The following is a 111960-nucleotide window of genomic DNA, read 5'->3' on the forward strand; positions in this document are numbered from 1 at the left end:
CCCCCGGCCCCCGCGGGGGGGCGGCGTCGGGTGCCCCGAAGCCGGCCCCGCGGGCCCCGCGGGTCGGCAACAACCCCTTCTCGTCGCAGCAGCCGGTCGAGCGGCCCATCCCGCGGCCGCAGCCGCGTCCCGGTGCCCCGCGTCCCGGTGGTGGCCCGCGTCCGTCGCCCGGCAACATGCCGCCGCGTCCGGCCGGTGCAGGTGCTCCCGGACGTGGTGGCCCACGTCCCGGCCCGCGTCCCGGTGGCGGCCCCCGTCCCGGCGGTGCCGGTCAGGGTGCTCGTCCCGGTGGCGGTGGCGGCGGTAACTACCGCGGCGGCGGTGCCGGTGGTGGCGGTGGCGCACCCGCAGGTGGTGGCGGCGGTTTCCGCGGTCGCCCCGGCGGTGGTGGCGGCGGTCGTCCCGGTCAGCGCGGTGGCGCAGCCGGTGCGTTCGGTCGTCCCGGCGGTGCCCCGAAGCGCGGCCGTAAGTCGAAGCGGGCGAAACGCGCCGAATACGAGAACATGCAGGCGCCGGTCGTCGGTGGTGTGCGGTTGCCCAAGGGCAACGGCGAGACCATCCGGCTCGCCCGCGGCGCATCGCTGAGCGACTTCGCCGAGAAGATCGACGCCAACCCGGCCGCACTGGTCCAGGCGCTGTTCAACCTCGGTGAGATGGTCACCGCGACCCAGTCGGTCGGTGACGACACCCTGGAGCTGCTCGGCAGCGAGATGAACTTCAAGGTGCAGGTCGTCTCGCCCGAGGACGAGGACCGCGAACTGCTGCAGTCCTTCGACCTCACCTACGGCGAGGACGAGGGCGACGAGGACGACCTCGAGTTCCGCCCGCCTGTGGTCACGGTCATGGGTCACGTCGACCACGGCAAGACCCGACTGCTGGACACCATCCGCAACGCCACCGTCCGCGAGGGCGAGGCCGGCGGCATCACCCAGCACATCGGCGCCTACCAGGTCGAGGTCGATCTGGACGGCAACGTCCGGCCGATCACCTTCATCGACACCCCCGGTCACGAGGCGTTCACCGCCATGCGTGCCCGTGGTGCCAAGGCCACCGACATCGCGATCCTCGTGGTCGCGGCCGACGACGGCGTCATGCCACAGACGGTGGAGGCCATCAACCACGCGCAGGCCGCTGATGTGCCGATCGTGGTGGCGGTCAACAAGATCGACAAGGAAGGCGCCGACCCGGCCAAGATCCGGGCGCAGCTCACCGAGTACAACCTGGTGGCCGAGGACTACGGCGGCGACACCATGTTCGTCGACATCTCGGCCAAGCAGGGCACCAACATCCAGGCGCTGCTGGAAGCGGTCGTACTGACCGCCGACGCGGCCCTGGACCTGCGGGCCAACCCCGACATGGAGGCCCAGGGTGTGGCGATCGAGGCACACCTGGACCGCGGTCGCGGTCCGGTGGCCACGGTGCTCATCCAGCGCGGCACCCTGCGTGTCGGCGACTCGGTGGTGGCCGGCGATGCCTATGGCCGCGTCCGCCGGATGGTCGACGAGCACGGCGACGACGTCGAAGAGGCGCTGCCCTCGCGTCCGGTCCAGGTCATCGGCTTCACGTCGGTGCCCGGTGCCGGTGACAACTTCCTGGTTGTCGACGAGGACCGCATCGCCCGCCAGATCGCCGACCGGCGCAGCGCGCGCAAGCGCAACGCGCTGGCCGCACGCAGCCGCAAGCGGATCAGCCTGGAAGACCTGGATTCGGCACTGAAGGAAACCAGCCAGCTGAACCTGATCCTCAAGGGCGACAACGCCGGTACGGTCGAAGCCCTCGAGGAAGCGCTGATGGGCATCGAGATCGACGACGAAGTGGAGCTGCGGGTCATCGACCGCGGTGTCGGTGGTGTCACCGAGACCAACGTCAACCTGGCTTCTGCCTCGGACGCGATCATCATCGGGTTCAACGTCCGTGCCGAAGGCAAGGCGACCGAGCTGGCCAACCGCGAGGGTGTGGAGATCCGGTACTACTCGGTGATCTACCAGGCCATCGACGAGATCGAGAAGGCCCTCAAGGGCATGCTCAAGCCGGTCTACGAGGAGAAGGAACTCGGCCGCGCCGAGATCCGGGCGATCTTCCGGTCGTCGAAGGTCGGCAACATCGCCGGCTGCCTGGTCACCTCGGGCATCATGCGTCGCAACGCCAAGGCCCGGCTGCTGCGTGACAACACGGTGGTCGCGCAGAACCTCACGGTGTCCTCGCTCAAGCGCGAGAAGGACGATGCCACCGAGGTCCGCGAGGGTTACGAGTGCGGTCTGACGCTGACCTACAACGACATCAAGGAAGGCGACGTCGTCGAGACGTACGAACTCGTCGAGAAGGTTCGGACGTAGGGTATGGCTGATCCGGCACGGGCCAAGCGGCTGGCCAAGCGGATCTCCACCATCGTCGCCTCGGCGATCGAGTACGAGATCAAGGATCCGCGGCTCAACGGCGTGACGATCACCGATGCCAAGATGACCGGTGATCTGCACGACGCCACGCTGTACTACACGGTCATCGGGACCAGTCTCGATGAGGAACCGGACTATGCCGGCGTGGCCGCGGCGCTGGAAAGTGCCAAGGGCGTATTGCGGACCAAGGTGGGCGCCGGGACCGGGGTGCGATTCACCCCGACCCTGGCGTTCGTCCGCGACACCGTGCCCGACGCGGCGCACCGGATGGAGGAGCTGCTGGCCCGGGCGCGGGCTGCCGATGAGGAAGTGGCGAGAGTCAGGCAGGGCGCCAAGCATGCCGGCGACGAAGACCCGTACCGTGTGAACGGGGCGGAGGACACTGATGGGCTTGCCGACGGGGCAGACACAGAGGATGCCGGTGACCGCGATCGAACGGATGACTGAAACTGCTCATTCGGGGGCACCCAACGGGTGCCCTTCCGGTCAGCGTGTCGACGCGCGTGCGGCAGCCGACCTTCTCTCCGACGCGGCGAGCATCAGTGTGGTGTGCCATGTCTATCCCGATGCCGACACCATCGGCGCCGGGCTGGCCCTCGCACAGGTGCTCGACGACGCCGGCAAACAGGTCGAGGTGGCCTTCGCGGCTCCCGACCAGCTACCCGAATCCCTGCAGACCCTGCCGGGCGGGCATCTGATGGTCTCGCCGAGCGCCATCCGGGATGACGCTGATCTGGTTGTCACAGTGGACATCCCGAGCGTCAATCGGCTTGGTGCACTGGCGGGACTGGCCGGCCCCGGCCGTGAGGTCCTGGTGATCGATCACCATGCGTCCAATCAGTTGTTCGGCACCGCCAACTACGTCGACCCGACGGCGGATTCCACCACGATGCTGGTGGCCGAACTTCTCGACGCCTGGGACAAGCCCATCGACAAGCGGGTGGCGCACTGTCTGTACGCCGGGCTGACCACCGACACCGGCTCGTTCCGCTGGGCGACCGCGCGGGCGCACCGGTTGGCGGCCCGGTTGGTCGAACTCGGAGTGGACAACGCTTCGATCAGTCGCGCTCTCCTCGACACGCATCCGTTTGCATGGTTGCCGATGCTGTCGCGGGTGCTGGCCTCGGCGCGGCTGCTCCCGGCTGCTGTCGGTGGCCGCGGACTCGTGTACGCCGTTGTGCCGCATGACGAATGGTCCAGCGCCCGGCCCGAGGAAGTGGAAAGCATCGTCGACATCGTGCGCACCACCCAACAGGCAGAGGTTGCCGCGGTGTTCAAAGAGATTGAGCCGCAACACTGGTCGGTGTCGATGCGGGCGAAGTCGCTGAACCTGGCCACGGTCGCCAGCTCATTCGGTGGCGGCGGTCACCCGCACGCGGCCGGGTACTCGGCCGCCGGGCCCGCCGATGACGTCGTGCAGGCGCTTGCGCAAGCTCTTGCCTGACTGCGTGCGGCACGCCTCTCCCGGGCGGGCGCGTGGTTGAACCCGAAGGCGATATTCCCGTCACGCCGGCCACCACCCGCCGGATCGCCGGCCTGGCGTTTCCGGCACTCGGTGTGCTGGCCGCCGAGCCGATCTACCTGCTCTTCGACATCGCCATCGTCGGGCGGCTGGGCGCGCTCAGCCTGGCCGGCCTGGCGATCGGCGGCCTGATCCTCGGCCTGGTCAACTCGCAGGGCACGTTCCTGTCCTACGGCACCACGGCACGCTCGGCCCGCATGTTTGGGGCGGGTGACCGGCAGTCCGCCGTCGGCGAAGGTGTGCAGGCCACCTGGTTGGCCCTCGGACTGGGCCTCCTGATCATCGCGGTGGTACAGGCGGCGGCGGTGCCGCTGCTGTCGGCGATCGCGGGACGCTCCGACATCGCCGACGCCGCACTGCCGTGGCTGCGGATCGCCATCCTGGCCGCCCCGGCGATCCTGGTGTCGCTGGCAGGCAATGGCTGGATGCGCGGGGTACAGGACACGGTCCGGCCGCTGCGCTACGTGGTGTTCGGGTTCGCTGTGTCGGCGGTGCTCTGCCCGCCGCTGGTCTACGGCTGGCTGGGTCTGCCTCGGCTGGAGCTGGCCGGATCTGCGGTGGCCAACCTGGTGGGGCAGTGGGTGGCGGCGCTGTTGTTCCTGCGGGCCCTGTTGAGTGAGAAGGTGGCGCTACGGATTCAGCCCGCGGTACTGCGGGCCCAGTTGACCATGGGCCGGGATCTGCTGTTGCGGTCGATGGCGTTCCAGGCCTGCTTTCTGTCGGCCGGAGCCGTCGCTGCCCGGTTCGGTGCCGCGGCCGTGGCGGCCCATCAGGTTGTCCTGCAGGTCTGGAGTTTCCTTGCACTGGTGCTGGATTCGCTCGCCATCGCCGCGCAGTCGCTCGTCGGCGCGGCGTTGGGCGCGGGTCAACTTGCGCATGCCAAGAGCGTGGCCTGGCGGGTGACGCTGTTCTCCACGATGGCCGGTGTGGTGCTGGCCCTGGTGTTCGCCGTCGGCTCCTCGGTGCTGCCGCCCGTGTTCACCGATGATCAATCGGTGCTGGCGGCGATCAGGGTGCCGTGGTGGTTCCTGGTGGCCCAATTGCCGGTGGCGGGAATCGTCTTCGCCCTCGACGGTGTGCTTCTGGGCGCCGGCGACGCCAAATTCATGCGCAACGCGACCCTGGCCAGCGCGCTGGTCGGCTTCCTGCCGCTGATCTGGTTGTCGCTCATCTACGGCTGGGGCCTGTTCGGCATCTGGTCGGGGCTGAGCACGTTCATGGTGCTGAGGCTGATCTTCGTCGGCTGGCGGGCGTTCTCAGGGCGCTGGCTGGTGCCCGGTACCGCTTAGTTGCAGTTGCACCGCGAGTGAGCGTGTCTGCACCCCGACACGCCGCTCAGCACAGGCATTTTGCGCACGCTCGTGCATGGGGCTACTGCCGCTTACCGCTGACCACCCAGACTGCTCCCTTTCCCGCGCCGTGCTCGGCCACTGACACCTCATCGAATCCGATGCCACGGCACAGCGTCGCAAACGACTCAGCCTGCTGTCGTGTCCAGCCGTGGCTGGCCAATCCGGTGGCGTCATCGGGTGATTGACGCTCGATCGCGATCAACCTTCCACCCGGAACCAGCACGCGGTGGGCCTCGGCAACTGCCTTGTCGACGTCCTGCCAGTGGTGCACGGTGGCCAGTGCCCACACCACCGTGGCAGAACTGCCCGGCACGGGCAGTGCTTCCGCGGTGCCCTCGCGCCAGGTGATGGGCGCGCGTTTCGGCGTGACCAGCCGCGCGATGCGCACCATGGTGGACGAGGGGTCGACGCCGGTCACTTGCGCCCCGCGGCGGGCGGCCACCCGGGCGGCGGTGCCCGGTCCGCAGCCCACATCCACGACATGGTCTGCCGACGAGAGTTGCGCGACATCAGCGACCAACCGGGCCTTCGCCCGGCCCACCAGGAGGAAGGCCAGCCCGCACAACACCCCGGTGACCCCCGCGAACCCGGGGTGGTCGGCATGGTGATTGATCGCACGCGCGGCGTTCATAGGGTAGACCTTGCCGGTTCAAGGTGGGTTGAAGTCAAATGGCGGCATGGACCTGATCCCGATCGGAGAGGCCGCGGCGAGGTTGCAGATGAGCCCGTCGGCGTTGCGGTACTACGACGAACGCGGCTTGGTGTCCCCTCGACAGCGGCAGGCCGGCAAGCGGATGTACGGGCCCGAGGAGCTGCGCCGGCTCGCATTGCTCAAGATTGTGAATCGGTTGGGTCTTCCCCTCGACACCGCGGCCGCGGTGCTCGACGCGCCGAGTGAACAGTGGCGCGAGACGGTGCGCGAGCAGATCGCCGCGCTGGATCGGGTGATAGCGCAAGCGCAAGGGGCGCAACAGTTTCTGACCCATGCGTTGCGTTGCCCGAAAGACCACCCGGCGCGCGAATGCGACACCATGATCGGCGCGCTGGACCGGCTCGTCGACGGGATGAGCGTCGAGGAACTCGCCAGCGACCAGGCCGGGTGGCTCGTGGACTGACCCTCACCTGCGCGGGATACCGCCAAATTGGCGCATCGAACCCCGAGATCAAGGGCTGATACTTGAGGGGCGCGGACAGACAGGGGAGCGGGATGCCGTTGACGGTGTCGCAGGTGCTGGGGTCCCGGCCCGAATCGCTGACCGCTGCGGCCGCTGACGTCAAGGCGGCAGGCGCCGAAATCGATGTTCAGATGGCCAGCGAGCGATCTCAGATGGACGCGTTGGCCTCGAAATGGTCCGGCACCGCGTCGGACGGTGCGCAGGTCAATGCCACCGAAATGATCGGTGATCAACAGATCTATCGGGCCAAGCTGCAGAAGTTGTCCGACAAGATGAGGGAGTCCGGGGACACGCTCACGGGCATTCGGAAGGAACTCGCCGACCTCGTCAACAGTGGTGAGGCGCAGTATTTCAACATCGCCGACAATGGATCGGTAACCGCCGGCTGGAGACTGCTGTGGTGGGCGGCCCTCTCGCCCAGAAACGCCCTGGAGGTCAAGATCAGGCAGCTCAAACTCCAGACGAAGATCCAGACCGCGCTGGACAAGTTCGATGCCGCGGACAAGTCCACGGCCGCGGCATTGCGCAAGATCGATCGAGGCTGACCCAGACATGAACCAGCCGTTGGCGGTGAGCATCGAGGCCATGCGTCTCTGCGCCAACGGGCTGAACCAGGTTTCGGCGGAGCTTCACGGAGACCGGGCGGGTCCGGCCGTGTCGGGGGCGTCCGGTTCGCTTTCGGCGCTCGAGACCGCGGGCGTGTGCCGGGACGTCGGTGACTCACTGGCACGACAGGCACAGTCGCTGGGCGACGATGTGTCGGAGTACTCCGGAAAATTGGTTCTCGCTGCCGACCGCTATGAGCGCGGCGATATCGAAGCTGCCGAAAGTATTGACTTCGCCGGGCCGGAAGAGCCCCAGGAACAGGATCCCAATGCGCCACCGGAGCAGAAGGTCGCTCGGCATGAGCAAGCCCTGCGTGACGCCGGTCTGCTCGACGGCTCGGCCGACGGTCGTTACCGGGACTGGTTGCTGAACGCGGCACGTCACGATGTGTCGCCGGAGACCATCGTCGACATCGCGCGGACCCACGACATCGACCCCGAGGACTTCGACGTCTTCGACGGCATGGAGGAAGTGAAGGATGCCGACGGCAAGTCGTTCTTCCGCATCCCACAGGGCACCAGTCCGGAGAAAGTGAAGAAGGCGGCGTTGATGAGCTACATCCTCAATGCGGGAACGGATTACGACAAGGCCGAACTCGGCCCTGACGGCCAGGCCGGCACGTCCGACGATGTCCAGAACGACTTCGAGGAGGTGCCGTACTCTGCCGCCGAGGTTGAGCGAATCATCGATCGGCAGAACTCCAACTCCTGGAGTTACACGGCCGCTGCCGGGCTGCCCTACACCGGTGGAGCGGTGGCGACCACGCCGACCGGGACGCTGATGGCATTGGGCGGCAAGCCGACGGATTGGGCGGCATTCCAAGGTGGTTCGACGTATGGCGACATCTTCACCGTCAACCTCAACGATGTCGAACACCCGGGCAACAAGCTTCGGGAGATCATTCAGTCCGGAAATATGTGGTACGGCGGTGCCAATGGGGTGGGGCGCGAGGGCGCACTCGATCTGGATCGCCTGCTCCATCACGAAGAGCGACATTCGCAGCAGTGGGCGGAGAAAGGTCCGGTGAGAATGGGCATCGATTACGGCACCGGAGGGATCATCCAGGGGATGGGCGGCGTAAACCCGCTCGAAGAGGACGCCGGTCTGTCGGATGGGGGCTACCACTGATGCGCCGATGCTTTGTCGCGATAGCTATGGCAGTCGTCGTGCTGTCGGCCTCGGGCTGTGAGACCAGGGCGCCGTTCGCCCCGTCACTGACCCCGTCGTGGGGTGCGCGCGTCACCGATGGAAAGTTGCAGATCTGGACCGGCGCGCCATGTGTTGCCGTCAAGAAGATCTCGTTGAGCCACGACTCCGAGGATGCCGAGTTGGTGCTCACGGCCACCGATCCGGCCGGGGCGGACGTCGAGCATCTGACGTTGGGTGGGCCGTACCCCGCCGGGCTGCAGGTCACGCGACCGTGGCCGCAGGGCCTGGATTGGCGTACCGCGAAGCAACTGACTTTCCAGCTCGACGCATTTCCCCCCGGTGCGAAATCAGTCGTTTTCGGCGCGGGGACCGAGGTCTCCGAAATCGTCGCAGGATCACCGGAACATCCGGCCGATACCTACTGGTTCACCGGTGTGGGCTGGCTCAACCCAGCCGATGTCGCGGCGAAGGACGACAAGACGTTCACCTCTGTCTGCACTCCCCAACGGTAGGTCGTGTCAGTGAACTTTGGGCACCGCCGTCTGCGCTTCCGACCCGGCGGGGAGGTAAGCGGCGTCAGCGCACCTGCGCGCGTCCCCGCTCGATCACGGAGCTGCGGCTGGCCGCGATGTCGTCGCCGGACGCCGTTGCCATCCAGGCGCGGGCGGAGGCCGCTTCGATCCACAGCCCTTGATTGGTCTGGGACTCGTCGATGCGGTGATACGACGCGAGCAGAGCGCGGACCGCGGCCTGATTGTTGGCAACGATCGAGGCGGCCACCTTGCGGGCCGTCGGTAGCAGCTCGTCGTGGGGGACCACCTCGGTGACCAGCCCGGCCCGCAATGCGTCGGTGGCCGAGAGATAGTCACCGGTCAGGCTCATCCGCCGGGCCATGCCCACCCCGACTTTCTGCGGCAGGCGCACGCTCAGGCCCCAGGTCGGCAGCAGCCCGACCCGCGCGTGGGTGTCGGCGAATCGGGCCTGCTCGGAGGCGATCAGGATGTCGCAGTACAGCGCCAGCTCCAGGCCACCGGTGACCGCGGCGCCGTTGATCGCGCCGATCACCGGCTTGGTCATCGCCGGCCACTTGGGGGAGATGTCGGGCAGCTCGGTGGTGTCGCCGAGTTCCTTGAGGTCCAGGCCTGCGCAGAACACCGGATCGGCACCGGTGAGGATCACCACGTCGACACCCTCGTCGGCCTGCGCATCGCGCAACGCCTGGTAGAACTCGGTGCGCAGTCGCGACGACAGGGCGTTGCGGGACTGGGGCCGGTTCAGCGTCAGGGTGCGGACTCGGTCGGTGGTCTCGATCAGCAGGACGTCATCACTCATGCGATCAACCTATCGTGGGGTCATGTGCCGCAATATCACGGAGCTGCGTGGGCTGGAGCCCGCCGCTACTGACGAAGAGATCGAAGCCGCGGCGCGCCAGTATGTGCGCAAGGTCAGCGGCATCACCCGACCGACCGGGGCCAACGTCGAGGCCTTCGAGGCGGCCGTCGCCGAGGTCACCGCCACGACCACCAGGCTGCTCGACGGGCTCGCCCCGCGTCGGCAGCCGCCGAAAACCGTCCCGCCTCTACGTCGTCCAGAGGTGCGAGCCCGCCTGGCCGCACAGTGACGCCGACTCCTGCGCTCAAGGAGTGGAGCGCGGCCGTGCACGCGCTGCTCGACGGTCGACAGACCGTGCTGCTGCGCAAGGGTGGCATCCACGAAAAGCGGTTCTCGGTCGCCGCACCGGAATTCGTGCTGTTCCCGACGATTGCGCACAGCCACGCCGAACGGGTGCGCCTCGAACACCATGACCTGCTCGCTGAGGCGTCCGCCGACAGCACCCAGGAGACCGTGACGGTTCGAGCCGGAGCGAAAGTTGTTGCCGCTGTGGAGGTCGACCGTCCCGCGTCGATCGACGACCTGGCCGACCTGCACATCTGGACCGCAGAATCGGTGCGGGCCGACCGCCTCGATTTCCGCCCCAAACACCGCCTGACCATCCTGGTCGTCCAGGTGGCCCCGTTGCGCACGCCGATTCAGCTGATCCGCACCCCCGAGTTCGCAGGATGCAAGAGCTGGGTCGACCTTGCGGTGCAGGCGGACTGGGGCCCGCCGGTGCACGACGACGCGATGTTGCGTGATGTCGCCGAGCGGGTGCGAACCTCAGTCGGCTGAGGGCGGCACCGGGCCGGCAGGCAACACCACCCGCGACACCCCGCCCTGTCCGTGATGCACGGTATGGGTGGCCGGCACCAGCTGGGAACCGGAGATCGGCGGCTCGGCGGTGCCCAGGTTACGGGCGAAGCGTGGATGTGAACCGCCGGCGATCAGCAGTCGGATCCGTGACCCCGCGGGGAAGCGGTGTGCGACGGCGTCGAGCTCGAGCCGAACCGGTCCGGTGTGATCATTCAACCGGAGGAAACCGTCGGACACGTTGCGGGACCGGCCTTTTGCGTCCACCTCACTGATCCGGACGAAGATGTCGTGATGTGGGTTGTCGCAGCTGTGTGCCAGCTCGACGACCGGGTTTCCGGCCACATACAGATCGGCAGGAAGCGGATCGCCGGTGAACGTCAGCACATCGTCGCGCCGGGCCAGTCGAGTGTCGTCGCGGTATCCGCCGGCCGCGGCTAGCAGCCGGCCGCCGACGGTGGGCGTGGGGTCGGCGGGGTCATAGGTGAACGACGACGGCGGGGCGGTGTGCGGCGGAGCGCTGTCGGTCAGTCGACCCGTCGGCTGCAGGAACAACTCGTGCTCCGGCATGGCCGGCGGCCAGTCGGCCAGCTCCACCCAGCCGCGCCCGTTGACATGGATCCGGACGGTGCTGCGGGTGGTCTCGCCGTGGCCGGCCAGGTGGGCGCCCAGCCAGTCCAGCGATTCGCCGACCACGGTGGTGAGCCCCTTGGTCATCAGCTGTGTGTGAGTCCACGGACCGACCGTCAATGCCACCGGGACACCGCGCCGGTGCAGCTGCTCGTACTGCTCCAAGGTTTGGTCCAGGAACAGGTCCTGCCATCCACTGAGCAGCAGGATGGGTACCTCGGCCTGCTGCAATGCGTCGTCGAACCGCAACAGGTCCCAGAACGGATCGTCGCGTTCGGGATGCTCCAGCCAGGATTCGTACCACGGTGCGCCCGTGCCCAGCAGCTGACGGCCGGCTGCACCCATGGGTAGGCCGGCGGTCGCCTTGGCGAGCTCGGCGGGCCCGCGCAGCTGCCGCGACAGGGCCTGCACCACGCCGGGCTCCTCCTGGCGGGCGACCATCGCACTCCAGCCGAGGAAGTCGTTGAGGGAGAACGATCCGGTGCCCCAGGAGGATGCGCTGAAGTCGTGCGGGCCGACGGTGATGACGGCGGCCTTCATCTCCGGCGGCGGATCGGCCAGCAGCGCCCACTGGGTGAAGCCGAGGTAGGACAGGCCCACAGTGGCGAACGAGCCGGTGAACCACGGCTGGTCGCGCAGCCAAGCCACGGTGTCGGCGCCGTCGGCCATTTCGTGGACCATCGGTGTGAATTGCCCGCCTGAGCCGAACGTGCCGCGCACACTCTGCAGCACCACGTGGTAGCCGCGAGCCGCATACACCTGGGCGAAAAGGGGTGAGAACGGGAAGCGTCGGCCGTAGGGCCCGCGCACCAGGAGAGTGCCCGCGGGACTGTCGGTGACGGGTGCGTAGTGATCGGCGATCAGCTCGACCCCGTCGCGCATCGGCACCCGCAGCCCGTGCTGCACTGTGAAGTCGGTCGTGTGCGGCGGCAGACCCAGAACTTTGCTGACCGCCTTACCGGCGTACCGGCGGAACTTGCTCACGCAACCAGGTTACGGATCGGCCGCCGCGGTGCTCGGACTCGGCGGCGCTCAGAACTTGTAGTACGGCGCGAGTTCGTGGGCCCGCTGCAGGTTGACCTGCAGGCAGTCCGGCCGATCCGGGGAGTGGACCGGCGAGTAGAACAGCGACTGCTGGATGAGGCCGTAACTGGTCTTGAACGCGATCATGCAGGTGACCCACCACCGATCGTTCCAGTCGGTCGGCTTCATGATCCAGTACTGCGCCGCGCGGTGACCGTTCACGTCCAACTCGACCGCATCGGCCGGAATGGTCTGCTCGTAGGTGCGCCAAACGAACGCCTCGACGGCCATCTGGTAATTGCCGGCGTCGTAGTGGCAGCGCAGGCTGTCCTCAGGCTCGGGCGGGGTGTAGGCCAGGCCGATCCGCTGGACCGCGTCGAACGGGATGTCATTGCACGGATCGAACGGTGAGGGGTCCGTGGTCTCGACGACCGGCCACTTGATCGTGGTGGACACGTTGGTCATCGGGAGGTCGGTGACGTCGAGTCGGAGCGGGCCCGAGTCTGCGCCTTGGGTCTGGTTCGGCTGCCACGCCACGAGCACCGCCGCAACCAACGCCGCAACCAGCCCTGTCGAAGCCGAAAGTAGGCGCAACTTGGCGGCCATCACACCCCCTCGTAGTTTGGTGGCAAAACCGTTCCCCGGCTTGCGGGGAGTGTAGCGGTCTGTCGCGACGGACTCGACCATAAACGAGAACCTGTTCTAGTTGTCAACGGCCTGCTGTCGCGCCGCCCGGTTAGGCTGGTCCGTTGTGGTGGTGCAACTGTGATGATTGATCACGAATCAAGGGACCGGCAGCCGGTTCTGTGGGCGATCAGCGACCTGCATACCGGTCACAACGGGAACAAGCCGGTGACCGAGTCGCTGTATCCGGCCTCGCCGGACGACTGGCTGATCGTCGCGGGTGATGTCGGGGAGCGCACCGATGAGATCAGATGGGCTCTGGACCTGCTGCGCAAGCGGTTCGCGAAAGTCATCTGGGTTCCGGGCAACCACGAACTGTGGACCACAAACAAGGACCCGATGCAGATCTTCGGCCGGTCCCGCTATGACTATCTGGTCGACATGTGCGACCAGATGGGTGTCATCACTCCCGAGCACCCGTTCCCGGTGTGGACCGAACAGGGCGGCCCGGCCACGATCGTGCCGATGTTCCTGCTCTACGACTACACCTTCCTGCCCGAGGGAGCCTCGAACAAGGCCGAGGGGTTGGCCATCGCCCGGGACCGGAACGTCGTCGGCACCGATGAGTTCCTGTTGTCCAGTGAGCCCTACGCGACCCGCGACGCCTGGTGTCGTGAACGGGTGGCGGCCACCCGCAAGCGACTCGAAGACCTGGACTGGATGACCCCGACGGTTCAGGTCAACCACTTTCCGATGGTCCGAGAACCCTGCGATGCGATGTTCTATCCGGAGTTCTCGTTGTGGTGCGGTACGACGGCCACCAGGGACTGGCACACCCGCTACAACGCGATCTGCTCGGTATACGGCCATCTGCACATCCCACGCACCACGTGGTACGACGACGTGCGCTTCGAAGAGGTTTCGGTCGGCTATCCGCGGGAGTGGCGTCGCCGCAAGCCCTTCCGTTGGCTGCGCCAGATCCTGCCCGACCCCAACTACACGCCCGGGTATCTCAACGAGTTCGGCGGACACTTCCAGATCACGGCCGAGATGCGAGCCCACGCACAGCAGATGCAGGAGCGCATCAAGGCGAGGCGCGTATGAGCGGCACGTTGTTGGGGCAGGTGCTGCCTGATATGCCGGAAAAGCTCGCGGCGGCCGAGATGTACGACGACCCGCCGGGTCTGACGGCGCTTCCGGAGGAGGCGGAACTGGTGGCCCGTGCGGTGGCCAAGCGGCGTAACGAGTTCACCACGGTGCGCTACTGCGCCCGCCAGGCGTTGGGCGAGCTGGGCGTGGGTCCGGTCCCGATCCTGAAGGGGGACAAGGGCGAGCCGTGCTGGCCCGACGGCATCGTCGGTAGCCTGACGCACTGTCAGGGCTTTCGCGGGGCGGTGGTCGGCCGGGTCGGCGGTGTCCGCTCCGTCGGCATCGACGCCGAACCGCACGACGTGCTACCCGACGGGGTGCTGGGCGCCATCTCCCTGCCGTTGGAGCGCTCCGAGCTGGGTGGGCTGCCCGACGGTTTGCACTGGGACCGAATCCTGTTCTGCGCCAAGGAGGCTACCTACAAGGCGTGGTACCCGTTGACCCATCGCTGGCTCGGGTTCGAAGATGCCCACATCACGTTCGGGGTGGACGGGTCGGGCACCGCCGGAACATTCCGCTCCCAGATCCTCATCGACCCGGCCGCCGAACACGGGCCGCCGCTGACCGCACTCGACGGCCGCTGGTCGGTGCGCGACGGCGTCACGTTGACGGCGATCGTGCTGTGAGCCGACCGGTTCCGGACCCCGGCTTGGTGATCGTCGACAAGCCGGCCGGAATGACCAGTCATGACGTGGTGGGGCGGTGCCGGCGACTGTTCGGCACCCGCAAGGTCGGTCACGCAGGCACGCTCGACCCGATGGCCACCGGTGTGCTGGTGGTGGGGATCGAACGCGCCACCAAGATCCTCGGCCTGCTCACCGCTACCGACAAGTCGTATTCGGCAACGATCCGGCTGGGACAGACCACCACGACCGAAGATGCCGAAGGTGAAGTGCTGCAGTCGGTCTCAGCTGCGAGCGTGACCGATGAGCAGATCGAAGCCGCCGTCGCGACGCTGCGCGGCGACATCGAGCAGGTGCCCTCGGCGGTGAGCGCCATCAAGGTCGGCGGTCAGCGGGCCTACAAGCTGGCACGTGAGGGGCAGACTGTCGAGTTGGCCGCCCGGCCCGTACGCATCGGCCGGTTCGAGGTACTCGCCGTCCGGCGGGTGGACGACTTCGTCGACGTTGATGTCGAGGTGGACTGTTCCTCGGGCACCTATATCCGCGCCCTGGCTCGCGATGTCGGTGTGGCACTGGGTGTTGGTGGGCATCTGACGGCCCTGCGGCGCACCAAGGTCGGTCGGTACGGCCTCGACGAGGCCCGCACCCTGGACGAGCTCGCAGAGGAAGCGCGGCTGAGCTACTCGCTCGACGAGGCCTGCCTGGTCGGTTTTCCGCGCCGCGACCTGACCGACGCGGAAACCGAGGACACCCGGCACGGCCGGGCGCTGACCCCCGCCGGGATCGACGGAGTCTACGCTGCCACCGCGCCCGACGGGCGGGTCATCGCACTGCTGCAGGACGGCACGTCGCGCACCAAGAACGTCGTGGTGCTCCGGCCGGCGACGCTGTAGGTGACTGTTGCGACGCTACATGCAATCAAGTCGGTATGTTAGGTCCATGCTGACCATTACCCTGGTCGGCTAGGATTCGGGCGATGTCAGCAGTGGTCAACGGGCAGGCCAAGCGGCGCACGCAGGCTGAGCGCAGCGCTGCGATGCGGACGCGCCTGCTGGATGCCACGGTTGAGTGCCTAGTCACCTACGGCTACGCGGGCACCACCACGCAGCGGGTCGCAGAGGTCGCGGGCGTCACGCGCGGCGCCCAGGTGCACCACTTCCGGTCCAAGGAAGACCTGGTGGTGGCGGCGATCGAGCACTTGGCCGAGCAGCGAGTCCAGGCCGCGGTTCGTGATCTCGGGCGAGCGGCCGGCAGTCCGGATGCGGTGTCGACGATGCTGGACTACCTCTGGGAATCGCATCAAGGTCCGATTTTCGTTGCCACGCTGGAACTCTGGGTGGCAGCTCGCACCGACGCGGTGCTGGCGGCGCAGATCGAGCGCGTCGAGCCGATCGTCAACGGTGCGCTGATCGCAGCATTGGCGCAACTGGTGCCGGACCGGGCTGCGCAAAAAGAACTGCGAGACCTGGCGTATACCGCCATGGACGCACTGCGGGGGATTCTGTTGTCCAGTTTCGCCGACCGCAACCCGGAGCGCGCCAAGAAGCGCTGGGACCGGGTGTGCGTCCAGTTGCGCGGCATGCTCACCGAAGCTCTGGGTGGCGAAACCCTGAGCGTCGACAACTGACCGCAGACTCCACTTCTAACGAGCCTTCGGTCTCTCCACCTGCCATCTTCTGGTGAACCTCGGACGGTCCAGCAGACCCTCTTGTTAAGATACAAACCAGTTGGTATGTTTCTGACATCGCACAGAAAGTGAGGGTTTGATGCCCAACAAGGTGTATGTGATCGGTGTCGGGATGACGAAGTTCGAGAAGCCCGGCCACCGGACCAACGACGACGGGTCGGCGTGGGATTACCCGGATATGGCTCGCGAATCTGGCTCGAAAGCATTGGCGGACGCGGGGATTGACTACCGCGAGATTCAGGAGGCCTACGTCGGCTACGTCTATGGGGAATCGACCTCAGGGCAGCGGGCCGTCTACGAACTCGGGATGACAGGTCTTCCGATCGTCAACGTGAACAACAACTGTTCGACTGGATCCACCGCGTTGTATCTCGCGGCCCGCGCGGTGCGCAGCGGCATGGCTGACTGCGCGCTGGCGCTCGGTTTCGAGAAGATGCAGCCCGGCTCCCTCGGGTCGACGTACGACGATCGCGAACAGCCGATGGCCAAGCATTTCCTGGCACTGGCCGAGATCTCCGAAGTGCTGTTTCCGCCGGCGCCCTGGATGTTCGGCGCTGCCGGGCGTGAACATATGAAGCAATACGGCTCCACCGCAGAGCATTTCGCCAAGATCGGTCACAAGAACCACAAGCACTCCGTGAACAACCCGTACGCGCAGTTCCAGGACGAGCACAGCCTCGACGACATCCTCGGTTCGCGGATGATCTACGACCCGCTGACCAAGCTGCAGTGCTCACCGACCTCTGATGGGTCCGGAGCGGCGATCCTGGCCAGCGAGGAGTTCGTCGACAAGCACGGACTGTCCGCCCAGGCCGTGGAGATCGTCGGTCAGGCAATGACCACCGATTTCGAGAACAGCTTCGACGGCACCTGTAAGGCATTGATCGGCCATCACATGAATGTCGCTGCCGCCCGGCAGGTTTACGACGAGTCCGGACTGGGGCCCGAAGATTTTCAGGTCATCGAACTGCACGACTGTTTCAGCGCCAACGAACTGCTGTTGTACGAGGCGTTGGGTCTGTGTGGCGAGGGGGAGGCGCCGAAGCTGATCGACAACGGCGACACCACCTATGGCGGGCGGTGGGTGGTCAATCCGTCCGGTGGGCTGATCTCGAAGGGCCATCCTCTCGGTGCCACCGGCCTGGCGCAATGCGCCGAACTCACCTGGCAACTGCGCGGCACCGCCGACAAACGTCAGGTCGACGGCGTCACCGCCGCGTTGCAACACAACATCGGCCTCGGCGGTGCCGCCGTCGTGACCGCTTACCAGCGCGCCGAGCGCTAGAGATTTCCTCCGCGAGCAGACGTGAAAGCGCCCGGTTCTACGGCATTTCGGGTGCGTACACGTCTGCTCGCACAACAAACAGTCAGGAGAAACGAACAATGGGACACATCGAAGCAACCCGTGACCTGACGGCCGGACCGGACGCACTGTGGGCGACCGTGTCCGATCCGCAGACCTGGGACAAGTGGTTCACCGTCCACGACAAATGGCTCGAGGAGCCGCCGGCCACGTTGACCGCCGGGGCGAAGCTCAGCGCCAAGATCGTCATGCTGGGCATGGCGAACAAGATCGACTGGACCATCGAATCCGTCGACGCACCCAACAGCCTCGTGCTTTCCGGCACCGGTATGGCCGGCGTGAAGGCGAAGTTCGCGTTCACCATCGACCCGATCGGCACCGGGTCCCGCTTCACCGTCAGTGGTGACTTCGAAGGCGCGCTCGTCAAGGGTGCGCTGGCAAAGGCCGTGGAGAAGGACGGTGTCAAGCAACTCGACAAGAGCCTCGATGCGCTCGACGCGTTGGCATCGGCGGCGGCATGACCGCGATCGAGGAAGAACTGGTATTCGACGACAGCGGGCTGAACACCTGGACCGACGAGGAGCGGTTCGAGGTCACCAGTGAACGTCTCGCCGAATACGCCGCGGCCACCAACGATCCGATCCCGGCGCACCGCTCCGGTGACATCGCTCCTCCGGTGTTCGCGATCGTTCCGGTGTTCGAGGCGCTTTTGGTACCCGCGGTCGACGTGTTGCCGGTCGAACTCATCCCAAGGGTGGTCCACGGCGAACAGGACTTCCATTTCCACCGGCCGATCCGGCCCGGCGACAAGCTGGTGTCACGCGGGAAGATGATCGGCTACGAGGGCCTGGAGAACGGAACCCGTGCAGCGATCTACCTCGAATGCCGCACGGAGGATGGCGAACTCGTCAACGAACAATACGTCACCACGTTCGTGCGGGGCTTCGACGCCGGCAAGACGATGGGGGAGTTGAGCCCGAGTCACCGGTTCGACGAAACGTTGCGTGCCGGCACCCCGGTAGCGACCGTCGTCCAACACGTCGATGATGACCAGACATTCCGGTACAGCCCGGCTTCGGGCGACCCGATGCCCATTCACCTCGACGAGGAGGTGGCGAGGGATGCCGGTCTGCCCGGCATCATTGCGCACGGCCTTTGCACCATGGCGTTCACGTCGTGGGCCGTGCTCACCGAAGTGGCGAGATCGGATGTGAACCGACTCAAGCGATTTGCGGTGCGGTTCTCCAAGATGGTGCTCCCCGGCGACGACCTAGAGACCCGCATCTGGCGGAAGGGGTCGTCCGACGGTGTCACGACATACGCATTCGAAACCGCCAGGGGCTCCGATTTCGTCATCACCGACGGCCTGGCCGAAATAGCCGAGGAGGCATAGCAAGATGGGTGCATTGGAAGGACGCGTCGCGGTCATCACCGGCGCGGGTCGCGGAATCGGGCGGGAACACGCCCTGCTGTTCGCGTCGGAAGGGGCCAGCGTCGTCGTCAACGATCTGGGCGGCAGCAACGCCGGCGAGGGCACAGACGCCGGGCCGGCGCATGACGTGGTCGCGGAGATCCAGGCTGCCGGCGGCAAGGCCGTGGCCAATACCGCGAACGTTGCCACCTGGGATGGGGCGAAGTCCTTGGTACAGCAGGCGATCAACGAGTTCGGTCGGCTCGACGTCGTCGTCAACAACGCCGGAATACTGCGAGACGGATTCATCCCGACGATGGCCGAGGCGGACTGGGACGCGGTGATCGCCGTTCACCTCAAGGGGCACTTCTCGGTACTGCGCCACGCGGCCGAGTACTGGAAAGCCCAGTCGAAGGCCGGCGACCAGCCCAACGCAGCGGTGATCAACACCGCATCGGGCTCGGGGACCACGATCCCGAACGCCGGACAGGCGAACTACGGATCGGCCAAGGCGGCGATCGCCGCGCTGACTCTGGTAGCCGCCGACGAGTTGGAACGCTACGGCGTCCGCGTGAATGCGATCGCGCCGATCGCTCGGACCCGACTCACCCTGGCGACCCCCGGGATGGGCGCGCTGATGGCGGAACCCGAGGAGGAGGGAGAGGCCGACCTGTTCAGCCCGGCCAACATCTCACCGCTCGTCGCCTACCTCGCGACGGAGAAGTGTCCGGTCACCGGTCGGGTGTACGCCGTTCAGGGCGGGGCGATCTCGCAGTTGGCCGGCTGGCACGACGTCGAGACCATCGAGACGGACAGTCTGTGGCAGATCGACGACATCGCCGGACGGCTGCCGTCATGATCGAGTGGTCCGACACCGATGTGATCATGCGTGACACGGTCCGCGAGTTCATCGACAAGGAGATCCGGCCGCATCTCGACGGGCTGGAGAGCGGTGAGCTGTCGCCGTACCCGTTCGCCCGCAAGCTGTTCAGTGAGTTCGGGCTCGACGTGATGGCGGCCGAGGCGGTCAAGACCATACTCGACAAGGAGCGCGAACGCGGAGTCGGCGAGCGCCGGCAGTCCTCCGGCGGCATGAGTGGTCTCGGCGAACAGGCCTCGATGGCTGCGGTCATGGTCGCAGAGCTGGCCGGGGTCAGTATCGGGCTGCTCAGCACCGTGGGGGTCAGTCTGGGGCTGGGTGCGGCGACCATCATGAGCCGTGGCACCTTGGCTCAGAAGGAGCGGTGGCTCCCGGAACTGATGACGCTGGAAAAGGTTGCGGCCTGGGCGATCACCGAACCCGATGCGGGATCGGATGCGTTCGGCGGTATGAAGACCTACGTCAAGCGTGACGGTACCGATTACATCCTGAACGGGCAGAAGACCTTCATCACCAACGGCCCCTGTGCCGATGTGCTGATCGTCTACGCCAAGCTGGACGAGGGCAACGCCGGGACTGACCGGCGGGACCGCCCGGTGCTCACCTTCGTGCTGGACTCCGGCATGCCCGGCCTGACCCAGGGCAAGCCGTTCAAGAAGATGGGCATGATGTCCTCGCCCACGGGTGAGTTGTTCTTCGACAACGTGCGGATCAGCCCCGATCGCTTGTTGGGGGAGACCGAATCTCACTCCGGAGGCGACGGACGCGACAGTGCGCGAGCGAATTTCGCCGCGGAGCGCGTCGGGGTGGCGTTGATGTCGTTGGGCATCATCAACGAGTGTCACCGGCTCTGCCTGGACTATGCGAAGACCCGCACGTTGTGGGGTAAGAAGATCGCCGAGTTCCAGTTGATCCAGCTGAAGCTGGCCAAGATGGAGATCGCCCGGATCAATGTGCAGAACATGGTGTTCCAGACGCTGGAACGGCTGAAGTCTGGCTCGCTTCCGACGCTTTCGGAGGCCTCGGCGATCAAGCTCTACTCGTCGGAGGCCGCGACGGAGGTGGCCATGGACGCCGTTCAGTTGTTCGGCGGTAACGGCTACATGGCCGAATACCGCGTCGAGCAACTTGCGCGTGACGCCAAGTCGCTGATGATCTACGCGGGCAGCAACGAGGTGCAGGTTACTCACATCGCGAAGGGGCTGCTCGCGGGATGATCGCCGCAAACCGCGCTCACTTCGGCGGGGTGGGCACAAGAGTGCTGTCGGTGCCGGGCAGCGGGACCCCAGTGGTTCTGCTGCACGGCTACGCCGACAGTGCAGACACCTGGCGTGGCGTGCTCACCCGCCTGGAGGCGCTCGGACACAGGGCGCTCGCGGTCGATCTGCCGGGCTTCGGCCAGGCGGATCCACGCCGCGCCGGCCCCTTGCGGCCGCAGTTCGATGCCTTCGCCGACGCACTTCTGGCCGAGACCGGACCCGTCGTCCTGGTGGGAAACTCGCTCGGTGCGGCGACGGCGCTCGGGGCGGCGGCCCGAAATCCGGACCTGGTCACGGCGGTCGTCGCGCTGGACGATCCGCTCAATGCCCGCCACTGGATCGCCAAACTAGCCCGAAAGCGCTCCATCCCCGCAGGGTTCTGGTCCTGCGTGGCACGCGTCCCGGTTCCGGCGCGTACGCTGCGCTGGCTCACCGTTACCGCTGTGCCGCGGGCGCTGTACGGCCCAGGGATCACCGCCGATCCTCAGGTCGTGGCCTATTGGTCCGGTTTGGTGTCGGGGACATCCGATGTCGCGGCGTTGGGGCGGGATGCCTTCCGATATGCGCATGAGGCGCTGGGTGGTCACCACGGTATCCGGGTCGGCTGCCCCACCGTGGTCGTGCACGGCGCGCGTGACCGGATCATTCCTGTCAATGCCAGTCAGGCACTGCACCAACAGATTCCAGGAAGTGAGCTCGTCGTGCTGTCCCGATCGGGTCATTGTCCACAACTCGACGATCCGGATGCCGTGGTTCGGATCATCACTGAGATCGGTGTGGCCGCGTGATGGGCGTACTGCATCAGCTGCGCGATGTCGTGGCGGCCGCTGTAGTTCTGCAGCGTCGCGGTCTGGTCGACCTGAGCGATCCCCTTGCAGCGCTCCGTGCGTCCCATGCCTTACGCAAGTACGGGTCGTTCGGCGGTCTGATCACCCACGCCGCTGCGCGATACGGTGACACGACTGCACTTGTCGACGAAGCCGGAACCCTGAGCTTCCGCGATCTGGAACGAACGTCGAATGCGTTGGCCCGCGGACTGTCCCGCAAGGGAGTCGAAGCGGGATCGGTAGTCGGCGTCCTCGAACGCAATCACCGGGGACTGATGCTCGCACTGGCGGCGGCGGGCAAGATCGGCGCCAGAGTGGTACTGCTCAACACCGGATTCGCAGCACCGCAGCTGGCCGACGTCTGTACGCGGGAGAGTGTTTCGGCGGTTGTGGCCGATGAGGAGTTCACAGCACTACTCGACGCGCTGCCGCCAGGTATCGAGAAGATCGTCGGATGGGTTGATGCCGCAACGACGCGTAGCACGTTGGATACCGTCGCGCGGGACGAGTGGACCGATCCGTTGCCCGCGCCGGGCAGGCTCGGTGGGATGGTCTTGTTGACCAGCGGTACCACCGGAACACCCAAGGGTGCACCGCGAAACAAGGTCAGCCCGTTGCAATCCGCCCAGTTGCTCGACCGGATCCCGTGGCCGGCCGGCGGAGCCTACTGTGTGGCGGCACCGATGTTCCATGCCACTGGGCTGGCGACCTGCTCGCTGGGACTTGCACTGGGCAACCGCGTCGTGTTGGCCCGCCGATTCGAGCCCGAGGACACACTTGCGTCGATCGAGAACCACCGGGCGGGCGCGCTCATCGTCGTGCCGACGATGTTGCAGCGAATCCTCGACCTGGGTCCCGATGTGCTCGGGCGCTATGACACCTCCTCGCTGGAGGTGGTGTTCGCTGCCGGTTCTGCGCTTTCGCCAGACCTCTGCCGGCGCACGGCAGACGTGTTCGGCGACGTGCTCTACAACCTGTACGGGTCGACCGAAGTCGCTGTCGCAGCCGTCGCCACCCCCAGCGAACTGCGGGCGGCCCCGGGCACCGTGGGACGTCCACCGGTCGGATGCGCCGTGGCCGCCTACGACGAGCAACGCCGCAGGATCACCGAACCCGGGCGTAGCGGAACGCTTTTCGTGTCCAGCGGGCTGAGCTTCTCGGGGTACACCGACGGTGGACACAAGGAGATCGTCGACGGTCTGTTGTCCTCGGGGGACACCGGGCATTTCACCGCCGACGGGTTGTGGTTCGTCGACGGTCGTGACGACGACATGATCGTCTCCGGGGGAGAGAACGTCTTCCCACTCGAGGTCGAGAACCTGCTCGCCGACCACCCGGCGGTGGTCGAATCATGTGTCCTCGGCGTGGACGACGATGACTTCGGAAAACGATTGCGAGCTTTCGTGGTTCGCAATCCGGATTCTGATCTGGATGCCGATGGTGTCAGGACGTATGTCCGTGCCGGGCTGGCCCGGCACAAGGTTCCCCGGGACGTGATCTTCGTCGACTCGTTGCCGCGCAACGAGACCGGAAAAGTCCTCAAAGGAGCGTTGCGGAAGGAGTTCCGATGAATACGACCCCATTCGGAAGTGGACAGGTGGTGGCGATCACCGGCGGTGCGCGGGGGATCGGCAGGGCGACCGGGGCGGCGTTTCTGCGCGCCGGTGCGCGGGTCGCACTGGGCGACATCGACGCCGAGTTGGTCGAGAAGACGGCGGGCGAACTCGTCGAGGCGACCGGGGGTGTGGTGTGCGGGCTGCCGCTCGATGTCACCGACCGGGCATCGTTCTCGTCGTTTCTCGACGCGACCCAGGAACGGCTCGGCCCACTGGGCGCGCTGGTGAACAACGCAGGCATCATGCCGACCGGCGAGTTCACGCAGGAGAACGACGACATGACCGACCGGATGGTCGCGATCAACCTGAGTGGTGTCCTCTACGGATCGAAGCTCGCTGCGAACCGGATGGCCGGGCGCCGCGGTCACATCGTCAACGTGGCGTCGCTGGCCGGTGTGAGCGCCTTTCCGGGATTGGCCACCTACTGCGCCACCAAGCACGCGGTCGTGGGGTTCTCCGAGGCGCTGCACCTCGAACTGGCCGCTACGGGAATCGGAGTCACCGCGGTGCTGCCCGGCGTGGTGCACACCGAACTGTCTGCCGGGCACAGCACTCCGAAATGGATTCGGCCGATCGCTGAGGTCGAACCCGAGGATGTCGCGGCTGCGATCGTCTCCGCAGTAGGAAGCCGCAAGAACACGATTGCGGTACCTCGGACCCTGGGCGCGATGATCAAAGTCGCCTCCGGCCTACCCGACAGCGTGCGGCACCGACTCTCCCGCACTGCCCATTTCGACACCGCATTCACCCATGTCGACGCGGAAGCACGGGCGGCCTACCACCGGCGTCTCGACATCTGAGGGCCTCAAAGCTGGCCGTGGCGAGGCGGTTTCGTGCCGGAGAGCGTGTAGTTGCCGATGTGACGGATCTTCCAGCGGGTCGCGTCGTGCAAGGTGTGCGTGCGCGCGTCACGCCAGTAGCGTGACAAGTTGCCCGACGCCGACGCGCTGCGAGTCCCGCCGAATTCGAACAATGCGCTGCCCGCTTCCACCGCGGCGCGCGCGGCGGCCACCTTGGCGATCGCGACCGCGATCGAGGCCGCCGCCGCGCTGTCCTCGGTGAGATCGGCCCGGGCCGCGTCGATCTGCCGGGCCGCCTCGGCGAGTAACGCCTGCGCGCCCCGCACCGTCACGGTCAGCTCACCGGCGACCTGTACGAGGGTCGGGTCTTCGACGGCGCTGGACACCGACGCCTCGAAATGCGGACGGGCGTTGGCCGCCTGACGCACCCCTTCCTCCAGCGCGGCGGTCGCGATGCCCACATCGAGAGCTGCGTGCAGCAGCTGAGCCCGCGCCCCGTAGACCGTGGGCCGTGTGAAGATCGGGCTGAACTCGACGACGTGCTCCGCCGGCACCTCGACGGCATCGAGCGTGACGGTGCCCGAGGCCGTGGTCCGCTGGCCCATGCCATCCCAGTCGTCGACAACTTCGACCCCGTGGGCATCGCGTGGGACGAACGCGATGGCCTTGGGGGTGGTGGCCGTCGGCACCAGCCCCGAGCCATCCGAGCGCGACGCCCGCACGATCAGCCAGTCGGCGAACAACGCCCCCGTCGAGTAGTACTTGCGGCCGTCGAGTACATAGCCCGGGCCCGAGGGGGCGAGCGTCGTGGTGTCCACGTCGACGGGATGAGGACCCCGTTCGGACTGGGCATTGGCGAACAGCGCCCCATCCAGCACCAGGCCGTAGAAGTACGCCTGCTGCTCCGGCGTGCCCTGCAGACGCAAAGCCTCCAGGAACGTGAAATGCGAATGCGGAATCTGGCCGATCGACGGGTCGCCGTGCGCGATCAGTCGCAGCACCTCGGCGAGCACCGACACGGGCACGTCGAGCCCGCCGTAGTCGGCCGGCACCGTCACGGCCAGCAGCCCCGATTCCTTGAGGGCCCGCACCTGCTCGTGCGGCAGGGCCCGGTGCGCGTCACGGGCGCCGGCCTCCTCGGCGAACGAACTCGACAGCTGCGCCGCGGCGGCGAGCGCGGCCCGGGCCGAGGAGATGCGGGTAGCGCCGGCCAGATCGGTCATCGCGGTGTACCGACGAACGGGATCGAGGCGGGCGCACCGGCTTGTGCGCCTCCGCCGAACAGCCCGCGCTCGCGCAGGATCGGCACCACGCCCTCGCCGAACCAGAACAGCTCCTCCAGATGCGGATAGCCGGAAAAGATGAACTCGTCGATACCGATCTCGGCGTACTCGGCGATCCGGTCGGCGACCTCGGTGTGGGACCCGACCAGCGCGGTGCCTGCCCCGCCGCGCACCAGCCCGACGCCCGACCACAGGTTGGGGGCGATTTCCAGGCTGCGGGCGTCGCTCCAGGTGCCGTTGGCGCGGTTGCCCTCGTGCAGGGCACGCATGCGTTTCTGGCCCTCGGACTGGCTGCGCGCCAGTCCGGCCTGTGCGGCGGCGACGGTCTCCTCGTCCAGGGCGGCGACCAGCCGATCGGCCTGGGCCCACGCCTCCTCGGAGGTGTCACGCGAAATGGTGTGCAGGCGGATACCGAAACGCAGTTTGCGTCCCTGCTCCTCACCCAGCGCCCGGATCCACTCGATCTTCTCCCGCACCGCGGCCGGTGGCTCGCCCCAGGTCAGGTAGACGTCGGAGTGTCGGGCCGCCACCGGTCCGGCCGCCTGCGAGCTGCCGCCGAAGTACAGCGGCGGTACCGGGGTCGGGGGCAGGGCCAGCGAGGCCTCCTCGACGTCGATGTACTCACCCTTGTGGGTCACGGTCTCGCCGGCCCACAACCGGCGCACCACGTCGAGGAACTCGTCGCAACGCGCATACCGGGCGTCCTTGTCCAGGTGGTCGCCGAAGGCCCGCTGCTCGTGCGCCTCGCCGCCGACGACGACGTTGAGCAGAATCCGGCCGGGTGCGTGCCGGGCGAACGTCGCGGCCATCTGAGCCGACAACGTCGGGCTCACCAGACCTGGGCGGAACGCGACCAGGAACGCCAGCGACGTGGTCTCACGGGCCAGCAGCGCCGCGGTGATGAAGGCGTCCTCGCACCAGGCACCCGTCGGGATCAGCGCGCCCGTGAAACCAAACCGCTCGGCCGAGCGGACGATCGACGCCAGGTAGTCGATCGAGGCCTCGCGGTCACCACCGGCAGAACCGGCCGGCGTGCCGTGGCCGCCGCCGACGATGAGCCGGCTGTCGCCGTAGGTGGGTAGGAACCAGTGCAGAGAGACAGTCACGAACAGGACATCTTGGTGTCGAATCGGCTGTTGCACACGGGTAAAAATCGCGCTGATCCAGACACCTGTCAGGGTCGCGGTGTCGTGGAGCGGCAGATCAGCTCGCGACGACCCAGATTGCCTCGGCAGCCGGATTGCCCAGCTCGACCTGGACGCTGGTGTCGTCTCCCGTGGCGGTGGCGCTACCTGGATTTCCCGGGTTCTCGATGGCCACCGAGATGACGCCGGCGAAATCGCGCCGCGCCACCACCCGGACCCGTGAATCGAGGCTGATCCCGACGCTGTCGAAATACCGCAACATCTCCGGATCGGCATCGGAGATGCGGGCCACCGTACCGGCGTCGCCGTCCTGGCACGCCGAGAGCTGGCGGGCCGGCGGGGTGGGCACCTGGCCATCGGCGGCCGGGATCGGATCTCCGTGCGGATCGCGCGTCGGGTGGCCCAGCTTGGCGTCGATCCGGTCCAGCATCCGGTCACTCACGGCGTGCTCGAGGATCTCGGCCTCGTCGTGCACCTCGTCCCAGCCGTAGCCCAGCTCCTGGACCAGGAACGTCTCCATCAGCCGGTGCCGGCGGACCATCGCCAACGCCGCGCGCCGGCCGGCATCGGTCAGCGTCACCGCGCCGTACTTCTCGTGGTGGACCAGGCCCTGGTCGGCGAGTTTGCGAATGGATTCGGACGCCGTGGATGCCGACACGCCGATCCGCTCGGCCAGCAGTTTTGTGCTGACCTTTTCGCGAGACCACTCCTGGGCTGTCCAGATGACTTTCAGATAGTCCTGGGCAACCGTGGAGAGGTCTTGGTGGTTACCGTCTGGACTCACAGTAGGAAAGTTTAGGCAATCATCACCTGATCGGGGGATCTAGAGCAGACCGCGTCGCGTTCGGGTCGTAGGCTGATCGCGTGCAGCGCTGGCGTGGGCAGGACGAGATCCCCACGGACTGGGGCAGGTGTGTAGTCACCATCGGGGTGTTCGACGGGGTTCACCGCGGACACGCAGAGTTGATCAGCCATGCGGTGAAAGCCGGCCGATCACGCGGAGTACCGGTGGTTCTCATGACCTTCGATCCCCATCCGATGGAGGTGGTGTTTCCGGGCAGTCATCCGGCACAGCTGACCACGCTGACCCGGCGTGCCGAGCTGGTCGAGGAACTCGGTGTGGACGTGTTCCTGGTCATGCCGTTCACCTCGGATTTCATGAAGCTCACGCCCGAGCGCTACATCCACGAGTTGTTGGTCGAAGACCTGCACGTGCTCGAAGTGGTGGTCGGGGAGAACTTCACCTTCGGCAAGAAGGCCGCCGGGAACGTCGAGATGCTGCGCAAGGCAGGGGAGCGGTTCGGCTTCGCGGTCGAGAGCATGTCGTTGGTGACCGAATCGCTCGATGCCGAGCATCGCGACGAGCGGGTCACCTTCTCCTCGACATACATCCGTTCCTGCGTCGACGCCGGTGACGTCGTGGCGGCCGCCGAAGCGCTGGGCCGTCCGCACCGCGTCGAAGGCGTGGTGGTGCGCGGCGACGGGCGCGGCCGGGTACTGGGGTTCCCGACAGCCAACGTGGCGCCACCGATGTTCTCGGCGATTCCGGCGGACGGGGTGTACGCCGCCTGGTTCACCGTGCTGGGGCACGGCCCGGTGATGGGAACGGTGACGCCCGGTGAGCGGTATCAGGCCGCGGTGTCGGTGGGTACCAACCCGACCTTCTCCGGGCGGACCCGCACGGTCGAGGCATTCGTGCTCGATACCGAGGCCGATCTGTACGGTCAGCATGTCGCGGTCGATTTCGTGTCCCGGATCCGGGGCATGGAAAAGTTCGACCGGGTGGAAGAACTGGTCGCGGAGATGAAGCGGGACGCCGACAAGGCGCGCACGCTTCTGAGTTCACACTGAGTCGGGATTTAATTCGCGGCTCGCCGCGGTGCTAAACTCTGCTCCGATCCGGTGCATGCTGCAGTCCGCGGTGGCTGTGCCGAGAATATGTTCGCGGGACTGAAATGATGGAGTTACTTTCGTGGCGCTTACTGCCGAGCAGAAAAAAGAAATCCTGACCAGCTACGGTCTGCACGAGACCGACACCGGTTCACCGGAGGCCCAGGTCGCCCTGCTGACCAAGCGGATCTCGGATCTGACCGAGCACCTCAAGCAGCACAAGCACGACCACCACTCGCGTCGCGGTCTGCTGCTGCTGGTCGGCCGTCGTCGCCGGCTGCTGAAGTACGTCGCCCAGGTTGACGTGGCGCGCTACCGCTCGCTGATCGAGCGCCTCGGGCTGCGTCGCTGACGCGGCGTCAGTGCCACCACTTTCCGCGGCTGCCCCCCAGGGGGCAGCCGCGCTACTTTTCCTCGGCGGTCTGACCGCATGCTCGTCCGCGGCGGCCGCGGACATGAAGGCAGGGGACTGCCTGAAGATGAGCGGCACGTACGAGCGCCCGGACTCCAGTCGGGCGGAGTGCGGCAGCGAAGCGTCGAACTACAAGGTCATCTCCACAGTCACCGACAGCGACCAGTGCCCAGTCGACGTCGACACCTATTACTCGGTGCGCAGCGCGTTCAGTGAAGAGACCCAGACGCTCTGTCTGGACATCGACTGGATCGCCGGCGGCTGTATGAGCATCGATCCGGAGAACGACAAAGACCCGTATCGGGTGGACTGCGCGGATTCGTCTGCGCCCCACCGGCAACGGGCCACCGAGGTTCTGCGCGGGGTGTCGAACGTCGATCAGTGCGCCAGCGGAGTGGGCTACGCCTACTCGGAACGCCAGTTCACCGTATGCGTGGAGGACGTGTCCTAGCTGGCACGGATGGCTGTTGGGACGTTGCTCCCGTGTAACATGAGGGCGTTCAGTGGCTGGAATCTGCGCTGAACACAGGGTGCGGCACCCGCGAACTGCGGGCGCTGTTCCTGCGAGTCATATCGGGCCCGCCTGGACGGGCGGTCTTCGGTAGTGGCTGCCGGAACCCCGACACAGGGATCATCTCTGGGGGTTATCCGGCCGCTTCGATCGACGGCCGTAGCCGTATCCAGGGCCCGTGGCGCATCGCCACCGTGACGCCGCGAAAACAGTTGAATGAATTCGAAAGAGGCCAACGGACTCTATGTCTGTAGTTGAACTTGAAGACGGTGTGTTCGAATCCACCGCAATCCTCGACAACGGGAGCTTCGGCACCCGCACCATCCGTTTCGAGACCGGGCGGCTCGCGCAGCAGGCCGCCGGCTCCGTCGTCGCCTACCTCGACGACGAGACCATGCTGCTGAGCGCCACCACTGCCAGCAAGACGCCGAAGGACCACTTCGACTTCTTCCCGCTGACCATCGACGTCGAGGAGCGGATGTACGCCGCGGGCCGGATCCCCGGCTCGTTCTTCCGGCGTGAGGGCCGTCCGTCGACCGACGCGATCCTGACCTGTCGCCTGATCGACCGGCCGCTGCGCCCGTCGTTCGTCAGCGGTCTGCGTAACGAGATCCAGGTCGTGGTGACGGTGCTGAGCCTGGATCCGAAGGATCTGTACGACGTGCTGGCCATCAACGCCGCGTCCGCGTCGACGCAGATTTCCGGTCTGCCGTTCTCCGGTCCCGTCGGCGGCGTGCGCGTCGCCCTGATCAATGATCCGACTGTCGGCACCGCCGACGGTGGCCAGTGGGTTGCCTTCCCGACCGTCGAGCAGCTGGAGAAGGCTGTCTTCGACATGGTCGTGGCGGGCCGCAAGGTGGGCGACGACGTCGCGATCATGATGGTCGAGGCCGAAGCCACCGAGAACGTGATCGAGTTGGTCGCCGGCGGCGCCCAGGCTCCTACCGAGGCCGTCGTCGCCGAGGGCCTTGAGGCGGCCAAACCGTTCATCGCGACCCTGTGCGATGCGCAGGCTGCGCTGGCGGAGAAGGCTGCCAAGGAGATCGCCGAGTACCCGCTGTTCCCCGATTACGAGGCAGACGTCTACGACGCCGTGGCCGCGGTGGCCACCGACGCGCTGTCGGAGGCACTGACCATCGCGGGCAAGCACGAGCGCGACGACCGCACCAACGAGATCAAGGTCGAGGTGCTCGAGCGTCTCGGCGAGACTTACGCCGGCCGCGAGAAGGAGATCGGCGCGGCGTACCGCTCGCTGACCAAAAAGCTTGTGCGTCAGCGCATCCTGACCGACCACTTCCGGATCGACGGCCGTGGTGTCACCGACATCCGTGCGCTCTCGGCCGAGGTGGCCATCATCCCGCGGGCGCACGGCAGCGCGCTGTTCGAGCGCGGCGAGACCCAGATCATGGGTGTCACCACGCTGGACATGGTCAAGATGGCCCAGCAGATCGACTCGCTGGGGCCCGAGACGTCCAAGCGCTACATGCACCACTACAACTTCCCGCCGTTCTCGACCGGTGAGACCGGCCGCGTCGGTTCGCCCAAGCGCCGCGAGATCGGCCACGGCGCGCTGGCCGAGCGTGCGCTGGTGCCCGTGCTGCCCAGCGTCGAGGAGTTCCCGTACGCGATCCGCCAGGTGTCGGAGGCATTGGGCTCCAACGGTTCCACCTCGATGGGCTCGGTGTGTGCCTCGACCCTGTCGCTGCTGAACGCCGGTGTACCGCTCAAGGCGCCGGTGGCCGGCATCGCCATGGGTCTGGTCTCCGACGAGGTCAACGGCGAGACCCGCTACGTGACGCTGACCGACATCCTCGGCGCCGAGGATGCCTTCGGCGACATGGACTTCAAGTGCGCAGGCACCAAGGACTTCGTCACCGCGCTGCAGCTCGACACCAAGCTCGACGGCATCCCGTCGAAGGTGCTGGCGGGCGCACTGAGCCAGGCCAAGGACGCGCGCCTGACCATCCTGGACGTGATGGCCGAGGCCATCGACGCCCCCGATGAGATGAGCCCGTACGCACCGCGGATCACCACGATCAAGGTTCCGGTCGACAAGATCGGCGAGGTCATCGGGCCCAAGGGCAAGATGATCAACTCGATCACCGAGGAGACCGGTGCGTCGATCTCGATCGAGGATGACGGCACGGTGTTCGTCGGTGCCTCCAACGGCGAAGCCGCGCAGGCCGCGATCGACAAGATCAACGCCATCGCCAACCCGCAGCTGCCCAAGATCGGTGAGCGGTTCCTCGGGACCGTGGTCAAGACAACCGATTTCGGTGCGTTCGTGTCGCTGCTGCCGGGTCGTGACGGCCTGGTCCACATCTCCAAGCTGGGCCGCGGCAAGCGGATCAACAAGGTCGAAGATGTGGTGAAGGTCGGCGACAAGCTCCGCGTGGAGATCGCCGACATCGACAACCGCGGCAAGATCTCGCTGGTGCTCGTGGACGAAGAGACTGCGGAGAAGGCGGATCCGGCTGCCGACGGCGCCCCGGCCACCGCCGACGCCGCCGCCGCCGAGTCCTGATCACCTCAGCTCGATACAAGGCGTTTGCACTGAATACCACTGATGTCCGCCGGACAGATCTGCCCGGCGGACTCCGGGTGGTCACTGAGTACATCCCGTCGGTGCGTTCGGCATCCGTCGGGGTCTGGGTAGGTGTCGGTTCCCGCGACGAAGGACGAAGCGTCGCGGGTGCCGCCCACTTCCTGGAACACCTGCTGTTCAAGGCCACCCCGACGCGCAGCGCAGTCGATATTGCACAGGCTGTCGATGCCGTCGGTGGTGAGCTGAACGCGTTCACGACGCGCGAGCACACCTGCTACTACGCACATGTGCTCGACTCCGACCTGGAACTCGCCGTCGACCTGGTGGCCGACGTCGTGTTGCGGGGCCGTTGTGCCACCGAGGATGTCGAGGTGGAGCGCGACGTCGTCCTCGAAGAGATCGCCATGCGCGACGACGATCCCGAGGACAGTCTCGGTGACGTGTTCCTGACAGCGATGTTCGGCGATCACCCGGTCGGACGGCCGGTGATCGGCAGCGTCGAGTCCATCGAGACGATGACGCGCGCGCAGTTGCACTCCTTCCACGTGCGCCGTTACACGCCCGAACGGATGATCGTGGCGGTGGCGGGCAACATCGACCACGACGTGGTCGTTTCGCTCGTGCGGCAGCATTTCGGTCCGCGACTGGAACCCGGACGCACCGCGGTGGCACCGCGCAAAGGGGCGGGACGTGTCGTCGGCAAGCCGTCGCTGCTCGTGGTCGACCGCGACGGAGAGCAGACCCACGTGTCGCTGGGCGTTCGCACGCCCGGCCGGCACTGGGAACACCGGTGGGCGCTGTCGGTGCTCAACACCGCCCTTGGTGGCGGCCTGAGTTCCCGTCTGTTCCAGCAGATCCGGGAATCCCGCGGCCTGGCCTACTCGGTGTATTCGACGGTCGACACCTTTGCCGACAGCGGTGCGCTCTCGGTGTATGCCGGCTGTCAGCCCGAGCGGTTCGACGAAGTCGTCCGGGTGACCACCGAGGTGCTGGAAGGCGTTGCCAGAGACGGGATCACCGCCGACGAGTGCCGGATCGCCAAGGGCTCGTTGCGTGGTGGGCTGGTGCTGGGTCTGGAGGACTCCGGATCGCGCATGCACCGGATCGGCCGCAGTGAGCTCAATTACGGCGAACACCGGACCATCGATCACACGCTGGCCCAGATCGAGGCCGTCACCCTCGAAGAGGTCAATGCGGTGGCACATCAGTTGCTGTCCCGCGACTACGGTGCGGCCGTACTCGGCCCGCATCGATCGAAAAAGACTCTGCCGCAACAGCTTCAAACTATCGTCGGCTGACCCGCTAAGCTGGGTCCGATGACGGGACTCTCGCGGCGCAATGTTCTGATCGGTTCGCTCGTGGCGGCGGCTGCCGTCGGAGCCGGTGTGGGTAACGCCGCACCGGCGTTCGCGACTCCGGTAGATGACCAGATCGCCGAACTGGAACATCGTGACAACGCCCTGATCGGCTTGTCCGCGACCAATCTGGATTCCGGACGGACACTCACGCACCGGCCCGACGAGATGTTCGCGATGTGTTCGACGTTCAAGGGGTATGCCGCGGCGCGCGTGCTGCAGATGGTCGGGCGTGGGCAGATCTCACTGGACAACCGGGTGTTCGTCGACCCGGAGGCGCTCGTGCCGAACTCTCCGGTCACCGAGACCCATGCCGGTTCCGAGATGACGCTGGCGGAGCTGTGTCAGGCGGCACTGCAGCGGAGTGACAACACTGCGGGCAACCTGCTGCTGAAAACGATTGACGGGCCTGCCGGCATCACCGCGTTCGCTCGTAGCATCGGAGATGAGCGCACCCGGCTGGACCGCTGGGAGGTCGAGCTGAACTCGGCGATTCCCGGGGACCCGAGAGATACGTCCACTCCGGCGGCGCTGGCGATCGGATACCGCGAGATCCTGGTCGGTGACGCGTTGAGCCCGCCGCAGCGGCGCCAGCTGCAGGACTGGATGCGGGCCAACCAGACCTCGAGCGTGCGTGCCGGACTGCCGGAGGGCTGGACCACCGCCGACAAGACCGGCAGCGGGGACTACGGCAGCACCAACGACGTCGGAATCGCCTATGGGCCGAACGGGCAACGGTTGCTGTTGGCGGTGATGACGCGGTCGCAGGCCGACGACCCGAAGGCCGACAACCTGCGTCCGCTCATCGGTGAGTTGACCGCGCTGATTCTGCCGGCGCTACTCTGAGTGTTCGGCGGATTCGATTGCGGTCGAGCCGTTCTCGGTGTCCTGGATTGCGATCTGGCGGGCGCCGGCGGGGTTCTGCGACAACGGCACACGCACGGTCAGGATGCCGCGCTCGTAGCCGGCGGTGATGTTGTCCTCATCGGCCTCGGCGGGCAGGGTCACGGTGCGCAGGAACGAGCCGTAGGAGAACTCCGACCGCGCGGTGGTGTCGGCACGCTCTGAACGCTCGGCCTTCACGGTCAGCTGGCCGTCGGCGACAGTGATCTGAACGTCGTTGGCCGGATCGATACCGGGGATCTCGGCCCGCAGTTCGTAGTGGTCCTCGGTGACCTCGTCCTCGATGCGCATGAGGTTGCGCTCGAAGATCGGACGCAGGCGGGGGAACGGGGTGATGCCGGCGAAGAACTCCGAGAGCTCGGGCAGCAGCGGGCGGGGCTGGTGCGCGACGGGCAGGTTGACCATGGGTGACTCCTCAGTCCTGGAACGTCGATCGGAGGAAAAGACCTTGTAACGCTTGCCCTTTCGATCCAAGCACCGACGTGGAGCCACTGGCCGAATGTGTGGTTAACAGCGCGCGTACGCGTGGCTGCTAGGTCACCCGCATCGAGTCGTCGCGCTGTAGGACGAAGAAATACGGCTTCCGGGAGTTCCGCAGGTCCATCGCCCCGATCACGGTGTCGTCGGACAGCCGCCGGAACACGTCGTTGATGGGTAGCTGGTCGTAGACCATCGTCGCGGTGTCCACGCCGCGGTACCGGGTGGTGCGCAACCTGGCCTTGGGCGCGCGGGTCTGCAGCAGGGGCCGCAACGCCGCGATCGGCCCTGTCATCGACCGGTTCCGAAGCAGAGGGATTTTGGTCGACACCCCGAGGCCGCCGAATGCCAGCAGCGGGTTGAGGGCCCACAGCGAGGTGCCGTCGCCGGTGGGGAACAACAGGGGGTGCACGGTCTCGGCATCGACGAACTGCTTGCCCCACCAACCGCTGGCCGCCAGCAGACCATCCATCGGATGTCCGGTGGGTAGTTCGGCGCCGTGCCAGGTGCCGAGCATGAACTCCGGCTCCACAGCCTCGGCCGCGTCGAAGATTGCCAGCGCCTCGGCGGTGGTCGTCGGCACGGTGGGTAACAACTGCTGCAGCAACATGGACACCACCATACTTGACACGTGTCAAGTTTGACCCTGCCGGGGTGCAAATCGCCCGGCCGACGGGATTCGGCCGGGCGATCGCGAGGGGTTTGCCTACACCAGGACTGTGCCCGGATCGGTGAACGGCATGTCGAGGTCGGCGGCGACCTGCTCGGACAGCAGCGCACCTTCGTGCGTCGACAGACCCTTGGCCAGCGCTTGGTCGGCCGCGCAGGCGGCCTTCCAGCCCTTGTCGGCCAACTTGAGGACGTACGGCATGGTGGCGTTGGTCAGTGCGAAGGTCGACGTGCGCGGCACGGAGCCGGGCATGTTGGCCACGCAGTAGAACACCGTGTCGTGCACGGCGAACGTCGGGTCGTCATGGGTGGTGGGGCGGGAGTCCTCGAAGCAGCCGCCCTGGTCGATGGCGATGTCGACCAGCACCGCGCCCGGCTTCATGTGGGCCACGGTCGAATTGGTGACCAACTTGGGTGCCTTGGCGCCCGGGATCAACACCGCGCCGATCACCAGATCTGCCTTCTTGACGGCCTCTTCGAGCTCCAGGCTGGACGAGTAACGCGTTTCGATGCCGGCGTTGGTCTCGTTGTCGATCTTGCGCAGCGTGTTGATGTTCAGGTCGAACACGGTGACGTGGGCGCCCATGCCCTTGGCGATGCGGGCCGCGTTGTAGCCGGCCACGCCACCGCCGATGACGACGACCTCGGCCGGTGCGACACCGGGAACGCCACCCATCAGAACTCCGCGGCCACCCTGCGTGCGCATCAGGTGGTACGAGCCGACCTGCGCGGACAGCCGGCCGGCGACCTCGCTCATCGGCGCCAACAGCGGCAGCGCACCATCAGCGGTCTGCACCGTCTCGTAGGCGATCGAGGTGGTGTTCGAGGCGAGCAGCGCGTCGGTGCATTCCTTGGACGCCGCCAGATGTAGATAGGTGAACAGCGTCTGGCCCTTGCGCATGCGCGAGTACTCCGCCGCGATGGGCTCCTTGACCTTGAGGAGCAGCTCGGCATCGGCCCAGACCTGATCGGCAGTGGTGACGATCTCCGCGCCTGCGGCCTTGAAGTCGTTGTCGGTGATGGCCGAACCCTCGCCGGCGCCGGCCTGGATGATCACGTCGTGGCCGCGTCGGGTCAGTTCCGCCACGCCCGCCGGGGTGATGGCCACGCGGTACTCGTTGTTCTTGATCTCGGTCGGGATGCCGACGAGCATGCTCGCTCCTTCAAAGTTGGGGTGCTGAAAATAAGTGTGAAGAACCTTCGGTAAGTGAGCAATATCTCCGACGAAGATTCGTTAAGCTCGTCGAGTGGCGGAAGAATCATCAAACTTGCCCGGGCGTGCGGCCCGTTCGCCGAAGGATGTTCGGCCTGATCTCGACGACGTGGACCGGCGCATCCTGTTGGCGCTGCACGCCGACGCCCGCATGTCCAACAGCGCACTGGCGGAGACGGTCGGTATCGCCGCCTCGACCTGCCACGGTCGGGTGCGCAGGCTCCAGGAGATCGGAGTGATCCGCGGCTTCTACACCGATATCGATCCGGCTGCCGTGGGACTCAGTCTGCAGGCAATGATCTCGGTGAGTCTGCAATCGAACGCGCGGGGCAAGATCCGCAATTTCATTGCCCACATCCGCACCCGGCCGCAGGTGATGGACGTGTACTTCCTGGCCGGGGGAGACGATTTCATCCTGCACGTGGCCGCGCGTGACACCGATGACCTGCGGGCATTCGTGGTGGAAAACCTCAACGCCGACGCCGACGTCGCCGGGACGCAGACCTCGCTGATCTTCGAGCATCTGCGTGGGGCGTCACCGCTCTGACGTCACTGCGCGCGCAGCACCAGTCCGTTGCCGTCGGTGTCGGAGAGTCTCAGTTCGTCGGCGTCGATGGATGTCTGGACTGTGCCGTTGAGGACCCGCAACACGGCTTGCTCGATCTCGTTGATCTCCGGTGCGCAGGCCATCTTGGTGGTGGCCAGCGGGCCGAACTCGATCACTGCCGGCGACCCGGAAACGGTGGCGCGGCCGGTGATTCGATTGCAGCCCGTCGAACCGCTGACGGCGCCGTCGTCGCCGATGGTCAGCGTGGGTTTGGCCTGCTCGAGTGCAACCGAGGTGCTGACCGCCTGCGCGGACACCAGGCTGGTGACCTGCCAGGTGGTGCCGGTGAGCGGGTGATCGGGGTCGGCCACTTTTTTGTCCCGCAGCGTGACGGTCGCAGCGTCGGTGCGCAAGGTGAGGGTGTCGCCCGACAACGACCAGGTTGGCTTGGCGCCGAACAACTTTGATACCCAGGCATCCGAATCGCCGACCGGTGGTGGGCAGGCCATCATGGTCATCGCCAGTTGGGTCGTGATCCGGCCATCGGCAAGATCGGCGGAGCCGGAACCATGGTTACAGCCGGCGAAGGTGCTGATCTGCTTCCCATCGAAACCGACCGTCAGCGGTCCGCCGCCGGGGATCTGCTCACCCTCCACCTGCTCCGAGATGAAGGTGCGACCGTTGAGGTCTGCGGCGTCGGCGGCCGCGTTCTCCGAGCATCCCATGAATGCAAGAACGGCAACGACGAACGGCACCACCTGGACAGGACGCATGGTTCCACCGTAGTTGGCAGATGCACGTGCGCTGCGGGTACTCGCAATCAGGTTGCCGGACAGCCGGTTTCGTCGTCCCTCGATCGGATCCCTTTCAGCCGGATACCGCGGGGCCTGCCGCTGTGCCTCGCACGCCTGCCGACGGCACGCCGGGGTGGCTGCGGATGCGCCCTCGGAACGTTACGTCGGTTACTTCTGCCGACGGGATGTGACGCACGTCGTCTCGCTGTCGCAATTTAATGTTTGCCGCACTCGGCCCGTTGCAGTTGCAGACGTCTCTGATCGTTTGCGAGAGTTCTGCTCGCTCACTCTGCTGACCAACTGGTTGGCCGCGTCAACAAGTTGGAGGTTTGCGCGTGGCCCCATCCGCCGTGACGTCGCGGGTCCGAGCCCAACGACGGTTCAAGCACTGGCGATACGACCCGCCGTACAAGACGGCGAGCGCGGGAATGATCATCCTGCTGGTCGCGGTGCTGACGTTGACCTGGATGCAGTTCCGCGGAACCTTCGAGAACAAGACGCAGCTGACCGTGTTGTCGGGTCGGGCTGGTCTGTCGATGGATCCGGGGTCCAAGGTCACCTTCAACGGTGTGCCGATCGGTCGGTTGGCTTCCATCGATGTCGTCACTGTCGACAACAATCCCGAGGCCAAGCTGACCTTGGATGTCAAGCCTCAGTATGTGAAGCTGATTCCGGAGAATGTGACCGCTGAACTGCGGGCGACGACGGTGTTCGGCAACAAGTACATCTCGTTCTTGTCGCCGCCGGACCCGTCGCCGACGCGGTTGTCGCCGGCGACGCCGATCCGGGCCCAGGGTGTGACCACGGAGTTCAACACGTTGTTCGAGACGATCACCGCGATCTCCGAACAGATCGACCCGATCAAGTTGAATCAGACGCTGACGGCGACGGGCCAGGCGTTGGATGGTCTGGGGGAGAAGTTCGGTCAGTCCATTGTCGACGGCAACGACACCTTGGGTGATCTGAATCTGCGGATGCCTCAGATTCGTCGTGACATCGCGGGGCTGGCTGATTTGGGTGAGGTGTATGCGAACGCGGGCCCGGATTTGTTCGATGGTTTGACCAATGCTGTGACGACGGCTCGCACACTCGACGAGCAGCGCGGCAATCTGGATCAGGCGCTGGTGGCCGCGGTCGGTTTCGGAAACACCGGCGGTGACATTTTGGAGCGGGGTGGGCCGTATCTGGTCCGCGGCGCCCAGGACCTGCTGCCGGTCAGCGAGATGCTCGACCGCAACAGCCCGGCGTTGGCGTGTTCTGTCCGCAACTATGCCGAGGCCGCGCCGAAGTTTGCCGCCCAGACCCGCAACGGTTACGCGCTTGAACTGCACGACTTCCTGATCGGGGCGGGCAACCCGTACGTCTATCCCGACAACCTGCCGCGGGTCAACGCCAAGGGCGGGCCCGAGGGCCGGCCCGGCTGCTGGCAGCCGGTCACCAAGGACCTGTGGCCGGCTCCGTATTTGGTGATGGATACCGGTGCATCGATCGCCCCGTACAACCACCTCGAGCTGGGACAACCGCTGGTGTCCGAGTACGTGTGGGGCCGCCAGATCGGCGCGGACACCATCAATCCGTAAGTGTCGGGACGAGTGGACGGCAGCGATCGCAGGCCGGCGTTCAACGTCCATCGTTCGAGCATCAGGGCGACAGGACAAAGTTTTCTCGGAGCGGCCCCAATACCGCCGGCAAGCACGGGCAGTAGGCTCCCAACCATGCGAGTTGGTGTTCTCGGGGCTAAGGGCAAAGTCGGCGCGACCATGGTGCACGCAGTCGAATCGGCGGCGGATCTGACATTTTCGACCGGGGTCGACGTCGGTGACTCGCTGAGCTTGCTCACCGACACCAAGACCGACGTGGTCATCGACTTCACCCATCCCGATGTGGTGATGGACAACCTGAAATTCCTCATCGACAACGGTATTCACGCGGTCGTCGGAACCACCGGATTCACCTGGGAGCGCATCGAACAGGTGGAGGCCTGGCTCAAGGAGAAGCCCGAGTCCGCGGTGCTCATCGCGCCGAACTTCGCCATCGGCGCCGTGCTGTCGATGCACTTCGCCCAGCAGGCGGCACGCTATTTCGAATCGGTCGAGATCATCGAACTGCACCACCCGCACAAGGCCGACGCTCCGTCCGGCACCGCCGCACGTACCGCGAAGCTCATCGCCGAGGCGCGAAAAGGCATGCCGCCCAACCCGGACGCCACCAGCACCGGTCTGGAGGGGGCCCGCGGCGCCGATGTGGACGGGGTGCCGGTGCACTCGGTGCGGCTGGCCGGCCTGGTCGCCCACCAGGAGGTGCTGTTCGGAACGCAGGGGGAGACGCTGACGATCCGGCACGACAGCCTGGACCGGTCCTCGTTCGTGCCGGGCGTGCTGCTGGCCGTGCGGAAGGTCGGCGAGCGGCCCGGCCTGACCATCGGCATTGAGCCGCTGCTCGACCTGTCGTGAGCGACGGCGCGCGGTCGCTGCGCATCCAACTGGTGATCGGCTTCATGTGCCTGGCGCTGATCGTCTACTTCCTCATGCTGGGACGCACCGCGCTCATCTTCATCACCTCGGGTGAGCCGGCCGCAATCGGGCTGGGCGTGGCACTGCTGGTGTTTCCGCTGATCGGTATCTGGGTGTTGGTGACCACGCTGCGGGCCGGTCTGGCGCATCAACGATTGGCTCGGCTCGCCCGTGAACAGGACATGGAACTCGACGTCAGCGAGCTGCCGACCCGGCCATCGGGCCGTATCGAACGCGACGCGGCCGACGAACTGTTCGGGACGGTGAAGGCCGAACTGGAGGCCGACCCGGACAACTGGGTTCGCTGGTACCGGTTGGCCCGCGCCTATGACTTCGCCGGTGACCGGGGCCGCGCGCGCGAGACCATGCGCACGGCGGTGCGGATGCAGGAACAACAGTCGTCATGACCAAGACGCTGCTGGTGGTGCATCACACGCCGTCTCCGGCAACGCGAGAGCTTCTCGAGGCGGTACTCGCCGGCGCGCACGATCCGGACGTCTCCGGGGTTGAGGTGCAGTCCAAGCCTGCGTTAGCTGCGACCGTCAGTGACATGTTGGCCGCCGACGGTTACTTGTTCGGCACCACAGCCAATTTCGGCTACATGAGCGGCGCATTGAAGCACTTCTTCGATACCGTGTACTACCCGAGCCTCGATCACGTGGCCGGGCGCCCGTACGGGCTGTGGGTACATGGCAACAACGACACGGTCGGTGCTGCGGGTGCGGTCGACAAGATTGTGACCGGGCTGGCGTTGGCCAAAGCGGCTGACGTGCTTGAAGTTACGGGAGTGGTGGACGGAGCCGTCCGTGAGCGCGCCTACGAGTTGGGCGGCACGTTGGCTGCCACGCTGATGGACTGACGAGAGGACAGCTATGCCGGGGATCGCCGAACTTGCACTCGGAGCCGCGCCCATCGCCGGTGGCGCGATGCTCGGGGTGATCGCAGGCAACCTCAAACCGCCGGACATCCGCGGCATGATCACCAAGGACCTCGATCTGTTGGACCGGTTGCCCGCCGAAGACGTCGAACGCAAAGCGCGGCTCAAGGCCAGTATCGACGAACGTATCGACGGCTTGATCGATGCGAGTGACCGCAGCCGCGAAATCCGTGAGGCCGCGATGTCCTACCGTGGAAACTGGCGGGACATCGTCGTTTTCATCTGCGCGCTGCTGTTCACGTTCATCTGGTGGAACGTCAGTCACAGCCGCTCCAACTGGCTGGTGATGTTCATCGCGATGATCATCGTGTCCGTCGCCGCGGGCATTTACGCAGGCCGCGGAATCGTCCGCGCGATCAACAACTTCATGCACCGCAACGACGACAAAGCGCGGGCCTGAGCGAACCTCAGTAGTGGTACGTGTCGGACGGCGCCGGCACGTGGTCCGGGTCGTCGCTGTACTCGGGTTCGTGGATGCCGTACGCCCGGGCCAGATCCAGGATCTTGTTGGCCCGGGCGATCCGGGGCAGGTCTGACCCGTTGCGGATCTCACCGCCGTCGCGCTGGAATTCGGCGAAAAATTCCTTCGCCCAACTGATCTCGTCCTGAGACGGGGCCAGACCCTCGTTGACCGTGGCGCACTGATCCGGCGTCAGGCATATCTTGCCGGTCATCCCGAACTCGGCCGAGACCGCTGTCGCCTCCGACAGCCGCAGCGCGCTGGACCCCACGGTGGGGCCGTCGATGGCGCCAGGAAGACCGGCGGCCTTGGCGGCGATGGTGAAGCGTGAGCGCGCATACGCCAGCGTTGCCGGGTTGTCACCGAAGCCGGTGTCGCGCCGAAAATCGCCGATGCCGAAGGCGAGCCGGAACGCGCCCTTGGCCGAGGCGATCTCGGTGATCCGCTCCAGGCCCCGGGCGGTCTCCACCAGCGCGACGATGGGCACGTCCGGCAGGCGTCGGGCCGTCTCGGTGACATGGTCCACCGACTCGACCATGGCCAGCATCACACCGCCGACCGAGGTTCCGGCCAGCATCTCCAGATCGTCAGCCCACCACGGGGTGCCGAAGCCGTTGATCCGGACCCAGTCGCTGTTGTCGTCGGCCAGCCAGCGGGTCACCTTCTCGCGCGCGGCCACCTTGTCCTTGGGGGCCACCGCGTCCTCGATGTCGAGGACGACGATGTCGGCGTGCGAGCGGGCCGCCGGGGCGAACCGCTCGTACTGTGCGCCGTTTACCAGCAGCCAGCTCCGGGCCAGTACCGGATCGATCCGGAATCCGGGCTCGGTGGAATGGGACTCGTCGGAGAAGGGCTGGTCATACACGCCGTCAATCGTCGCCTACCGCCTATGCCGGGGTTAACGCGGCCCCGAACACCCGCTCGGTGTTCTCCCAGTGCCGCTGTGCGGCTGCCTCGTCGTACACCGCGGTGTGATCCGGCACCGCGAAGCCGTGGGCTGCGGGATAGAACTCGATGGTGTGGTCGACGGCTGCGCCCGACAGCGCATCCTCCAACCTTTTGCCGTCGTCCTCGGTGAACGACGCGTCGTTCTCGGCCGCGGCCACATAAACGGTGGCCTGGATCTTGTCGGCCAGCAGGTGGGGGCTGTCCGGGTCGTCTTCGACGGCCAGCCGGCCGCCGTGGAAGGACAGCGCAGCCGCGACTCGCTCCGGTACCCGGGTGGCGACGATCAACGAGGCACGGCCACCCATGCAGTAGCCAGTGGTACCGAACTTCTCGCCGGTGACGTCGGGCCGGGCCGCCAGATAGTCGAAGAATGCCTCGGCATCGGCGGCCAGTATCTCGGGGGTGAGAGTGCCCATCAGTTCGAAGAGCTGCCTGCGCTGCTCCTGGTCGGTGAACACGGTGTTGAGGTCGAAGGGTCCCCAGCCCGGGTTGCGGTAGTAGACGTCGGGTACCAGCACGACGTAACCGAATCCGGCCAGCTTGGCCGCCATCTCTTCCATGGTGGGCCGTAGGCCGCCGGCGTCGGGGAACAGCACGACGCCAGGCCAGGGACCTTCTCCCTCCGGTGTGGCGACGGTGACGCGGCAGGTGCCATCAGCTGTGGTGATCGTGTCTGTGGTGGTCGGCATGGCTCCGTTCTACTCTCCGTGCCGACACGTAAGCTGAGTGGCGTGCCGATCCCGACCCCCTACGAAGACCTGCTGCGAAAGGTGACCGAGCAGGGGGTGGCGAAATCCGATCGCACCGGTACCGGCACCCGCAGTCTGTTCGGACACCAGATGCGCTATGACCTGGCCGCCGGCTTTCCGTTGCTCACCACCAAGAAGGTGCACACCAAATCGGTGATCTACGAATTGCTGTGGTTTCTGCGCGGCGATTCGAACGTGCGGTGGCTGCAGGACCACGGTGTGACGATCTGGGATGAATGGGCCAGTGAGACAGGCGATCTGGGCCCGGTGTACGGCGTGCAGTGGCGGTCGTGGCCGACACCGTCGGGCGAGCACATCGACCAGATCTCGAACGCGCTGGATCTGCTCAAGCGTGACCCCGATTCGCGGCGCAACATCGTCTCGGCGTGGAACGTCGGCGAGATCCCCCAGATGGCGCTGCCACCGTGCCACGCCTTCTTCCAGTTCTATGTCGCCGACGGCAAGTTGTCCTGCCAGCTGTACCAGCGCAGTGCCGACCTCTTCCTGGGCGTGCCGTTCAACATCGCCAGCTACGCACTGCTGACCCACATGATGGCCGCGCAGGCCGGGCTCGGCGTCGGCGAGTTCGTCTGGACCGGCGGCGACTGCCACATCTACGACAACCACGTCGACCAGGTGGCCCTGCAGCTGAGCAGGGAGCCCAGACCGTACCCAGAACTCGTTCTGGCGCAACGTGACTCGATCTTCGACTACAGCTTTGAGGATATTGCGATTCTGAATTACAACCCGCACCCGGCGATCAAGGCGCCCGTCGCTGTATGACCGACGATCTTCGACAGCTGGCGATGATCTGGGCGCAGTCCACCTCAGGTGTCATCGGCCGTGACAACGGCATTCCGTGGAATCTGCCGGAGGACCAGGCCCGGTTCAAGCAGCTCACCCTAGGGCAGACAGTGGTGATGGGCCGGCTGACCTGGGAGTCGCTCCCGGCCAAGGTCCGCCCGCTGCCGGGCCGGCGCAACGTCGTGATCACCCGCGATCCCGGATACGTGGCCGACGGTGCCGAGGTACTGACCGGCCTCGACGACGTGTTCCGCGGCTGGGTGATCGGCGGATCGCAGATCTATGCCCAGGCCCTTCCGTTCGCGGTCCGCTGCGAGGTGACCGAGATCGACATCGACCTGCCTCCAGCGGCGGGCGACGCGATGGCGCCGGGGCTCGACGATTCGTGGACGAAGACCGCCGGAGAGTGGATGACCAGCAGCTCAGGTTTGCGGTACCGGTTCTGCAGTTACGTGCGCACGCGGTAACCGGCCAGCCGACGCACCTCACTGTCGGGGTCGTCGACGGCCAGCTCGTCGATCCGTCGCTCCAGGTTCTTCACCACCTCGCTGTCGAGGTCTCCGGGACCCATCGGTCCGATCAGATCGCTGAGAACGATGACCGCGTGGCGGCGGATCACGGGCTCGGAATGGTCGAGTCCGGGACGGACGCCCGGTAGGTCGGCCCCGTCCAGGGTGCAATAGCCGGTTCCGGGTTTCAGATCCTCTGCGACCGCCCCCGCGACCGCCGGATCGGCAAGCCCGGCGGCCAGCAGCGTGTAATCCAGTGGCAGGTGCGAGCGCCCCTGATCGCGAAACGAACGGTAGGGCGCAGCGACCGCCGCCGATCGGCTACCGGCCGGAAGATCGTTGCGCGCCAACACCTCCAGCCCGGCACCGAGGCGGCCGAGAGCCGCAGCCACCCAGTCGTGGGCGTTACCGCGCAGCGGCAGGGCCGCCCACAGCGCGTCCATCACCTCCGGCGTGACGATGTTGAGGTCGGCCAGGAATTTGGCGCCCGTCCAGGCGGTCTCGGGATGGCCGAGTGCCGCTACTGCGACCGGTACGGCGGCAGCACCGGTGTCGAGCAGGAGTTCGGTGGCGCGTTCCCGGCCGAGTTCGTGGCCCGGTCCGCTGACGAGACCGGCCGCCGCGGCGAGTGCTGCCACCCGCTGCTCGACGGGCAGGGCCAGAAGTTCACGTTCGGCTTCGGCAGAAGCGACGTACTCGGGGAAGTGACGCCGCAGCTCGTCGGCGGTCAATGAGCGGACCAGCAGGTCGGCATCCTCGTCGTCGAGGTAGACGACCACATCGTCGGGCAGGGTGCCGTCGGCGACGAGGGCGGTCCGCACCCCGGCCGCGATGGTCAGCATCGCCTCGGCGAACCGATCCCACACCTGCTCCCACTGCGCGCGGGGTAGGCCCGTGACCGCAGCGATGAGCCGATCACTCCACTCCGAATCGGTTTCGCCCCACTCGTAGTCCTGATGCTCCCAATCCGGCGGGCTGAACCGGCAATCCGGCTCCTCGACCGACTCCTCGGTGGCCAGCGCCAGATTCGGAAGGTAGATCACCCCGGTGGTCTCGGCATAGAACTCGCTGAATGCCACGGCATACGGCGTTTCTGAGGCGGCTGTCGCGACCAGCGCGCGGACCGCGTCCGCGGCAGCCAGGGTCAACTCGGTCTCGAACGCATCCCAGTCCACTGCCACGCGGACCAGTATCGCTCCAATCCGCTCCGCTACTTGTCGGTGCTCTTGCTCCAATCCGCTCCGCTACTTGTCGGTGCTCTTGCTCCAATCCGCTCCGCTACTTGTCGGTGCTCTTGCTCCAATCCGCTCCGCTACTTGTCGGGCCTGTTGCGCCAATCCGCTCCGCTACTTGTCGGTGCCGTAGGGAACGATGGCTACGTGGCCACCCTCACCAGCACACAGGCCCGCCGCATCGCCGTTGCGGCCCAGGGATTTCACGAATCCAAACCCCGCGGCCCGGTCACCCGCGCGCATCTGCGCAGGTTGATCTCCCGCATTCAGGTGCTGCAGTTGGATTCGGTGTCGGTGGCGGTACGGGCCCACTACGCGCCGGTGTTCAGCCGACTGGGGCCGTACGACCGCGATGCGCTGGACCGGGCGGCCTGGTCGCACAGCGCGCGTTCACCCCGGCTTCTGACCGAGTACTGGGCGCACGAGGCTGCGCTGATGGCGGTCGAGGACTGGCCGCTGCTGCGGTGGCGGATGCGGGAGTACACGCACGGGCGGTGGGGTACCGAGATCGTCCGGAAGAATCCCAAGTTGGCCGACGACATCGTGGCTGCGGTCGCTGAGCTCGGGCCGTCGACCGCCGGCCAGATCGAGGCACATCTCGAGTCCGAGCCGCGCGGCCGCAAGGGTCCGTGGTGGGACCGCAGTGAGACCAAGTGGGTCGCAGAGGCGCTGTGGTCCTCGGGCGTCCTGACGACGGCCACGCGGGTCGGCTTCGCCCGGCACTACGACCTCACCGAGCGGGTGCTGCCGGCGGAGGTGCTGACTCGGCACGTCGACGACGACGAAGCGGTCCGGGAACTGACCTTGCGCGCGGCGACCGCACTGGGGGTCGGCACCGAGGCCGACATCCGCGACTACTTCCGGATGGGTGCGCGGCAGGTCAAGCCGGCGATCGCCAAGCTGGTGGCCGACGGGCAGCTCGAGGCCGTCGACGTCGACGGCGCCCCGGCCTACCTGCGTGCGGGCCAGACGGTTCCGCGGCGCGACCGCGGGACCGCACTGCTGTGCCCGTTCGACCCGTTGATCTTCTTCCGGCCCCGGGTGGAGCGGTGGTTCGATTTTCACTACCGCATCGAAATCTACGTACCCGCGCCCAAACGCCAATTCGGTTACTACGTATGGCCGTTTCTGCTCGACGGAGAACTGGTAGCACGAGTCGACCTCAAACGGACCGATGCGGCGCTGCAGGTATTGGGCGCATTCTCCGAAGACGGCCGCGACCGTTCGCGGGTCGCAGACGCGTTGGCGGAGGAGTTGCAGTCGATGGCCGCATGGCTCGGGGTCGACGACGTGACCGTCGGTCCGCGCGGTGATCTCGCCGACGCGCTGCGCGTGGCGTTGCGGTGAGTGCGACGTGGCCGTTCGAGTCGAGTAACAAGGACAACGGCGATGTATCGCCACGAGCAGCGTAGCCACACCGCCCATTCACACGTACGAGACTCGAGCGTCGACATCGTCGGCTACACAACGTAACTGGGCTACCGACGTACCCGCCGGCACTGAGCGACCAGAGCGGTACCCGGTCTACTACTCATCCGTAGTGCAGGGCGATCATCGCTGATTGACGGCCAGTGCGGGGGCGTCGCCGTAAAAGCGGTCGCTACGTCGCTGCCACGCGGCGGTGCGGGTCAACCACCAGTCGTAACGTTGAACCTCAAGATGGCAGTCCGGCTCCGCATGCTGCTGGGCCCACCGCACGGCGGTGCGTTTGCGCCAGAACCCAGCGATCGGCATCACGCCGCCGTCAGGGCGGTGCATGAAGACATACCATCCAAAACTCAACGGGACCCCCCGGCCACCATCAGACAAGATTACCTAGACAAGCATACTAATCTTGCTGCCGGCCGGCACGGTTGGCCGGGCGGACCATGCCGACTACTGCGCGTTCGCCCAGTAGTCGGGGGATCCGCCCGGATGCCATCCCCCGTTGTAGCGTTTGGTGGAGGCCTCTTTCAGTCGTGCGCGCCCGTGCTCACCACCAATCGGCCGGTGGTCTCGCGGGCGGCCATCCGCGCCAACGCCTGCGGCAGTTGATCCCACTCCACGTTGTCGCCCACCACAGTCTGCAGCCGGCCGGTACGCATCAGCTCGAGAATCTGCACGTGGGCGTCGAGGCCCTCGGAGCGCGCCGGCCAGTTGAACCCGAGCGTGCGGCGCACGGCCAGGGGATCGGTCACATAGACCAGGCAGACCCCGCACACATCGAAGTTGCCGTAGGCGATCGGACGCGGCGAGATGTAGTCGCCGTCTTCGAGGGCGATGTCCTCGGCGAACCCTGCCATCAGGTGACGTCCGTTGAATCCCATGCAGCGGAACGTATTCGTCGTCACGCTTCCGCCCACCGCGTCGAACGCGACGTCGACGCCGCGGCCGTAGGTGAGGTCCATGACCTGCTCGACCCAGTTGTCGTCGCGGTAGTTGACGGCGTGGTCTGCGCCCAGCTTCCGGCAGAGCTCCAGCTTCTCCTCGCTGCCGGCGGTGGCGATCACCTTGGCGCCCAGCGCCTTTCCGAGGACCAGCGCACCCGACCCGGTGCCACCGGCCGCCGCGTGCACCAGCAGCGTCTCACCGGGTTGCAACCGGCCGCGTTCGCGTAGTGCGAACCAGCCCAGATGGAACGGGTAGTGCAGGGCGGCGCCGTCGACGTCGCTGACCCACTCCGGCAGATCGAGCACTGTCGCCGCGTCGACGATGGCGTACGACGCATACCCTCCGAAGGCCATCACCGGGATCCCGACCACGCGGCGGCCGACCAGATGTTCGGCACCCAGGCCCGCACTCTCGACCACTCCGACCGCTTCCATGCCCGGCACGAACGGCGGCTGCAGGGGCAGCGTGGTGTAACGCCCCTTGATGATGTCGATGTCGTTGAAGTTCAGGCAGAACGCGCGGACTGCGACGCGGACTTCGTTGGGGCCGGGTGCACGCACCTCGACGGTTTGGCGTTCGAGTACCTCGGTGGGTTCGCCGAGCGCGGTGGCCACCCAGGCCTCCGCTGTGATGGGCTGTGGTGCAGGCTGGTTCATTTGTCCTCCGTAGGGGTGAGAAAGCGCTCGCGGTAGGCGCGGAATCGCTCGGCCAGGGCGGCCGGATCGAGCTGTAGATCGGCCGGGTCGTAGATGACGCCCCCGTAGCGCCCGCGGGGGTGTTCGGTGAGGAAGTCGCTCATGGCCGCGCGGACGTCGTCGCCGAACGGCTGGTCGGCGAGCCGGTAGATGTCCGCGAGCGTGGCCCGCTCGTCGGCCATGAAGTCGTCGAACCGGACGTCGATGGACTGCCCGGTGGGCAGCACATCGCGATCCCGGATACAGCCGGCGAGCAGATCGTCGATGCGGCCCAACCAGTATCGGGTCACCTTGGCCACGTCGGGCTGCGTGACCGCCATCCGCATCGAGTAGCAGATCATGGTCATCATCGACAGCGTCACCTCGACCGGATCGCGGTGCGTGACAATGAAAGTGGCATCGGGGAAGGTAGCGGCCAGGGTCGGGAACTGCTCGAGGTGCTGGGGTGATTTCAGCACCCAGCGGGTTCCCCCGCGCAACCACTGCATGGCCTGCAGGCTGCGCTTCACATGCGCATAGGACGGCGCCTGATCGTGTGCCTTGTAGTGAGCCGCGAAGCTCGGCACGTAATACATGGTTTCCCAAAGCATCCCGGAAATGTCATTTGCCAGGAGCTGGATCTCCTCATGGGCGTGCTCGACGGTCATGTCGTGCATCCGCTTGAACTCCGGCATCGAGGAGTTGATCAGTTCGAGGCCGGCAGCGCAGCGGTCCCCCCGGGGTCCGGGTGTGTCTTCTTCCCCGGGCGCGGGCACCGGCTCGAGGCTCTCCCAGTACGGCAGGTGGCGCAGCGCGGGATCCGCGGCGAGCAGGTTGTGCAGATGCGTGGTGCCGGTGCGGGGCAGACCGCAGATGATGATCGGCCGCTCGATCGCGATGTCCTCGATCTCGGGATGGTCGGCGATCAGTGCCTCCAGCCGCAGCCGATTGACCAGGCTGCCCACCAGCTGCTCGAAGGCCATTGCCGTGCCGGAGTCGCACAGGCCGGCTTCCTCACGCAGCGCGGTACACAGCACGTCGAGACGTTCCCGGAACGCCGGGTCACCGAAATCATCCAGCCCGGACCGCTCGGTGGCGGCCGCCAGCAGCGCCTCGGGGTCCAGCTCCAGATTCGCACCGTAGGCGGCCAGTCCGTCGCGGATCGGTTGGGCGGCGGCAGGATAGACAGGGTTGGCCAGGTCGTCGAACCGGATGGGGGCGGGACGCTGCAGGTCGGCGGTCACAGGGCCGCGACTTCGGCCACGTCGACCACCCGACACTGCGGGTGTGCGGGGGTCTCGTCGGGCAGGAACCAGCGCAGCCAGATCAGGCCCTTGGGCCGGCCGGCTGTCGAGACCCAGTTCGGGTGGCCCGGGTCCTTGTCGCTGATGACGATCCGCCACGACCCGTCCGGTTCGTAGGTGACATGGGCGCCGTTGATCGTGACGCGTTCGTGCGTGTAGTCGAAGGTGTGCAGGAACGGATTCCACAGGCAGAGGTTCCAGAACACGCACTCGGGCGAGGTGCCCTCGATGATCAGGGCCTGATCCGGTTCAAGGTCGTAAGCGCCCATGGCGTACGCCGCGTCGGCGGCTGACCACCCGTAGGCGTTCTGGGGGACCGGGAACGGTGGGTGCAGCTGGTTGGCGGGCTCAACCCTGGTGGGCAGGAAGGAAACCTGCTCGTGCAGCCAGGCCTTGGCGTACCGGAAGCGGCGGGCCAGATCTGCGGCGCTGTCGGACCGCCGGGCGGGCGGGTCGAGCGCCTCGATTCGCCACGTCGGGCGGCGGTCGGTGGTGGGATCGTTCAGATAATCACGGGTCAAGGCGAATTCGGTGTCGGCGTCCAGCTTGAGCCAGGCGCCCGGGTGGGAATCGGGGCTCATGATGAACTCGAAGTTGCCGTCCTCGTCGAACTCCAGGTCGCGGTTGTTGATCGTGCCGACGATGCGGTCGCTGTAGCGGCCTTCACCAGGCCCGCCGTAGACGGTCATCGACAGGTACACCGCATCACCGCGGTTGCCGGTGACTCGATAGGTGCGCGCCGGGTTCAGCGGTGCGAGCTGATAGAACGCATCCGAATTGTCACCGCCCCACTTGAGGTACGGGCTGATGACGTCGACAAGGATGGGCTTGTCCCGGTCACCCCACACGTAGGCGTCGACGCTGACCCGCAGCAGGCTGAACGTGAGGCGGTACCCGTCGAGCAGATCGGGTTCGCTCAGCGCGGGCTCGGCGGTCAGCAATTTCTGCTCGATGCCGCGCAGCTCGTCGAGCAGCGCGTTGAACGCCTCTGACAATTCGGCCTTGTCGGTCATGGTCGGTCCTTCTTTCGTGGTTGTTTACGTCCTGCTCCTTCGGTCAGCAAGGAGCACAATCGATCTGCGGTGTCGTCGACATCGATGTCCGGTTCCATGTGCGCGGCGTAGAACGCGGTGCCGATCAACGCTTGGTAGACCATGTCGACGTCGACATCGGGACGGACCCGGCTCTGCTCCACGCCTGAGGCGACCAGAGAGCGGAAGGCGCCCTTGGTCTGCTCATCGAGCAGTTGCTGGGTCTTGATGTGTAGTTCCGGGTCGCGGCGACGTTCGGTCAGGATGCCGAGTGCGGCGGCCTCCACCACGGGATCGCGCCAGAAGGTGAGTACCGCCGACGTGAAGCCGCGCAGGTCGGCGTCGAAATCTCCTGAGAGCGACAGCAGTTCACCACCAGGTGGCTGGCCGAAGGCGGCATCGAAGACGAGGTGGGCCTTCGACGGCCACCGCCGATAGATGGTGGGCCGGCTGACGCCGGCCTCGCGGGCGATGGCCTCGATCGACAGTTGGTCGTAGCCGTCACGTGCGAGCAGGTCGCGGGTGGCGCGCATGATGTCGTGCTGAGTTTGTGGATCACGTGGCCGTCCCGGGCCTGTGAGCGAGGACACACGATTAAGTTACGATGCGTCACGTAATTAGGTCAAGAGGCAAGTTGGTCTGGATGCGCGCCGCTGTCGACACCGGGGTCGTGGTTGTCGTCGAACAGCAGCCCTGCCGTCGAAACCGACGCGGAGATCCGCCAGGAGAGCGGTCAGGTCCCGCGGTCAATCAGGTCGAACACCATCACGGCATGTGAAAACCGTTGTGGGGTAACGCCCACCGGGCCATAAGGATGGTCGAGCATGAAGACGAGGAAGAGCAGCAGGGCCAGCAGCACAGTGACGGTGCTGACCAGGATCATGTGGGCGCGGCTGCTCTCGAGGCGCATGAAGCTGGCCAGCGTGATCAGTACCAGGCTGCCGAAGATCAGGGCGCACCACAACAAGACGGGTATGCGTGGACTGGAGTTGAGGATGCGCGCACTGCGGTCCGAGGTCAGGACAGCCAGTTGGCTGAGGAACTGACTGTTGATCGGGCTGGCGGTCGAGTCCGACTTGGCAGTGCCGACGATGCGATACATCTCAGTGAGTGCGTGTCGGCCGTTGTTGCTGATGGCGCCGAACTCTTCCTTGCCCCATCCGGGACCCTGTACCGCTGCGGTGTAGGCGCGCAGCTGTTCACGCACCTGGGTCTGTTCCGGCTGCGGCATGGCCACCGTCTGGCGGTACATGGTGACCAACGTCGAGGCTTCGTTGGACACGTTCGTCTGCGCGGAGAGATATTGCTGCCATCCGACGACAACGGTGAACCCCAGCAATGCACCGTAGACGAGGCCGACGACGGTGAGGAACGGTGACAACACCGAGTTGTGCTCAGGGCGGGTGTCGCGCGCGATGACGCGGCTGGCGAGCAACACGCTGCCGACCGCCAGCGCCACGGCGCCGACGACAACCACCGCAAGCAGGAGCCAGGTTCCGAACAACCCGAAGTCGCCCATAGATGAGAAGGATGCCAGCAAACTTCCCGTCGCGAAGGCGGATCGATCGGTTTGGGGGCCGGTTCCCGATCAGATCATCTGCAGTGCGGCGAGGCAGACATCGGTGGACCCGAAGGCGTTGTTCGGCTTGACGCGTTTGTGGGCGACGCCGCCGTACCGCCTCTCGGAGAAGATGATGCGGCCGTCGGGGCTGAACCCGATTTCCAGCTCCGTGACCACGCCGGTGGCGCTGAGCAGAGGGTGTTCCCACACCATCGTGCGGTACTCCGCATTGGGGCCGCTGTCGAAGATCAGGTCCCAGTCTTTCTCGTTGGCGCGTTCGCGGACCAGGTCCAGCATCTCGTAGTACACGGCGGTTCCTCTCATGATCACTTTTCCTTGCTTGGTCTCGGGGAGATACGTTGCGCGGCAGGGGCGCCGACGGTTGTGTCGAGCGTCCTGCACGTCGTGCCTGGCGTCTGTCGGCTGATCGGACCACGGCCGGGACGGCGCCGCATCCGCCGATCGGGGGACACGGACGGACGAATTGGTCGCTGCCCCTCGATCAGCGACCAATTCGTCGGTCTCGGGGACACCTCAGCGCCCGGGCAGGACCTGGGTGACGGTGGCTTGTAGATCAGCGCCTTCTGGGCCGTCGAGTGTGGTTTCGCGGTCGAACGTGGCGATACCGTCACCGTCGATGGTGAAGTTGCCGATCTGCGTCTGATCACCACCCGTGACCCGGAAGACCACGGTGGTCTTGTCCGGCAATGGCTTTGAGCTCACGTGCTGCGGATTGATCGTGTACCGGTAGATACAGCCCGCCGATCCGAAGCACTTCTGCTCGGTGACGACCACCCCGATGACAAAATCAGCTGCGGTGGGTGGCGACGCGACCGGGGCCGGTGTCGACGACTCCCCGGCGTCCCACTTCGGTGCGCCGCTGGGATTCGCCGAGACCCGGTCCGGTGAAACACAGCCCGCGAGCGCCGCGGCGAGGAGCGTCGCGGCCAGGGTTGCGCGAATGATCGTGCGTAGCATCGAGAGACCTTCCAATTCAGGTGGGTGGGCCGGGTGGCGGGACAGGGTCCAAGCTGTGAATCCGCCGCCCGGTGTCCGGGGAACAGGACAGTAAAGAGGAAGGGTCTGACAAGTTCGGTCAGGCGACCGCCAGGTTCGAGGGTGAGAACACCGGCCTAGATGGCTTCTTCCGGTCTCGCCGGCCCGGGTTGTGGGGAACTCTGCGCCCGCTCGTACTCGGCGGCGCTGGATACGGCGAGTGCGACGGCGCCGCCGACGGCCGCGATGAAGGCGATGACCACGAGAGCGCCGTACCCCGGTCGCGAAACATCGCCCAGCAGGACCACACCGACGATGCCGGGTACCACCGTTTCGCCCACCACCAATGCCGCAGCCACCCCGTTCACCGATCCGACCTGCAGAGCGACGGTGAACAGGTAGAAGCCACCGAGACCGGCGAGCACCACGGCCCACGTCGCCGGGTCAGCGATCAGTACACGGAGGTTCAGTGGATCGAGACCGTCCACTAGCCGAATCGCCACCGCCATCGCCCCGTAGAGCACGCCGGCGATCAGACCCGCGGGCACGGCCGCGCTCTTCCCGAGCAGTCGGACCAGTGCGGCGCCCAGGCCCAGGATGACCGCCGACACCACGAGGACACCCCAATGCATCACTGCGCCGGGATCGCGGTCACCCAGACGTCCGGCGGTGGCGCCCAGGATGCACAGCGCCACAAGAACTATGGCGATGGCGGTCCAGTCGCGTCGGTGCAGTCGCACCTGGAGAACGAAGATGCTCAGCACCGCGGTCACCACGAGGTTGGCGCTGATGATCGTCTGCGACAGGAACAGTGGAATCAACCGCGCCGAGACCAGGCTGCCCACGAAGCCGAGAAGGTCGAGCGCCATGCCTACGATGAAGATCGGTGCCAGCATCGCGCCGATCGTCGACCGCAGGGTAGGGCCGTTGTCGGCGCCCGACGTCACCGAACGTCCCGCGGCATACGACTGCAGCACCGAGGCCGTGCCGTAACCGACACACGCCAGTAGCGCCGCGGCCACGCCGATCAGCATTGCGGACCGTCGGAGGGCGCAGGTGCCATCGGGGCAACGCGGATCATCAGCAGAGTCTAGGAGCGCGTGCCCTCCGCTTCGGGCGAATTGGGGGCCTGCACGTCAGCGCGGGAGCTGATTCACCACGGCCGTCGTGACATCGGCTACCACGGTGGCGTCGTCCCCGTCGACCGCGACGACGGGGACAAGTCGGCTTGGGTGGCCGGCGTCGACGCCGTCGAAGTCGTCACCGACGACGGCGGCCGCGAAGGTTGTGCCCTCGTGGATCTTTCGGTAGCCCTCGTGAGCGCCGAACTTCGTCGGCTCGGCCTCGAAAGCTAGTTGTTCGGGCGGTCGGTAGTCGAATGTCACCAGCAACTCCGCCCCATCGACGGTGAAGAAACACGACGTGAGGGACTGGTCCTTCCAGTCGAACGAGACCTTTCGCGACTCTTGCAACGTCGGCACGACCGCGCACGGGGCCGCGGCGGTGAGGGCCGTCACCGACGTACGCGGGGAACTGCCCTGCGTCGGGTGCTCCGGCCAGGTCGAGATCACCGCGCGGGCCAACGGTTTGGTGGTCCCGCAGGCATCCCGATCGCGCTCCATCGACACCCGCATCCGCACTGCGATGTCGTTCTCGAAAGCCACGTCGTAGCTGCATGCGCTTTCGACGAGCTGATCGCGCACCTCGGGTGTGAGAGTTGAGGCGGCATCGATACGGCGCGCCTTGACACCGTCGATCTCCTCGAGGGCGCCCAGCGACGAGGTCAGGAAATCGAACGGCACGAAGGCGATTGACCAACTGACGTCGATCCCGCGAGAGGTGCCGTCATCCACGACGGCTTCACACGAGGTCGAGTTCGCCGACGTGCCGAACGCCTTGACGGTGCCGAGCGCCTCGAGATGGCTGGGCTCGATCAAGGCGCACGGATCGATCCCGCGCGCCCACGTGATGGTCTCCGCCCGTGACAGCGGCCGCGGTGTCGGCCCGGAAGTCGGAGGCGGCGACGAGGCAGTCTCCGGCGTCGAGGTTGTCGTCGAGCAACTTGCAACCAGCATCACCACTGCCGAGAACAACCCGATCCGCACCGACTGCGACATTGCGTCCCCCCACGCTGGATGAAGCCAGAAGCTCGCCATTCATCTTGGCGGAGAAAATCGCGCGCAGCACGTCTGTGCCCAACCGTGGGTCGCCACCATCTACCGATGAGCACATTGGTGCGGCCAGCCGACAGCTCGACAGTAGGGTGGGCGAGTGGCCGAGATCGCGCCGCTGCGCGTGCAGCTGATCGCCAAGACAGAATTCCAGGCACCGCCTGACGTGCCGTGGAGCACCGATGCCGTGGGCGGGCCTGCGCTCACCGAGTTCGCCGGCCGGGCCTGTTACCAGAGTTGGTCGAAGCCCAATCCCCGCACGGCGACCAACGCGAGCTACATCCGCCACATCATCGACGTCGGCCACTTCTCGGTGCTCGAACACGCGTCGGTGTCCTTCTACATCAGCGGCATCTCCCGATCGGCCACCCACGAGCTGATCCGGCACCGGCACTTCTCCTACTCGCAGCTCTCGCAGCGCTACGTCCCCGAGAACGACGCCGAGGTGGTGGTTCCGCCTGGCTTCGAGGACGACCCGGAGTTGGTGGAGATCTTCACCGCGGCGGCTGACGCCAGCCGCGCCACCTACACCGAGCTGCTGGAGCGGCTGGAGGCGAAGTTCGCCGACCAACCCAACGCGGTTCTGCGTCGCAAGCAGGCCAGACAGGCCGCCCGGGCGGTGCTGCCCAATGCCACCGAGACCCGCATCGTGGTCACCGGCAACTACCGCGCCTGGCGCCATTTCATCGCGATGCGGGCCAGTGAACACGCCGACGTGGAGATCCGCAGGCTGGCGATCGCCTGTCTGCGTGAGCTCGTGGAGGCGGCGCCGGCGGTGTTCTCCGATTTCGAGATTTCGACGCTGGCAGATGGTAGTGAGGTGGCTACCTCGCCTTTGGCGACGGAGGCTTGACGGAGTCGCCGGTAGGTACGGCGACGGAGGCTTGACGGAGTCGCGGTTGGTACGGCGACGGAGGTCCGATCGACCCAGGGTAATCTTGGCGCGTGAGTACGAGCGGAATCGATGTAACGGCGCAGTTGGGCACGGTGTTGACCGCAATGGTGACGCCGTTCAAGCCCGACGGCTCGCTCGATCTCGATGCTGCCGCCCGCCTGGCCAATCACCTGATCGACGCCGGCTGCGACGGCCTGGTGCTCTCGGGCACCACCGGTGAGTCCCCGACCACCACCGATGACGAGAAGCTCGCGCTCCTGCGCACGGTGCTGGAGGCCGTGGGGGACCGGGCCCGCATCATCGCCGGAGCGGGCAGCTATGACACCGCGCACAGCGTGCACATGGCCAAGGCCTGCGCCACCGAGGGGGCACACGGCCTGCTCGTGGTGACGCCGTACTACTCGCGGCCCCCGCAGGCGGGCCTGCTCGCGCACTTCACGGCCGTGGCCGATGCCACCGACCTGCCGAACCTGCTCTACGACATCCCTCCGCGTTCGTCGATACCGATCGCTTGGGAGACCATCCGTGCCCTGGCTGTTCACCCGAACATCGTGGGTGTCAAGGATGCCAAGGGCGATCTGCACGGCGGCGGCGAGATGCTCGCCGAGACCGGGTTGGCGTACTACTCGGGCGACGACACCTTGAACCTGCCCTGGTTGGCGATGGGGGCGGTCGGCTTCGTCAGCGTCTGGGGCCACCTGGCCGCCGGACAGTTGCGAGACATGCTGACCGCGTTCAACTCTGGCGATATCGCGACGGCGCGCAAGATCAACCTGTCATTGGCCCCGCTGGCCCGCGCCCAGGCCCACCTCGGCGGCGTGACCATGTCCAAGGAAGGTTTGCGGTTGCAGGGATTCGATGCGGGCCTGCCACGGCTGCCGCAGATCCCCGCCACCCCCGCTGAGATCGAGGCGCTGGCCGCTGACATGCGCGCGGCAGCGGTGTTGCGATAGTGAGCACCGAACTCGCGCCCCCCAAGCCCCTGGCCCCCGGCGGTCTGCGAGTTACCGCGCTGGGCGGAATCAGCGAGATCGGCCGCAACATGACGGTCTTCGAGCACCTGGGCAGGCTGCTCATCGTGGACTGCGGGGTGCTGTTCCCCGGGCACGACGAACCCGGCGTCGACCTCATCCTGCCGGACCTGCGCCACGTCGAGGACCGCCTCGAAGACGTCGAAGCCCTCGTCGTCACCCATGCGCACGAGGACCACATCGGCGCGATTCCCTACCTGCTCAAGCTGCGTCCGGACATCCCGGTGGTCGGCTCGAAGTTCACCATCGCACTGATTCGCGAGAAGTGCCGTGAACACCGGATCAAGCCGGTGTTCGTCGAGGTCGGCGAGCGGCAGAGCAGCCAGCACGGCGTCTTCGAATGCGAATACTTCGCGGTCAACCACTCGATTCCGGGATGTCTGGCCGTCGCGATCCACACCGGCGCCGGCACTGTGCTGCACACCGGCGACATCAAGCTCGACCAGCAGCCGCTCGACGGCCGGCCGACCGACCTGCCGGGCATGTCGCGGCTCGGCGATGCCGGGGTCGACCTGTTCCTGTGCGACTCGACCAACTCCGAACATCCGGGTGTCAGCCCGTCGGAGAGCGAGGTCGGCCCGACGCTGCACCGGCTGATCCGCGGCGCCGAGGGCCGGGTGATCGTGGCCTGCTTCGCGTCGAACGTCGATCGCGTGCAACAGATCGTCGACGCCGCCGTGGCACTGGGCCGGCGGGTCTCGTTCGTCGGGCGCTCGATGGTGCGAAACATGGGCATCGCTCGCGAACTCGGCTATCTGCGGGTGGCCGATTCCGACATCCTCGACATCGGAGCGGCCGAGATGATGCCGGCCGACAAGGTCGTGCTGATCACCACCGGCACGCAGGGCGAGCCGATGGCCGCGCTGTCGCGGATGTCGCGTGGCGAGCATCGCAGCATCACGCTGACCGCGGGCGATCTGATCATCCTGTCCTCATCGCTGATCCCGGGCAACGAGGAAGCGGTCTACGGCGTCATCGACGCACTGGCCAAGATCGGGGCCCGCGTAGTCACCAACGCCCAAGCGCGCGTACATGTTTCCGGCCACGCCTATGCGGGTGAGCTACTGTTCCTCTACAACGGGGTGCGGCCCCGCAATGTCATGCCCGTGCACGGCACCTGGCGGCACATGCGCGCCAATGCGGCGCTGGCCGCGAGCACCGGGGTGCCGCAGGAGAACATCGTGCTGGCCGAGAACGGCGTGAGTGTGGACCTCGTCGCCGGTAAGGCCTCGATCTCCGGCGCGGTGACCGTCGGCAAGATGTTCGTCGACGGGCTGATCACCGGGGACGTCGGTGACGCCACACTCGGTGAACGCCTCATCCTGTCCTCGGGCTTCGTGGCGGTGACCGTGGTGATCCACCGCGAGACCGGAAAGCCCGCCGCACCCGCGCATCTGCATTCCCGCGGTTTCTCGGAGGATCCGAAGGCGCTGGAGGCGGTCGCCCGCAACGTCGAGCGGGAGCTGGAAAGCCTTGCCGCCGATAACGTCACCGACCCGACCCGCATCGCCCAGGCGGTCCGGCGCACCGTGGGCAAGTGGGTGGGCGAGACCTACCGTCGCCAGCCGATGATCGTCCCGACCGTCATCGAGATCTAGCCGAATTTGGTGCCCGGACCGCCTGGCCGGGCCGGTTAGATTGGGTCAGTGAGCCACCCCGCACCACAGGTGCCATTGGAACGACGCCGCCCGCTTCCACCGTTCGATTCGGCGGACGACATCAAGCGAGTAGTGGAGTATCCGCACACGATCCGTGTGATGGTGGGATTGATGGTCATCGCGGCTGTCATCTTCTTCAGCGTGACGGCATATGCCTTCGCCACCCAAGGGCACCAGAACATGGTTGTCGTTGCGGGATTTGTGGTGGTGTTCTGCGCGTTCTACTTTGGTGCCACCAAATTCGGGATTCCGTTGCTGATGCGTCGCTTCTACGACCGGGCCACGCGCGGAGGCGTGCTGTGCGACGTGTTCCCGGCCGGTTGTCCCGATGCCAATTTGGCGATCCTGATCGACGCCAGATTGTCCGATGCACAGGCGGCGTACGTCCATGACGTGATGACCACCTGGCTCGGACGATTGGCTTCAGACCCGACGGTGCAGGCTCAGGCCGGCGATCTGTTCGCCGACGGCCCGATTCGCGTCGCCGACGAACTCGCCGGCCCTGCCGCCCGGGGCGGGTTTCTGGTGGCCAGTGACAAGAATCCGGGCAACGGGTGGCGACTCATCCTCCCGGAGGAAAACCCGCGCGACCCGCAGCGTCCGTATACGAAAGGCCTTGTGGTGAAGGTTAATACGCCCAGTCCGGAGTCAGCCGGCCAGTAGCAGGGCCCCGCCGGCCAACAACGCGATCACCTTGATGAGCTCGAACCCGACGTAGTAGTAATGCGCCTGCGAGCGTGACTGCGCTTCTTCGCCCGGGGCGACGGCAAGGACAGCGTTGGAACGCTGAATGAGCTTGGGCCGCACGGCGATCAACTGCACCGCCAGTGCCGCGATGGCAATCGCGAAGGCCACGATCACGCCGGGCGACGGGCGCTGCATGGCGAAGACCACGATGATGACGACGGCGAATGCGGTTTCCACGGCGTTGAGTGCGCGGAAAACCCTGCGCCCGATGCCGAGTCCGATCTGCAGCGTCACCCCCGGGGCCTGGAACTTCAGCGGTGCCTCGATGAACGAGATCGCCAGCACCATCCCCAGCCAGCAGAAGGCGACCGCTACCGCGACAGCCGGACCGGCATTCATCACATACCTCCCAACGGGCCGACTGCTCGGCCAATCTTCCGGCCAACCGGCGCCTGCCAGCTTGCCAAAGCCCCCCACACCAACCTGAGGTGGATCGGCGAGGTGATCATGGCTAGAGTTTATACAAGAACATGTTGTAGAAACTAGGGGTAGGCGCGTGCGACCGGCCTGGAAAGGGATCTGTCCGATGGCTGAAGACCTGGCGGGGCGTGACGATGTGGAGCTGCTCCTGTGGCGGTTCTACAGCAAGGCGCTTTCCGATCCCGTGCTTGCCGAGCCGTTCACCGAGCTGCGCGTCAAGGGACTGCGGTCCCACATCCCGGTCATGGGCGACTTCTGGGAGACCGTGCTGTTCCGTGCCGGGCGCTATCGGGGCAGCGCGCTGACCGTGCACCGTGAACTGCACGCCCGTCATCCGTTGGCGGCGCGGCATTTCGTGCGCTGGCTGACCCTGTGGACCGACACTGTCGACGAGCTCTTCGAGGGCCCGCATGCCGAGCGAGCCAAGCTCCAGGCCGGGCGCATCGCCAAAGCCATGCACCGCAGACTGGCCGGGGCGGACGCCGCCGAACTCGACGCTCTGGTTGCCTGCTAACGCTTTTCGGCGTACGCGGTCCATTCCACCTTAGAGGCGGTCAGCTTCCGCCCAGCCGGCGAAATGTAATGCTCGGTGAGGTAATCGGGCCCGGCCTGCTCGGTCAGCTGCCAGCCGTAGGGCTCGATGAAGGCCGCCACCCGGTCTGGTTCGAGCCCGAACTGCCACAGTTGACTGCGAACCCGGAACCGGCGATACAGCGATTCGGCACCGTAGCGATTGGTGCCGTCGATGAAATCGCCACGGACATAGGTGAATCCGATTCTGCTCGCCGGCGCTGCCGAACGGAGGAACTCGAAGGTCGACGCGACACCGTCGGCGCTCAGATACTGAGTCACGCCTTCCCAGATGAAGAAGGTGCGGTGGTCGCCGCGGTGGCCATGTCGGGCGAGTTCAGCGGCCAGGTCGTCGTTTTCGAAATCCACCGGCACCAGGTGAACCGACGGGGGAGCGGCCCCCAGCGCGCTGCGCACCACCGAGCGTTTGCGCTCGATGTTGACCGGCAGATCCACTTCGAACACCGGCACCGCACTGTGTCGTGCGAGGCGGTAGGCCTTGGTGTCGAGGCCTGCGCCGAGAATCACCACGGCGTCGATATCAGGCAACGCCTCGGTGAGCTTGTCGCCGAGGTAACGCTTGCGGCAGGTCAGATTCGCCCACAGTCCCGGGCCCGACCGTTCGGTGGCCTGGATCAGGAGTCTGCGAGCAACCGACCAGCGCGCGGTCCGGGTGAAGGCGCGCACGCCGGCCGGCAGGAATGACAGCGCCATGTCGTCGTCGACCAACCGTCGCTGCACCGGCTCGTACTGTTCGACGGCGGCCAGGACCATCGGGCCGACGGCCGTAGCAGCGACGGGAGTGCTCATCGTTTGTTGACGATGCCCGCATCGACCGGAAGTGTCACCCCGGTGATGTAGCGCGCCTGATCGGACACCAGCCACGCGACCGCGTTCGCGACGTCTTCCGACTGGATCACCTGCACCGGTAGCGCATTGCTGAAATCGGTCGGTGCGTTCAACTCCTCGGCGATGTGTTTCAGCCATCCGCGGGTGAACTCGTTGTTGATCATCGGGGTGTCCACCCCGGTGGGGTGAATCGTGTTGACCCGAATGCTGTGCGGGGCGAGGAAGTTGGCGTAGGCCCGCATCAGTCCGACCACACCGTGCTTGGCCGCGGTGTAGCCCAGCGAGCCGCGGTCGCCGCCGCCCACCCCGATCAGTCCCGCCGCCGAGCTGATCAGCACGATCGACCCGCCGTCACCCTGGGCGACCATGATCGGAATCGCCGCCTCGACAGTGTGGTGCGCGCCGGTCAGGTTCACGTCGACGACATCGCGCCAGCCGTCGGGGCCCGATTGCATCGGGGCGATCCCGGCGTTGGCGACGACGATGTCGAGCCGGCCGAACCGGTCCACTCCGGTCTGCAGTGCCGCCCGCAGAGCCTGCTCGTCGCGGACATCGGCCTGTACAGCCACGATCCGGCCACCCGCGTCCTCGACGAGCTTGACCGTGGCGGCCAGATCATCGGGCGTGGACAGGGGATAGGGCACCGAGTCGATCTGATCGCACAGATCGATCGCGATGATGTCGGCCCCGTCGGCGGCCAGTCGGAGGGCTTCCGCCCGCCCCTGGCCGCGCGCGGCGCCGGTGATGAATGCGACCTTCCCGGCCAGGGGAGCGGCGGTGGACATCAGTGCATTCTCTTCTTCGCGCAAGCGCTCATCAGTGTTGTTTCTTCTTCGCGCAAGCGCTCATCAGCCGGCCCGCAGCTGTCCCTTGGCGGGGTCACCCGCCACCACGGGCTGCAACATTTTGATATCGGGAGCGCCGTCGAGCAGCTCGCCGATCGAGCCGAACAGGGTGCCGATGGCCGGAGCGGTGCTGTGGGTCTTGAGTGCGTCGGCGTCGGCCCACTGCTCGACGAAGACGAACGTGCCGTCGGACTCATGCAGTGAATACAGCTGGCAGCCCGGCTCGTCGTGCACGGCCGCGACGGCGTTGGTGCAGGCCTCGCGCACGGCGTCGACGGACTCGGGCTTGGCCTTCATGGTGGCGACGACAACAACTGGCATAGGTGCAGAACTCCTCATGAGAACCGAAACTGGACGACTGTCCACCCTAGGCGATAACCGGACGAAAATGGTTCGTATGGCTAAGTGTCATTTGAGACCGTCTTGTGACCCGTGTGGCACATGGTGATTGTGGGGCATGTGCGACTAGGCTTGCGGACATGGCTAACAAGACCGCCGGCCGATCCGGAGCGCGTTCGAGCAGGTCGAATGCCAGCTCGCGGGGCGGTTCGCGGCGTCCGGCGCCGGCCCGCAAGGGACGCCCGGCTGCGCCGCGGCGTAAGCCCGCACGCCGGCCTCAGGCCTCACCTGTCGCTGCCGCGGGCCAGAAGCTCGGCCAAGGTGCCCGCGCCGGGTGGCTGATGCTGGCCAAGGGAGCCGGATCGACCGCCCGCTCGGTGGGCCGGGCCCGCGATATCGAACCCGGACACCGCCGCGACGGGCTGGCGCTCGCGCTGCTGGGTATCGCCGTCGTGGTGGCCGCCAGTTCGTGGTTCCATGCGGCCGGCCCGGTGGGTCAGTGGATCGACACCGCCGTACGCACCCTGATCGGTGGACCGGTGGTGCTGGTGCCCGTCATTCTCGGCGCCATCGCCGTCGTCCTGATGCGCACCGAGCCGGACCCGGAGTCGCGCCCCCGGCTGATCCTGGGATCGGCCATGATCGCGCTGCCGTTGCTCGGCCTGTGGCACCTGTGGTCGGGATCGCCGCAGGATCCCGTCGCACGCCAGCACGCCGCCGGATTCGTCGGCTTCGCCATCGGTGGGCCCCTGTCGGACGGCCTGACCGAGTGGATCGCCGCACCGCTGTTGTTCATGGGTGTGCTGTTCGGTCTGTTGTTGGTCACCGGGACGACGATCCGCGAGGTGCCCTCGACCCTGCGGACCATGTTCAGCACCCGGGCGTTCCACGACGAGTACGACGATGACGAGTACGACGACGACTACGTCGATGAGTACGAGGACGACGGCTACGACGATCTGTCCGACGGCTACTACGACGACGACGCGTCGCGCGGCGACGCCCAGACCTGGCCGACAGCCGCCATCGAAGCCCCCAAGGCGCCGGCCGGCACGCCGATGGACAACTACCCGCTGCCCGAGGACACCGATGCGCCGACGGTCCCCGAGCCCGCGGTCAAGCCGCGCCCCAGGAAGAAGGCCGAGAGCAAGCCCAAGACCGACGACACCCTGGTCATGGACCGGGTCGTCGAGGGTCCGTACACCCTGCCTGCGCTGGATCTGCTGATCGCCGGCGACCCGCCGAAGCTGCGCACCGCGGCCAACGACCAGATGACCGACGCCATCACCTCGGTGCTGGAACAGTTCAAGGTCGACGCCGCCGTGACCGGTTGCACCCGCGGGCCGACCGTCACCCGCTACGAGGTCGAACTCGGACCCGGCGTCAAGGTCGAGAAGATCACCGCGCTGCACCGCAACATCGCCTACGCCGTCGCCACCGAGAGCGTGCGCATGCTGGCCCCGATCCCCGGCAAGTCCGCCGTGGGCATCGAGGTGCCCAACTCCGACCGTGAAATGGTCCGGCTCTCCGACGTTCTCACTGCGCCGTCGACCCGTCGCGACCACCACCCGCTGGTGATCGGCCTGGGCAAGGACATCGAAGGCGACTTCGTCTCGGCCAACCTGGCCAAGATGCCCCACCTTCTGGTGGCCGGTTCGACCGGCTCCGGTAAGTCCAGCTTCGTCAACTCCATGCTGGTCTCACTGTTGGCGCGGGCCACCCCGGAAGAGGTCAGGATGATCCTGATCGACCCGAAGATGGTGGAACTCACGCCGTACGAAGGCATTCCGCACCTCATCACGCCGATCATCACGGAACCGAAGAAGGCCGCCGCGGCACTGGCCTGGCTGGTCGAGGAGATGGAACAGCGCTACCAGGACATGAAGGCGTCCCGGGTCCGCCACATCGACGTGTTCAACGAGAAGGTGCGTTCGGGCGAGATCAGCACTCCGCTGGGTAGCGAGCGGGTCTACAAGCCCTACCCCTACATCCTGGCCATCGTCGACGAGCTCGCCGACCTGATGATGACCGCACCGCGTGACGTCGAGGACGCCATCGTCCGCATCACGCAGAAAGCCCGCGCGGCCGGTATCCACCTGGTGCTGGCCACCCAGCGGCCGTCGGTGGACGTCGTCACCGGTCTGATCAAGACCAACGTGCCGTCCCGGCTCGCGTTCGCGACCTCGTCACTCACCGACAGCCGCGTCATCCTGGACCAGCCAGGCGCCGAGAAGCTGATCGGCATGGGCGACGGCCTGTTCCTGCCGATGGGCGCCAACAAGCCGCTGCGCATGCAGGGCGCGTTCATCACCGACGAGGAGATCCACGCCGTCGTCGAGGCCACCAAGACCCAGGCCGAGCCGGAGTTCGTCGAGGGTGTCACCGCGGTCAAGGCCGGCGAGCGCAAGGACGTCGACCCGGACATCGGCGACGACATGGATGTCTTCCTGCAGGCCGTTGAGCTCGTGGTGTCTTCTCAGTTCGGCTCCACCTCGATGCTGCAGCGCAAGCTGCGTGTAGGTTTCGCCAAGGCGGGCCGGCTCATGGACCTGATGGAGACCCGACAGATAGTCGGGCCGTCCGAGGGCTCCAAGGCCCGCGAGGTGCTCGTGAAGCCCGACGAGCTGGCCGGCACGCTGATGCTGATCCGCGGCGGGTCCGACGCCAACGGTGCCGACGCGGACGACGATCCCGACGAGTTCTGAACCGCTGAGAGCGTCAACAACATTCGGGTGTCGACCACGTTGACGGGGTGGTCGAACTAGGCCTGCTTCCAGGCCGCGTCACGTAGGCCGGGCACCTGCTCTTTCAGCGCCTGGACCTGCGCGGAGGTCGCCTCCGGGCGCACCGTGACCGTGGTGTCGAAGGAATTGGTGTCGCCCGAGGTGGCGGCAGTCAGCACGGATTCGACGATGGGTGAGCGCGCGGCGCTCAGCCAGGTGGCCACGGTGTCGGCGACCAACGTCAGGTCCCACCCGGGCTCCACGCGGAGCCACGCGGAGGAGTCATTTCGCAGGGAGTAGTTGGGACGGGATCCGCCCAGCGGGTAGGTCATCGTCAACTCGGCGGAGTTGGCCCGGTCCAGGTCCTCAACCAGGCCCTGCTCCATGAATGTCTTGGCTGCCGCACCGGCTTGCTCCGGTGTTGCGGAGGAACCCACTTCGGCTTTGAAGTAAATGAGTTCGCCGACGGTGATGTTGTGGGTGTAGTCGAGGTCGACGGTGGATATGCCTGGCATGGACTGCAGTTGGCGCACGATCGCCTCTGCGCCGGATTTGTGCCCGCCGGTGAGGTCGTTGATCAGGCCGCAACCGGCGGTACTGGTCGCGACGGCCAGACCGGCGACGGCCAGGGCCGCCGTTGTCGATTTCCGCACAATCCCCCCTGAACTGATGCAGGTTTACAACGTCAACAACATACGGGTATTGCCCAGGGTATTGGGCTTGACGTAGGACAGGTCGAGGAACTCCGCCACACCGGTGTCGTACGAGCGGCACATCTCCTCGTACACCTCGGCGGTCACCGGGGTGCCGTCGATTTCCTCGAAACCGTGCTTGCCGAAGAAGTCGACCTCGAAGGTCAGCACGAAGATACGGCTCAGGCGCAACTCGCGGGCGACGTCGAGCAACTGCTCGACGAGAACATGCCCCACGCCGGTGCCGCGGACTTTCGGATGCACCGCCACGGTGCGCACCTCACCGAGATCGGCCCACAACACGTGGAGCGCGCCGCATCCCACCACCTCATCGTCGAGTTCGGCGACCCAGAATTCCTGGACCGCCTCGTACAGCGTGACCAGGTTCTTCTCCAGCAGGATCTTGCCCGCATAGACGTCGACGAGGCCCTTGATCGCCGGGACATCGGACGTGCGGGCGCGGCGCACCACAGGGTGTTTGCGCGGCTCGACACTGCCTGGGTTCACAGGCGCAAGAGTATCCGTTACGGCAACCGATATTCTGTTGCGGTGCCGGGCCAACCTTCTACCGATCCGGTGGTCCCGCGTGCGCGCGTGGCCAACCTCGCCAACGTGCTCACCGGTGTACGAATGGTGCTGGTTCCGGTCTTCCTCGTATTTCTGTTCGTCGGCGACGGTCATGAATCCGGCTGGCGGATCGCCGCTTTCGCGGTGTTCGCGGTCGCGGTGATCACCGACCATCTCGATGGTGCGTTGGCCCGCAGCTACGGCATGATCACCGAGTTCGGCACCCTGGCCGATCCGATCGCCGACAAGGCGCTGATCGGCGCGGCGCTGATCGGACTCTCGATGCTGCACGACCTGCCCTGGTGGATCACCGTGGTGGTACTGACCCGTGAGATCGGAATCACGGTGCTGCGGTTCGCCGTGCTGCGTCACGGAGTGATCCCGGCCAGCCGTGGCGGCAAGCTCAAGACACTGGTGCAGGCCGTGGCCATCGGGTTGTTCGTGCTTCCGCTGCATTCGTGGCCCGACATCTGGCTCGATGTGGCCTGGGTGACCATGTGGGCCGCCGTGGTGCTGACCGTGCTCACCGGCGCCGATTACGTCCTCTCTGCGATCAGGGATTCACGTGGACGATCCGCTGCTCACTGACGACGCCAGGGCACTGGTCGCCGACCTGACGGTGCGCTCACAGAGCGTGGCCACCGCCGAGTCGCTGACCGGCGGCCTGCTGGCCGCGACGCTCGCAGGCGTGACAGGGGCCAGTGCGGTGCTACAGGGCGGACTGATCACCTACAACGAGGACACCAAGATCTGGTTGGCCGGCGTGGCCCCCCAGGTGCTCGACGCGGTCGGCCCCGTCGCTGCGCCCACCGCGCGGGCGCTGGCGGTCGGCGCCCGGCAGCGGTGCGCGGCCACCTGGGGTGTCGGCCTGACCGGCGTGGCCGGGCCGGAACCGCACGGCGGACACCCGGTGGGCACCGTGTTCATCGGCCTCGCCGGCCCGGTCGACACCGACGTCGTCGAGTTGGCCCTGTCCGGCTCGCGCTGGGACATCCGCCGCGCCGCCGTCGACGAGGCGATCGCCCGGCTGCGTTTCCTGGTCGAGAACCAGTAACCCAGATCTGCACCGGACTGCGGGAACCATGCGGTGGTCCGCGGCGTTGGTCAGTCAGCGGACCTGCGACCGCCAGGCGAAGGAGGGCACGATGACGGCATTGCTGCGTGAGGTGATTGGCGACGTGCTGCGTAACGCCCGCACCGAACAGGGTCGGACGTTGCGTCAAGTGTCCGACACGGCCCGGGTCAGCCTCGGGTACCTCTCCGAAGTCGAGCGGGGCCGCAAGGAAGCCTCCAGCGAACTGCTCAGCGCCATCTGCGACGCGCTGGACGTCCCGCTGTCGCGGGTGCTCACCGATGCCGGCGAGAGCATGGCCGAGCGTGAACACGCCTCCGCAGCCGCCCGTCCCGATGTCGCTGCCAACGTCGCCCACATCGATGCGTCGACCAAGGTGGTCATCCCGCAGGTCGTGTCGATGGCCGTCGCGTGACCAGGGCCTGACGCCACCGCCGATGCCGGATTGATCGCGCTGTTCGTGTGCGGGTACGAATTTTCGCAAAACACCCATGCGAACAGTCGACGGGACTGTGGCTGCCTGTCCAGAACCGATAAGTTGGCATCAGAGGAATTGCGGCAACCTGAAGAGCAGTAGGACCCGAGCACCGGCTTGCTGGGCAAGCCTGACAGACAAGCCCGACAGATAAGGCGGAACGAACCCATGGCCAATCCGTTCGTCAAGGCATGGAAGTACCTGATGGCGCTGTTCAGCTCCAAGGTCGACGAATATGCCGACCCGAAGGTGCAGATCCAGCAGGCCATCGAGGACGCGCAGCGGCAACACCAGGCCCTGACCCAGCAGGCCGCCCAGGTCATCGGCAACCAGCGCCAGCTCGAGATGCGACTCAGCCGGCAGCTCGCCGACATCGAGAAGCTGCAGGTCAACGTCCGCCAGGCGCTGACGCTGGCCGATCAGGCCACCGCTGCCGGCGACGCGGCCAAGGCCACCGAGTACAACAACGCCGCCGAGGCGTTCGCCGCCCAGCTCGTCACCGGAGAGCAGAGCGTCGAGGACCTCAAGGGTCTGCACGATCAGGCCCTGCAGGCCGCCGCGCAGGCCAAGAAGGCCGTCGAGCAGAACGCGATGATGCTGCAGCAGAAGATCGCCGAGCGCACCAAGCTGCTGTCCCAGCTCGAGCAGGCAAAGATGCAGGAGCAGGTCAGTGCCTCGCTCCGCTCCATGAGCGAGGTCGCCGCACCGGGCAACACCCCGAGCCTCGACGAGGTTCGCGACAAGATCGAGCGCCGCTACGCCAACGCCATCGGCCAGGCCGAGCTGGCGCAGAACTCGGTGCAGGGCCGCATGATGGAGGTGCAGCAGGCCAGCGTCCAAATGGCCGGCCATTCCCGGCTCGAGCAGATCCGGGCGTCGATGCGCGGCGACGCACTGCCCAGCGGCGGAGCCACCCCGTCCACCCCGGCCACTCCGACAGCCAACCAAACCCCTGCCACCCCCGAAAACCCGCTCGGCCAATAGTGATTCGAGTGTTGTAGATCATGGCTACCAAGACCGGTCGACCCGACGCCTGGAGATCGTTGGCGCAGCGGCTCATCGACACCGCCGCCGATCTGTCCGGTGCGCTCAGCGAAAAGCTCAGCGCCGCCGCCGATCCGCGCGCGAAGCTGTTGCGCAAGCGACGCTGGGCACTGCGCTTCGGGGTGTTCTTCACCTTGTCCAGCGTGTTCTGGGTGTTGGTGACGGCGCTGCTGGCGTCGTGGAGCACACCGGTCTGGGGCCTGATCATCAGCGGAGTGATCGCCGCCGGTGCGGCCTTCCCGGCGACGCTGTTCTGGCTGCGGTACCGGTGGCTGCGCGCGGAACCGCTTCCGGCGCAGCGGCCGGTCTCCGGACGACGGTTGCCCCCGTGGGGTTCGGCGGCCCGTCAACCCATGGCGGCGCTGGTGGCCTCCGAGCGCGGCATGTTCTCGCTACTCGGTGTTCTTGAGCGCGGTCGGATGCTTCCGGCCGACGAGTTGCGGGAACTGACCGCGGTGGCCAACCACACCGCGCGGACCATGGCAGCTACCGCCACCGAGGTGGTGTCGATGGAGCGGGCCATCAGCAACGCCCCGCAGTCGCGCCAGCATCTGGTGCCCACCATCAACGCGTTCACCGCGCAGCTCGGCCAAGGCGTGCGGCAGTACAACGAGATGGTCACTGCCGCAGCGCAACTCGTATCGACGGTGAACGGTGGCCAGAGTGCGGCGTCGCCGTTGTCGCAGCAGCGCTACCGCAACGAGCTGACCGGCGCCACCGATCGGTTGGTGGGTTGGGCGCAGGCGTTCGACGAACTCGGCCAGCTACGCCGCGCCTGAATCGCCGCTACAGCGAGGTGCGCAGCGAGGGCACGACCACGCCGGCCAAGCCGCGCAGGGTGGCCTTGAACATGTCAAGGAAGTCGAAGTAATCACGCCACAGCGTGATTCGGCCTTCGTGCACCTCGAACACCCCGCACACCCAGAACTGCAGGCGCAGCGGCCCGAAAACCAGGGCGTCGGTGCGCTCGGTCAGCACCGCGGCGCCGTCGGCGGCGATCCGGTGGATCTTCACCTCGAAGCCGGCCTTGCCCTGCATCGAGCGGAACAGCTTCATCGCACGTTGGCGCCCGTAGATGGTCGGGAGCCCGACGTTCTGGTAGACGAGGTTCTGTGCCAGTGCGTTCTCGGCGGTGTCGAAGTCCTGCTCCTGCAGCGCGTTGAGGAACGTTTCGACCGTGCCGGTCTGGGTCGCCGCTGCGGTGGTGGATTGGTCAGACATGCCCGAAGCCTAGTGGGGGATGCCTGTGGCAAGGTAGGCCGGTGCGCGTAGCGGTGGTCGCCGGGCCCGATCCCGGACATGCCTTCCCGGCCCTTGCGTTGTGCCTGAAGTTCCTCGCCGCGGGGGATACCCCGACGCTGCTGACCGGGGTGGAGTGGCTCGATACCGCGCGGGCTGCCGGCGTCGACGCACGAGAACTCGTCGGTCTCGATGCGACCGATGGGGACGACGACGCCGACGCTGGGGCCAAGATCCATCAGCGCGCCGGGCGGATGGCGCAACTCAACGTGCCCGTGCTGGAGGAGCTGCAACCGGATCTCGTGGTTTCCGACGTGATCACCGCCTGCGGCGGGCTGGCTGCCGAGCTGCTCGGGTTGCCGTGGGTGGAGCTCAACCCACATCCGCTGTACCTGCCGTCGAAGGGCTTGCCACCGCTCGGCAGCGGGCTGGCCCCGGGCGTCGGCATCCGGGGACGCCTGCGCGACACGGTCATGCGAGCCCTGACCGCGCGATCCGTGCGGGCGGGACTGGCCGAGCGGGCCGGAGTACGCGCCGCGATCGGCCTGCCTGCGGACGACCCCGGCCCGTTGCGTCGCTTGATCGCCACCCTGCCGGCACTGGAGGTGCCGCGCCCGGACTGGCCGGCCGAGGCCGTGGTGGTCGGTCCACTGCACTTCGAACCGACCGAGGCGGTGCTGACCGTGCCGCCGGGCTCGGGTCCGGTGGTGATGGTGGCGCCCTCTACCGCGACCACCGGGACGCAGGGGATGGCCGAACTGGTGCTGGAGTCGCTGCGCCCGGGGCAGACACTGCCCGAGGGGGCCCGCGTGGTGGTGTCGCGGCTCGGCGGGGCCGCCGTGGAGGTGCCGCCGTGGGCGGCGGTGGGGCTCGGCCGTCAGGACGAGCTGCTGTCGCACGCCGATCTGGTGATCTGCGGTGGCGGGCACGGCCTGGTGTCCAAGGCGCTGCTGGCAGGTGTGCCGATGGTGGTGGTGCCGGGGGGCGGTGATCAGTGGGAGATCGCCAATCGCGTTGTGCGTCAAGGCAGTGCGCAGCTGGTGCGGCCCCTTTCCGGGGAGGCGCTCACCGCGGCGGTCGACACCGTGCTCGGGGCATCGTCCTACCGTGCGGCCGCTGTGCGCGCCGGCGCCTCGATCGCCGAGGTGGCAGATCCGGTACGGGTGTGCCATGACGCGCTGGCAGGCACTGGGTAGGTTGGGCCCGTGCGGTTGACGGAATTCCATGAGCTCGTGGACGGCCAGTTCGGCGCGATGCGGGGTCGTTCGCTGCTCGTCGACCATGTGCTGGCGGCCCTCGACGGCCGCACTGCCGCGCAGGCCATCGAGGACGGGGTGGAACCGCGCAGCGTGTGGCGCGCGTTGTGTGCGGACTTCGACGTCCCGCGCGAGCAGTGGTGAACAGCCACCGGTGAGCCGACGGGTCTTTTCCCGGCCGCCGATTCGGCGTATACCGGAGTCATGGGCCTTGGTGACCACCCGATGCGGACACCTCTTTACGGTGTTCTGCTGGTGATCGCAGCGGTACTGCTGTGTTGGTTGGTCGCGTCGACGCTGGCCGGATGGCCGGCGGCCCTCGGATACTTCCTGGCCATCGCTGTCGGCGCGGTCGGGTTCGTCATGACGCTGCGGGATCTCGACAATTTTCCGAACTGGCGTCGCTGACGGAGATCATCTCCGGCGTGTCTCCTTGAATCGAACAGATGTTCGTCTAGTCTGGGTGCAGTCCGACTGAGCCGACTTGTCGGTGGCCTGTTCTAACGTCACCGCCAACCGATCGGAACACCGGTCAACACGACTACTCGGAGAGGCACCATCATGGCGCAACAGGCCCCTGATCGCGAAAAAGCGCTCGAACTGGCGATGGCCCAGATCGACAAGAACTTCGGTAAAGGCTCGGTGATGCGCCTCGGCGAGGAGGTGCGCCAGCCCATCTCGGTGATCCCCACCGGTTCGATTTCCCTGGACGTCGCGCTCGGTATCGGTGGCCTGCCTCGCGGCCGCGTGGTCGAGATCTACGGCCCGGAATCCTCGGGTAAGACCACTGTGGCGTTGCACGCGGTGGCCAACGCCCAGGCTGCCGGCGGTATCGCGGCGTTCATCGACGCTGAGCACGCCTTGGATCCCGAGTACGCCAAGAAGCTCGGTGTGGACACCGATTCGCTGCTGGTCAGCCAGCCCGACACGGGTGAGCAGGCACTGGAGATCGCCGACATGCTGGTGCGCTCGGGCGCGCTGGACATCTTGGTGATCGACTCGGTGGCCGCGCTGGTGCCCCGCGCCGAGATCGAGGGTGAGATGGGTGACAGCCACGTCGGTCTGCAGGCCCGCCTGATGAGCCAGGCGCTGCGCAAGATGACCGGTGCGCTGAACAACTCGGGCACCACCGCGATCTTCATCAACCAGCTCCGCGAGAAGATCGGCGTGATGTTCGGCTCGCCCGAAACCACCACGGGCGGTAAGGCTCTGAAGTTCTACGCCTCGGTCCGTCTCGACGTCCGGCGTATCGAGACGCTCAAGGACGGCACCGACGCGGTCGGTAACCGGACCCGCGTCAAGGTCGTCAAGAACAAGGTCTCGCCGCCGTTCAAGCAGGCCGAGTTCGACATCCTGTACGGCCACGGCATCAGCCGCGAGGGCTCGCTCATCGACATGGGTGTCGAGCACGGCTTCATCCGCAAGTCCGGCTCCTGGTTCACCTATGAGGGTGAGCAGTTGGGGCAGGGCAAGGAGAATGCCCGCAAGTTCATGTTGGAGAACGTCGACGTCGCCAACGAGATCGAGAAGAAGATCAAGGAAAAGCTCGGTATCGGCGCTGTCGTGACCGCCGAGGCAAAGGCTGATGACGTCCTTCCCGCCCCGGTTGACTTCTGAGTCGTCGGGTACGCCCGACGGGGAGCAGACGCAGGATCCTCGCAAACGTGAGGAGCAGGCAAAGAATGTCTGTCTGCGTCTGCTCACTGTGCGGGCCCGCACCCGCTCCGAACTGATCGAACAGCTCACCAAACGGGGTTACGAGGAAGACCTCAGCACCAAGGTGCTGAACAGGTTGACCGAGGTCGGGCTGATCGATGACGAGGACTTCGCCGAACAGTGGGTGCGGTCCCGGCACGCCAATTCAGGAAAAGGCAAGCGCGCCTTGGCTGTTGAGCTTCGCAAGAAGGGCGTGGACAAAGAGGTCATCGACGCCGCGCTGGCAGACCTGGATCCGGCTGCCGAGCGACAACGGGCCGAGCAGCTGGTTCGGGACAAGTTGCGTCGCGAGCGGCTCGATGACGACGACGGCGACGTGAAGGTGACGCGTCGGCTCGTCGGCATGTTGGCCCGTCGCGGCTACAACCAGTCGATGGCCTTCGACGTTGTCAGCGTCGAACTGGCCGGCGAACGGGAACGGCGCCGGGTGTAGCGGCCGCATTGTGTCGCTATACGCGGGTCAGTCCCGTTGAGTGTGCAGTACCTGCGCTCCCGGTGCGCCTTCCTGTTCGACGGCCTCTGGTTCCAGCGGCGCGGGCCCACGGCTGGAACGACGCATTCGCCGTTCTAGCCAGGTGGCGAATGAGGACAGTGCGAAGTTGATCGTGATCAACAGCAGTGCCACGACCATGAGCGCGGGTAGATAGTTGCGGTAGGTCGAACCGAGGTTGGTGGTCTGGCGCACCACCTCCAGGAAGGTGATCTGGTAGCCGATCGCCGTGTCCTTGAGGATCACCACCATCTGGGAGATCAGAACCGGCAGCATCGAGGTGATGGCCTGCGGTAGCTGGATGAGCCGCATCGTCGAACCCCAGCGCAGACCGAGTGACGCCGCAGCCTCGACCTGACCCCGTGGCAGAGAGTTGACTCCCGCCCGGATGATCTCGGCGATCACCGCGCCGTTGTAGAGGGTCAGGCCGGTGACCACGCCGGCCAGCGCCTGATACTTCGACGGCATGCTGTCGAGGAGCCCATACGCCGCGAAGCTGAAGATCATCATGATCAGCACCGGTACGGCGCGGAAGAACTCGACGAACACCGCACAGGGCCAACGGATGAACGCCACCGGCGTCATCCGCCCGACACCGAGCAAGAGGCCCAGTGCGAGTGCCAGCACGATCGACAGGGCGGCCGCGGTCAGCGTGCCCTGGAGGCCGGGCAGCAAGTAGGTCCGCCACAGATCGGCCGTCAGGAACGGTTGCCACTTGTCCCAGTCGAGTTGACCCTTCTCGTTGAAGCGCCACAGCACGACGCCGATGATGACGGCGGTCACCGCAATGGCCAGGATCGCCACGATGATGTTCCGCACCCGGACCCGGGGGCCGGGAACATCGAAGAGAACCGAAGCGCTGGACATCTAGCGCTGCACCGCCAATCTCTTGCCGAGCCAACCGAACAGCAGACCCAACGGCAATGTCAGGATGACGAATCCGGCGGCGAAGATGATGCCGACCGTCAGCAGTGCGGCGGTGTTCTCCGTCATCGTCTTCATCAACCACGCCGCCTCGACGACGCCGATGGCCGAGGCGATGGTGGTGTTCTTGGTCAGGGCGATCAGCACTGAACCCAACGGCAGGATCACCGCGCGAAAAGCCTGTGGTAGCAGGATCAACCGCAGGTTCTGTCCGAACGACAGACCGAGCGAGCGGGCCGCCTCGGCCTGGCCGATCGGCACGGTGTTGACCCCGGCCCGCACCGTCTCACACACGAAAGATGCGGTGTAGATGGTCAACCCGAGTACGGCCAGGCGGAAACTGCTGTCCACGATGAACGTCGGCGAGTCCGCCGCGGCCAGCGTGATCCGCAGCGTCTGCCCCACCCCGAGTGAGCAGAAGATGATGATCAGCGTCAGGGGAGTGTTACGGACGATGTTCACATAGATGGCGCCGAGCCAGTTCAGCACCGGCACCGGTGCCAGTCGCATCGCCGCCAACAACGTGCCCAGGATCAATGCGCCGACGGCGGAGTACATCGTCAGCCGGATGGTGATCCAGAATGCCGCGAAGATCTGATCGCGGTACTCGGTGAATATCTCCACGGGGGAGTTGCTTCCTCCGGCTCAGCGGTCGACGGTCGGCGGTGTCGGCGCCTGGATACCGGCCGGCCCGAGGTTCTTGTCGAACGCTTCTTTCCACGCTCCGCTGTTGATCATCTTCTCGATCGCATCGTTGATCTTGCCGCGCAGTTCGGTGTCGTCCTTCTTGAGGCCGATGCCGTAGCGCTCCTCGGAGAATGGCTTACCAACGATCTTGAATTCCCCTGGAGTCTGCGCGGCGTAGCCGGCCAGGATCACCTCATCGGTGGTCACGGCGTCGACTCCACGGTTCCTGAGGGCGTCGATGCACAGGGTGTAGGTGTCGTACAGCTGCAGTTGAACGTCCGGATACTTCTCCTTGATCCGCTGAGCCGGTGTCGAACCGGATACCGAGCACACCTTCTGGTTGTTCGCCAGGGACTCCGCTCCGGTGATGGCGTTCTCGTCGGCGCGGACCAGCAGGCTCTGCCCGGTGACCAGGTAGGGCCCGGCGAACGCCACCTTCTCCTGACGCGCCGGGCTGATCGAGTAGGTCCCGACGATGTATTCGACCTGACCGTTCTGGATCAGCGTCTCGCGCTGCGGCGAGGGCGCTTCCTTCCACTCGATCTTGTCCTCGGGATAACCGAGTTCGTTGGCCACGTATTTGGCCACATCGACGTCGAACCCGGACATGGTGCCGTCAGGCTTCTTCTGGCCGAGGCCGGGTTGGTCGTACTTGGTGCCGATGACGATCTTGCTGGAGTCGCCACCACCGCCACATGCGGTCGCGGCGAAGGGGAGTGCGATCGCGAGCGCGAGGGTACCGACCAACTTGAACGGCACGGAGGGCATGTTCGGGTTCCTTTCGGCGGAGCGTCAGTGATGAAGGATCTTGCCGAGAAAATCTTTGGCGCGGTCGGATTTCGGGTTGTCGAAGAACTCGGCCGGTGGCGCGTCCTCGACGATGGCGCCATCGGCCATGAACACCACGCGATCGGATGCCCGGCGGGCGAAGCCCATCTCGTGGGTGACCACCACCATCGTCATGCCCTCGCCGGCCAGCGACGTCATCACGGCCAGGACCTCGTTGATCATCTCGGGGTCCAGGGCGCTGGTCGGCTCGTCGAAGAGCATCACCTTGGGTTTCATCGCCAACGATCGTGCGATGGCCACGCGTTGCTGCTGACCGCCGGACAGCTGGGCCGGGTATTTGTCGGCCTGGTTGGCCACTCCGACCCGGTCCAACAGGGCCATGGCGGCCTCCCTGGCCTGTGCCTTGGGCTTGCGTCGCACCTTCACCGGGGCGAGCATGACGTTCTCCAGGATCGTCTTGTGCGCGAACAGGTTGAAGGACTGGAACACCATGCCGACATCCGACCGCAGCTGAGCCAGTTTGCGACCCTCGGCGGGCAGCTCCTGACCATCGACCGCGATGCTGCCCGAGTCGATGGTCTCCAGCCGATTGATGGTGCGGCACAACGTGGATTTACCCGAACCCGACGGTCCGAGGACCACGACGACCTCGCCGCGCCCCACATCGAGGTTGATGTCGTTGAGTACGTGCAAGGGTCCGAAGTGCTTGTTGACACCCTGAAGTGAGATCATCGGCACACCTGGTGGCGCCGCGTCGTCGACCTGCGGCTGCTCGCCGGGGCTACCCATGGCAGGTGACCTTACCCAGGGAACGCCCGGCCTGCCCGGATCTCGTCAATCCGCCGCGTTGACGTTTCGGGTGGCTCCGTACCATTGAGGCCGTGACGACGATGGTGAACCGGGACGCGGCGCGCGACGAGCGCCCGCGCGAGGAGTCGACGACACAGCCCGGCTCCGAACGCACCTATCAGGTCCGCACCTACGGCTGTCAGATGAACGTGCACGACTCCGAGCGGCTGTCCGGCCTGCTGGAGGACGCCGGATACCGTAGGGCCCCCGACGGCGCCGACGCCGACATCGTCGTGTTCAACACCTGTGCGGTGCGCGAGAACGCCGACAACAAGCTCTACGGCAATCTCAGTCATCTGGCCCCGCGCAAGCAGGCCGATCCGAACATGCAGATCGCCGTCGGCGGATGCCTCGCCCAGAAGGACCGCGAGTCGGTGCTGCGCCGCGCCCCCTGGGTCGATGTGGTCTTCGGCACCCACAACATCGGGTCCCTGCCCACACTGCTGGAGCGGGCCCGCCACAACCGCGCCGCCCAGGTCGAGATCGTCGAAGCGCTGCAGGAGTTTCCGTCCACCCTGCCCGCGACGCGCGAGTCGGCCTATGCGGCGTGGGTGTCGATCTCGGTGGGCTGCAACAACACCTGCACGTTCTGCATCGTGCCGTCGCTGCGCGGCAAAGAGGTCGACCGCCGTCCCGGGGACATCCTGGCCGAGGTGCAGACCCTGGCTTCCCAAGGCGTGCTCGAGGTCACCCTGCTGGGCCAGAACGTCAACGCCTACGGTGTGTCGTTTGCCGACCCCGATGTTCCGCGCGACCGCAGTGCGTTCGCCAAGCTGCTCCGCGCCTGCGGCGACGTGGAGGGGCTGGAGCGGGTGCGGTTCACCTCACCCCACCCCGCCGAGTTCACCGACGACGTGATCGAGGCGATGGCGCAGACCCCCAACGTCTGCCCGACACTGCACATGCCGCTGCAGTCCGGTTCGGACCGGATCCTCAAGGCGATGCGCCGCTCGTACCGGGCCGACCGCTACCTGGGCATCATCGACAAGGTGCGTGCCGCGATCCCGGACGCGGCCATCACCACCGACCTGATCGTCGGCTTCCCCGGCGAGACCGAGGAAGATTTCCAGGCCACCCTCGATGTCGTCGAGCGGTCGCGTTTCTCGACTGCGTTCACCTTCCAGTACTCCATCCGGCCCGGTACCCCCGCCGCCGACATGCCCGACCAGTTGCCGAAAGCCGTTGTCACCGAACGCTATCAGCGGCTGATCGAGCTGCAGGAGCGAATTTCTCTGGAGGAGAACCAGGCCCAGATCGGGCGGGCGGTGGAACTGCTGGTCGCCACGGGCGAGGGCCGAAAGGACGCCAGCACCGCCCGCATGTCGGGCCGGGCCCGCGACGGCAGACTGGTGCATTTCAGCCCTGGCGGCGACGTGGAGCGGATCCGACCCGGTGACATCGTCACCACCACCGTGACCGGTGCCGCGCCGCACCATCTGATCGCCGACGCCCCGTTGGTCACCCATCGCCGCACCCTCGCCGGCGACGCCCACGAGGCGGGGCGGCGCCCGCGGACCGGCGTCGGCCTCGGGCTGCCGCGGATCGGTGCGCCGGAAACCCCGCCGTCATCAGGAGGATGTGGCTGTTGAGCAACGAAAGCGACTTCGACCGGTTCAAGGACGACCTGGCGGCCGTCGAGCGCAAGGTCACCCGCGAATTCGACACGGGGCCGCGTGCGATGGTCGTGGCCATCCTGGTGTTCGTGGTGCTGCTGTCGTTCGTGCTGCCGCACACCGGCACCACCAAGGGGTTCGACGTCCTGGTCGGTGACGCCACGGCCGTAAGCGACGGCATCTCACTGCCGTCGCGGGTGTTCACCTGGTTGGCGCTGGTGTTCTCGGTCGGCTTCTCCACCCTGGCGCTGATCACCCGTCGCTGGGCGCTGGCCTGGACGGCCCTGGCCGGTTCTGCGGTGGCCAGCGCGCTCGGGATGCTTGCGGTGTGGTCGCGTCAGACCGCGGCGGGCCATCCCGGTCCCGGAATCGGGCTGATCATCGGGTGGCTGGCCGTGATCGTCCTGACCTTCCACTGGGCTCGCGTGGTGTGGTCGCGCACCGCGCTGCAGCTGGCGGCAGAAGAGGACCGGCGCCGCGAAGCCGCGAAGCATCAGCAGCACGGCGTGCTCGGCATCCCCATGCCCGGTGACAGCAAGACCGACGTGACCAAAACCGACGTCGCGAAGCCCGACACCTCCTCCGGTGACAAGCCGGATCAGCCCGACCAGGCCTAGCTGGGCTCAGAAAAGCCTGGGAGCTGTAAACGCTCTCCGAGCGTGGTGTTACCTGCGCTCTCCGAGTGTGGCGGCCGCGGCGTCAGCCCACTGACGCCACTGTTCGGCGCTCGCCCTGGCCTCGGCTGCATCCTTGGCCCGTCCGGCGGCCTCCGCCTTCTCGGCCTGCTTCTCGAACTGTTCGGCACGGGCACGGAACTGGTCGGCACGGGCCTGCGCCTCGGGGTCCACACCACCGGCCGGGGCGTCTCGGACCTTCTTCTCGACGGCACGCAGGCGGCGTTCCAGATCGGCGGCCCGCTCGCGGGGAACCTTGCCGATCGCGTCCCACTTGTCGCCGATCGTGCGCAGTGCGGCGCGGGCGGCATCCAGATCCGTCGTGTCGATCTTCTCGGCCTCGGCCAGCAGCGCTTCCTTGGCGGTGGCATTTGCCTTGAACTCGGCGTCACGTTCGGCGTGGGCGGCGTTACGGGCCCCGAAGAACGTGTCCTGAGCGGCCTTGAACCGGTGCCACAACGCGTCGTCGACGTCCTTGGCGGCGCGTCCGGCGGCCTTCCACTGGGTCAGCAGATCGCGGAACGCGGCACCGGTGGCGCCCCAGTCGGTCGAGCCGGACAGCTGCTCGGCCTGCTCGCACAGCGCCTCCTTCTGCTGGCGGGCGCCTACCCGGCCGCGGTCCAGTTCGGCGAAGTGCGAGCCGCGACGACGGTTGAACGTCTCGCGGGCCGACGAGTAGCGCTTCCACAGGGCGTCGTCGAGCTTGCGGTCCAGTCCGGTGATGGTGCGCCACTCATCGAGGATCTCGCGCAGGCGGTCACCGGCGGACTTCCACTGGGTGGAGTTGGCTGCCAGATCCTCGGCCTCGGCGGCGAGTGCCTCCTTGCGGGCGGTCTGGGCGGCGCGGTGCTCGTCGCGCTGGGCCCGCTCGGTCTTGGCGGCTTCGTCGGCGTGTTCCAGGATGGCCGACAGGCGGGCGCTCAGCGCGTCGACATCGCCGAGAACTGCTGCGGTGGGCAGACTTTCCGCCAACGCCGCGGCCGCAGACTTGATCTTGCGCGCATCGCCGGTGCCTGACGACAGCCGGCGTTCGAGCAGGGCGACCTCGGTGTGCAGATCGTCGAAGCGCCGACCGAAGTGCGCGTACGCCGACTCGGTGTCGCCGGCCTGCCACGAGCCGATCACCCGCTCGCCGGATCCGCTGATCAACCACACCGTGCCGTCGTCATCGACGCGGCCGAATTGGTGTGGGTCGCCGGCCGGCGCCACGGCAACCACGGGTGCGACCCGGCTGGGGCGGGGAACGGGGCGGGGTGGTCCGGGCCTCGGAACGGGCGAGGGCGTGGGCTTCGGGGTGGGCCCGGAGGTCGACTCGGGGGTGGCTCCGCCTGGCTCACTGGTTGTCATATCCGCTCCTCGTACTCCGCACGGTTGCCCGCGCATCTGCCGCGCGACGCGGCGCCTGATGCTGTCGCTTTGTCCGCTATTGAAGCAGGTCGTGCTGTGCCGTGCCCACGGCTTTAGGTGCAATGCCCTGACAAACTCGCACGGACGTGTTCTCACCCGGGCCGATCTGGGCGTCCGACCGGGCCTCGGCGCGCACCCCAGAAGGGGCCGCGCACTAGTTTGGTGAGGTGCTGAGCGCCATCGCGATCGTCCCTGCCACACCGGTCCTGGTGCCCGAACTGGTGGGTGCGGCTGCGGGCGAGGTGGCCGACCTGCGGGAGGCCGTCGTCGCCGCAGCGCGTTCGCTACCGCCGCGCTGGCTGGCCGTCGGGGTCGGCCCCGGTGACGCGGTGTACGGGCCGGACTGTGCAGGGACCTTCGCCGGCTACGGCGCCGACGTCCCAGTGGCTCTCGGCCCCGGCGCGATGGGCGATCCGGTGGCGCTGCCGCTGTGTGCCCTGGTCGCGGGGTGGATCCGCGGACAGGTGGCACCCGGTGCCGACATCGAGGTGCACGTCTGTGCCGCATCACAGCAGGTCGGCGAGGCGCTGGCCCGGGGGCGCGCGCTGCGCGCCCGCCTCGACGAATCTGCGGATCCCGTCGGTGTCCTCGTGGTCGCCGATGGCCTGAACACGCTCACCCCGGCGGCACCCGGTGGCCACGACCCGGACTCGGCGCCGGTGCAACAGCAAGTCGACGATGCGCTGGCCACCGGAGACCTCTCGGCGCTGGCCGAGCTGCCCGGAACCGTGCTCGGCAGGGTTGCCTACCAGGTACTGGCCGGTCTGACCGAACCCGAGCCGGGATCGGCCCGTGAGCGCTATCGCGGAGCCCCGTACGGCGTCGGCTACTTCGTCGGCGAATGGCTGCCGTGACCCGGCCCATCGCGGTCATCGGGCCGACCGGCACGGGGAAGTCGGCGCTGGCGCTCGCGCTGGCCGAGAATGTGGGCGGCGAGATCGTGAATGCCGACGCCATGCAGCTCTACCGCGGCATGGACATCGGCACTGCCAAGTTGCCGGTCGCCGAGCGGCGCGGCATCCCCCACCACCAGCTCGATGTCCTTGACGTCACCGAGACCGCGACGGTGGCCCGCTATCAGCAGGAGGCCGCGGCCGACGTGGAAGCCATCGCGGCCCGCGGCGCAGTGCCGGTGATCGTGGGCGGTTCGATGCTGTACATCCAGTCACTGCTCGACGAGTGGACGTTTCCGGCCACCGATCCGACGGTGCGGGCGCGGTGGGAGGCGCGGCTGGCCGAGGTCGGGGTCGCCGCCCTGCACGTCGAGCTGACCCGGGTGGACCCTGCCGCGGGTGCGTCGATCCTGCCGACCGATGGCCGGCGGATCGTGCGGGCCCTGGAGGTCGTGGAGCTCACCGGGCAGCCGTTCGCTGCCTCGGCGCCGAGCATCGGTACACCGCGCTGGGACACTGCGATCATCGGATTGGACTGGGACACAGCCGTTCTCGATCAGCGCCTGGAACAACGCACCGACCTGATGTTCGACGAAGGCCTGGTGGACGAGGTGCGGACGCTGATCGGGCGCGGTCTGCGCGACGGGGTCACCGCGGCGCGAGCACTCGGCTATGCGCAGGTGTTGGCTGACCTGGATGCCGGGGGAGACGGCTCGGCCGCGCGGGAGCCGACGTTCATCGGCACCCGCCGCTATGTGCGCCGGCAGCGCTCGTGGTTCCGGCGTGATCATCGGGTCGTGTGGTTGGACGGGGCGGCCGACGGGCTGGTGCACGACGCGTTGCGGGCGTGGCGGCACGTATCCTGAACAGGTGATCTCCGGCGCAGTTGGTTTTGTGAAAGGGCACGGCACCCAGAACGATTTCGTGGTGCTGCCCGACCTCGACGCCGCGCTGTCGCTGACGCCGAACGCCGTCGCCGCACTGTGCGACCGGCGCCGCGGCCTCGGCGCCGACGGCGTGCTGCGGGTGACGACTGCGGGTGCCGCGCAGGGTGCCGGGGTGTTCGACCGACTTCCCGACGGGGTGGCGGCCTCGGACTGGTACATGGACTACCGCAACGCCGACGGGTCGATCGCGCAGATGTGCGGCAACGGCGTACGGGTGTTCGCGCACTACCTGCGCGCGTCCGGACTGGAATCTGCCGACGAGTTCGTGGTCGGGTCACTGGCCGGTCCCCGTCCGGTGGTGTTGCACAGCGTCGACGCGACGACCGCCGACGTCACGGTCGAGATGGGCAAGGCCAACCAGTTCGGCACCGGCACCGCCGTCGTCGGCGGTCGCAAGGTCAGCGGGCTGGCCGTCGACATGGGCAATCCGCACCTGGCCTGTGTCGGGCTGACCGAGGACGAGTTGGCGGCACTCGATGTGGCCGCACCGGTGTCGTTCGACACGCAGCTGTTCCCCGACGGCGTCAACGTCGAGGTCCTGACCGCTCCGGTGAACGGCGCGGTCTCGATGCGGGTGCACGAACGCGGTGTCGGCGAGACCCGCTCCTGCGGTACCGGCACCGTCGCGGCCGCGCTGGCGGCCCTGGCCGGTCAGGGTGCCGATACCGGGACGTTGCGGGTCCGCATCCCCGGGGGCGAGGTCACCGTGACGATCACCGAGTCCACCAGCTTCCTGCGCGGCCCCTCCGTGCTGGTGGCCCGTGGTGAGCTCTCCGACGTGTGGTGGAACGCTGCCCACGCCTAATAGGGATGCGCGCGGCCCGATGCACGTGACAACCTGTAAGTACATATGACTCATCCAGAACATCCCGTCACACCCAGCACCGGCGAGCTGGCCCTCGAAGACCGCGCCTCATTGCGCCGCGTCGCCGGGCTCTCCACCGAACTCACCGACGTCACCGAGGTCGAGTACCGCCAGCTCAGGCTGGAACGCGTGGTCCTGGTCGGAGTGTGGACCGAAGGCAGCGCGGCCGATGCCGATGCCAGCCTGGCCGAGCTGGCGGCACTCGCCGAGACCGCCGGGTCCGAAGTACTCGAGGGGCTGATCCAGCGCCGCGACAAGCCCGACCCGTCCACCTACATCGGCTCGGGCAAAGCCGTCGAACTGCGCGAGGTGGTCCTGGCCACCGGGGCGGACACCGTGATCTGCGACGGCGAACTCTCGCCTGCGCAGCTCAACTCACTGGAGAAGGTCGTCAAGGTCAAGGTGATCGACCGGACCGCGCTGATCCTGGATATCTTCGCCCAGCACGCCACCAGCCGGGAGGGCAAGGCGCAGGTGTCGCTGGCCCAGATGGAGTACATGCTGCCCCGGCTGCGCGGCTGGGGTGAATCGATGTCGCGCCAGGCCGGTGGGCGCGCCGGCGGTGCCGGTGGTGGCGTGGGAACCCGCGGGCCCGGTGAGACCAAGATCGAGACCGACCGCCGCCGTATCCGGGAGCGGATGGCGAAGCTGCGCCGCGAGATTCGCGACATGAAGAAGATCCGCGATACCCAGCGCAGCCGGCGGCTGACCTCCGATGCCGCCTCGGTGGCCATCGTCGGCTACACCAACGCCGGCAAGTCCAGCCTGCTCAACGCACTGACCGGGGCCGGTGTGCTGGTGGAGAACGCCCTGTTCGCCACGCTCGAACCCACCACGCGGCGTGGCGAATTCGACGACGGCCGGCCGTTCGTGCTGACCGACACCGTCGGCTTCGTCCGGCACCTGCCCACCCAGTTGGTCGAGGCCTTCCGGTCCACGCTCGAAGAGGTGGTCGACGCCGACCTGCTGGTGCACGTCGTGGACGGGTCCGACGATCATCCGCTGGCGCAGATCAATGCCGTCCGGCAGGTGGTCAACGACGTGATCGTCGAATACGACATCGCCCCGCCCCCGGAGCTGTTGGTGGTCAACAAGATCGACGCGGCCACCGATCTCGGACTGGCCGCGCTGCGCCGCGCCCTGCCCGATGCGGTCTTCGTTTCGGCGCACACTGGCGAGGGGCTGGACCGGTTGCGGGCCCGGATGGCGGAGATGATCCCGCCGACCGACGCCACGGTGGACGTGACGATTCCCTACGACCGCGGGGATCTGGTCGCGCGGGTGCACGCCGACGGTCGGGTGGACGCCACCGAGCACACTGCCGACGGCACCCGCATCAAGGCGCGGGTGCCCATGGCACTGGCCGCGAGCCTGGGTGAGTTCGCCACCTTCTGAGCGGGCGTCAGGCGGCAGATTTCTTCTTACTGCTGGTGCCCTTTGCGCTGGTGCCCTTTGCCTCGGGACGGTCCGTGGCCTTGTCCTTCGCGCCGTCGTGACCGAGGGCCTTGCGCACGCCGCTTCGGAGCGACTTGGCCATGTCACGCGCCGGATGTCCCTTGGTGGCGAGCGCTTTCGGCAATGAGGGACGCTGCTTCGGGGCCGTAGCGTCGTCGGCCGCGCTCGGTGCCGTCTCGGGGTCGGTGACCGTGCTCAGACGCCGGAGCGGTTGGTCATCCGAGATGGCGGCGACTTTCGTGGTGTCGGCAACGGTCTTGTCGACAATGGTCTTGTCGGCAGTGTCCGGGATCCGGACGGTCACGCCGGACTGCGTCGGATCGGTCCATCCGGGCAGTGGGTCGAGCCCGGGGTTGAGCGCGGCCCGGATGCCCTCCGGAACGTCGTTCACCAGGTCGGTGGCCAACTTGACCGGGTTGAACCTGGGCAGCAACTGGAACGGTGTCGGATTGCTGTAGTCGGTTCTGGTGTAACCGGTTTCGATCAGGGTCTGCGCCATCGGGGAGATCAGGTCGACGAGCGGGATCACCACGGCGGACGTGCCGGTCGCCGCACCCAGGTCGAGCAGCGGCTGCATGATGGGCAGCGTCTTCGCCGGCAGGGTGACGTAGTACGAATCGCTGCCGTCGACCTTCTGGCAGTGAGTCTCGGCACTGCAGTTCGCTTTCGCGTTCTCGATCGCGGCCTGCACCTGTTCGGGTGTGTAGCCGTATGGCGTTGCGGTGGCCGGATCGTCGCCTCGGGGGTCCAGGTAGGAGCCGTGCACGTACTCGAATCCGGCCAGCGCATTCGCCAGGGCGAGCGGATTGAGCACCCATGACGGAGCGTCGGCGACACCGTCGTACTGAAGCGCGATGTCGTAGGTCTCGATGCCGGTGTCCGTCGGAGTGGGTTGACCGAACGTCGCGTCGAGGATCGGGACGGTGCCGAGGATCGCCAGCCTCTCGAAGAGGCCGCCGTCAGGGCGGTTGGGGTTACCGATCAGGACGAAGCTCAGATTCTGCTTCTGTTCGTCGGTCAGGTCCGCCAGGTTCCCCTTGACGATGCCGGCCACCGTGGCGCCCTGCGAATAGCCGAAGACCGTCACGGGATGCGCCGCACTGGGGTTGTTGGCGCCGACGAGTTCACTGGTCAGCCGGGTGACCCCGCTGGCCACCGACACGTTCCATTTGGCACCCTCCAGTCCGCCCCAGCCTGGGAGTGGGATGGGCCAGAACTGGGCGATGTAGGGGATGGCCACCGGCGCCGCACAATCCTCGGCGCCGCAACTACCGCTGGGCTGGACGTAGTAGTCCACGGCGTTGGCCAGGTAATTGTTGGAGTCCTGCGGGTTCGGGGTTCCGGTACCCGGGACGATCAGCGGTGTCACCGCGACCACCAGACCGATTGCTGCGGTGCCGACGGGCGTCAGGCCGATGACCACCGAGCCGGATACCGCTACGGCGCCGACCAGCAGTGACCTGGCAGCAGAACGGGGTGAGAATCGCATCGGCCCGGATCTCCTTCTGCTGACGAAGCCGTCAGCGCTGAAGGGATCTTTGCACCGGCACGCAACTGTCACCGGGAAAACGGCCGAAGTGGTCGCGGCCCAACGGTTTCAGCGTTGTCGGATCACCGGAGGCTCATGTGCCCGCACCGGGGGGAGGGCTCCATCGAACTTCTCGACCTGCACCAGCACATGCGCGCCGGTGCAGCCATGCGCCAGCGACGAGGTCCCGACATCGTCGGTGAGGACGTTGGGATTGCCGTGCACGCACATCGAATCGGGATCTGACGCTTCGGCCGGGTCGTACCACGCTCCGGTCGGCAGTTGCACCACCGACGGGCGCAACCGGTCGTCGATCATCACCCCGGCCAGACACGCCCCGCGGTCGTTGAACACCCGCACTACGTCACCGTCTGCGAGCCCGCGGGCCGAGGCGTCACCGGGATGGATGCGGATCGGTTCGCGCCCTTGTACTTTCGATGCCTGACTGGTGGCGCCGCCGTCGAGTTGGCTGTGCAGTCGGGTCGCGGGCTGATTGGCCAGCAGATGCAACGGATAGCGGGCGGCCCGCGCACCGCCGAGCCATTCGGTCGGCTCGTACCAGCGGGGGTGGCCGGCACAGTCGGGGTAGCCGAATCCGTCGATGGTCTGCGAGAAGATCTCGATGCGGCCGCTCGGGGTGGCCAGTCGGTGCCCGACCGGATCGGCCCGGAAATCGGCCAGCAGTGTCAACCCCGGTTCGGTGGGTAACCGCAGATGACCCGCAGCCCAGAACTGGTCGAATCCGGGAACCTCGAAATCCAGACTCGCTGACCACTTTTCGTACATATGAACCAGCCACTGCCGTGCCGTGCGGCCTTCGGTGAACTGCTCACCGAACCCGAGTCGGTCGGCCAGCGCCGAGAACGTGGTGTAGTCGTCGCGGGAGTCCGCGTACGGCGGGGTCAGTGCAGGCATGGCGACCAGCAGCGGGTCATTGCGTGACCCCGAGTAGTCCTCGCGCTCATAGGCGGTGGTCGAGGGCACGACGACGTCGGCATGCTTGGCCATCGCCGTCCAGTACGGGTCGTGCACCACGATGGTGTCCACCCGGGACAGGGCCCGGCGCAACCTCGGAATGTTCTGGTGATGGTGGAACGGGTTGCCGCCGGCCCAGTACACGCACCTGATGTCGGGGTAGGTCAGGTGCAGTCCGTTGTAATCGAACGGTTGTCCGGGGTGCAGCAGCATGTCGGTGACGGCCGCGACGGGGATGAAGGTCTGCACCGGGTTGAAGCCCTGTGGCAGCGCGGGCAGGCCGCAGCGCAGCGGCGGCAACCCCGGCTCGTTCATCGACCCGTAGCCGTGCCCGAAACCTCCTCCGGGCACACCGATCTGGCCCAGCATGGCCGCCAGGGTCAAGCCCATCCACGGCGCCTGCTCGCCGTGCCGGATCCGCTGCAGCGACCAGCTGACGGTGACCAGGGTGCGCGAGGCCGCCATCTGTCTGGCGAGGTCCACGAGCTCGCCGGCGGGCAGGCCGCTGAGCCTCGACGCCCATTGCGGGCTCTTGGCGATACCGTCGTCGCGGCCCAGCAGGTAGCGCTCGAACCGCCGGTATCCGCTGCAGTGCGTGTCGAGGAAATCGAGATCGGCCAGGCCCTCGCTGGCCAGCACGTAGGCCAGCGCGAGCATCACCGCCACGTCGGTGCCGGGGACCGGGGCCAGCCATCGGCAGTCGCCATCGACGTCGTCACGAAGCGGGCTCAGCGACACGATCTTCCCGCCGCGCTCACGCATCCGGCGCAGCGCGTCGCGGGCCGGATGTGCCGTGGTGCCACCGTGGTTGATGCCGGTGTTCTTCAGTGCGAGACCGCCGAAGCACACCAGCAGATCGGTGTGCTCGGTGATGACCTCCCAGTCGGTGGAGCGCTTGAACAGGTCGTCATGGGTCCCGACCACCCGGGGCATGATCACCCCGGTGGCGCCCAGGCTGTAGGAATGGCGGGAAGACGTATAGCCGCCGAGCATTTTCAGAAAGCGGTGCACCTGGCTCTGGGCGTGGTGGAAGCGTCCGGCGCTGGCCCAGCCGTAGGAGCCGCCGTAGATCGCCTCGTTGCCGTAGGTGTCGACGACCCGGCGCAGCTCCTCGGCCAGCAAGTCGGAGAGCTCATCCCAGGAGACCGCGACGTAGTCGTCGGCGCCCCGTTCTGTACTGGGGCCGGGGCCGTCGCGCAGCCAGCCGCGTCGCACTGCGGGCCCGGCGATACGGGAGCGGTGCCGGATCGAGCCCGCGAGGTTGCCGAGCAACGGTGAGGGGTCGGTGTCACCGTCCATCGGGGTGACGGCCGCGATGTCGCCGTCCGCGACGTTCGCGGTGAAGGCGCCCCAGTGCGCGAGGCTCATGGGGGACCGGGGCATGAGCAGAGTTTACGGGCGGTACCCACCCTCCCCAGGGCTGACCAACCACCCGGTTGGTATAGGTTGGCCCCAAATCAGTAACCAGTACCGGAGGTCACACCATGGGCAGTGTTGTGAAGTACGACCGCACGTTGTTCGAGCCCGAGCACGACTTGTTCCGCGAGTCGTACCGGGCGTTCCTGGACAAGCACGTCGCGCCGTTCCACGACCAGTGGGAGAAGGACAAGATCGTCGACCGCGGGGTCTGGCTCGAGGCGGGCAAACAGGGCTTTCTCGGGATGGCGGTGCCCGAGGAGTACGGCGGCGGCGGCAACGACGACTTCCGGTACAACACGATCGTCTGTGAGGAGACCGTCGCCGGTCGCTACAGCGGCATCGGCTTCAGCCTGCACAACGACGTCGTCGCGCCGTACCTGCTCCGGCTGGCCAACGAGGAGCAGAAGCAGCGTTGGCTGCCCAAGTTCTGCACGGGCGAATTGATCACGGCGATCGCAATGACCGAACCGGGCACCGGTAGCGACCTGCAGGGCATCAAGACCCGTGCGGTGCGCGACGGTGACCACTACGTCCTCAACGGGTCCAAGACCTTCATCACCAACGGCATCAACTCCGATCTGGTGATCGTCGTCGCCCAGACCGACCCGGAGAAGGGTGCTCTCGGCTTCTCCCTGCTGGTGGTTGAGCGCGGTATGGAGGGCTTCGAGCGGGGCCGCCACCTGGACAAGATCGGCCTGGATGCCCAGGACACCGCCGAGCTGTCGTTCACCGACGTCAAGGTGCCCGTCGAGAACCTGCTCGGCGAGGAAGGTCAGGGTTTCGTCTACCTGATGCAGAACCTGCCGCAGGAGCGCATCTCGATCGCGATCATGGCCGCCGCGGCGATGGAGGCGGTGCTGGAGCAGACCGTGCAGTACACCAAGGAGCGCAAGGCGTTCGGCAAGCCGATCGGTAGTTTCCAGAACAGCCGGTTCCTGCTGGCCGAACTGGCCACCGAGGCCACCGTGGTCCGGATGATGGTCGACGAGTTCATCCGGTTGCACCTCGACGAGAAGCTCACCGTGGAGCAGGCGGCGATGGCCAAGTGGTATTCGACCGAGAAGCAGGTGGAACTCATCGACCGCTGCCTGCAGCTGCACGGCGGTTACGGCTACATGCGGGAGTACCCCGTTGCGCGGGCCTACCTGGATGCCCGAGTCCAGACGATTTACGGCGGCACGACCGAGATCATGAAGGAGATCATCGGTCGCGGGCTGGGCGTCTAGCGGGCCGATCGGCCCCCGATTTATCCGGTACTCGTCCAAAAAAGCCCAAATCTGGGTCTTCGGACCCAGATATTGGGCCTTTTTTGGTCATGATCGGCCACGTTAGTTGGTTATCGTCACGTGCTGACGCAAAGTTGTCCGGGCGGGACATTTCTAAGGAAACTTTGCCGAACGAGCGGGGAGGGCGCATGACTAGGCCGGGAGCGAGGCTGAACGCGGCCGTGTGGCGGTTGGCGGTCGGCCTGCTCGCACTCGTAGTCGCTGCTTTGGTGGTGCCGGCGGTGGCTTCGGCCACCCCGGAGTCGGATGCCGACGCCGCGGTCACCGCCGCTTGGGAGGCCAACGGTGGAGACGGCGGCCCGCTCGGGCCGCGGCAGGGCGGCGTGTACGCGGTGGGTTCTGGCTTCGCGCAGAACTTCTCCGGCGGCAAGATGTTCTTCACCCCGGCAACCGGCGCACACTTCATGCAGGGCGCAATCCTGGACAAGTACGAGTCGCTGGGCGGTCCGGCCGACGGTGACATGGGATTCCCCACCATCGACGAGGGCGCTGGACGTGCCGCGGACAGCCGTAACTCGACGTTGAGTGCGCCTGACAACCCGGTCATCTTCTGGACTCCGTCCACCGGTGCCCGGGTGGTGCGGGGCGCCATCAACGCCGCATGGGACAAGCTCGGCGGCTCCGCGGGAGTGCTCGGCGTCCCCGCGGACGACGAGACGTTCGACGGCGACGTGATCTCCCAGAAGTTCACCGGCGGCGAGATCTCCTGGAACCGCAAGACCAAGGCGTTCACCACGGTGCCGCCCGAACTGGCCGATCAGCTCGCCGGTCTGGACGTACCGTCGGATCCCGCCTCGGCGATCGCCGCCGCGCGCCGGGAGGCGGGCGGGGTGATGGGACCGCTGGGAGCCAAGGACGGCGACCAGTATCCGATCGGCGACGGTGGATTCGGCCAGAAGTACGCCGGCGGCAAGATCTTCTACAGCCCGGCCACCGGCGCCAACGCCATCACCGGCCAGCTGCTCGAAAAGTATGAAAGCGTCGGTGGCCCGGAAGGCGATCTGGGGTTCCCGACCGCCGGCGAGTCCGAGGGCGGATTGGGACCCAACAGCCGGATCAGCACCTTCGCCGCGGCCGACAACCCCGTCATCTTCTGGACTCCCGACTACGGCGCGGTGATCGTGCGGGGCGCGATGAACGCGGCCTGGGAGAAACTGGGCGGGGCGAAGGGAGCGCTGGGCGCCCCGATGGCCGACCAGACCGAAGACGGCGGTGTCATCAGTCAGCGGTTCAGCGGGGGAGCGATCTCGTGGGACCGCGACGCCAACAAGTTCACCACCGAGCCGTCGAAACTCGCCTCCGAATTGAGCGGGCTGCAGGTTCCTGGACTCGACCAGACCCCGGCGGCCGGTCCGCAGCCCTCCGACGCGGACAGCAAGAAGCCGTTCTCCTGGCATTGGAGCTGGTGGTGGCTGATCGCGGTGATCCCGGTCGTGCTGCTCGCCGGGTTGATCGTGGGGGCCGCGCTGTGGCACCGTCGGCGCGCCGGTGGCGATGACGACTTCGACCACGATCCGTTCGACGACGACTACGACGGCGGACCGGGCGATTCGTCCTACGACGAGGGTCGATATGACGACGCGCGCTACGGTTCGCGTGGGTACGACCACGATGAGTACCGCGACGGCGGTGACTCCGACGCGGCCAACGGCTACGGGCCGAGCGCCGCGTACGGCGACGCCGCGACGGCACGGTTTGCCGGACCCGGCGAGGAATCATCAGGCGCGGCATCTCCGTACGACGGCCCCACCGATATCGCCATTCCGGTCAGTCAATGGGCCGCTCCGCACGGATCGGCCAGTGGGTACGGGGCGCCGGGCGAGGAGGAGGAACCGCCGGAGGATTCCTCGCGGTTGGTCGGGGAGCAGGGTTTCGACGACTTCGGCGACGATGACGACTTCGAAGACGACTATGAAGATGACGACTTCGAGGACGACGACTTCGACGACGAGGATCTCGATACACCCATTGATGCCGACTTCGAAGAGGTCGCCGAGGGCGACGATGTCGACGACATCGAGGCGGAACTCGTGGACGAGGACCTGGCGGATACCGGGTCTATGCCCGGTCCGGTAGGCGGAGTGCGTGAGGCGCAGGGTTTCGCGGGCCTGGGTGGCCTGACAGTGCCGAGCGATCAGGACAACGTCGACACCGCGCCGACCCGCGTCATCACCGAGGCCGAGGCCTACAGCAGCGAGGCGCACAGCGGGCGCCACGCCGCCATCGAGCTCGACGAGATACCCAGTGCCACCGCCATCCATCTGCCGTTGGAGGACCCTTACCGCGCGCCGGAGGGTTATCCGATCAAGGCGGACACGAAGTCCGGACGGTACTGGGCGCCCGACAGCGCCGAGTACGACGACGCAGTAGCCGAAATCTGGTTCGCCAGTGAGGAATTCGCCCGCACGAACGGGTTCGTGCGGACGGACTGAGGAAGCGGGCCCGGCAGCCGTCAGGTGCGGCCGGGCCCCTCACCCGGTCAGATCTTGCGAATTACGGTGACGACCTTGCCGAGCACCGCTGCGTCGTTGCCCGGGATCGGGTCGTATGCCGGGTTGTGCGGCATCAACCACACCTGACCGCGGGTGCGCTTGAACGTCTTGACGGTGGCCTCGCCGTCGATCATGGCTGCCACGATGTCGCCGTTGTCGGCCACGCTCTGCTGGCGTACCACCACCCAGTCGCCGTCACAGATGGCGGCGTCGACCATCGAGTCGCCGACGACCTTGAGCAGGAACAGTGAACCCTCGCCGACCAATTCGCGGGGCAGCGGGAAGACGTCCTCGACGGCCTGTTCGGCCAGGATGGGGCCGCCTGCGGCGATACGCCCGAGCACCGGCACGAACGTCGGCTCGGGTAGTGCGTCGGAGCCGGCCACGTCGGTGGACACCAGTGCTGCGGCCGTCGGATCGTCGGCGGCGCGCACATCGACGGCGCGCGGGCGGTTGGGATCGCGGCGCAGGTAGCCCTTGCGTTCCAGGGTGCGCAACTGGTGGGCGACCGACGAGGTCGAGGTCAGTCCGACCGCATCGCCGATCTCGCGGATGCTGGGCGGGTAACCGCGAGTGGTCACCGACGCGCGGATCACGTCGAGAATGGTGCGTTGCCGGTCGGTGAGGCCGCCCTCGGCCCGGCGTGGGCCCGCGCCGTCCGATCCGGCCGGGCTTTCCGTGTTGCCGTCCCTGCTGCGGTCGTCGCTCATGGGGCCGAATGTAGTCCCTGATCGAACATTAATCAAACATGTGTTCGAGGCGTGTTGTGGGCGTGTCTGCTGGTGGAGCGCACGGGGTGGCAGTTCGGGGCCGTCCCCGCGGTCGGTGGCCGGAACTTGTCGGTGCCCTGTTCTATCGTTTGGCAACAGTTCGATCACATGTTCTATCAATCGAACACCTGAGCGAGTATGTTCGAACACAAGAGCGAAAGAGTCCACCGAAAGGCAGTCAGATGGCGATCATCGATATCCCCGCCGATAGCCGCTCCCGTGCTGTTCGGGCCGTGCCGCAGTCCTCACCGCAGCGGGCCCGTGCCAGGGGTGCCGCAGGTGCTGCGGGTACCAGGGGCAGCGCCACCTTCGGTACCGGTGTGGCCCGGCCGGTGCGCCGGGTGCAGCGGGTGCAGCGCCCGGGCCACGCCCGACCCGCAGCCGGCACGGTCCACTACCGCGGAACCGGTGTGCTGATGTCGCGGGCGTCGCACCGCAGTCGGCCCATCACTCCGCTGACCACGGTGTTACTGGCCCTCGTCGCCGCCGGTATCACGGTGTGGCTCGGCCTGGTGGCGCAACTCGGCGGGGTGATGGGGGCGGAGAACCCGCAGCCGGCCGAACTCGCGGTGGTCCAGGTGAAGTCGGGGGAGTCGCTGCAGCAGGTGGCACGCCGGGTCGCCCCGGATGCTCCGGTGGCCCGGGTCGTCGAGCAGATTCGTGACCTCAACCAACTCGACTCCGCCGCGGTCGACGCCGGGCAGACACTGCTCGCGCCGGTTGGCTGAGCAGCGCAATGTCCGCTGAATCGTCCTGGCAGGCAGCATCACTGGCCGGTGTCGGCGTGAGCACCTACATGCCACTGGACCCGGCGGTGAGTCTGCCTAGAGCATCGCGGGTACGCTCAAGGGCGCTCGAACTACTTGTCCGGCGGCATGACGAAGGAGCGGTAATGCATTGTCCGTTCTGTCGTCATCCTGATTCGCGTGTGGTCGATTCCCGCGAGACCGACGAGGGGCAGGCCATCCGACGCCGGCGGTCGTGCCCGGAGTGTGGACGTCGGTTCACCACTGTGGAGACCGCGGTGCTGGCTGTGGTGAAGCGCAGCGGGGTGACCGAACCGTTCAGCCGGGAGAAGGTCATCCGCGGAGTGCGCCGGTCCTGTCAGGGCAGGCAGGTCGACGACGACGCGCTCAATGTCTTGGCGCAGAAGGTCGAGGACGCGGTCCGCGGCCTCGGCACGCCGGAGATCCCGAGCCATGAGGTCGGCCTGGCGATCCTCGGACCGCTCCGCGAACTGGACGAGGTCGCCTATCTGAGGTTCGCCTCGGTGTACCGGTCATTCTCCTCAGCCGAGGACTTCGAGCGCGAAATCGAGGCCCTGCGGGCGCATCGCGCCGAGGCGTAATTCAGTCCAGTTGGGTTGTGCCGTCGTTGACGACGCGGCCGGCCAAACGGACCCAGCCTTCCGGACTCCAGCGGGTCTCGATCACCGAACCTTTCCCCTGGATGATCGTGAGGTCCCGGCTGAGATAGTCGGTCATCCGCACCGCCGCCGACCCCGTGGCCTCGTCTTCGGGAATCCCCAGGTGTGAGGCGAACGACCGGGATCGCAACGTGCCGCGCGCTTCGTCGCTCCAGGCCCACAGGTAGGCATCATCGAAATCGTCGGGGTCTGCGGCGAGCACCTCGTCGACCGTGGCCAGGTCGTAGATGGCGAATTCCGGGGCCCATTCCGAGCGGGCATTGACAATGGCGCGATCATCCTCGTACTCGACCGGAAGAATCCCGGCGGGCACCCGCAATGTGTTGACCGGCAAGCCCTTTTCGCGCAGCCACCACGATGCACCGACCGTTGGGTGTCCTGCGAACGGCAGCTCGGCGACCGGGGTGAAGATGTGGGCGCCGGCGGAGTTGGCGCCCGGCTGCGGAAGGTCGATGAATACCGTTTCGCTGTAACCTAATTCGGTGGCGATCCGCTGACGGTCGGTGGGGGCGACGGTGCTGTTGTCGACCACGCCGAGCGGATTGCCGTACTTGCCGTCCGGATCGGTGAATACGCGTAACACGGTGACGTCGATGGCCATGCCCCGATGCTACGTCGCATCTCAGGGCCGCATCTCGGGCTCTTCGCGGGACTGTCCGACCCGGCTGGGGGAGCGGGTCAGGTGGCGCTGCGCTCGTCGGCGTCCATTGCGTCGAGCACCGCGATCTGAGTGTCGAAGGGCCCGCTCATCGTCGCTTCTGTCCGCCCGCTGCGCAGCAGGCTGCGGAGCCGGTCCTGGTCGTACACCGACGGTTCGGTCGTGTCGATGAAGCGTTCGACCACCTCGACGAAGCGGTCGGGATCGTCGTGGAACGGAAAATGCCCGGATCCGGAGAAAATCTCCAACTGGGAACCGGGCATTGCGGCGTGTGCCATGTGGGCGTGGCTGACGGGGATGACCGAATCGCTTTGACCCCAGATCAACTGGACCGGAACCGATTCGGTCAGGTAACAGCGGTCCAGCATCGTCACCACCTGGCCGCGCCAGTCCACGACGGCGCGCAGGGTCCGGGCGAACGCCGACGATGCTGTCGGTTCCGGCAGATCCGCCAGGATGCGCAGCATGTCCGGGATGTCGTGGCCGAGACCGGTTGAGCCCAGTACCGTGCCCGCGGCCCGACCGGCCAGTTGTAGGGCCGGCAGCACCAGGGGCAATCGCAGCAGGGCCAGCGCCTCACTGCCCATCGGGAGGGAGGCCACCCGCAGCGCCACGTTGACATCCTTCGTGACGCCGCCGGAGCCCACGAGGATGAGCCGGTCCACCAACTGCGGGAACTGGTAGGCGAACTGCATCGCCACGCCACCGCCCAGTGAATGACCGACCACGGTCACCCGGTCGATGTCGAGCACGCTGAGTAGGTCGCGCATGCCGTTGGCGTACGCCGCGACCGAATAGTCCGCACGCGGCTTGTCGGAGCTGCCGTGGCCGAGCAGATCGGGGGCGATCACGGTGAACCGTTGGGCCAGCGCCGATTGCACGGTGTGCCAGGTGGTGGAGTTGTCGCCGATGCCGTGGATCAGCAGGATCGCCGGCCCGGATCCGGCCACGCGGAAGGCCCGTCGGTATCCGTGGATCGTGCGGTACTCGAGCGTCGGTGTGAGCTCGCGAACGGTCCGCAGATGGGGTTTGCGTTCGGTCATGCTGGTCAACCTCGCCCTCGGCCCGGCGTCGGGCTGTTATGAGTGGTTGTCGCCGTTCGGGAAGCCGTCGCCGAAGCCGTCCCGTCCGTCTTTGTACCTGTCGTCTTTGTGCTTGTCACCGGTCTGCTGGGCGAGGAACCGTTCGAACTCGGCTCCCAGCTCGTCACCGCTGGGCAGTTCCTCGTCACGCGCCAGCAGAGACCGATTCTCCTGTGCGGCAACGAACGCATCGTACTGGCGCTCCAACCCGGTCACCACCTGAGCCACCTCGTCGCTGGCCTCTACCTGCTCGTTGATCTTGCTGTAGACCTCGGCTCCGGCCTCGGAAAGTTTCTCCAACGGCAGTTGTAGCGAACCGGTCCGGGCCACCTCGGCCAGCAGCGCCTCGGCAGCCGGTGGGTAGGCCGTCTGGGCCAGGTAGTGCGGGACGTGCACGGTGTACCCCACCACCTCGTGCCCATGCTGGGCCATGCGGAACTCCAACAGGTTGGAGACGCTGGCCGGGACCTGGACTTCGCCGACCCACGGGGTGTGGTCGGCGATCAGCTCCTTGTCGTTCGCGTGCGCGGTGAGCATGACGGGGCGCGTGTGGGGCACCGCCATCGGGATGGTGCCGAGGCCGATCACCCGGCGGACCCCGAGCTGTTCGGCGAGCAGCCGCACCGCGGTGATGAACCGCTCCCACCGCAGGTCCGGCTCCAGGCCGGCCAGCAGCAGGAACGGCGTGCCCACGCCGTCGTGCAGCGCGTACAGGTTCAGCTCGGGTTCCTCGTAGCTGGTGAAGTGGTCGGTCTTGAATGTCATCAGCGGCCGGCGCGACCGGTAGTCGAGCAGCTCGTCGATGGCGAAAGAGGCCACCAGCTCGGTGTCGAGCGTGTCCTTGAGATGCTCGGCGGCCAGGCGGATCGCGTGGCCGGCATCGGAGAACCCCTCCAGCGCATGGATCAGCACCGGGCCGCGTCCATCCGAAGACGACAACTGCGGGGCCGGGAACTCAAGCTCGTACATGCCGCTCTGGTCGGGCTGGTAGTGCTGATCGGGGGTGTCGCTGGTGTCGGTCATCTCGCTTCGTCTCCTCGCTGCGGTAGGACGCTGTGACGGCCCACCGCCGTATCTTCCAGTGTCCCGCATACCCGTACTGCGGGTTCGTTCCGCCCCGCATGTGCGTTCGAACGCGCCCGGCTGGTGGTCGCATTCCGGCAGTTCTCCGCGCGATCAGGCAAAATCGTGATGATGCGCGTGACCCGGATGGCGAAGTTCACAGTCGCGGCTGCCCTGACGGCGGCCGGGGCGGCGGCGTGCACCGTTCCGGGCCCCACCGCCGGTGGCGCGGCAGCCAACCTCACGACCGTCCCCCCGAGCAGCACGCCGGCTGCGGCCAGCGCGTTGTCGCAGGCCGGGGTCGAGTCGGTGACGCCGGATCGTCGGGTGGGGGCGCTTTTCCTGGGCGATACCACGACGCACACCTGTAGCGGGTCGGTGCTGGCCACCCCGACGGCGGACCTCATCCTGACGGCCGCGCATTGCCTACTCGACGGTGTCGACACCACGTTCGTCCCAGGTTTCGGCGCGGGCGCCGGTGACACCTGGCACGTGAGCAGCGTGTATCTGGACTCGCGCTGGCTCGCCAACCAGGATCCTCAGGCCGACTATGCGATCGTGCGGGTGACCGGGGATTCCACCGCCAGGCTGCTGGCCGAGTCCGGCGGCGGGCTGACCCTGGGGTCGGCGCCGGCGGCGGGAAGCCCGGTGACGGTGACCGGTTACCCGATGGGTGAGGGCGGCAGTCCGATGGCGTGCCGAGGCGCGACCGAGTCGTCACTGCAGGGATTCCCGGCCCTGGCCTGTGCGGGCGTGACCGATGGTTTCAGCGGTGCCCCGTGGGTTTCGGGATCGACGGTGACCGGGTTGGTCGGCGGACTCGACGGCGGCGGCTGCGACGACGACGTGTCCTACTCACCGCGCTTCGATGACCGGATCGCGCGTCTGCTCGTCCGCGCTGAGGCCGACGGCCCCGGCGACGCCGCGCCCGCGGCACTCGAATCGGACTGTCAGTAGCGGAACTGGTTGAGCGCGCGCAGTTTGTTCATCACGTCGAGCGCCGCGACCTTGTAGGCCTCCGAGAACGTCGGATAGTTGAACACCGCGTCGACGAGGTAATCGACGGTGCCGCCGCAACCCATCACGGCCTGTCCGATGTGGACCATCTCGGTGGCGTTGGTACCGAAGATGTGCACCCCCAGTAGCCGCAGATCCTCGGTGGACACGAGCAGTTTCAGCATCCCGTAGGAATCACCGGCGATCTGCCCGCGCGCCAGTTCGCGATACCGGGATACGCCGACCTCATACGGAATCGAATCCTTGGTCAGATCGACCTCGGTGGCCCCGACGAACGACACCTCAGGAATCGAGTAGATGCCGATCGGCTGCAGGCTCATCATGGCCTTGGTGGGTTCGCCGAAGGCGTGGTAGGCGGCCAACCGTCCCTGCTCCATGGACGTCGCGGCCAGCGCCGGGAATCCGATGACGTCGCCGACCGCGTAGATGTGGTCCACCTTGGTGGTGAAGTTGTCGTCGACGTAGATGCGGCCGCGGGAGTCTGCCTCCAGGCCGGCGTTCGCCAGATCGAGGTGATCGGTCTGGCCCTGGCGTCCGGCCGAGTACATCACGGTCTCGGCCGGGATCTGCTTGCCACTGGCCAGGGTGGTCACCGTGCCCGAAGTGCCGATGTCGACGGCGGTCACCTCTTCGCCGAACCGGAACGTCACCGCGAGGTCGCGGAGGTGGAAGCGCAGCGACTCGATGATCTCGGGATCGCAGAACTCCAGCATGTCGGCGCGTTTCTCCACCACGGTGACCTTGGTGCCCAGCGCGGCGAACATCGAGGCGTACTCGATGCCGATGACCCCGGCGCCGACCACCACCATCGAGGTGGGCAGGGTCGCGAGATTGAGGATGCCGTCGGAATCGAGCACGCGTGCCTCGTCGAACGTGACCCCGGCCGGCCGTGCCGGTTTTGTCCCGGTGGCGATCACGATGAAACGGCCACGGACAGTGACCAATTCAGCGCGGGTGGGATCCTCGACGAGGATCGTGTGCTCGTCGGAGAATCGGCCGTGCCCGGTGTACAGCTCGATGCGGTTGCGCATCAGCTGGGACCGTACGACATCGATCTCCTTGCCGATGACGTGCTGGGTGCGTGACAGCAGATCGGCGGGGGTGATCTTCTCCTTGACGCGGTAGCTCGCGCCGTAGAGTTCGCGCTGGCTCATGCCGGTCAGGTAGACGACAGCCTCACGCAACGTCTTGGACGGAATGGTGCCGGTGTTGACGCAGACTCCGCCGAGCATCATTCCCCGCTCGATCACCGCAACCGTCTTGCCGAGTTTCGCCGCGGCGATGGCGGCGCGTTGGCCCCCGGGACCCGAACCGATGACGACGAGGTCATACTCCTGCATCGAACCCATGGGTCAACTGTCTACGCGGGGTGGCCGAACCGGCGCATGTGGCTGCCGCCGAATACCGAGTGAACAAACGGGTTATCCCCAGCGCAGCGTCCATCCCCAACCGGGCGTGGGCGCCCGGTTCGTGCGGCGGCCCGTGACGGCGCTGGTTGGCACGGTCGGGCCATGACTACACCATCGCCCTCCTCGCCCGAGTTCGACTTCCACCTCAACCGCCCCGGTGCGCTGATCGCCGCGCTGCCCGCGGTGCTCGGCTTCGTCCCGCACCGCAGCCTCGTGCTCGTCACCATCGACCGGGGCGAGTTGGGCTGCGTCATGCGCGCCGATCTGGCCGATGACATGTCCGGCCGCGTCGCGCACCTGGTTGACCTCGCGGCGAAAGCCGGCGCGGACGCCGTGATCGCTGTGGTCGTGGACGACCACAGCCGGGACTGCCTGGCGTGCGATGACCGCTACCGCGACCTCGCGGCGGAGCTGGACGAGGCGCTGGGTGCGGACGGAATCGAGCTCTACGCCGCGCATGTGGTGGACAAGGTGGCCGCCGGGGGGTTCTGGCACTGCGCCGACGGTTGTGGCGCAGAGGGATACGTGGACGACCCGGGCGCGTCACCACTGGCGGCAGCCGCGGTGCTCGACGGTCGGCGCCTCTATGGCAGCCGTGACGAGCTACTTCGGGTGATCCGGCCGGACCCCGTGGCCGCCGCGTCGATGAAACGGCCATTGGAGCTCGCGGCGCAGCGGCCGGGACGCCCGGACGCCCGGCCCGACGACGAGGTGCGTGGGGACGTCGAGGCCGCGATGCGGGCAGCGGTGCAGTTGGCCGAGGGCGACGCGCCCGGCAGCACCGAGTTGGCGCGGTTGGCCGTCGGGTTGGCCGATCCGAGGGTCCGCGACACGCTCTATGCGCTGGCGGTCGGGGAGTGCGCGGAGCAGGCCGAAGCGTTGTGGGCGCTGTTGGCCCGCAATCTGCCCGATCCCTGGCGCGCCGAAGCGCTTGTTCTGCTGGCCTTCTCGGCGTATGCGCGGGGGGACGGGCCGCTGGCCGGGGCATCGCTCGATGCCGCGCTGGACGCACGGCCGACGCACCGGATGGCGGGCATGCTCGATACCGCGCTACAAGCGGGCATGCGGCCGGAGCGCATCCGGGAGCTGGCGGTCACCGGTTATCGGCTGGCCGAACAGCTCGGCGTACAACTGCCGCCGCGGCGGACGTGGCGCCGCAGGGCCGGTTGAGTGGCTAGACCTTCTCCACGCGGACCGCGTGGGCCATGTGATGGGGCAACTCGACCTGCTCGTGCCCCGGGATCACGATCATCACGCCGCCGTGATCGTTGGCCTCGACGGTGACCCTCGCATTCGGCACCACGCCGGCATCCTTGAGTCGACCGATGAGTTCGGTGTCGCCCTGAACATGTTCGGTGAGTTGGCGGACCACCACGGCAACCGGCAACCCGACCGGAAGTTCGGTGAGCCGGACCAGGCTGACATCGTCGTAGCCCGTCGCGCCGACACCGAGGTCGGACAGCCCCGGGATGGGATTGCCGAACGGCGAGGTCGTGGGGTTGTCGAGCACCTGCACCAGGCGCCGCTCCACGTCTTCGCTCATCACGTGCTCCCAGCGGCAGGCTTCGGCGTGGACGTCCTCCCACGGCAGCCCGATCACGTCGACGAGCAGCCTTTCGGCCAAACGGTGCTTGCGCATCACGGCAACCGCCAGAGCGCGGCCCTTGTCGGTCAGCTCCAGGTGGCGGTCGCCGGCGACGTGCAGCAAACCGTCGCGTTCCATGCGTGACACCGTCTGGCTTACCGTCGGACCGCTTTGGTCGAGCCGTTCGGCGATGCGGGCGCGCAACGGCACCACGCCCTCTTCCTCGAGGTCGTAGATCGTCCGCAGGTACATCTCGGTGGTGTCGACCAGATCGTTCATGCGCGCCTTCCCAGCCCAAACGTCACGGCTCAGTCTACCGTTTCCGGCTCTTGAACTGCGGCGCAACATCGGGGCGTCGGGCACCTCACAGCGTGGGGCAAAACCCCAGGACATGGGGCCGGAACCGCCCGGCGAGGCCCGAAACAGCCCAGATGTGCGACGTGCCCCGCCGGAAACCGACGGGGCACATCTGGCGGAGGGACTAGCTGGCGTAGGAGCGGAGTCGGTCCGCACGCTCGCCGTTGCGGAGCTTGGCCATGACCTCACGCTCGATCTGGCGGACCCGCTCGCGGGAGAGACCGAACAGCTTGCCGATCTGATCCAGGGTGCGGGGCTGGCCGTCGTCGAGGCCGAACCGCAGCCGGATCACCTGCTGCTCACGCTCGTCGAGCGTGGCCAGCACGTGGCGGATATCGGTGTGCAGCAGTTCGGAGATGACCGCGTTCTCGGCCGACATCGCCTCGGAGTCCTCGATGAAGTCGCCCAGCGGGGCTTCCTCGTCGGTGCCGACGGGCATGTCCAGGCTCACCGGGTCGCGGCTGTGCTCCAGCAGGTCGTTGATCTTCTCGACGGGGATACCGGACTCTTCGGCCAGTTCCTCGTCGGTGGCCTCGCGGCCCAGGTTCTGGTGCATCTCGCGCTTGATCCGGGCCAGCTTGTTGACCTGCTCGACCAGGTGGACCGGGAGCCGGATGGTGCGGCTCTGGTCCGCCATCCCGCGGGTGATGGCCTGCCGGATCCACCAGGTGGCATACGTGGAGAACTTGAAGCCCTTGGTGTAGTCGAACTTCTCCATCGCGCGGATCAGGCCCAGGTTCCCTTCCTGGATCAGATCCAGCAGCGGCATGCCGCGACCGGTGTAGCGCTTGGCCAGCGACACCACCAGGCGGAGGTTGGCCTCCAACAGGTGCCGCCGTGCTGCCTCACCGTCGCGGACGACGGTGGCCAGATCACGCTTCCGGTTCTCGCCCAGGCGCTTCTTGGTGTTCAGCACGTGCTGGGCGTACAAGCCCGCCTCGATGCGCTTTGCGAGTTCTACCTCATCGGCGGCGTTGAGCAACGCCGTTTTGCCAATGCCGTTCAGATACACGCGCACGAGGTCGGCGGCAGGGCTCTGGGCATCCAGATCACTGTCGACGCGGCTTGTGGTGGCATTTGCCATGACGGCCTCCTGATCAGCTCGAACTGTCATGATCTACAACGTCGTAGACCCCATGAGAGTTCCCGCCGACCGTCGGATTCATGCCCGTTGAGCTGCGGTTTTTCCGAACCGACCTGAGAATGTCCTGAGAATGGCTAAAGAAGCCGCTCAGCTGGGCTCATCGCCGTCGGTCCGCGCTGCGTCCGGTTGCGGTGGCGTAAACGGCTCCTTCTGTAACGCCGGCCGCTCTGCGGTGGGGAACAGTGGGATCCGCTCGCCGCGGCCGGCATACCGCCGCGGCTCCTCGGCGCTACGCGGGGGACGGTCGTTGGCGATCAGCACGGCCATCCAGGGCAGCGGTATCGACGCCACGATGATCGCGAGCGAGATGAGCCCGTTCTGCCAGATGTTGTAGGCGACCGCGGCGAGGATGAGCGCCGGGATGCGGAAGGCCATCAGCGTCAGATACTTGCGGACGCGTTGGCGGTGCTGCACTTCGTAGGCAGGTGCGGCTTTGGTGATGAGAACCGGGCGGGCTTCCTTGCCGAAATCGTCGCCGAAATCGTCGTCGAAACTCAGCTCGTGGCTTTGTTTCATACCTCTACTGTTCCACACCCGGACCGGGTCGTGGCATGCGGATTTCCCAATGCCCCGCAGCCAGGCACAATAAAACTATGCAGACCCAGACCATCGAGCGCCCGGATACCGACGAACGCGTCGACGACGGGACCGACGACGACAGCCCCAAGTTCTTCCATTACGTCAAGAAAAACAAGATCGCCGAAAGTGCGGTCATGGGCACGCATGTGGTCGCGCTGTGCGGCGAGGTGTTCCCGGTGACCAAGTCGGCCAAGCCGGGCTCTCCGGTGTGCCCGGATTGCAAGAAGATCTACGAATCGCTCAAGAAGTAGGCGGCGGCGGTTCAGCCGGCTCGGGCGCGGGCGTTCCTGCCGGCGCCTGGGCCTCGCCATTGTTGGAGCCGTTGAGGGCTTTTTCCTCCAGCCATTCCCGCAGCCTCCTGGCGTGCGTGTCCGACGCCGGCCACTCCTCTTGGATAGCCGCATTCAGTTCGGCGCCGAGCATGATGGCGAAACCCAGGAAGAATGCGAACAGCAGGAACGCGATCGGCGTGGCCAGTGCGCCGTAGGTGTAGCCGGTGCTCGTGATCCAGGTCAGGTAGATCCGCAGCCCGAACGTGGCGACCAGGAACACCACCGTCGCCAGTACCGCGCCCAGCACCAGGCGGTGCGTCGGGATCGGAGCGGGCAACGAGACCCGGTACAGCACAGTCACCCCCACGAACACCGCGAGGAACAGCGCCGGGTAGTAGCCGTAGCGCAGCGCGTTGTCCAGACTGTCCGGAATGTGCTCGGAGACCGCCCGCGGCCCGAGCGCCAGCAGCGGCGCTATCCCGATGGCAGAGACGAGCATGACCACGTACAGGCCCAACGCGTAGAAGCGTTGCCGCACCGGATGCCGCAGCGGTGTCTGATCGTGGGCCTCCACGATGGAGTCCACGAACGCCGACACCGCCGACGACCCGGCCCACAGCGAGATCACGAAACCCACCGACACCACCTCGCCGCGGGCGCCCCGGACGATGTCGCGGATCGTCGGTTCGATGATCTCGTTGACGACGTTGGGGGAGAAGAAGCTGTTCGCCGCGTTGATCAGCTGATCCTGAATTGTCGGCAGGGTGTCCGGCCCGAACAACGGTGCGATATAGGCCAGGCTGCCGAGCATCCCCAGTAGCAGGGGAGGCAGTGACAACGCGCACCAGAACGCCGCCTGTGCCGATTCCGAGAAGATGGAATCGTCCCAGCTCTTCGACAACGTGCGTCGAGTGAGGTGCCAGATGTGGTGGCGTGATGGTGGTACTGGAAGCGGCTGGCCAGTCATGACCAGTCAAGCATTACTGACGAAACGTGCTCCTGCCCAGGCGGGTGGTGCCGGCTGTTGGCGGTCAGGCGTCTGCCGCGCTGGTCTCCAGCACTGCGGCCAGCTCGACCAGCTTTGCTTCGTGTTCGTTCGCGTGGTGCTGGCAGAAGAGCAACTCGGCCCCCGAGGGCAGCTTCGCGCGCACGCGTGCGGCCGCACCGCAACGATCGCAGCGATCGGCTCTGGTTAGCTCCGGGCTTGTCAGAGTTGCGTTCATGGCTCCTCCGTCTTCTGCTCTGCGCATCTCGGCAAAGGCGCCTCGATTGCGTATGTCTACTCTGTCAGACGTTTTGGATTCCGGCCTTGTTCCCCAGGGGTTCACCGGTGTGTCGTGTCTCACTTGGCCCCCGTGTTGCTGGCCCGGCAAGCTGACGATATGCATCCATCCCCGCGTGTCCTGGTTCACTTGTGCAGCGTCGAGGATTGGCTGACGGCCCAGCGTAGCGGTGAACACCGTCCGGACTCGCTGGGCCTGCAGGGCTTCGTCCACCTGTCGGCGCCTGAGCAAGTGCATCTGCCGGCCAACCGGCTCTACTCCGGACGGCGCGACCTGGTGCTGCTGCACATCGATCCGGCGAAGTTGACCGACCCGGTGCGCTGGGAACCCGGAGTTCCGACGGACCCCGACGCGATGTTGTTCCCGCATCTGTACGGTCCGCTGCCCGTGGACGCTGTGATGACCACCACGACCTATGCGCCCGACGGCGACGGGCGGTTCGCGCCGCTGACCGACGACACGCCGTCGGCGTAGAGCGCAGCTCAGCACCTCATACGCCACGTGACATGCTCGTCGGGTGTCTGTCGCCGCCCAGAACCGGCAGGGCGCGGCCACCCGGCTGCGCCTGGTGAAGGCTGCCGAACGGCTGTTCGCCGCCCAGGGGGTGGACGCCGTGTCGGTGCGGGCGGTCAACGCGGCCGCGGGACTCGGCGCGGCCTCGGTGCACTATCACTTCGGCTCCAAGGACGACCTGCTGCGCGCGGTGCTCACCGACATCGGCGCGCCGGTACGCGACGAGATCGCGGCCAACGTGGCGGCACTGGCGGCCGAGCCGAGCGCGCCGGCTACTGACGCCCTTGTCCGCGCGGTCACCGAGCCGTATCTGAAACTGTTGCTCCGCCACCGGGTCCGGGGGATGCGGTGGATCAAGATCATCGCTCAGATCTCACAGGAGAACCATCCGGTGATGCTGGAAACCGAGCAGCACCTGCCCGACGAACTCTTCGCTCAGGTTCAGCGGGCGTTCCCCGATTCGGACCCGTCGCGCCTGGAGTTGCGCTGGGCCATCTCGATCATGAACTTCATCCAGGCGCTGAGTCGGGCCGACGGGTGGCGCCGTAACGGGAACCGTCTGGACGAGACCGAACTGCGGGACTTCTACGAAGACCTGGTGCGGTTCGTCGTCGGCGGGGTCGATCGGCTGCTCGGGACTTGACCCATCAATGCGGTACCGGTAGGCCTTGGCAGGCCAAAATTTCTGGATCATTTGATCCAATCAGTCGATCCAGATAACGTGCCCGGCATGTGGAATTCGAGTTCGATCAAGTTCGGGGCATTCCTTGCGCCCTATCACCCACTCAACGCCGACCCGGCCCTGCAGCTGCGCCGCGACATCGACCTGATGGAGCATCTCGACCACCTCGGTTTCGACGAGGCCTGGATGGGTGAGCATCACTCGACCGGATCTGAAATCGTTCCTGCACCAGATGTTTTCATCGCGGCAGCCGCCGAGCGCACCGAGCGCCTCCGGTTCGGGACGGGCGTGATGTCGCTGCCGTACCACCACCCGCTGGTCACCGCGGACCGCATCACCCAGCTCGATCTGCAGACCCGTGGCCGGCTGATCGTCGGCACCGGGCCGGGCAAGATCCCGCTGGACGCACACATGATGGGGATCAACCCGATCGACCAGCGCCGCATGCAGGGCGAGGCACTGGAGGCGGTGCTGCGACTGCTGCGCGGTGAAGTCGTCAACATGGAGACCGACTGGTTCACCCTGCGCGACGCGCGAGCCCAGCTGCCGACCTACGATCCGGCCGGCATCGAGGTGGCGACCGCCTCGACCATCTCGCCGAACGGATCGGTGCTCGCCGGCACGCACGGATTGTCCCTGCTGTCACTGGCCGCCAGCTCACCCAGCGGGTTCGACGTACTCGACCGCAACTGGGGTGTATACGAGAAGGTTTCGGCCGAGAACGGGTATCAGGCAGACCGCTCCACCTGGCGCCTGGTCAATCCGATGTTCATCGCCGAGACCCGGGCCGAAGCCGAGCGGGCCGTCAGCCGCCGGATCCATGCCATCGCCGAGTACGTCAACCGGCAACAGGGCATCAGTCCCGATTGGGCGCAGACGCCCGAGGGCATCATCAACCAGTGGCGCACCGACAATCTGGGCGAGTTCGGTCAGGTCATCATCGGTACCCCGGAGGATGCGATCGCTCAGATCGAGCGCCTCATCGACAAGACCGGCGGGTTCGGCACCCTTCTGATCATGCATGTGGACATGGCGAGTTGGGAGGACACCAAGCGCAGTTACGAGCTGTTCGCGTCAGAGGTCGTGCCGCACTTCAAGAACCGCAACGCCGGCAGACAGGCCAGCATGCAGTTCGCCGAGGACAACAGCGAATACCTGCTGGGCGGCCTGATCGGCGCAATCACCAAGGCGCACACCGACTATTACGGCCAGCCTGCCGAGCAGCTCGCCGGGCAGGGGGCGTAATGCGCGTCGCGGAGTACTTCGACGGTCAGTTCACCGTCACCGATGTCACCGAACCGCCCGCCACCGGGTCCGGGCAACTGCGCATCAAGGTGGCCGCGTGCGGCATCTGCGGCAGTGACCTGAGCATGTCCAAGGATCCGTGCCGGTTTGTCGAGGTGGCCGCCGGTGCGGGCTATCCGTTCGCGGTGTTCGACGCCACCCGTCCGGTGGTTCTCGGTCACGAGTGGTCCGGCACCGTCGTCGAAACCGGCCCGGGCGTCGAGGATTTCACCGAGGGGGACCGGGTGACCGGGCTCGGCATCACCACGGAGCAGGGCAGCGGGATGCCGACGATCATCGGCTACTCGAACCAATACCACGGGGCCTTCGGCGAATTTATCGTCGTCGACGCCTTCTGGGTCCGGCACGTGCCCGACGGCCTGTCGCTGGAGCACGCCGCTCTGGCCGAGCCGCTGCATGTCGGCGAGATGCACATGCAGCAGTCTGGTCTGACGCCCGCGGACACCGCTCTGGTGATCGGATGCGGATCGATCGGTCTGGGCACGATCCTGGCCGCCAAGGCGGCCGGCGCGCACACCGTCATCGCGTCGGAGCCGTCACCCAAGCGCCGCGAGCTCGCCGCGAAGATGGGTGCCGACATCGTCGTCGACCCCGGCGAGCGGGATCCGATCGCGCTGTACAACGAGCTGCTGGGCAGCGGCAAGACCGGTGGCGGTCTCCTGATCGCGTACGAGTGCAGCGGGCGCGTCGGCACCCTGAACACGCTGACCCACACGCTGCCGTGGGGTTCGCGCATCCAGGTGGTGGCCTCGCCGTTCGCCGAGGAGACCATCATCCCGGTGGTCGCGCAGATGCGGCAGATCGCCATCATTTTCGGTCACGGCCCCTACGACCAGGCCTACGAGAAGGTGCTGGCACGGCTGGCCGCAGGTGAGATCGATGCCGAGGCGATCATCACGGGGCGGGTCGGCCTCGACGGACTGGGCGGCGCGTTCGAGTCGCTGCGTGACCCCGAGGCGCACGTCAAGATCCTGGTGCTGCCGGGGAAGTGAGATGCGGCGACCCGGTCAGCCGCGGTGTCCGGGGGACACTTTCGGCTGCCGGGTATGCCGGTCGGCGAGGGGCGACTCTCAGTTGGTGTGGACCGGGGTGACGGGGATCCGGCCCGCGCTGGCACCACCGTCGACGGTCAGATCCGCGCCGGTGATGTACGACGACGCATCCGAGGCCAGGAAGGCGACGACCTCGGCGACTTCCTCGGGCGTGCCCACGCGGGTCAGCGGCGCACCGGGATGGCCGCCCGGCCCGCGTTCCACCTCGAGATGAGCGATCATCGGGGTGTCGATCATGCCGGGATAGACGGTGTTGACCCGAATACCCAACGGGCCCAGCTCGATTGCCGCGACCTTCGACATCCCGCGCAGGCCCCACTTGGAGGCACCGTAGGCGGTGTAGCCGGCCAGCCCCTGCACACCCGCCTGCGACGAGATGTTCACGATCGAACCGCCGCCCGCGGCCTGCATCGGCTCGGTGACGGCCTGCATGCCGAGGAAGGCGCCGATGAGATTGACCCGCAGCATCTGCTCGAACCCGGCGGTGTCCTGCTCGGCCAGCGGCACCACTTTGCAGATGGCGGCGTTGTTGATCAGCACGTCGACGCGGCCGAATTCGCGCACAGCGGTGTCGACCGCTGTGCGCCAGTCAGTTTCGTTGCCGACGTCGTGGCGGACGAAGCGGGCGGCGGCGCCGATGGACTCGGCGACCTGCTGACCGTCGGCGACGAGAAGATCGGTCAGCACCACCTTGGCGCCCAGCGCGGCGAACAGCCGCGCCTCGGCCTCGCCCTGCCCGCGGGCGGCGCCGGTGACGATCGCGACCTTGCCGGTCAGGTCCACGCCGGGCATCAGTCGTTGTCCTGGTCGATGCCGGTCAGCATGAGTTCGGAGACGCGGCGGGGGAATTCGGTGAACTTCGCCATCGGGACGATGTTGCGCGGCAGGATGACGTGGCGACGGTTGTTCTCGATGGCATCGGCGATCGCCGCGGAAACCACCTCCGGGTCCAACTGATCGCGCGGAATCATCCGCCACCGGATCGACCGCTCGATGGTGCGCCGCGCCGGACCGAATGCGCGGATGTGGTCGATCATGTCGGTCTTGACCTCGCCGACCTGGACGAGCGTGGTGCCGACGGGTTTGCCCCGCAGCTCGCCGCGGATGCCCGCGGTGAAGTGGCTCAGCCCGGCCTTCGACGTGCCGTACAGGGTCAGTCCCGGCCCCTGCGAAATCGCACCCATCGACGAGACGTTGACGATGTGGCCCCGCCCGCGCTGGACCATGCGCGGTATCGCCTGGCGGCAGATGTCCATCGGCGCAGCCAGATTGACCTGAAGCAGGTTACGGATCTGCTCGGGGCTGACCTGATGGAACCGGCCGACGTGGTCGATACCGGCGTTGTTGATCACGATGTCCACCGGTCCGTCGGCCTCGACCCGGTCCAGCAGACCCTCCACGGCCGCCGGGTCACCCAGGTCGGTGGGGTAGGCCTTGCCGCCGATCTCCTTCACGAGCAGGTTGAGCGCTTCGGCATCACGGGCCACCACGGCGACATCGACACCGCGCGTAGCCAGCACCTCGGCGATGCTCTTGCCCATGCCGCGGCTCGCGCCGGTGACCAGAGCGCGGGAGTTCCTCAGCTTCATGGGTTGCCTTTCAGTGGTTTTCAGGTGTGGTCTTGGTTGTTCAGGACTTCAGGGCGTCGCGGACGACGGCGCACACGTCTTCGGTGGCTGCCGCCGCGGCGGGCAGGTGGTCGGCGAGGTTGAAGAAGCCGTGGAAGCCACGCTCGTAACGCCGGACGCTCACTTTCGCGCCGCCGGCGGCGAGCATGCGCCCGTACTCCTCGCCTTCCTCACACAGCGGATCCAGGGCCCCGGTCAACACGTGCGCATCCGGAAGTCCGGTCAGGTCACCGAGAATCGGCGATGCCGACACCTCGGCCTGCGCGCCGCTCGCGCCGAGGTACTGGGCGGTGAACCACTGCATGTGTTCGGCGGTCAGCACCCCGCTCTTGGTGTGCGGGCTGGACAGCGACGACTTGCGACGCTGATCCACCACCGGGTAGATCAGTAGCTGGAACGCGATCGCCGGTCCGCGTCGGTCGCGGGCTGTCATGGCGATCACGGCAGCCAGGTTGCCGCCTGCGCTGTCGCCTGCGATCACGA

General features: G+C 66.8%; 121 protein-coding genes (1 of these 121 only partly in view). 70 read left to right on the top strand and 51 right to left on the bottom strand.

The features are described from left to right. From infB to A5779_RS18190, 4 genes are all read left to right on the top strand, one after another. A partial coding sequence (infB, locus tag A5779_RS18175; RefSeq protein WP_064884257.1) for a translation initiation factor IF-2 occupies window positions 1-2336 on the top strand: 2336 nt, incomplete at its 5' end. Between the two features lie 3 nt (window positions 2337-2339). Beyond that, window positions 2340-2843 (top strand): 30S ribosome-binding factor RbfA, encoded by a 504-nt coding sequence (gene rbfA / locus A5779_RS18180; protein ID WP_064884259.1) that lies wholly within the window; start codon window positions 2340-2342, stop codon window positions 2841-2843. Further along, the gene (locus A5779_RS18185) at window positions 2836-3840 is read left to right on the top strand and encodes a DHH family phosphoesterase (protein ID WP_064884483.1); all 1005 of its coding nucleotides are present in this window, start codon (window positions 2836-2838) and stop codon (window positions 3838-3840) included. The genes rbfA and A5779_RS18185 overlap by 8 nt, the downstream gene beginning before the upstream one ends. A 32-nt stretch (window positions 3841-3872) precedes the next feature. After that, the gene (locus A5779_RS18190) at window positions 3873-5207 is read left to right on the top strand and encodes an MATE family efflux transporter (RefSeq protein WP_064884260.1); all 1335 of its coding nucleotides are present in this window, start codon (window positions 3873-3875) and stop codon (window positions 5205-5207) included. 82 nt (window positions 5208-5289) lie between these two features. On the opposite strand, the gene A5779_RS18195 is transcribed toward A5779_RS18190, so the two are convergent. Continuing rightward, window positions 5290-5901 (bottom strand): class I SAM-dependent methyltransferase, encoded by a 612-nt coding sequence (locus tag A5779_RS18195; RefSeq protein ID WP_064884262.1) that lies wholly within the window; start codon window positions 5899-5901, stop codon window positions 5290-5292. 46 nt (window positions 5902-5947) lie between these two features. Here A5779_RS18195 and A5779_RS18200 point away from each other — a divergent pair, with 46 nt between their 5' ends. From A5779_RS18200 to A5779_RS18215, 4 genes are all read left to right on the top strand, one after another. Then, window positions 5948-6385 carry a MerR family transcriptional regulator gene (locus A5779_RS18200; RefSeq protein ID WP_064884264.1) on the top strand — a complete coding sequence of 146 codons (438 nt, stop codon included), beginning with the start codon at window positions 5948-5950 and terminating at the stop codon, window positions 6383-6385. Window positions 6386-6477: 92 nt separating this feature from the next. Further along, window positions 6478-6990 (top strand): WXG100 family type VII secretion target, encoded by a 513-nt coding sequence (locus tag A5779_RS18205; protein WP_064884266.1) that lies wholly within the window; start codon window positions 6478-6480, stop codon window positions 6988-6990. Between the two features lie 7 nt (window positions 6991-6997). Continuing rightward, on the top strand, window positions 6998-8179 hold the full coding sequence (locus A5779_RS18210; protein WP_064884268.1) for a type VII secretion target: 1182 nt from the start codon (window positions 6998-7000) through the stop codon (window positions 8177-8179). Window positions 8180-8205: 26 nt separating this feature from the next. Next, window positions 8206-8712, top strand: a complete 507-nt coding sequence (locus tag A5779_RS18215; protein WP_064884270.1) for a hypothetical protein — start codon at window positions 8206-8208, stop codon at window positions 8710-8712. A gap of 64 nt (window positions 8713-8776) precedes the next feature. On the opposite strand, the gene A5779_RS18220 is transcribed toward A5779_RS18215, so the two are convergent. Next, on the bottom strand, window positions 8777-9532 hold the full coding sequence (locus tag A5779_RS18220) for an enoyl-CoA hydratase (protein WP_064884273.1): 756 nt from the start codon (window positions 9530-9532) through the stop codon (window positions 8777-8779). Between the two features lie 22 nt (window positions 9533-9554). Here A5779_RS18220 and A5779_RS18225 point away from each other — a divergent pair, with 22 nt between their 5' ends. Further along, entirely contained in the window at window positions 9555-9821 is a 267-nt protein-coding gene (locus A5779_RS18225) for a DUF2277 domain-containing protein (RefSeq protein WP_064884276.1), read from the top strand. Then, window positions 9818-10369: a DUF1802 family protein gene (locus tag A5779_RS18230; protein ID WP_064884278.1), complete on the top strand. Its 552-nt coding sequence runs from the start codon at window positions 9818-9820 to the stop codon at window positions 10367-10369. The genes A5779_RS18225 and A5779_RS18230 overlap by 4 nt, the downstream gene beginning before the upstream one ends. Here the strand turns inward: A5779_RS18230 and A5779_RS18235 are convergent. Together A5779_RS18235 and A5779_RS18240 are read right to left on the bottom strand one after the other, a co-directional pair. After that, complete coding sequence (locus A5779_RS18235) at window positions 10358-12001, bottom strand: CocE/NonD family hydrolase (RefSeq protein ID WP_064884280.1); 1644 nt, start codon at window positions 11999-12001, stop codon at window positions 10358-10360. The two genes, A5779_RS18230 and A5779_RS18235, sit on opposite strands and share 12 nt — an antisense overlap. A gap of 48 nt (window positions 12002-12049) precedes the next feature. Next, complete coding sequence (locus tag A5779_RS18240; protein ID WP_064884485.1) at window positions 12050-12646, bottom strand: DUF3558 domain-containing protein; 597 nt, start codon at window positions 12644-12646, stop codon at window positions 12050-12052. A 162-nt stretch (window positions 12647-12808) separates the two neighbouring features. Here A5779_RS18240 and A5779_RS18245 point away from each other — a divergent pair, with 162 nt between their 5' ends. The 12 genes from A5779_RS18245 (at window position 12809) to A5779_RS18300 (ending at window position 24219) form a co-directional block, all read left to right on the top strand. Continuing rightward, the gene (locus A5779_RS18245; RefSeq protein WP_064884282.1) at window positions 12809-13768 is read left to right on the top strand and encodes an ACP phosphodiesterase PptH; all 960 of its coding nucleotides are present in this window, start codon (window positions 12809-12811) and stop codon (window positions 13766-13768) included. Next, window positions 13765-14439, top strand: coding sequence for a 4'-phosphopantetheinyl transferase PptT (gene pptT, locus A5779_RS18250; protein WP_064884284.1), 675 nt, complete (start codon window positions 13765-13767; stop codon window positions 14437-14439). The genes A5779_RS18245 and pptT overlap by 4 nt, the downstream gene beginning before the upstream one ends. Next, window positions 14436-15329, top strand: a complete 894-nt coding sequence (truB, locus tag A5779_RS18255) for a tRNA pseudouridine(55) synthase TruB (RefSeq protein WP_082941740.1) — start codon at window positions 14436-14438, stop codon at window positions 15327-15329. The genes pptT and truB overlap by 4 nt, the downstream gene beginning before the upstream one ends. Before the next feature lie 83 nt (window positions 15330-15412). Continuing rightward, window positions 15413-16063, top strand: coding sequence for a TetR/AcrR family transcriptional regulator (locus A5779_RS18260; protein WP_064884286.1), 651 nt, complete (start codon window positions 15413-15415; stop codon window positions 16061-16063). Window positions 16064-16202: 139 nt separating this feature from the next. After that, complete coding sequence (locus tag A5779_RS18265) at window positions 16203-17408, top strand: lipid-transfer protein (RefSeq protein WP_064884288.1); 1206 nt, start codon at window positions 16203-16205, stop codon at window positions 17406-17408. Window positions 17409-17506: 98 nt separating this feature from the next. Then, window positions 17507-17947, top strand: coding sequence for a type II toxin-antitoxin system Rv0910 family toxin (locus tag A5779_RS18270; protein WP_064884290.1), 441 nt, complete (start codon window positions 17507-17509; stop codon window positions 17945-17947). After that, on the top strand, window positions 17944-18819 hold the full coding sequence (locus A5779_RS18275; RefSeq protein WP_064884292.1) for a MaoC/PaaZ C-terminal domain-containing protein: 876 nt from the start codon (window positions 17944-17946) through the stop codon (window positions 18817-18819). The genes A5779_RS18270 and A5779_RS18275 overlap by 4 nt, the downstream gene beginning before the upstream one ends. Before the next feature lie 4 nt (window positions 18820-18823). Continuing rightward, on the top strand, window positions 18824-19696 hold the full coding sequence (locus A5779_RS18280; RefSeq protein WP_064884294.1) for an SDR family oxidoreductase: 873 nt from the start codon (window positions 18824-18826) through the stop codon (window positions 19694-19696). After that, window positions 19693-20934, top strand: coding sequence for an acyl-CoA dehydrogenase family protein (locus tag A5779_RS18285; protein ID WP_064884296.1), 1242 nt, complete (start codon window positions 19693-19695; stop codon window positions 20932-20934). The genes A5779_RS18280 and A5779_RS18285 overlap by 4 nt, the downstream gene beginning before the upstream one ends. After that, the gene (locus A5779_RS18290; protein WP_064884297.1) at window positions 20931-21764 is read left to right on the top strand and encodes an alpha/beta fold hydrolase; all 834 of its coding nucleotides are present in this window, start codon (window positions 20931-20933) and stop codon (window positions 21762-21764) included. The genes A5779_RS18285 and A5779_RS18290 overlap by 4 nt, the downstream gene beginning before the upstream one ends. Next, window positions 21764-23374, top strand: a complete 1611-nt coding sequence (locus tag A5779_RS18295) for an acyl-CoA synthetase (protein ID WP_064884299.1) — start codon at window positions 21764-21766, stop codon at window positions 23372-23374. Before A5779_RS18290 ends, A5779_RS18295 begins: the two co-directional genes overlap by 1 nt. Further along, window positions 23371-24219, top strand: a complete 849-nt coding sequence (locus A5779_RS18300; RefSeq protein WP_064884301.1) for an SDR family oxidoreductase — start codon at window positions 23371-23373, stop codon at window positions 24217-24219. The genes A5779_RS18295 and A5779_RS18300 overlap by 4 nt, the downstream gene beginning before the upstream one ends. 5 nt (window positions 24220-24224) lie before the next feature. Here the strand turns inward: A5779_RS18300 and A5779_RS18305 are convergent, their stop codons facing one another. The 3 genes from A5779_RS18305 to mntR form a co-directional block, all read right to left on the bottom strand. Then, window positions 24225-25442 carry an SfnB family sulfur acquisition oxidoreductase gene (locus tag A5779_RS18305; RefSeq protein WP_064884303.1) on the bottom strand — a complete coding sequence of 406 codons (1218 nt, stop codon included), beginning with the start codon at window positions 25440-25442 and terminating at the stop codon, window positions 24225-24227. Continuing rightward, window positions 25439-26608: an LLM class flavin-dependent oxidoreductase gene (locus A5779_RS18310; RefSeq protein ID WP_064884305.1), complete on the bottom strand. Its 1170-nt coding sequence runs from the start codon at window positions 26606-26608 to the stop codon at window positions 25439-25441. The genes A5779_RS18305 and A5779_RS18310 overlap by 4 nt, the downstream gene beginning before the upstream one ends. 97 nt (window positions 26609-26705) lie before the next feature. Further along, entirely contained in the window at window positions 26706-27431 is a 726-nt protein-coding gene (gene mntR, locus A5779_RS18315; RefSeq protein WP_064884307.1) for a manganese-binding transcriptional regulator MntR, read from the bottom strand. 80 nt (window positions 27432-27511) lie between these two features. Between mntR and A5779_RS18320 the strand changes: the two genes are divergently transcribed. The 6 genes from A5779_RS18320 to bla all read left to right on the top strand — a co-directional run bounded on the left by A5779_RS18320 (window position 27512) and on the right by bla (window position 34206). Further along, complete coding sequence (locus tag A5779_RS18320) at window positions 27512-28498, top strand: bifunctional riboflavin kinase/FAD synthetase (protein ID WP_064884309.1); 987 nt, start codon at window positions 27512-27514, stop codon at window positions 28496-28498. A gap of 121 nt (window positions 28499-28619) precedes the next feature. Next, window positions 28620-28889, top strand: coding sequence for a 30S ribosomal protein S15 (gene rpsO / locus A5779_RS18325; RefSeq protein WP_055113116.1), 270 nt, complete (start codon window positions 28620-28622; stop codon window positions 28887-28889). A gap of 70 nt (window positions 28890-28959) precedes the next feature. After that, window positions 28960-29400, top strand: a complete 441-nt coding sequence (gene lppU / locus A5779_RS18330) for an LppU family putative lipoprotein (RefSeq protein ID WP_110777486.1) — start codon at window positions 28960-28962, stop codon at window positions 29398-29400. Window positions 29401-29704: 304 nt separating this feature from the next. Beyond that, window positions 29705-31984, top strand: coding sequence for a polyribonucleotide nucleotidyltransferase (locus A5779_RS18335; RefSeq protein ID WP_064884313.1), 2280 nt, complete (start codon window positions 29705-29707; stop codon window positions 31982-31984). A 29-nt stretch (window positions 31985-32013) separates the two neighbouring features. Continuing rightward, window positions 32014-33303 (top strand): M16 family metallopeptidase, encoded by a 1290-nt coding sequence (locus tag A5779_RS18340; RefSeq protein ID WP_064884315.1) that lies wholly within the window; start codon window positions 32014-32016, stop codon window positions 33301-33303. Window positions 33304-33321: 18 nt separating this feature from the next. Continuing rightward, on the top strand, window positions 33322-34206 hold the full coding sequence (gene bla, locus A5779_RS18345) for a class A beta-lactamase (RefSeq protein ID WP_064884317.1): 885 nt from the start codon (window positions 33322-33324) through the stop codon (window positions 34204-34206). Here bla and A5779_RS18350 read toward each other — a convergent pair. The 3 genes from A5779_RS18350 to ald form a co-directional block, all read right to left on the bottom strand. After that, the gene (locus A5779_RS18350; RefSeq protein ID WP_064884319.1) at window positions 34198-34668 is read right to left on the bottom strand and encodes an Hsp20/alpha crystallin family protein; all 471 of its coding nucleotides are present in this window, start codon (window positions 34666-34668) and stop codon (window positions 34198-34200) included. The two genes, bla and A5779_RS18350, sit on opposite strands and share 9 nt — an antisense overlap. Window positions 34669-34795: 127 nt before the next feature. Continuing rightward, entirely contained in the window at window positions 34796-35350 is a 555-nt protein-coding gene (locus tag A5779_RS18355; protein ID WP_064884489.1) for a DUF4334 domain-containing protein, read from the bottom strand. A gap of 96 nt (window positions 35351-35446) precedes the next feature. Beyond that, window positions 35447-36562 carry an alanine dehydrogenase gene (gene ald / locus A5779_RS18360; protein WP_064884321.1) on the bottom strand — a complete coding sequence of 372 codons (1116 nt, stop codon included), beginning with the start codon at window positions 36560-36562 and terminating at the stop codon, window positions 35447-35449. A gap of 94 nt (window positions 36563-36656) precedes the next feature. On the opposite strand from ald, the gene aldR reads away from it, so the two are divergent. Then, window positions 36657-37169, top strand: coding sequence for an HTH-type transcriptional regulator AldR (gene aldR / locus A5779_RS18365; RefSeq protein ID WP_064884323.1), 513 nt, complete (start codon window positions 36657-36659; stop codon window positions 37167-37169). 2 nt (window positions 37170-37171) lie between these two features. Here aldR and A5779_RS18370 read toward each other — a convergent pair whose 3' ends face one another. Beyond that, window positions 37172-37942, bottom strand: coding sequence for an META domain-containing protein (locus A5779_RS18370; RefSeq protein WP_064884325.1), 771 nt, complete (start codon window positions 37940-37942; stop codon window positions 37172-37174). 449 nt (window positions 37943-38391) lie between these two features. Between A5779_RS18370 and A5779_RS18375 the strand changes: the two genes are divergently transcribed. The 5 genes from A5779_RS18375 (at window position 38392) to A5779_RS18395 (ending at window position 41813) form a co-directional block, all read left to right on the top strand. Then, entirely contained in the window at window positions 38392-39543 is a 1152-nt protein-coding gene (locus tag A5779_RS18375) for an MCE family protein (protein ID WP_082941748.1), read from the top strand. Between the two features lie 135 nt (window positions 39544-39678). Then, on the top strand, window positions 39679-40416 hold the full coding sequence (gene dapB, locus A5779_RS18380; RefSeq protein ID WP_064884326.1) for a 4-hydroxy-tetrahydrodipicolinate reductase: 738 nt from the start codon (window positions 39679-39681) through the stop codon (window positions 40414-40416). After that, entirely contained in the window at window positions 40413-40883 is a 471-nt protein-coding gene (locus A5779_RS18385) for a hypothetical protein (RefSeq protein ID WP_064884328.1), read from the top strand. The genes dapB and A5779_RS18385 overlap by 4 nt, the downstream gene beginning before the upstream one ends. Continuing rightward, window positions 40880-41335, top strand: a complete 456-nt coding sequence (locus tag A5779_RS18390) for a flavodoxin family protein (RefSeq protein WP_064884330.1) — start codon at window positions 40880-40882, stop codon at window positions 41333-41335. Before A5779_RS18385 ends, A5779_RS18390 begins: the two co-directional genes overlap by 4 nt. Window positions 41336-41348: 13 nt before the next feature. Beyond that, window positions 41349-41813, top strand: coding sequence for a hypothetical protein (locus A5779_RS18395; protein ID WP_064884332.1), 465 nt, complete (start codon window positions 41349-41351; stop codon window positions 41811-41813). A gap of 7 nt (window positions 41814-41820) precedes the next feature. Here the strand turns inward: A5779_RS18395 and A5779_RS18400 are convergent, their stop codons facing one another. Next, window positions 41821-42738: an HpcH/HpaI aldolase/citrate lyase family protein gene (locus A5779_RS18400; protein WP_064884334.1), complete on the bottom strand. Its 918-nt coding sequence runs from the start codon at window positions 42736-42738 to the stop codon at window positions 41821-41823. Between the two features lie 22 nt (window positions 42739-42760). After that, complete coding sequence (locus A5779_RS18405) at window positions 42761-43510, bottom strand: dienelactone hydrolase family protein (protein WP_064884336.1); 750 nt, start codon at window positions 43508-43510, stop codon at window positions 42761-42763. Window positions 43511-43552: 42 nt separating this feature from the next. Here A5779_RS18405 and A5779_RS18410 point away from each other — a divergent pair, with 42 nt between their 5' ends. Both A5779_RS18410 and A5779_RS18415 read left to right on the top strand, forming a co-directional pair. Then, window positions 43553-44353 carry a thymidylate synthase gene (locus A5779_RS18410; protein ID WP_064884338.1) on the top strand — a complete coding sequence of 267 codons (801 nt, stop codon included), beginning with the start codon at window positions 43553-43555 and terminating at the stop codon, window positions 44351-44353. Next, the gene (locus A5779_RS18415; protein WP_064884340.1) at window positions 44350-44841 is read left to right on the top strand and encodes a dihydrofolate reductase; all 492 of its coding nucleotides are present in this window, start codon (window positions 44350-44352) and stop codon (window positions 44839-44841) included. Before A5779_RS18410 ends, A5779_RS18415 begins: the two co-directional genes overlap by 4 nt. On the opposite strand, the gene A5779_RS18420 is transcribed toward A5779_RS18415, so the two are convergent. Further along, window positions 44823-46064, bottom strand: a complete 1242-nt coding sequence (locus tag A5779_RS18420) for a DUF4303 domain-containing protein (RefSeq protein WP_165609801.1) — start codon at window positions 46062-46064, stop codon at window positions 44823-44825. The genes A5779_RS18415 and A5779_RS18420 overlap by 19 nt on opposite strands. 198 nt (window positions 46065-46262) lie before the next feature. On the opposite strand from A5779_RS18420, the gene A5779_RS18425 reads away from it, so the two are divergent. After that, a complete protein-coding gene (locus A5779_RS18425; RefSeq protein ID WP_064884344.1) occupies window positions 46263-47462 on the top strand; it encodes a winged helix-turn-helix domain-containing protein in 1200 nt (399 codons plus the stop codon). A gap of 204 nt (window positions 47463-47666) precedes the next feature. Here the strand turns inward: A5779_RS18425 and A5779_RS18430 are convergent, their stop codons facing one another. The 10 genes from A5779_RS18430 to A5779_RS18475 all read right to left on the bottom strand — a co-directional run bounded on the left by A5779_RS18430 (window position 47667) and on the right by A5779_RS18475 (window position 56168). Continuing rightward, on the bottom strand, window positions 47667-47873 hold the full coding sequence (locus A5779_RS18430; RefSeq protein WP_064884346.1) for a hypothetical protein: 207 nt from the start codon (window positions 47871-47873) through the stop codon (window positions 47667-47669). A 194-nt stretch (window positions 47874-48067) separates the two neighbouring features. Beyond that, window positions 48068-49141: an NADPH:quinone oxidoreductase family protein gene (locus tag A5779_RS18435; protein WP_064884348.1), complete on the bottom strand. Its 1074-nt coding sequence runs from the start codon at window positions 49139-49141 to the stop codon at window positions 48068-48070. Further along, window positions 49138-50403: a sulfotransferase family protein gene (locus A5779_RS18440; protein ID WP_064884350.1), complete on the bottom strand. Its 1266-nt coding sequence runs from the start codon at window positions 50401-50403 to the stop codon at window positions 49138-49140. The genes A5779_RS18435 and A5779_RS18440 overlap by 4 nt, the downstream gene beginning before the upstream one ends. Next, a complete protein-coding gene (locus tag A5779_RS18445; protein ID WP_064884352.1) occupies window positions 50400-51476 on the bottom strand; it encodes a DUF1214 domain-containing protein in 1077 nt (358 codons plus the stop codon). The genes A5779_RS18440 and A5779_RS18445 overlap by 4 nt, the downstream gene beginning before the upstream one ends. After that, window positions 51473-52084, bottom strand: a complete 612-nt coding sequence (locus tag A5779_RS18450) for a TetR/AcrR family transcriptional regulator (protein ID WP_064884353.1) — start codon at window positions 52082-52084, stop codon at window positions 51473-51475. Before A5779_RS18450 ends, A5779_RS18445 begins: the two co-directional genes overlap by 4 nt. Window positions 52085-52227: 143 nt before the next feature. Further along, a complete protein-coding gene (locus tag A5779_RS18455) occupies window positions 52228-53013 on the bottom strand; it encodes a bestrophin-like domain (RefSeq protein WP_064884356.1) in 786 nt (261 codons plus the stop codon). 69 nt (window positions 53014-53082) lie between these two features. Next, window positions 53083-53379, bottom strand: a complete 297-nt coding sequence (locus tag A5779_RS18460) for a hypothetical protein (RefSeq protein ID WP_174554294.1) — start codon at window positions 53377-53379, stop codon at window positions 53083-53085. A 210-nt stretch (window positions 53380-53589) separates the two neighbouring features. Next, the gene (locus tag A5779_RS18465; RefSeq protein ID WP_064884360.1) at window positions 53590-54033 is read right to left on the bottom strand and encodes a hypothetical protein; all 444 of its coding nucleotides are present in this window, start codon (window positions 54031-54033) and stop codon (window positions 53590-53592) included. A gap of 155 nt (window positions 54034-54188) precedes the next feature. Continuing rightward, window positions 54189-55085 carry a DMT family transporter gene (locus tag A5779_RS18470; RefSeq protein ID WP_064884362.1) on the bottom strand — a complete coding sequence of 299 codons (897 nt, stop codon included), beginning with the start codon at window positions 55083-55085 and terminating at the stop codon, window positions 54189-54191. 102 nt (window positions 55086-55187) lie between these two features. Next, window positions 55188-56168, bottom strand: coding sequence for a DUF3558 family protein (locus A5779_RS18475; protein ID WP_165609802.1), 981 nt, complete (start codon window positions 56166-56168; stop codon window positions 55188-55190). 154 nt (window positions 56169-56322) lie between these two features. Between A5779_RS18475 and thyX the strand changes: the two genes are divergently transcribed. From thyX to A5779_RS18495, 4 genes are all read left to right on the top strand, one after another. Continuing rightward, window positions 56323-57075, top strand: coding sequence for an FAD-dependent thymidylate synthase (gene thyX, locus A5779_RS18480; protein ID WP_064884366.1), 753 nt, complete (start codon window positions 56323-56325; stop codon window positions 57073-57075). Between the two features lie 92 nt (window positions 57076-57167). Continuing rightward, window positions 57168-58070, top strand: a complete 903-nt coding sequence (gene dapA, locus A5779_RS18485; protein WP_064884368.1) for a 4-hydroxy-tetrahydrodipicolinate synthase — start codon at window positions 57168-57170, stop codon at window positions 58068-58070. Beyond that, window positions 58070-59746: a ribonuclease J gene (locus A5779_RS18490; protein WP_055113186.1), complete on the top strand. Its 1677-nt coding sequence runs from the start codon at window positions 58070-58072 to the stop codon at window positions 59744-59746. The genes dapA and A5779_RS18490 overlap by 1 nt, the downstream gene beginning before the upstream one ends. A gap of 48 nt (window positions 59747-59794) precedes the next feature. Beyond that, a complete protein-coding gene (locus A5779_RS18495; RefSeq protein ID WP_131811658.1) occupies window positions 59795-60469 on the top strand; it encodes a hypothetical protein in 675 nt (224 codons plus the stop codon). Here the strand turns inward: A5779_RS18495 and A5779_RS18500 are convergent. Beyond that, window positions 60455-60892, bottom strand: coding sequence for a hypothetical protein (locus A5779_RS18500; protein WP_064884372.1), 438 nt, complete (start codon window positions 60890-60892; stop codon window positions 60455-60457). The genes A5779_RS18495 and A5779_RS18500 overlap by 15 nt on opposite strands. A 187-nt stretch (window positions 60893-61079) precedes the next feature. Between A5779_RS18500 and A5779_RS18505 the strand changes: the two genes are divergently transcribed. Then, complete coding sequence (locus tag A5779_RS18505) at window positions 61080-61487, top strand: group III truncated hemoglobin (protein ID WP_064884374.1); 408 nt, start codon at window positions 61080-61082, stop codon at window positions 61485-61487. Here the strand turns inward: A5779_RS18505 and A5779_RS18510 are convergent. The 3 genes from A5779_RS18510 to A5779_RS18520 all read right to left on the bottom strand — a co-directional run bounded on the left by A5779_RS18510 (window position 61484) and on the right by A5779_RS18520 (window position 63558). Next, a complete protein-coding gene (locus A5779_RS18510; protein WP_064884376.1) occupies window positions 61484-62353 on the bottom strand; it encodes an SAM-dependent methyltransferase in 870 nt (289 codons plus the stop codon). The genes A5779_RS18505 and A5779_RS18510 overlap by 4 nt on opposite strands. Then, window positions 62350-63177, bottom strand: a complete 828-nt coding sequence (locus A5779_RS18515) for a mycofactocin-coupled SDR family oxidoreductase (RefSeq protein ID WP_064884378.1) — start codon at window positions 63175-63177, stop codon at window positions 62350-62352. Before A5779_RS18515 ends, A5779_RS18510 begins: the two co-directional genes overlap by 4 nt. A gap of 63 nt (window positions 63178-63240) precedes the next feature. Continuing rightward, window positions 63241-63558 carry a putative quinol monooxygenase gene (locus tag A5779_RS18520; RefSeq protein WP_064884380.1) on the bottom strand — a complete coding sequence of 106 codons (318 nt, stop codon included), beginning with the start codon at window positions 63556-63558 and terminating at the stop codon, window positions 63241-63243. Between the two features lie 158 nt (window positions 63559-63716). Between A5779_RS18520 and A5779_RS18525 the strand changes: the two genes are divergently transcribed. Further along, window positions 63717-66281 carry an FtsK/SpoIIIE family DNA translocase gene (locus A5779_RS18525; RefSeq protein WP_207549094.1) on the top strand — a complete coding sequence of 855 codons (2565 nt, stop codon included), beginning with the start codon at window positions 63717-63719 and terminating at the stop codon, window positions 66279-66281. A 56-nt stretch (window positions 66282-66337) separates the two neighbouring features. Here the strand turns inward: A5779_RS18525 and A5779_RS18530 are convergent, their stop codons facing one another. Next, window positions 66338-66952, bottom strand: a complete 615-nt coding sequence (locus A5779_RS18530) for a hypothetical protein (protein ID WP_064884384.1) — start codon at window positions 66950-66952, stop codon at window positions 66338-66340. 24 nt (window positions 66953-66976) lie between these two features. Continuing rightward, window positions 66977-67498, bottom strand: coding sequence for an amino-acid N-acetyltransferase (locus A5779_RS18535; RefSeq protein ID WP_269085847.1), 522 nt, complete (start codon window positions 67496-67498; stop codon window positions 66977-66979). A gap of 42 nt (window positions 67499-67540) precedes the next feature. Here A5779_RS18535 and pgsA point away from each other — a divergent pair, with 42 nt between their 5' ends. From pgsA to pspM, 5 genes are all read left to right on the top strand, one after another. Beyond that, entirely contained in the window at window positions 67541-68146 is a 606-nt protein-coding gene (pgsA, locus tag A5779_RS18540) for a CDP-diacylglycerol--glycerol-3-phosphate 3-phosphatidyltransferase (RefSeq protein WP_110777460.1), read from the top strand. Next, window positions 68124-68612, top strand: coding sequence for a CinA family protein (locus A5779_RS18545; protein WP_064884388.1), 489 nt, complete (start codon window positions 68124-68126; stop codon window positions 68610-68612). Before pgsA ends, A5779_RS18545 begins: the two co-directional genes overlap by 23 nt. Window positions 68613-68703: 91 nt before the next feature. Further along, the gene (gene clgR, locus A5779_RS18550; RefSeq protein ID WP_064884495.1) at window positions 68704-69045 is read left to right on the top strand and encodes a transcriptional regulator ClgR; all 342 of its coding nucleotides are present in this window, start codon (window positions 68704-68706) and stop codon (window positions 69043-69045) included. A 228-nt stretch (window positions 69046-69273) separates the two neighbouring features. Beyond that, entirely contained in the window at window positions 69274-70089 is an 816-nt protein-coding gene (gene pspA / locus A5779_RS18555) for a phage shock protein PspA (protein ID WP_064884390.1), read from the top strand. Between the two features lie 20 nt (window positions 70090-70109). Further along, entirely contained in the window at window positions 70110-70928 is an 819-nt protein-coding gene (gene pspM, locus A5779_RS18560; protein WP_064884392.1) for a phage shock envelope stress response protein PspM, read from the top strand. 7 nt (window positions 70929-70935) lie between these two features. On the opposite strand, the gene A5779_RS18565 is transcribed toward pspM, so the two are convergent. Continuing rightward, a complete protein-coding gene (locus tag A5779_RS18565) occupies window positions 70936-71370 on the bottom strand; it encodes a limonene-1,2-epoxide hydrolase family protein (RefSeq protein WP_064884394.1) in 435 nt (144 codons plus the stop codon). A 41-nt stretch (window positions 71371-71411) separates the two neighbouring features. Between A5779_RS18565 and A5779_RS18570 the strand changes: the two genes are divergently transcribed. From A5779_RS18570 to recX, 5 genes are all read left to right on the top strand, one after another. Beyond that, a complete protein-coding gene (locus A5779_RS18570; RefSeq protein ID WP_064884396.1) occupies window positions 71412-72584 on the top strand; it encodes a glycosyltransferase in 1173 nt (390 codons plus the stop codon). 9 nt (window positions 72585-72593) lie between these two features. After that, window positions 72594-72788, top strand: coding sequence for a DUF3046 domain-containing protein (locus tag A5779_RS18575; protein ID WP_055113214.1), 195 nt, complete (start codon window positions 72594-72596; stop codon window positions 72786-72788). 60 nt (window positions 72789-72848) lie between these two features. After that, window positions 72849-73052 (top strand): hypothetical protein, encoded by a 204-nt coding sequence (locus tag A5779_RS18580; RefSeq protein WP_055113216.1) that lies wholly within the window; start codon window positions 72849-72851, stop codon window positions 73050-73052. 153 nt (window positions 73053-73205) lie between these two features. Beyond that, entirely contained in the window at window positions 73206-74261 is a 1056-nt protein-coding gene (recA, locus tag A5779_RS18585; RefSeq protein WP_055113217.1) for a recombinase RecA, read from the top strand. Beyond that, on the top strand, window positions 74230-74793 hold the full coding sequence (gene recX / locus A5779_RS18590) for a recombination regulator RecX (RefSeq protein ID WP_064884398.1): 564 nt from the start codon (window positions 74230-74232) through the stop codon (window positions 74791-74793). Before recA ends, recX begins: the two co-directional genes overlap by 32 nt. 27 nt (window positions 74794-74820) lie before the next feature. Here recX and A5779_RS18595 read toward each other — a convergent pair whose 3' ends face one another. The 4 genes from A5779_RS18595 to A5779_RS18610 are packed head-to-tail and all read right to left on the bottom strand — an operon-like array spanning window position 74821 to window position 77982. After that, window positions 74821-75717 carry an amino acid ABC transporter permease gene (locus A5779_RS18595; RefSeq protein ID WP_064884400.1) on the bottom strand — a complete coding sequence of 299 codons (897 nt, stop codon included), beginning with the start codon at window positions 75715-75717 and terminating at the stop codon, window positions 74821-74823. Next, window positions 75718-76398, bottom strand: coding sequence for an amino acid ABC transporter permease (locus A5779_RS18600; RefSeq protein ID WP_064884402.1), 681 nt, complete (start codon window positions 76396-76398; stop codon window positions 75718-75720). A 21-nt stretch (window positions 76399-76419) separates the two neighbouring features. After that, window positions 76420-77229, bottom strand: a complete 810-nt coding sequence (locus tag A5779_RS18605) for a glutamate ABC transporter substrate-binding protein (protein ID WP_064884404.1) — start codon at window positions 77227-77229, stop codon at window positions 76420-76422. Window positions 77230-77253: 24 nt separating this feature from the next. Beyond that, a complete protein-coding gene (locus A5779_RS18610; RefSeq protein ID WP_064884497.1) occupies window positions 77254-77982 on the bottom strand; it encodes an amino acid ABC transporter ATP-binding protein in 729 nt (242 codons plus the stop codon). Window positions 77983-78140: 158 nt separating this feature from the next. Between A5779_RS18610 and miaB the strand changes: the two genes are divergently transcribed. Together miaB and A5779_RS18620 are read left to right on the top strand one after the other, a co-directional pair. Further along, window positions 78141-79688, top strand: coding sequence for a tRNA (N6-isopentenyl adenosine(37)-C2)-methylthiotransferase MiaB (gene miaB / locus A5779_RS18615; RefSeq protein WP_064884499.1), 1548 nt, complete (start codon window positions 78141-78143; stop codon window positions 79686-79688). After that, a complete protein-coding gene (locus A5779_RS18620; RefSeq protein WP_064884406.1) occupies window positions 79676-80329 on the top strand; it encodes an Rv2732c family membrane protein in 654 nt (217 codons plus the stop codon). The genes miaB and A5779_RS18620 overlap by 13 nt, the downstream gene beginning before the upstream one ends. Before the next feature lie 48 nt (window positions 80330-80377). On the opposite strand, the gene A5779_RS18625 is transcribed toward A5779_RS18620, so the two are convergent. After that, entirely contained in the window at window positions 80378-81733 is a 1356-nt protein-coding gene (locus tag A5779_RS18625) for a DUF349 domain-containing protein (RefSeq protein WP_064884408.1), read from the bottom strand. Between the two features lie 227 nt (window positions 81734-81960). Between A5779_RS18625 and A5779_RS18630 the strand changes: the two genes are divergently transcribed. The 4 genes from A5779_RS18630 to hflX are packed head-to-tail and all read left to right on the top strand — an operon-like array spanning window position 81961 to window position 85893. Next, window positions 81961-82647, top strand: a complete 687-nt coding sequence (locus A5779_RS18630; RefSeq protein ID WP_064884410.1) for a class III extradiol ring-cleavage dioxygenase family protein — start codon at window positions 81961-81963, stop codon at window positions 82645-82647. Continuing rightward, complete coding sequence (gene miaA, locus A5779_RS18635) at window positions 82644-83552, top strand: tRNA (adenosine(37)-N6)-dimethylallyltransferase MiaA (RefSeq protein WP_064884501.1); 909 nt, start codon at window positions 82644-82646, stop codon at window positions 83550-83552. The genes A5779_RS18630 and miaA overlap by 4 nt, the downstream gene beginning before the upstream one ends. Before the next feature lie 4 nt (window positions 83553-83556). Next, entirely contained in the window at window positions 83557-84438 is an 882-nt protein-coding gene (dapF, locus tag A5779_RS18640; protein ID WP_064884412.1) for a diaminopimelate epimerase, read from the top strand. Window positions 84439-84483: 45 nt separating this feature from the next. Next, a complete protein-coding gene (gene hflX, locus A5779_RS18645; protein ID WP_064884414.1) occupies window positions 84484-85893 on the top strand; it encodes a GTPase HflX in 1410 nt (469 codons plus the stop codon). Between the two features lie 7 nt (window positions 85894-85900). Here hflX and A5779_RS18650 read toward each other — a convergent pair whose 3' ends face one another. Next, window positions 85901-87442 (bottom strand): PE-PPE domain-containing protein, encoded by a 1542-nt coding sequence (locus A5779_RS18650; protein WP_064884416.1) that lies wholly within the window; start codon window positions 87440-87442, stop codon window positions 85901-85903. Window positions 87443-87550: 108 nt separating this feature from the next. Further along, window positions 87551-89839, bottom strand: a complete 2289-nt coding sequence (locus A5779_RS18655) for a molybdopterin guanine dinucleotide-containing S/N-oxide reductase (RefSeq protein WP_064884418.1) — start codon at window positions 89837-89839, stop codon at window positions 87551-87553. 101 nt (window positions 89840-89940) lie between these two features. Here A5779_RS18655 and A5779_RS18660 point away from each other — a divergent pair, with 101 nt between their 5' ends. Continuing rightward, a complete protein-coding gene (locus tag A5779_RS18660) occupies window positions 89941-91101 on the top strand; it encodes an acyl-CoA dehydrogenase family protein (protein WP_055113240.1) in 1161 nt (386 codons plus the stop codon). Window positions 91102-91289: 188 nt separating this feature from the next. Further along, window positions 91290-93593, top strand: coding sequence for an LGFP repeat-containing protein (locus A5779_RS18665; RefSeq protein ID WP_064884420.1), 2304 nt, complete (start codon window positions 91290-91292; stop codon window positions 93591-93593). Window positions 93594-93640: 47 nt separating this feature from the next. Here A5779_RS18665 and lexA read toward each other — a convergent pair whose 3' ends face one another. Beyond that, a complete protein-coding gene (gene lexA, locus A5779_RS18670; RefSeq protein ID WP_064884422.1) occupies window positions 93641-94363 on the bottom strand; it encodes a transcriptional repressor LexA in 723 nt (240 codons plus the stop codon). Between the two features lie 242 nt (window positions 94364-94605). Between lexA and A5779_RS18675 the strand changes: the two genes are divergently transcribed. Further along, on the top strand, window positions 94606-95151 hold the full coding sequence (locus A5779_RS18675; RefSeq protein WP_110777467.1) for a LysM peptidoglycan-binding domain-containing protein: 546 nt from the start codon (window positions 94606-94608) through the stop codon (window positions 95149-95151). Window positions 95152-95315: 164 nt separating this feature from the next. Next, the gene (nrdR, locus tag A5779_RS18680; RefSeq protein WP_019348288.1) at window positions 95316-95771 is read left to right on the top strand and encodes a transcriptional regulator NrdR; all 456 of its coding nucleotides are present in this window, start codon (window positions 95316-95318) and stop codon (window positions 95769-95771) included. A 1-nt stretch (window position 95772) separates the two neighbouring features. On the opposite strand, the gene A5779_RS18685 is transcribed toward nrdR, so the two are convergent. The 3 genes from A5779_RS18685 to A5779_RS18695 all read right to left on the bottom strand — a co-directional run bounded on the left by A5779_RS18685 (window position 95773) and on the right by A5779_RS18695 (window position 98612). Beyond that, entirely contained in the window at window positions 95773-96450 is a 678-nt protein-coding gene (locus tag A5779_RS18685) for a PhzF family protein (RefSeq protein WP_064884424.1), read from the bottom strand. Between the two features lie 77 nt (window positions 96451-96527). After that, the gene (locus A5779_RS18690) at window positions 96528-97550 is read right to left on the bottom strand and encodes an alpha/beta fold hydrolase (protein WP_064884426.1); all 1023 of its coding nucleotides are present in this window, start codon (window positions 97548-97550) and stop codon (window positions 96528-96530) included. 36 nt (window positions 97551-97586) lie between these two features. Beyond that, entirely contained in the window at window positions 97587-98612 is a 1026-nt protein-coding gene (locus A5779_RS18695) for a proteasome assembly chaperone family protein (protein ID WP_064884428.1), read from the bottom strand. Window positions 98613-98783: 171 nt separating this feature from the next. Between A5779_RS18695 and A5779_RS18700 the strand changes: the two genes are divergently transcribed. Further along, complete coding sequence (locus A5779_RS18700) at window positions 98784-99608, top strand: trypsin-like serine peptidase (protein ID WP_236734804.1); 825 nt, start codon at window positions 98784-98786, stop codon at window positions 99606-99608. Here A5779_RS18700 and sthA read toward each other — a convergent pair. Further along, on the bottom strand, window positions 99602-101017 hold the full coding sequence (gene sthA, locus A5779_RS18705; protein WP_064884430.1) for a Si-specific NAD(P)(+) transhydrogenase: 1416 nt from the start codon (window positions 101015-101017) through the stop codon (window positions 99602-99604). The two genes, A5779_RS18700 and sthA, sit on opposite strands and share 7 nt — an antisense overlap. Window positions 101018-101179: 162 nt before the next feature. Between sthA and A5779_RS18710 the strand changes: the two genes are divergently transcribed. Then, window positions 101180-102247 carry a DUF4192 domain-containing protein gene (locus tag A5779_RS18710; protein WP_064884432.1) on the top strand — a complete coding sequence of 356 codons (1068 nt, stop codon included), beginning with the start codon at window positions 101180-101182 and terminating at the stop codon, window positions 102245-102247. A gap of 4 nt (window positions 102248-102251) precedes the next feature. Here the strand turns inward: A5779_RS18710 and A5779_RS18715 are convergent, their stop codons facing one another. From A5779_RS18715 to A5779_RS18725, 3 genes are all read right to left on the bottom strand, one after another. Further along, window positions 102252-102941 (bottom strand): iron-dependent transcriptional repressor DtxR, encoded by a 690-nt coding sequence (locus A5779_RS18715; RefSeq protein ID WP_019348280.1) that lies wholly within the window; start codon window positions 102939-102941, stop codon window positions 102252-102254. Between the two features lie 202 nt (window positions 102942-103143). Beyond that, complete coding sequence (locus A5779_RS18720; RefSeq protein WP_264010495.1) at window positions 103144-104133, bottom strand: sigma-70 family RNA polymerase sigma factor; 990 nt, start codon at window positions 104131-104133, stop codon at window positions 103144-103146. Between the two features lie 117 nt (window positions 104134-104250). After that, window positions 104251-104679 carry a DUF3099 domain-containing protein gene (locus A5779_RS18725; RefSeq protein WP_064884434.1) on the bottom strand — a complete coding sequence of 143 codons (429 nt, stop codon included), beginning with the start codon at window positions 104677-104679 and terminating at the stop codon, window positions 104251-104253. A gap of 77 nt (window positions 104680-104756) precedes the next feature. Between A5779_RS18725 and A5779_RS18730 the strand changes: the two genes are divergently transcribed. Continuing rightward, entirely contained in the window at window positions 104757-104993 is a 237-nt protein-coding gene (locus A5779_RS18730) for a DUF3039 domain-containing protein (protein WP_055113262.1), read from the top strand. On the opposite strand, the gene A5779_RS18735 is transcribed toward A5779_RS18730, so the two are convergent. Beyond that, a complete protein-coding gene (locus tag A5779_RS18735) occupies window positions 104983-105981 on the bottom strand; it encodes a YihY/virulence factor BrkB family protein (RefSeq protein WP_064884436.1) in 999 nt (332 codons plus the stop codon). The genes A5779_RS18730 and A5779_RS18735 overlap by 11 nt on opposite strands. A 64-nt stretch (window positions 105982-106045) precedes the next feature. Next, the gene (locus A5779_RS18740) at window positions 106046-106237 is read right to left on the bottom strand and encodes a DUF7455 domain-containing protein (protein WP_055113266.1); all 192 of its coding nucleotides are present in this window, start codon (window positions 106235-106237) and stop codon (window positions 106046-106048) included. Window positions 106238-106396: 159 nt separating this feature from the next. Here A5779_RS18740 and A5779_RS18745 point away from each other — a divergent pair, with 159 nt between their 5' ends. The 4 genes from A5779_RS18745 (at window position 106397) to A5779_RS18760 (ending at window position 109789) form a co-directional block, all read left to right on the top strand. Next, on the top strand, window positions 106397-106771 hold the full coding sequence (locus A5779_RS18745) for a DUF952 domain-containing protein (RefSeq protein ID WP_064884508.1): 375 nt from the start codon (window positions 106397-106399) through the stop codon (window positions 106769-106771). Window positions 106772-106814: 43 nt separating this feature from the next. Further along, a complete protein-coding gene (locus A5779_RS18750) occupies window positions 106815-107453 on the top strand; it encodes a TetR/AcrR family transcriptional regulator (protein ID WP_064884438.1) in 639 nt (212 codons plus the stop codon). Window positions 107454-107540: 87 nt separating this feature from the next. Next, window positions 107541-108737: an LLM class flavin-dependent oxidoreductase gene (locus A5779_RS18755; protein WP_064884441.1), complete on the top strand. Its 1197-nt coding sequence runs from the start codon at window positions 107541-107543 to the stop codon at window positions 108735-108737. Further along, a complete protein-coding gene (locus A5779_RS18760; RefSeq protein ID WP_064884443.1) occupies window positions 108737-109789 on the top strand; it encodes an alcohol dehydrogenase catalytic domain-containing protein in 1053 nt (350 codons plus the stop codon). Before A5779_RS18755 ends, A5779_RS18760 begins: the two co-directional genes overlap by 1 nt. Before the next feature lie 78 nt (window positions 109790-109867). Here A5779_RS18760 and A5779_RS18765 read toward each other — a convergent pair whose 3' ends face one another. The 3 genes in view from A5779_RS18765 to A5779_RS18775 are tightly spaced (at most 40 nt apart) and all read right to left on the bottom strand, a layout consistent with a single transcriptional unit that may run on beyond the window. Further along, on the bottom strand, window positions 109868-110641 hold the full coding sequence (locus A5779_RS18765) for a glucose 1-dehydrogenase (protein WP_064884445.1): 774 nt from the start codon (window positions 110639-110641) through the stop codon (window positions 109868-109870). Continuing rightward, window positions 110641-111438, bottom strand: coding sequence for an SDR family NAD(P)-dependent oxidoreductase (locus A5779_RS18770; RefSeq protein ID WP_064884447.1), 798 nt, complete (start codon window positions 111436-111438; stop codon window positions 110641-110643). Before A5779_RS18770 ends, A5779_RS18765 begins: the two co-directional genes overlap by 1 nt. 40 nt (window positions 111439-111478) lie before the next feature. Beyond that, a protein-coding gene (locus tag A5779_RS18775) for an alpha/beta hydrolase (RefSeq protein ID WP_082941744.1) crosses the window boundary here: on the bottom strand, window positions 111479-111960 show its end. 484 nt of this gene lie beyond the right edge of the window; only the last 482 of its 966 coding nucleotides appear in the window; the start codon falls outside the window, past its right edge — the gene reads right to left on this strand; the stop codon is at window positions 111479-111481.

The sequence above is a fragment of the Mycolicibacterium peregrinum genome (assembly GCF_001665625.1).
Lineage (GTDB): Bacteria > Actinomycetota > Actinomycetes > Mycobacteriales > Mycobacteriaceae > Mycobacterium > Mycobacterium peregrinum_B.

Coding starts and splice junctions, on each gene's coding strand:
- A5779_RS18715 (WP_019348280.1), bottom strand. CDS start 102,941: ATGAACGATCTGGTCGACACCACCGAGATGTACCTGCGGACGATCTAC.
- A5779_RS18300 (WP_064884301.1), top strand. CDS start 23,371: ATGAATACGACCCCATTCGGAAGTGGACAGGTGGTGGCGATCACCGGC.
- A5779_RS18470 (WP_064884362.1), bottom strand. CDS start 55,085: ATGCTGATCGGCGTGGCCGCGGCGCTACTGGCGTGTGTCGGTTACGGC.
- A5779_RS18695 (WP_064884428.1), bottom strand. CDS start 98,612: ATGACCGACACCAGCGACACCCCCGATCAGCACTACCAGCCCGACCAG.
- A5779_RS18435 (WP_064884348.1), bottom strand. CDS start 49,141: ATGAACCAGCCTGCACCACAGCCCATCACAGCGGAGGCCTGGGTGGCC.
- A5779_RS18580 (WP_055113216.1), top strand. CDS start 72,849: ATGGGCCTTGGTGACCACCCGATGCGGACACCTCTTTACGGTGTTCTG.
- A5779_RS18720 (WP_264010495.1), bottom strand. CDS start 104,133: ATGACAGTTCGAGCTGATCAGGAGGCCGTCATGGCAAATGCCACCACA.
- A5779_RS18685 (WP_064884424.1), bottom strand. CDS start 96,450: ATGGCCATCGACGTCACCGTGTTACGCGTATTCACCGATCCGGACGGC.
- A5779_RS18690 (WP_064884426.1), bottom strand. CDS start 97,550: ATGACCGAACGCAAACCCCATCTGCGGACCGTTCGCGAGCTCACACCG.
- bla (WP_064884317.1), top strand. CDS start 33,322: ATGACGGGACTCTCGCGGCGCAATGTTCTGATCGGTTCGCTCGTGGCG.
- A5779_RS18270 (WP_064884290.1), top strand. CDS start 17,507: ATGGGACACATCGAAGCAACCCGTGACCTGACGGCCGGACCGGACGCA.
- A5779_RS18375 (WP_082941748.1), top strand. CDS start 38,392: ATGATCATCCTGCTGGTCGCGGTGCTGACGTTGACCTGGATGCAGTTC.
- A5779_RS18745 (WP_064884508.1), top strand. CDS start 106,397: ATGCATCCATCCCCGCGTGTCCTGGTTCACTTGTGCAGCGTCGAGGAT.
- ald (WP_064884321.1), bottom strand. CDS start 36,562: ATGCTCGTCGGCATCCCGACCGAGATCAAGAACAACGAGTACCGCGTG.
- A5779_RS18755 (WP_064884441.1), top strand. CDS start 107,541: ATGTGGAATTCGAGTTCGATCAAGTTCGGGGCATTCCTTGCGCCCTAT.
- A5779_RS18200 (WP_064884264.1), top strand. CDS start 5,948: ATGGACCTGATCCCGATCGGAGAGGCCGCGGCGAGGTTGCAGATGAGC.
- A5779_RS18500 (WP_064884372.1), bottom strand. CDS start 60,892: ATGAATGCCGGTCCGGCTGTCGCGGTAGCGGTCGCCTTCTGCTGGCTG.
- miaB (WP_064884499.1), top strand. CDS start 78,141: ATGGTGAACCGGGACGCGGCGCGCGACGAGCGCCCGCGCGAGGAGTCG.
- rbfA (WP_064884259.1), top strand. CDS start 2,340: ATGGCTGATCCGGCACGGGCCAAGCGGCTGGCCAAGCGGATCTCCACC.
- A5779_RS18280 (WP_064884294.1), top strand. CDS start 18,824: ATGGGTGCATTGGAAGGACGCGTCGCGGTCATCACCGGCGCGGGTCGC.
- A5779_RS18245 (WP_064884282.1), top strand. CDS start 12,809: ATGATTGATCACGAATCAAGGGACCGGCAGCCGGTTCTGTGGGCGATC.
- A5779_RS18770 (WP_064884447.1), bottom strand. CDS start 111,438: ATGAAGCTGAGGAACTCCCGCGCTCTGGTCACCGGCGCGAGCCGCGGC.
- A5779_RS18610 (WP_064884497.1), bottom strand. CDS start 77,982: ATGATCTCACTTCAGGGTGTCAACAAGCACTTCGGACCCTTGCACGTA.
- A5779_RS18510 (WP_064884376.1), bottom strand. CDS start 62,353: ATGAGCACTCCCGTCGCTGCTACGGCCGTCGGCCCGATGGTCCTGGCC.
- A5779_RS18220 (WP_064884273.1), bottom strand. CDS start 9,532: ATGAGTGATGACGTCCTGCTGATCGAGACCACCGACCGAGTCCGCACC.
- A5779_RS18355 (WP_064884489.1), bottom strand. CDS start 35,350: ATGTTGCTGCAGCAGTTGTTACCCACCGTGCCGACGACCACCGCCGAG.
- A5779_RS18655 (WP_064884418.1), bottom strand. CDS start 89,839: ATGCCCCGGTCCCCCATGAGCCTCGCGCACTGGGGCGCCTTCACCGCG.
- A5779_RS18445 (WP_064884352.1), bottom strand. CDS start 51,476: ATGACCGACAAGGCCGAATTGTCAGAGGCGTTCAACGCGCTGCTCGAC.
- pspA (WP_064884390.1), top strand. CDS start 69,274: ATGGCCAATCCGTTCGTCAAGGCATGGAAGTACCTGATGGCGCTGTTC.
- pspM (WP_064884392.1), top strand. CDS start 70,110: ATGGCTACCAAGACCGGTCGACCCGACGCCTGGAGATCGTTGGCGCAG.
- dapB (WP_064884326.1), top strand. CDS start 39,679: ATGCGAGTTGGTGTTCTCGGGGCTAAGGGCAAAGTCGGCGCGACCATG.
- A5779_RS18185 (WP_064884483.1), top strand. CDS start 2,836: ATGACTGAAACTGCTCATTCGGGGGCACCCAACGGGTGCCCTTCCGGT.
- A5779_RS18605 (WP_064884404.1), bottom strand. CDS start 77,229: ATGCCCTCCGTGCCGTTCAAGTTGGTCGGTACCCTCGCGCTCGCGATC.
- A5779_RS18225 (WP_064884276.1), top strand. CDS start 9,555: ATGTGCCGCAATATCACGGAGCTGCGTGGGCTGGAGCCCGCCGCTACT.
- A5779_RS18475 (WP_165609802.1), bottom strand. CDS start 56,168: ATGTCGCAGTCGGTGCGGATCGGGTTGTTCTCGGCAGTGGTGATGCTG.
- clgR (WP_064884495.1), top strand. CDS start 68,704: ATGACGGCATTGCTGCGTGAGGTGATTGGCGACGTGCTGCGTAACGCC.
- nrdR (WP_019348288.1), top strand. CDS start 95,316: ATGCATTGTCCGTTCTGTCGTCATCCTGATTCGCGTGTGGTCGATTCC.
- A5779_RS18710 (WP_064884432.1), top strand. CDS start 101,180: ATGACTACACCATCGCCCTCCTCGCCCGAGTTCGACTTCCACCTCAAC.
- A5779_RS18620 (WP_064884406.1), top strand. CDS start 79,676: ATGTGGCTGTTGAGCAACGAAAGCGACTTCGACCGGTTCAAGGACGAC.
- A5779_RS18215 (WP_064884270.1), top strand. CDS start 8,206: ATGGCAGTCGTCGTGCTGTCGGCCTCGGGCTGTGAGACCAGGGCGCCG.
- A5779_RS18210 (WP_064884268.1), top strand. CDS start 6,998: ATGAACCAGCCGTTGGCGGTGAGCATCGAGGCCATGCGTCTCTGCGCC.
- A5779_RS18350 (WP_064884319.1), bottom strand. CDS start 34,668: ATGGTCAACCTGCCCGTCGCGCACCAGCCCCGCCCGCTGCTGCCCGAG.
- A5779_RS18285 (WP_064884296.1), top strand. CDS start 19,693: ATGATCGAGTGGTCCGACACCGATGTGATCATGCGTGACACGGTCCGC.
- A5779_RS18515 (WP_064884378.1), bottom strand. CDS start 63,177: ATGTCCACCGCCGCTCCCCTGGCCGGGAAGGTCGCATTCATCACCGGC.
- A5779_RS18305 (WP_064884303.1), bottom strand. CDS start 25,442: ATGACCGATCTGGCCGGCGCTACCCGCATCTCCTCGGCCCGGGCCGCG.
- A5779_RS18405 (WP_064884336.1), bottom strand. CDS start 43,510: ATGCCGACCACCACAGACACGATCACCACAGCTGATGGCACCTGCCGC.
- A5779_RS18505 (WP_064884374.1), top strand. CDS start 61,080: ATGGCTGAAGACCTGGCGGGGCGTGACGATGTGGAGCTGCTCCTGTGG.
- A5779_RS18660 (WP_055113240.1), top strand. CDS start 89,941: ATGGGCAGTGTTGTGAAGTACGACCGCACGTTGTTCGAGCCCGAGCAC.
- A5779_RS18665 (WP_064884420.1), top strand. CDS start 91,290: ATGACTAGGCCGGGAGCGAGGCTGAACGCGGCCGTGTGGCGGTTGGCG.
- A5779_RS18625 (WP_064884408.1), bottom strand. CDS start 81,733: ATGACAACCAGTGAGCCAGGCGGAGCCACCCCCGAGTCGACCTCCGGG.
- A5779_RS18650 (WP_064884416.1), bottom strand. CDS start 87,442: ATGCGATTCTCACCCCGTTCTGCTGCCAGGTCACTGCTGGTCGGCGCC.
- A5779_RS18460 (WP_174554294.1), bottom strand. CDS start 53,379: ATGAGAGGAACCGCCGTGTACTACGAGATGCTGGACCTGGTCCGCGAA.
- A5779_RS18740 (WP_055113266.1), bottom strand. CDS start 106,237: ATGAACGCAACTCTGACAAGCCCGGAGCTAACCAGAGCCGATCGCTGC.
- pptT (WP_064884284.1), top strand. CDS start 13,765: ATGAGCGGCACGTTGTTGGGGCAGGTGCTGCCTGATATGCCGGAAAAG.
- A5779_RS18390 (WP_064884330.1), top strand. CDS start 40,880: ATGACCAAGACGCTGCTGGTGGTGCATCACACGCCGTCTCCGGCAACG.
- A5779_RS18525 (WP_207549094.1), top strand. CDS start 63,717: ATGGCTAACAAGACCGCCGGCCGATCCGGAGCGCGTTCGAGCAGGTCG.
- A5779_RS18455 (WP_064884356.1), bottom strand. CDS start 53,013: ATGGGCGACTTCGGGTTGTTCGGAACCTGGCTCCTGCTTGCGGTGGTT.
- A5779_RS18760 (WP_064884443.1), top strand. CDS start 108,737: ATGCGCGTCGCGGAGTACTTCGACGGTCAGTTCACCGTCACCGATGTC.
- A5779_RS18465 (WP_064884360.1), bottom strand. CDS start 54,033: ATGCTACGCACGATCATTCGCGCAACCCTGGCCGCGACGCTCCTCGCC.
- A5779_RS18260 (WP_064884286.1), top strand. CDS start 15,413: ATGTCAGCAGTGGTCAACGGGCAGGCCAAGCGGCGCACGCAGGCTGAG.
- A5779_RS18370 (WP_064884325.1), bottom strand. CDS start 37,942: ATGCGTCCTGTCCAGGTGGTGCCGTTCGTCGTTGCCGTTCTTGCATTC.
- A5779_RS18675 (WP_110777467.1), top strand. CDS start 94,606: ATGGCGATCATCGATATCCCCGCCGATAGCCGCTCCCGTGCTGTTCGG.
- A5779_RS18520 (WP_064884380.1), bottom strand. CDS start 63,558: ATGCCAGTTGTTGTCGTCGCCACCATGAAGGCCAAGCCCGAGTCCGTC.
- lexA (WP_064884422.1), bottom strand. CDS start 94,363: ATGAGCGACGACCGCAGCAGGGACGGCAACACGGAAAGCCCGGCCGGA.
- A5779_RS18765 (WP_064884445.1), bottom strand. CDS start 110,641: ATGCCCGGCGTGGACCTGACCGGCAAGGTCGCGATCGTCACCGGCGCC.
- sthA (WP_064884430.1), bottom strand. CDS start 101,017: ATGGGTTCGATGCAGGAGTATGACCTCGTCGTCATCGGTTCGGGTCCC.
- A5779_RS18565 (WP_064884394.1), bottom strand. CDS start 71,370: ATGTCTGACCAATCCACCACCGCAGCGGCGACCCAGACCGGCACGGTC.
- A5779_RS18725 (WP_064884434.1), bottom strand. CDS start 104,679: ATGAAACAAAGCCACGAGCTGAGTTTCGACGACGATTTCGGCGACGAT.
- A5779_RS18335 (WP_064884313.1), top strand. CDS start 29,705: ATGTCTGTAGTTGAACTTGAAGACGGTGTGTTCGAATCCACCGCAATC.
- A5779_RS18730 (WP_055113262.1), top strand. CDS start 104,757: ATGCAGACCCAGACCATCGAGCGCCCGGATACCGACGAACGCGTCGAC.
- A5779_RS18290 (WP_064884297.1), top strand. CDS start 20,931: ATGATCGCCGCAAACCGCGCTCACTTCGGCGGGGTGGGCACAAGAGTG.
- A5779_RS18430 (WP_064884346.1), bottom strand. CDS start 47,873: ATGCACCGCCCTGACGGCGGCGTGATGCCGATCGCTGGGTTCTGGCGC.
- A5779_RS18275 (WP_064884292.1), top strand. CDS start 17,944: ATGACCGCGATCGAGGAAGAACTGGTATTCGACGACAGCGGGCTGAAC.
- A5779_RS18415 (WP_064884340.1), top strand. CDS start 44,350: ATGACCGACGATCTTCGACAGCTGGCGATGATCTGGGCGCAGTCCACC.
- A5779_RS18205 (WP_064884266.1), top strand. CDS start 6,478: ATGCCGTTGACGGTGTCGCAGGTGCTGGGGTCCCGGCCCGAATCGCTG.
- recA (WP_055113217.1), top strand. CDS start 73,206: ATGGCGCAACAGGCCCCTGATCGCGAAAAAGCGCTCGAACTGGCGATG.
- recX (WP_064884398.1), top strand. CDS start 74,230: ATGACGTCCTTCCCGCCCCGGTTGACTTCTGAGTCGTCGGGTACGCCC.
- A5779_RS18700 (WP_236734804.1), top strand. CDS start 98,784: ATGCGCGTGACCCGGATGGCGAAGTTCACAGTCGCGGCTGCCCTGACG.
- A5779_RS18395 (WP_064884332.1), top strand. CDS start 41,349: ATGCCGGGGATCGCCGAACTTGCACTCGGAGCCGCGCCCATCGCCGGT.
- A5779_RS18195 (WP_064884262.1), bottom strand. CDS start 5,901: ATGAACGCCGCGCGTGCGATCAATCACCATGCCGACCACCCCGGGTTC.
- hflX (WP_064884414.1), top strand. CDS start 84,484: ATGACTCATCCAGAACATCCCGTCACACCCAGCACCGGCGAGCTGGCC.
- A5779_RS18735 (WP_064884436.1), bottom strand. CDS start 105,981: ATGACTGGCCAGCCGCTTCCAGTACCACCATCACGCCACCACATCTGG.
- A5779_RS18240 (WP_064884485.1), bottom strand. CDS start 12,646: ATGGCCGCCAAGTTGCGCCTACTTTCGGCTTCGACAGGGCTGGTTGCG.
- A5779_RS18295 (WP_064884299.1), top strand. CDS start 21,764: ATGGGCGTACTGCATCAGCTGCGCGATGTCGTGGCGGCCGCTGTAGTT.
- A5779_RS18265 (WP_064884288.1), top strand. CDS start 16,203: ATGCCCAACAAGGTGTATGTGATCGGTGTCGGGATGACGAAGTTCGAG.
- A5779_RS18595 (WP_064884400.1), bottom strand. CDS start 75,717: ATGTCCAGCGCTTCGGTTCTCTTCGATGTTCCCGGCCCCCGGGTCCGG.